Here is a 115,343-nt window from a genome sequence, read left to right as displayed (position 1 = left end):
CTTTTTCACATCAACAAACGTGACGCGGTCGGTGCAGGAGTAACATGGGTCGAGACTGCCGATAATCAGCGGTGCGTCAGAAACAGTGTTGCCACGCAACATGTAACGCAATGTGGTCCAGTTAGCGTAAGTGGCGGCACGGCAGCGCCAGCGGAACAGTTTCTGATTGTCGCCCGTCATGCTCCAGTGAATGTCATCGCCGCGCGGCGCTTCGGTAAAACCAAGGGCAAACTTGTGCGGTTGATAGGTAAAACCATCCACTTGCAGCGGACCGCCGGGCAGATTATCTAGGCCAAAGTCGATCATATTGAGACTGGTATAGACCTCGTTGATGCGTACTTTTAAGCGTGACAACACATCGCAGCCCTGCTCGCTGTGGATCTCCATTGGCAACAAACCGTAGCCAACAAAAGCATGATCGTAACGCGCATCGCGGGCGTGGCCACTGGCGCGCACCATGGGGCCGACGTTACTGAAATCACGGGCGATTTGCGGATCGAGACGACCAACACCGACGGTACGTTGTTCCATGTTGGGCGTACTCATCAGCACATCCACTAAATCGTTCACTTCGCGGCGCATCTCTTGCGCCAGCTTGCGGGTGGCAATCATGTCATCTTTGAGCAGATCGCGGCGAATACCACCAATCAGGTTCAAGCCGTAGGTTTTACGCGAACCTGTGAGGATTTCCGCCATCTTCATCGACACTTCGCGCACGCGGAAAAACTGCATAAAGCCGGAGTCAAAACCAGTGAAGTGACAGGCTAACCCAAGGTTGAGCAGATGGCTGTGCAGGCGTTCCACTTCCAGCAAAATGGCGCGGATCATCTGTGCCCGTTCTGGTACCTTGATGCCGAGTGAGTTTTCTACCGAGGTGGTGTACGCGGTGCTGTGGGCAAAACCACAGATGCCGCAAACACGGTCTGACAGAAAGGTCACTTCGTTATAACCCATGCGGGTTTCTGCCAGTTTTTCCATGCCGCGATGCACATAGAACAGACGATAATCCGCATCAACAATCCGTTCCCCATCGACGAACAGACGGAAATGACCCGGTTCGTCAGAAGTGACGTGCAGCGGACCAATCGGCACGATGCGGTTTTTATCGCTGCCTAATTCATTGATAAACGGATAGGTTTCATCATCGGTGGTTGGCGCTGGGCGTTGCCGATAATCCATGCTGTCTTTACGTAATGGATACAGCTCATCCGGCCAATCATCTGGCAACACCAAGCGGCGTTCGTCTGCTAAACCAACAGGGCGTAAGCCGTACATATCGCGGACTTCACGTTCACCCCACACGGCAGCCGGCACGCGTGGCGTGACTGCTGGATACTCCAACGTGTTGGCATCAACCAAAACTTTGACGGTAATCCAGCACTTCTCATGGGCTTCCATCGACAACACGTAATACACTGCGTAGTGGCCGTTGAGCGTGCGTTCATCGTTACCAAACAGCACGCTGAGCCAGCCACCGTGTTGGTAGTAAAGACTTTCGACGACCTCCGGCAGCATATTGGTTTTGACGGTGATCGTTAACTGATCCTCGGTTTGACGTTCTTCTTCGAGGATGGCTGTTGGAAACAGCGCCCGAAGCTGCGCGATATATGCGCCGCCGCGATTCTGGGCATTAGCAACAGTGGATTGATTATTCACGGGACATCTCCTGCGCGGAAGAATGGGAAGCAGTGTTCGTAGCTGTGTTCAAAACAGTGTTCAGAGCGGTTTTCTCAGCGCCGTTAGTTGCGCCGGGCAATTGCTGCTCGAGTGCATGTAACTCGCTAATGCCGGCTTGATCACCGTTGAGCACAATGGTGGTGGCTTGTTTCAGCAGTTGTTGTAAGGGTTGTGGAATGTGGGTGCCCATCAGCACCATCAGTACCATCAACACCGCCAGCGGTGCGGTGGTCTGCCAGCCAAGTTCACCTTTGCTGACGTTATCAGGTTGTTTACCAAGTACGGACATCACAATCATCCGCACCAAACCTGCCAGCACGATAGTGAGCAATGCCAGCAGTAACAGCACCAACCACAGATGGCCCGCACGAATACCGGCGGTGACGGTCATAAACTCACTGAGGAACAGGTTGAACGGTGGCATACCGCCGAGGGCCAAAGCGCCACCGGCAAATAGCGCACCAGATAACGGTGCCACACGTAACAAGCCTTTAACGGCGTTCATATCACGGGTGCCATATTTCAGCAGCACGTTACCTGAACCGCAGAACAGCAAGGTTTTGCCAAGGCTGTGATTCAGTGTGTGCAACATAGCAGCAAAGATGCCAAGTGGACCACCAATGCCGAGCGCCACCGCAATCAAGCCCATGTTTTCCACACTGGAATAGGCCAGCAGCCGTTTCATGTCGCGCTGCACCAAGATCAGGAACGCAGCCACCGCGACTGACAACAAGCCGAACACCAACAGCAAGCCTTGTGGAAATTCAGGGCCGATTGCTGCGCTGATCAAAATGGCGTAGCGAATAATCACTAACAGCGCACAGTTGAGCAGCACCGCTGACAACAAAGCAGAGGTTGGACTTGGTGCTTCTGAGTGCGCGTCAGGCAACCAAGCATGCATTGGGAACAAACCGGTTTTGGTACCAAAGCCAATCAACACGAAGATAAACGCCAAATGCATCAAACTGCTATCCAGCAAACTGGCGTGTTTTAACACTTCGCTCCAGAAGATGGCATCGCCCGGATTTGGCATTACATTGGCGGCGTTGGCGTACACCAACACAGTACCGTAGAGACCAAAGGCCACGCCGACAGTACAGATGATGATGTATTTCCACGCCGCTTCCAGTGACGATTGCTGACCATACAAGCCCACCAAAAACGCTGAACTCAAGGTGGTGGCTTCAATCGCCGCCCACATCAAAATCAGGTTGTTACTGGTGATCACCAACAACATAGTGAATAGGAACAGATGGAAGAAACCGTAGTAAGTGCCTAAGGATTTAAGGCTGACTTCGCCCTCTTCCAGCTCATGGTTCATATAACCGATAGAATAAATACCAGTGATAAAACCAATCACGCCGAGAATGGCGAGAAACAGTGAACTCAAACCATCGAGATGTAGCCAGTTGTGCCCCGCCAGTAGTTCACCTTGCTGATACACCGTCCACACCGCGAACAGCGATACCAACAGTAATAAGGTTGAACCAACACTATGCACCGCAGTTAATACTGCTCTTGGTGTACCCAAAAGCTGGCAGGTAAATGCGGCTAAAGCGGTGAGCAACGGGATCGCCAACAGGATGATAAATAATGTAAAAGTATCCATAGTCATCACCCTTTCAACGAAATCAGTTTTTGTACATCAAGGGTGTTCATGGTGCGGTAAATACGCCGCGCCATCAGCGCCATGATGATCACTGCAAAGATAGAATCGGTGGCAATACCAATTTCGACTAACTCCGGCGCTTTGTAGGCCAGTAGCGCCAATGTCAGATGCGCGCCGTTCTCCATCAGGCAGTAACCAAACACCTGTTTGAGAATGTTGCGCTGGCTGACAATGCACAGCAGCCCAATCAAAAAGTGCCCCAACGATACCGCCAGCACAGGTTTCAGATCGGTCAGCATTGGTAATTGCACCGGTTTGGTAGCGAAATAGCTGATCAGCACAATGATCGCGGCAATCATGATCAGCACCGCCGTGCTCAGCACGCCGCCATCGGCTTTAGGGTCAGCCATTTTGCGAAAGGCGCGATACATGATCAGCGGCACCAACACCACCTTGGTGATGAAGGCGCTGATTGACCACATATACAGCTCGTGAGCATCAAACAGCGATGCAAGGCTCAGGAAAATGCCCACCAGCACCAGTGACTGTAGCGCGTACAGCCCCGCCGACACCGTAGGTTTTCTGGCAGCGATCACCATCATCGAAGTGACGATCATCAGCCCGGCCAGATTGTTGACAAGAAGTGTTCCAGTCATGGTGATTCCTCAATTTAGCCAGTTGGCTGCAATAACGCTGGATACCAGCGACATCACAATCAGCACCAACAACACCAGTTTCATCGACAGTGGCAGCGGCTGGGCGCTCGCCAATTCAGGCGAAGGCTCACCGGGCACGGTGCGACCAAACCACATCAATAACCACGCAAAGCTGGCTACCGATTCAATCAACGCCACAATCAGCAGCGGCATCAGCCACCAGTGTTCGCCCGTCAGGCTGAAACCTGCAGCAAACAACGGGAATTTACTGAAGAAGCCGTTGAACGGTGGCACCCCAGCAATCGCCATCGCTGCTACACAGAAACCGATGCCCAGCAGCGGCATACTTTTGAGCATGCCGCGCAGTTTTGGCAGCATGCGCGTACCGCAGGCATAGCTCAGCGCACCAGCCACCAAGAAGAACAAACTCTTGGCGTAAGCGTGGTTGAAGATGTAGGCAACACCCGCATCAAAGGCCATCTCCGAATTGAAGGTGGACATGGATAATGCGAGGAAGATGTATGACAGCTGCGCGATGGTGGAGTATGCCAACAGGCGTTTCATATCTTTCTGTGGCAGATACATCAGGAAGCCGTACACCATAGTGATTGTCGCCATTACCACCCCGACCACGCCGATTTGGTGCGGTACGGTATCGGACGACATAATGGCGCGGGCAAAAATGTACACCCCCACTTTCACCATGGATGCGGCGTGTAAGTAAGCACTCACCGGAGTTGGTGCTTCCATCGCATCTGGCAGCCACATATGCAGTGGCAACTGAGCTGATTTACCCCAAGCAGCAAACAGAATGCCGCCGAAGACCACCAGCTTGTCAGCATCGCTGAGCTGTGCAATCGCGGTCAGTTCGAAGGTACCGGTTTTGGCAAATAACCATGCTGCGGCCAGATACAACCCCACTGACGCAATGTGGGTCACAATCAGCGCTTTTAACGCCGAGCGCAGCGACTTCGGACTTTGGTAATAACCAATCAAGCCCCACGAACAACCGCCGGTGATTTCGAAAAACAGCAGTTGACCGAGGATGGTGGATGACAGCGTCAAGCCCGCCATCGCGCCAATAAAGATCAGCAGCAGCGCGTAGTAACGGTTGCTGCCATCGTGGGGATGTTCACGGTTCAGCGCGGTCAAATAACCGCATGAGTACAAACTGATTAAAAAGCCAAGCGATACCACCGCAAAGCCAATCAGCGTGCTGACGCGGTCAATCACAAAGCCGAAGATTTGCGTATGACCAAAGCTGTAAAGTGGAATGGTGACATCGGTTTTACCACTGCCTAAATAGCTCAGGGCTAACCAGCCCATGCCAAGGGTGGCCAACAACGCAAATGCCGTACAAAGCACTTTGGCATAACGTTGCGGCGATAAGGCGATCAGCAGCGCCCCGATAAAGGGCAACAACATGGTCGCAAGCGCAATAGTTTCCATAAAATGCTGGTCTCCTTACAACCCAGTGAGATAGAACACGAACGCCAGCACCGCGATGCCGAAGCCCAGCCAAGTGACGCGACCAGTCAGTAAGAACCGACCACGCGCTAAGGTGTTTTCAATCACCGAGGCAATCACAAATATCAGCAGCAACTTCAGCAAAAACGCCACAGTGCCCAGCACTAAGCTGACCAAGCCGATATCCGCCGCTTTGCCAAACGGCACAAAGATCGCCAAGAACAAGCCAGCCACCACCACTTGCTTGAGGCTGAGGCCCCATTTCACCAGTGCCAGCCCTGAGCCTGAATACTCGGCTAATGGCCCTTCTTGCAGCTCTTGCTCCGCTTCGGCGACATCGAACGGGATTTTGCCCATCTCGATAAATACCGCGAACGCACACGCAATCAGCGCCATCGCCGTGGCGGTGGGCGCATTCCAGTGTTCCGCCGCAAAACTGCTGCTGATGTTGCCGATATTGGTCGAGCCAACAATCAGCGCGACCACCAGCAAACTCAGCATCAGAATCGGTTCCACCAAAATGCCGAGGGTCAACTCGCGACTAGCACCGATACCTGCAAAGGTGCTGCCAGAATCCAAACCTGCCAGTGAAAAGAAGAAGCGGAAAATGGCGAACATGTACACCACAGTGATCAGATCTGCGCCCGCCGCAATCGGCGCTGCTTGGCTGACTAATGGCAGTGTTGCGCCGACCGCCAACATGGTGCCAATCAGCACAAACGGCATAACGCGATAGATATTGCCGCTGCAACTGGGCGCCACTTCTTGGCGGGTCAGTAATTTGAAAATATCGCGGTACTCCTGCAGCACACCCGGTCCTTGACGCGAATGCATCTTGGCGCGAATGACGCGAGAGACACCGGAGAACAGCGGTGATACCGCCATCAGCAGTACCGCTTGCAGCAATCCGGCCAGCAGCGTTACCACAAAGGAACTTTGAGTCATCATCATCTCCTCCCTACGCCATGGTGACCAGTAACAGCACCACCAGTGCTGCGACCACGTATAAGCAATACACGCGGAAATCACCGTATTGAATGAGCTGCACTACGCGACTCAAGCGCTGCACGCCACCCACCACAGGCATCACAATACGGTCATCCCACACGGGTTCCACTCTGGCCGCCGCATCGGTAGTGACATCTAATGAGCGATGGAACGCCGGTGCCGGGTCGAGGGTTTTGCGCATGCGATACAGCGGCGCGAACAGCACTTTCAGTGGCTGTGCAAAGCTGCCCGCGGTAAGTGACATACGTTGTTCGTAACCGTAACCACACGCCCAAGGGGTGCCGCGTTGAATGAAGTTGAGGCGGTTGTTTTTGCCGGTGAAGCTAAACAGCAACAGTGGCAGCAATGGCAGCGCCAACAACATGATGAACAGCAGCGGCGTATTGAGGCTGGTTTGGGTCACATCACCCGGGAACACAGTGGCCGTCGTCGCCATACTTGTGGCGGTTTGGCCGCTGAGCTGTGCAGCAATCTGGATGATCAGCGGAGCCAGTTGCGCAGCGCCAACACCGAGCACGATACACAGCAACGCCAGCAGCCACATGGCAATAGTCATGGATGCGGGGACTTCAGTGGCGTGTTCCACTTGTTCGCTACGCGGCGCACCGCAGAAGCAGATACCGTACACTTTGACGAAACACATCGCCGCCAACGCACCGGTAATCGCCAACATCACAATGGCAATTGGGCCCGCCAGTTGCAGGCCGATATCACCGCCCTCCTTGCTCATGGTGAACAGTGATTGATAGGTAAACCATTCGCTGACAAAACCGTTCAGTGGTGGCAAAGCAGAAATCGCCATACAACCAATCAAGAACGCCATAGCGGTACGAGGCATCAACTTGCCAAGGCCGCCCATGATCTCCATGTTTTTGGTATGAGTGCGATAGATCACCGCACCAGCGCCAAGGAACAGCAGCCCTTTAAACAGCGCATGGTTAATTAGGTGATACAAGCCACCAAGCAGACCAAGCAACGCCAGCAGCGGATGATGGGTCGCCATGCCGATCATGCCCGCACCCACACCCATCAAAATGATGCCGATGTTTTCCACGGTGTGATATGCCAGCAAACGTTTGATGTCGTGCTCAGCCAGCGCATACAGCACACCCAGCACTGACGACACCGCACCAAAGGCCAACACCACAATGCCCCACCAGCATTCAGTGGCACCGAGCAGATCGACACCAACCTTAATGATGCCGAAGATACCAATCTTCACCATCACGCCTGACATCATTGCGGAAGCATGTGAAGGTGCTGCGGGGTGTGCCCGAGGCAACCAGCCGTGCAGCGGTAACATCCCCGCCTTGGCGCCAAAGCCAAAGAAGGCCAACAGGAACACCGCCGAAGCTTCGCCCACGGGCATGTCTGCGGCGCGGAAAGCCGCAAAGTCGAGGCTGCCCGCGTGGCGATACATCAAGAAGAAGGCCAGCATGATCAGCACCGAACCCGCATGGGCAATCAGGAAGTACAGCAAACCGGCACTAACGGCCTCATCGTCTTGTTCGGAGATCACCAAGAAGTAAGAGCTAAGCGACATCGCTTCAAACAGCACGATAAAGTAGAAGGCGTTATCCACCGCTACCAGCGCCACCATTGAGGCGATAAACAGGTTCATAAAGAACCCCATCGCCCAGGCGCCTTTGCCGCGATACTCTTCCAAGTAAGCAAAAGAGTAGATGGCGCACACCACGGTGAGGATGGAAATTACCAGCACCATAAAGGCGGCCAGCAGATCGAGCCGCAAGGTCAAATGAGCAAAGGCCGCAAAGGGCCCTGCATAATCAGCAGTAACCATCTGACCACTGAGTAAAATTGGCAACGCGCAGACAATGCCAGCAATACCGCCCAGCAATGAAAACACCCCGCTCAATTTAATGGCTAACGCTTCGTTGCGGTTGAGTAATAGCGACAACAGCGCGCCTATCACGTACAAGAGTAAGGCGGTGCTTAACCAACAGAGTGCCGTCATTATTTGTTCCCTCCCGCCGCTGGTTTCGACACCGCATCCGCAGGCCATTCGACCAAGTTTGTCACTGCGGTCAGCTGCCGTTTGCGTTGCCCGGCCTGCGCTAGCGCTTGATCACTGACCATGACAATCGCGCCTGTGGGGCAAGTCTCGATACACGCAGGGCCTTCAGCGCGAAAACTACATAAATCGCACTTCACCGCCACTGAGCGCACGCCAACACGCCAATCCAATAACGGACTGACAGGCAATGCAGGACGAGGCGCGGGGGCAGCCAGTGATGTACTGACATCATCAGCCATATCGACAGGTTTAGAGCCACTCAGGCTGATGGCGCCGAAGGGGCAAGCAATTGCACATAGCTTGCAACCGATACAGAGGCTCTCGTTGAGTACGATGGCTTCGTCTTCATGACGAATCGCGTTTACCGGACACACTGTGGCACAAGGCGCGTCTTCACACTGATGGCACATCTGCGGTGCAGAATCATCTGCAGTGCGCATGACCACCAGTCTGGGTTCACGTTGTAACCCTTGCTGTTTATGTGCCTCTGAACACGCTGCCATGCAGGTATTGCAGCCGAAACACAAACTGGGATCGGCAATGACAAAACGGTTCATATACTCTCTCTAAGCACTTCATCCCGCAGTAGTTAGCGCCGTCGTCACTTTTGACGAAACTGCCATCAGTGACGACGCTGTCGACATATGACGAAGACACAACATCGCGGGATAACTTCCCAAAAAACCGGCAACAAACACTGCTGCTCTGCTGCTTAGCGCTTAATGTGGCGCCAACAATGTCAGCTGTTGTCGGGCTTGCGGCCTAAGCAAATTACGCAGGCCAATGGCATGAGGGAGCATTTTCTGCGCCAAGTGCAGCAATAGTGATTTTTACTGTTTAAAATCAGACAAATAACTGCAAACATCACAAAAAACATGAGCGTTATTCGCTGTAAGAATCGACAGTTGCGATGAACTGATGAGCACTCAGTATTAGCACCATAGTTGCTGGCATTTATCTTGCTCAGCTTTGCGCAGTGGTTGATGGCGAGCACCACGCTGGCAAACAACCTTGGCTCGCTAAAATTGAGTTATTTATTAGAAAATTAGAATAAAGGGCTCTTTCACCCAAAGTTGGCAGCCTGTCGCATTTTACGCCTTGCGTCTGTGATTAAATGATGCGTCGCTGAAGAACGACTTTGTTGTGTGGTTGTGCCCTGATCATTTTTGCCGGCCAGCAACTTTCGCCGCAAATCCAAGGGAATACGTCGAATTATGACGCAACGATTTCAGTATCTTAATGAACAGAAAAACTGCTTGCGACTAACTCATCAACTGCTGGATCAGGCTGATGTTGATGGACTATTACGTTGTCTCAATCGCCACCTGCAGCACTCTCCGTTGCCTTTTCCCTGCAGCATTTTGCTGGATAATCCTCGTCAGGGGCCGATGCTATACCAGTTACAGCAAGATAACGTCAGCCCGCTCGACGATGAGATGTTGCTACAAAACGGTCCGCTGCGGATTGTAGAGGCCACCCAGTCAACGCTGCATCTGAGCCAAGACGAATACCAACAACGTTATCCGGCGTTATTTCAGCAAACCACTGAGCAGCCTTTTAATGATGCGCTGATTATTCCCATTCTTAACCATCGTCGCTTACTCGGTTACTGCGAACTGCGCCGCGCTGATGCTGGCCGTTTCGATGCCGACGATGAAGCTTACGCTGAGCTAGTGGGCGAATCTCTGGGGGTTGCGCTGGAACATCTGCAGGCGCGCTTATCCTTAGGGCTCGAACAGAACCAACTCTGTGAAGAGCGCGACGACTTTCATGTGCTGGTAAACGTCACCAATGCGGTCATCACCGAGCGCAGCGTCGAATCGTTAGTGGAAAAAATTGCCCACGAAATTCACTGCTATTTCGGCATTAATGCCATCAGTGTTTGCTTGCCCGATACCGACCCATCACTGCTCAATCTGTATAACGCCTTTTTTACTCAGCCGGGAAAAGCACAACGTTCCCACAAACGTATTGCCGCCGAACACAGTATTTGCCTTTCGGTCTTAGAATCTGGAGAAATCCAGCTGTGTGAGTTAGACGAACAAGACCCGCGCGCACATAACGAAACCCAACTGTTTGGCTTTTGGCCCGCCGCCACTCAACAGCTGTGTTTGATCCCGATAAAGTTCGCAGGACAAGTATTGGGCGTACTGAAATTAGCTCAGGCCGATAGCGGCTGTTTTAAAGGCTCGCGCTTGCAGTTGTTGGCACAAATTGCCGAACGTACCGCCATTGCCGTAGACAACGCCCGCGCCTACCAAGAAATCAACCGTCTGAAAGATAATCTGGTTCGCGAAAATCATTACCTTAGTGAACAGGTCGAAAGCCTCAGCCACCAGCAGTTTGATGAGATTATTGGCGCCAGCCGCTCCATTAAAGACGTACTGAAACAGGTCGAAATTGTCGCCCGCACTGACTGTTCGGTATTGCTACTCGGTGAAACTGGCACCGGCAAAGAGGTGTTTGCCCGCGCCATTCATCGCCTTAGCCCACGCTCAAGCAAACGCATGATCAAAATGAATTGTGCCGCAATGCCAGCCGGATTAATGGAAAGCGACCTATTCGGCCACGAGAAAGGCGCATTTACCGGCGCCAGTAAAGAACGCATGGGACGCTTTGAGATGGCGCATCACAGCAGCCTGTTTTTAGACGAAGTGGGCGATATGCCGCTAGAGCTACAACCTAAATTGCTGCGGGTATTGCAAGAGCAAGAGTTTGAACGGGTTGGCGGCAATCGCTTAATTAATGTGGATGTTCGCCTCATTGCCGCCACCAACCGCGATCTGCAAAAAATGGTGGTCGATAAAGAGTTTCGGAGCGATCTGTTTTATCGCCTCAATGTGTTTCCAATTCGCCTGCCCGCTTTAAGTGAGCGTCGTGATGATATTCCGCATCTGGCCAAGTTTTTTGTCTCTCGTGCCTGCCAGCATATGGGACGCAATATCGATAGTATTCCCGCGCCGGTGCTGCGGCGGCTGCAAGAACTTGATTGGCCGGGCAACATTCGTGAACTGCAAAATGTCATTGAGCGAGCAGTGTTACTCAGCAGTGGGCATGCATTACAACTGCCACCAGAGCTGGAAGAAGACGACTCCGCCGAGCGTGAATTTTTGAAGGTGAACAGCCGTCCAGTATTAACGGCAACAACCCGCAATCACGATGAAGATGATGAGTACCAGCGTATCGTGTCGGTATTACAGGAAACCAACGGCATTGTTGCCGGGCCTCGTGGTGCCGCACACAAGCTGGGGCTCAAACGTACCACTCTACTGTCGCGCATGAAGCGACTCGGTATCGATAAAGACGCAGTGTTGGAATAACGCAGCAGCGGATTAAAATCCCCATCCCCCATTAGAGATATTTTCTCACTCCGTGCCCCTCTTGCGGTTTTCTCTGCTATTTTTAGTAAACTGATCAGCGCGTTATCGGCAGTGCTGACGGCTGTCTGATTGGCGATTGCAATCATCAGCCCTCACCATGTTCGATATTCATCTGCTGAATGAAGGACACTTCTCCTGTTCGACACCTTTCGTCATCATCGAAGTTTCAAACGGACTTACGCCAACGATTAACTGCTACCTCAGTGGTAAGGGTGTAAACCTATGTCGACGCTATTTGTATTTTTACGCAAATTTAAAATCACACAACGCATGTTGGGCATGATCATCTTAGTGGTGGTTGCAACCCTCATCATGTTTGCCTATTCACTCTATAACCTCAATCAAGCATTATGGTTAGAGAAAGAAAATAAGCTCAATGCCTTAGCTGATGCTGCAGTCACCATTGTCGATAAATATTATCAGGAAAGTAAACAGGGATTGATTAGTGACGCAGAAGCGAAACAACAGGCAATTGCCGCATTGGATAACCTACGCTATTCCGGCAATGAGTATTTTTTTACGCTTAATCGTGATGGCATTATGGTGCAACACGCATTTGCCAAAAAGCTGATTGGCACCAATGTGCTGCCGATGAAAGACCCACATGGGGTACAGCTATTTCAAAAAATGCTGGATGTCACCGCTAATCAACAAAGCGGCCATGTGTCATACATGTGGAATCGCCCCAATGCCGTCACTCCCAGTCCAAAAATGAGTGTAGTAAAGCGCTTTGACGCCTGGCAATGGGTAATTGGCACCGGTATCTATGTTGATGATATTGACCAGCAGTTGTCCAAATTTACGGTGACCAATCTGCTGATTTTTGCAGTGCTGTGGCTGCCAGTGCTTTTGCTGCTATATATCATCAGCACCAGTGTCACTAAACCGCTACGTCACACCATTGCCGCCATGGAGAATATTGCCACTGGTGAGGGCGATCTGACGCAACGCATTGACGAAAACGGTAATGATGAACTCACAGAGCTGGCACATTATTTCAACGTGTTTATCGGCAAAATTCATCAGGTGGTCAGTTCGGTAAGTCAATCTGTCGGCCAAAGCCAAAAATTAGCTGGCGGTTTGGCTGACATTGCCAATGAAGCCAACGAAATAACCCAAGAGATGCAAAGTGAAACCCAAAGCGTGGCAACAGCCATCAATGAGATGGCGATGACCGCGGCAGAGGTTGCGAGCAATGCTCAGCAAGCAGCAGCCAATACCGGCGATGCTGATCATCAGGCCAATGCCACTACAGAGGTCGTCGGCAAAACTATCGACAATATTAATTCCTTGTCGAATGAGTTGGAAAATACCGCCATAGAAGCTCAAGCGTTGCAAAGCAGTTCAGCTGAGATAGGTAAGATCCTCGAAGTGATCGCCGCGATTGCCGATCAGACCAATCTGCTGGCATTGAACGCTGCGATTGAAGCTGCACGTGCTGGTGAAGCCGGACGCGGCTTTGCGGTTGTCGCTGACGAAGTACGTACACTTGCCAGCCGCACACAACAATCGACACAAGAAATATCGACCATTACCGATGTGATTCGGCGCACCATCGAACGGGTGAATGCTTCAGTGACCAAGGCCCAAAGCCAGTCACGCGATACCGTCACACAAACGGCGGCGGTGGTACAGGCGATTGACAGTATTAAGCTGGCGATCAGCCAAGTGTCAGATATGAATGCGCAGATTGCCTCAGCCACAGAAGAACAGAGCGCGGTCATTACAGAGTTAAATATGAATATCACCCGTATCAATGATATTTCGGCAGACAATCAACGTAAGAGTGAAGTGGTTGCCCAAAGCAGCAATCAATTGCAGCAGGATGCTAGCGGCCTTGGCCAGCTCATTGCGGTGTTTAGAATCTGATAAGGTTAACGCTAACAATAGCAACGCTCCAATTCACGGAGCGTTGCAGATAATCCTTTAACTACAAACCGGTCACTGCGCTGCGGCGTTCCATAAACACTACATCACGCCATTCACCATTGAGTTGTCCCAGTTTTTTACGCACCCCAAGGATACGGAAACTGTTGCGACGATGCAGTGCAATGCTGGCCTGATTCTCCGGAAAAATCCCCGACTGCAGTGTCCAAAAACCTAGAGCTTCCGATTGGCTCACCAAGTTTTTCAACAATGCATGTCCAACACCTTGACCACGCGCTTCTTGCGTCACATAGATGCTCACTTCAGCCACGCCACGATACACTGGACGATTGCTGATGGCCGATAACGCTGCCCATCCGACGAGCTGCCCCTCCATTTCGGCAACTAATCGGCATACAGAGATCATGGCGTCATCCCACTCTTGCCAGCTTTTCACTTCAGTTTGAAAAGTGGCGAACCCAAAGTCGATACCTTCTTGGTAGATGGCCTGAACCTTTGGGTAATCTTGCGGATTAAATTCCCGAATATTAATCATGATTCCCTCTCGTGGTAAAACCCGCTGACTCCTCAACGTTCCCACCAAGCAGCATACTAGATGCTTGTTTACAAAACTGCGCAGTAGCACTACTTATCTTTATGATTTTATCTGCGTTTAGTCACACATCATGGCGCAAAAATGCGATAGGAAAAACGTTTACGCTCTTCCTTGATGATTCAGGGATCACATTAGGGTTGCAGCAACGACGCTAAGATAAATCCGGCAATCAATATGATAATAGGCAGCCAATTCAACCATCTCAGTTGCTGATAAAAGCGCTGTATACGTTCGTCATTGGCGGGCGACAATTCACCATGCGCGATAGCCTTGAACACTGCACGAAAGCGTTCATCATCGGTCCGAGTGTTGTCGGTTAAGATTTGAAAGTTGTGTTGATAGTGATGTTGCACATAGCCGACTAACTGTTGTCGACGAAAGTTGCGCAACCCCAGTACGCCAGCAATCAAAATACCGGACAGTACGATATAAGCCTCAACGTAATTCATGAGTTCCTCTCATTCGGTCGCAGGCCCTGCAATACGGGAGCGTTAACTTAGAGGGTTCAACCGTCTATTAATGCGATCTATCGCGCCTTTCAGTTAATTCATTATTGCTGCTATACAAGTGCCAAAGTGGTGAAGCATGGCGCTATCATCTACCCGGTAACTACGCTTTGCTAAAGCGCTGTCATCAGCTTGTTTGGCGCAAAAGCAACACAAACACCAAGGCTTCCGCTATGATGCTGACATTAAGAAATCAAAGGACGAGTTCTTAGCGTGTCTCAATCCATTCCCTCTCACCGTTTAGCCAGTATTGATACCATTCGCGGCGTAGCGGTATTAGGCATTTTGCTACTCAATATCTTCTCCATGGGCGTCAGCTATTACGACTATGTGCCACATCAACCGGTCAGTGGTTCAGATTCTTTGTGGCAGTTGCTGTACTTTTTTGTCCTTCGAGATCGCTTTATCTCTCTGTTTGCCATGCTGTTCGGCGCGGGACTGTACCTGCAATGGCAACGCTTTGAGCAGCATACGGACTCAATTAAACGCCGCATGTACTGGCTGTTACTGTTTGGCGTTTTGCACTGTGTGCTGATTTGGTTGGGCGACATTCTGTTTAATTACGCCATTTGTGGCCTAATTTTACTGCGCTATCTGTCTTTAGCGCCTAAGCCAATGTTATCACTGGCGCTGCGCTTCTTTGCCATGGGTACTCTACTACTGGCCGCCTCTTCCTTACTGCTGGATACCCCACTGCCGATTTATCGAGAGTCAGAGCAATATCAACACGATGTGGCGATTTGGACTGGCGATTATTGGCATCAAGTAAAACTACAGGCGCTATTTTGGCTGGGCGATCTGGTGATCTTTCCACTCACCTATCTGTGGCAATTGTTAGGACTGATGCTGCTTGGCGCCTATGGTCTGCGCAGCAACTGGTTTACCCAAGGACTGCCGCAGCTGGCCAAATATTTACTGCCCAGCTCATTTATCGTGTCGGTCTTTGCATTCGTCCTATCGCAATCTTCTAACCCGCTGCTATCAGTGCTGGCAGAGCCCGTCGTCAGTGTCGCTGCAGTGCCGATGTCGCTGTGGATGATCCACTGGCTGGTCACCACAAAGCGGCTCGCGGCATCGCTTGCACATCGACTGCAAGCGGTAGGTCGCATTCCGTTCACCTTATATATTGGTCAATCTGTGACAGGTGTATTGTTGCTGCGTCATCTAGCGCCGCAGCTTAACTACCTTCTCGAGTGGTATCACTATCTGGCGTTGGCAATGCTGTGGAATATGCTGCAACTGCTCATTGCGCCCATGTGGCTACGCTATTTTTCGCAAGGGCCGTTGGAATGGTTATGGCGCAAACTCGCGTTTGGACGCAGTTACCATCCGTTTAAATGATAAGAAAGGACGCTAAATGAGAGGAAAAGGACATTTGAGCCAATGGCACGACGAGCGTGGATTTGGCTTTATTACGCCGCTTACGGGAGAACAGCAGGTATTTTTACATATCAAGGCGATGGCGAATCGTAGCCGCCGTCCGGCGCTCGGTGAACTGCTAAGTTATGAACTTGAGCAGGACAAACAAGGACGTTGGCAAGCCAAAAACGCAATGACGATAGAAGATAAACAATTGCTGCGTCGACAAGCTAAACAACGACAACATCGCCAGCAAAAACATCAGGCAGGGCGCAGCTCACTGGCATGGTCTTTAACATTGTGGCCGATGTTGGCGCTGGCGAGTTGGCAACATTTGCTCCCCTTTTACACGCCTGTTTGGTATTTCACCATGAGCCTTATCTGCTATATCGCCTACGCGAAGGATAAAGCGGCAGCGCAGCAAGATAGTTGGCGAGTAGCTGAGAACACACTGCAACTGCAGGCGCTTATCGGCGGCTGGCCGGGTGCGCTGTTGGCGCAACAAAGATTGCGACATAAATCGGTTAAGCCGGAATTTCGCCGAGTATTTGTGCTGATGGTGCTGTTAAATCTCGCGGGGTTATTCGGGCTTTACCATTATCGCGCCATGCTGCCACCAAGTTGGTATTAGATTTTTGGCGCTTACTCGCGCTCACTGGTAACATATGCGCTCTTTTTACTGTTGCTGGAACCTTCTATGAGAATTGTGCTTGCCGTCATCATTATCGCATCGGTCATTTTTTATTTCTTTATCGATAGGCAACAGCGTGTCGGCATGCAAGAAACCATCGAAGCCAGCCAAGCCTTTTTGAAAGCCAACAAAACTCAGGAAGGCGTAATCACCACAGATTCCGGGCTGCAATATCAGTATTTGGAACACGGTGAAGGCAGCGTACATCCCAAACCAACCGATACGGTTAAAGTGCATTATGAAGGCCGGTTGATCAATGGCCGCGTGTTTGACAGCTCCTATGCCCGTGGCGAACCAATTGAATTTCCACTGAATAAAGTGATTCCCGGCTGGAGCGAAGGTGTGCAGCTAATGGTGGAAGGCGACAAACTGCGTTTGTTTATTCCAGCTGAATTGGGTTATGGCAACCGCACCGCTGGCCCTATTCCTCCGGGCTCAGCGTTGGTATTTGATGTTGAGCTTTTGAAGATTAATCCGTAAGCGACTGCAGCATCACTTGCAGCCCGCGGCAGACGATAGTTTCAGAATCATCGACTCGACTGATCTGACAATGACTTAATGCTGCGGGCATCGCCATCTCTTTCAAACTCGCCACACAGCCCTTGTAATAATCCGATTGATTTAAGGTACTTCCTGCCAGCCAAATCCGTTGCGGATTGAGTAAATTGGCGGCCCACGAAATTCCCATACCAAGATAAGCACCAGAGCGATATAGCTCTACTGGGTTACGAAAACGGCGTTGCCGAATCGACTCACCACTGGCCATCTGATCCAAGCTAAATTCGCCCGATTCGGTCATCACTCGGCAATTGCCAATTTCGCCAGCAATGCCTGTTGCCCCAGTAAACACTTTGCCGTCAAACGCTACAGCTAAACCCATACCTGCTGAGCAGCCCACCAGAATCTCACAACGATACTTGTTACTGGCGACGGCATACATTGCTGCATGCACATCATTACTTAACACCAAGGTGCTGGCATGCGACTGGATTTTGGTGGGGTTAACGCCCATCAAACTTGGTAAATGCTTGCAGGATAACAAGGTGTTGTCGCGCACCATGCCCGGAAACGCGATGGCTAAACGGTAATCTTTGAGTTGGTAGTCACTTTCAAAGTCAGCGATATGCTGATTGAGATCCGCCAGCGAAAAGGTTTCGCCAGTCGGCACTTTATACTGCTCCGTGACACCATTTTCACTGTATTGCAGTAGCGCGGTATCCGCTCCTACCTCAATCGTTAATTCAGCCATCGCCCCTCCATCGTGCTCATTCAGCGAGCTTTAACTGCCGCACATACTAGCATAATCCCGATATCGCAGCGATGTAACCAAAGATTATTTACCTGTAAAACAGATGATTAACTCAACAAATGCAAAAAAGAATCACTTTAAAAGCAAAAAATTTGTGATTAAGTTACTGTGATAGCCTGCATGCTCACAAATTCAGCATGGTAAATTGCGGAACTTCAGGATTAACGCTAATGTCGAAGGTGTGCGTAAAAATTCATCACTTGCAATAGAGCGTTCAGTGTTAGCAAAAGGATTAGTAATGAATAATAAGGGACTGTTACTCGCCGCCAGCATCATCATATTGTCGAGCACAATCACAGGTTGTAGCTCATTGAGTCAAAACATCTATGACCAAACCGCTAAAAGTAACCATGAAAACACGCCTAGCCGTCCTCATGGTGACTCCGTCTCTCGTGAAGATGTAGAAAATGGTGTTTTTTGGGGGGCGATGGATACGTTATGGCAGAGTATTTTCAGCAACTAAACTGATTCTCAGTGCATTATCGATTTAAGGAAAAATGATGATAAATCGCATCGTATTCATTATGTTGGCAAGTCTACTTTTTACTGGCTGCAGTACCTTTGGCGAAGCCGCTTACAGTTCCATCGAGTATGACCAAGAGATCGCGCATCGGCAGGCCATAGCAAATGGTGACTATGCGCCTAAAGATACCCACGTGACCAAGAAGCAAACCCAAAACGCCGTCGCTAATGGCATTAGGGAGGTGTTAGACAATCTTGGCGACATCATCATTGGCGAGGATGAATAAGCGCCCCGCTTTACATTCCGCAACGCTTTTTTCAGCCGCTTAACTTGCGAAATCCATCACACAGTTGCAATAATCCTCGCACTTAATTGCTTATCTTCTCGCGCACTGCCACTCGGCGGTGCGCCACACCGATAACGGAGTTCCTATGTCTACTTCCATCGCGGCGCGGCTGGACGCCATTCGCACCGAAATGGCCAAGCTCAAGCTTGATGCCTTTATGCAACCACGCGCCGACGAATATCTCGGCGAATATGTGCCTGCCCACAACGAACGTTTGTGGTGGCTCACCGGCTTTACTGGCTCGGCGGGGATGGCGATTGTGATGCAACAAAGCGCAGCGGTATTTGTTGATGGCCGTTATGTGGTGCAAGTGCGCCAACAAGTCGATGGCAGCCAATACAGCTACGAAAGCCTGACCGACATGCCACAATACGAATGGCTGGCAGGCAAACTGCCTGCGGGCAGCCGTGTTGGTATTGATGCCCGCTGCGTCACTCTTTCTTGGTTTGAAGCGGCGCAAACCCGCTTAGCTAAAGTCGATATCGAATTGGTGCGTTTGCCTGAAAACTTGGTTGATATCTGCTGGCACGATCGCCCTGCTGCGGCGGTGAATCCTGCCTCACTGTTCAGTGATGACGTGGCCGGTAAAACCAGCCTTGAGAAACGCAAATTCATTGGCGAGCTAGTAAAGAAAGAAGGCGCTGATGTGGCGCTGATCAACGCGCTCGATTCCTTCTGCTGGCTACTGAACATTCGCGGCCAAGATATTCCGCGTATTCCAGTGGTGTTGGGTAATGCGCTGCTGAGTGCCAATGGCGACATGACCCTGTATTGCGACCAACGCAAACTGCCAAGCGATGTTGCCGACCATGTCGGTGCTGGCGTCAGCTTTGCCGATGAGTCGGAGTTGGCCGTCGCTATTACTGCACTTAAAGGCAAAAAACTGCTGGCTGACCCAAACAGCGCCAACGCCGAATGCCAACTGCAAGCGCGTGAAGCCGGCGTAAAATTGATTGCTGGTCTTGATCCCGTCGCGCTGCCAAAAGCCTGTAAAAACCCTGTCGAGCTGGCAGGCATGAAAGCTTGTCACGTGCGTGATGGCGCAGCAGTAAGCCGTTTCCTCGCGTGGCTCGATCGCGAAACCGCGGCGAATCGTTTGTACGATGAAGCCACGCTGTCAGATAAATTGGAAAGCTTCCGCAAAGCAGACCCGCTGTATCAAGAACCAAGCTTTGACACCATTTCTGCTGCCGGCTCAAACGCCGCCATGTGTCACTACAATCATTTGAACGGCACGCCAGCGCAGGTAGAAATGAACAGCATCTACTTGGTAGATTCTGGCGCGCAATACTTAGATGGCACCACCGACGTGACCCGCACTATCGCCATTGGTGAGGTAACGGACGAACAACGCAAGATGGTGACCTTGGTGCTCAAAGGCCACATCGCGCTGGATCAAGCGCGCTTTCCGAAAGGCACCACCGGCCAACAGCTGGATATTTTGGCACGCCAATATCTGTGGCAACACGGTTTTGATTACGACCACGGCACCGGCCACGGCGTCGGCCATTACCTGAGTGTGCATGAAGGCCCGCAACGTATCGGCAAAAACCACAACGCCATTGCACTGCAAGTGGGCATGGTGATCTCTAACGAACCGGGCTACTACCGTGAAAACGGTTTTGGTATTCGCTTGGAAAATTTGGTCACCGTCAAACCTTGTGAAACACTGGCGAATGCCGAGCGCGAAACTTACCAGTTTGAAGCGATTACCCTTATTCCGATGGACAAGCGTCTGTTCGATAAAGCGCTCATGACCAGCGCCGAAATCGACTGGGTCAACCACTACCATCAACGCGTGCTAGAAACGCTGTCACCACTACTCGAAGGTGATGATTTCACGTGGCTAAAACAGGCCACAAGCGCGCTTTAATCTAGATAAATCAAGCCGGTAGCAATACCGGCTTTTTCTTACCTGATCCACGCCTTGAATTCGGTTATAATCGCCGCCATATTTGCTCATATCCCTGTATTTTTTGGAATAGCGTTTTATGTTGAATACCGAGTTCGATAAGTACCTAGAGTTCCCTACCGATTTCCCCTTTAAAGTGGTTGGCGATGCCAGCGATACTTTGGCGGAAAAAGTGGTGTTGGTGGCTCAACGTCATGCACCGGGCGATTACACCCCGAGCACCAAAGCATCGAGCAAAGGAAGCTACCTTTCAGTCACCATCCGCGTGATCGTAGAAAGCAAAGAGCACATCGAAACACTCTACACCGAGTTTGCCGCCATCGAAGGCGTGCGCCGCGTGCTGTAATCTTTACAGGCAAAAGTGTGATCTGTGTTACATTTTTGCCTTGAGCGCGTATAATAGCGCCACGGTGAAACTGGAGACAATTTTCTCTTGTCAGACAAAACCTTACACATTTGCCATCTGGGCATGATGGATTATGAAACCGTTTGGCATGCCATGCAGCAGCTAACGGATAATCGCGACGAAACAGTGGAAGATCAGTTGTGGTTAGTCGAGCACCCACCGGTGTTCACCCAAGGACAGGCAGGCAAAGCGGAGCACTTGCTCAACACTGGCGATATTCCGGTGATCCAAGTCGACCGTGGCGGCCAAGTGACCTATCACGGTCCCGGCCAGATGGTGGCTTATCCGCTGTTAAATGTGAAAAGACTCAAAATCGGCGTGCGCCAACTGGTGACCGACATTGAGCAAACTGTCGTGTCTGTGCTCGACAAATATGACATTGAAGCCTATCCCAAAGCCGATGCGCCGGGCGTGTACGTTAACGGCGATAAAATCGCTTCGCTGGGGCTGCGCATTCGTCGCGGCTGCTCCTTCCACGGTGTGGCGTTCAATATCAATATGGATTTAGAGCCGTTTCACCGCATCAACCCCTGTGGTTATGCTGGGTTAGAGATGACCCAAGCCAAACAACTTGGCGGGCCGCAAACCGTTGAGCAAGCTGCCAACGAATTTGCCGAAATTTTTAGTCAGCGCTTAGGTTATACGCAGCTGATCCATCACCAAGGATTACCGAAATCATTATGAACAGGCCAGAACGTTTACAACCCGGCGTCAAGCTACGTGATGCTGACAAGGTTGCCCGTATTCCCGTGAAAGTGGTGCCATCGGAACGCGACACTATGTTGCGTAAACCAGACTGGTTGCGAGTGAAACTGCCCTCGTCCAACCAACGCATTTTAGATATCAAATCTGCGCTACGTAGCCACGGTTTGCACTCGGTGTGTGAAGAGGCGTCTTGCCCGAACCTCGCGGAATGTTTTAACCACGGCACCGCCACCTTTATGATTTTGGGCGCGATCTGTACCCGCCGCTGCCCGTTCTGCGACGTGGCCCACGGCCGCCCGCTCAAGCCTGATGAAAACGAGCCCGTCAAACTCGCCGAAACCATTCGCGATATGAAGCTCAAATACGTGGTGATCACCTCGGTTGACCGTGACGACCTGCGTGATGGCGGCGCCCAGCACTTTGCTGATTGTATTCGTGAAATCCGCAAACTGAACCCAGAAATCAAGATTGAGATTCTGGTGCCAGACTTCCGCGGCCGTATCGACCAAGCATTGGATATTCTGGCCACTGAGCCACCAGATGTGTTCAACCACAATCTGGAAACCGCGCCAATGCACTACCGCAAAGCGCGCCCAGGGGCGAATTATCAATGGTCGCTTAATCTGCTGAAACGCTTTAAAGAGCGTCACCCGAATATTCCAACCAAATCAGGTTTGATGATGGGCTTGGGTGAAACCAACGAAGAGATTGCCGATGTGCTGCGAGACCTGCGCGCTCACGACGTCAACATGCTGACCTTGGGGCAATACCTGCAACCATCAAAATTCCACCTGCCGGTAGAACGTTACGTGACCCCAGCTGAGTTCGACAAAATGCACGAACTAGCAACGGAACTTGGCTTCACCCACGCCGCCTGCGGCCCACTGGTACGCTCTAGCTACCATGCAGATTTGCAAGCACAAGGGAAAGAGGTGAAGTAACGTCTACTGGACGTTTATAGCGGCTAAACGTTATAGCCGTTACCTTTAAAAACTGCGCATTGCGCGGTTTTTTTGTGGGTGTCTGTTGGGCTGGGGCCGCTTTATTGGCTTTGTATTGCCTGATAGTTTTATCGTGCTAAATCGCCTGCAGCGGGGACATGCATGGATGCATTAATGCCGTGGAGGACAGGACGTCCGAGAACGGCGAAATGCACATGCATCCTTGTGGCTCGATGTGAATCCATCCTTGGAATCTCGACGCCAGCATCCATGCTGGCGACGGCCACAAGTCTGCATGTGCTGGCAATTTCGGAGTAATCCTGAACATTTAGCGTCAAAAGCTAGTCGATATAAATTAGTTTTGCCCCATTCCATGCCACAGCGCTAAGACGCGTCACTCGTTAACATGAGCTAATTGACCAAATTTTAATAATGCTACAGAGTAACCTCGATTAGCTGCTCACAACATGGAATGGACAATTTAAATATGGATATTGCACTGCTATTTTTGCTGACTTGCATCGTACTGCTCATAGTTATAGCGCTTTTAGGTAGTAAACCAGATCAAGCCCAATACACATATCAATCGACTCAATTTTTGCTCACAAAAGCAGAACGTTCTTTTTATGGTGCATTAGTCCAAGCAGTTGGCAATGACGCCTTGGTATTTGCCAAAGTGCGGATTGCAGATGTGCTGGTACCTATATCAGGAATGAATCGAACAAACTGGCAACGGGCATTTAATAAAGTGTCATCAAAGCACTTTGATTTTGTTTTATGCAATAAAGACGATTGCTCACTTATACTCGGCGTTGAACTTGATGATGCAAGTCATAACACCAAAAAGGTTCAGCAACGTGATGAGTTCGTAAATAGAGCGTGTGCCTCAGCTGGATTCACTTTACTTAGGGTTAAAGTTGCAAGGTCTTATGTATTGGCTGACCTTCGGCAACTGATTAAAGGTGCTATAAGCACTTCCAGCAGCACAGCAAATGATGAGGTTATCATAGCGCCAGAGGCATATAGTGATGTTCCTACTGAAAATGAGGAATACACAGCAAAACTCAAACAGACCGAGGAAAAAACAGAGGAAATCACATCGAGAACATGCCCTAAATGTGGTGAACCAATGGTACTTAGAACAGCAAAGTCGGGCGGTAATGCTGGGCACGAATTTTGGGGATGCAGTGCATTTCCAAAATGTCGCTGTATTTTAGATTAAGTATGCCTCTAAGTTAGTTAGCGAACCCTTTGGTCGCGCGAGCATTCATTAAGTAGTTGACCAAATTTAGTAATGCGAGTTGTTAAATGTTTCCTATATAGCCGATCTCGTTACGTGTATGAATGATGGCACTTAATACCAAGTGCCATCATTTTTATATTACATTTATAGAGTTATATTTTTGACTATTAGCTATGTATTAAGCCAATATTTCATAAATAAAAACGTACATTAGATTTCATATGTTTATATTTAACAGTATTCAATGATTATTTTTAATAATTAATGACTGATATTTTTTAATAAGCAACTAAAATCTAAACGTTAATCCTGCAGTAAAAGAGTGACTGTCAGCGTAATCTAGATAATCATTGCTTCCAGTATAATTTGCATATTCGATGGCAAAGTCTAACTCTTTACTATATGAATAGACTACACTACCAATTAGTAATCCAATATCATCACGAGTTACGTTGTCAGAATTTCTCAATTGAAAAGATAGTCCATATTTCATATCATCAACTTTAGTTAAAATTGATACGCTATGGGTTTGCTCATCATAACCTTCTAGATAATTTTCAATAGAGGTATCATAGTAAAATGAATTCTGTGCAAATTCCCCTGTATAGCCTAGGGTTACGTAACCAATCGTATAGTCAGCGCCTATTGCCCACTGATTATTATGATGCTTTCTGTCATCACCTCCTAGACTAGGATCTTTTCTTGTATAGTTAATCTCAGCATTGAAATTAGTTGTTGAATACAACAAGCGAGCACCGAGTGCATCATCGTTAGCCCCTCCCTCACATTGAGGGTTAACCGAAGATAACTTAAACTGAAAGTTGCCGACAGATGATTTGAATTTTGGTGAGGCGTATGCCAATACGTTATTTGAGTATTTCCCCTGTTGAAAAAGAATCTTATTCATCGAAAATTTTTCAACATTGGTAAATGGGTGAATATCTGTTCTTGAGTATAAGTTTCTGTATGTTCCAGACATACCTCGTCCCATATAAATGGCACCATAACTTTTTGTTGTTAGCTTGATCGCAGCTATTCTCAATTCGATTTCATCATTTTTAATACCTGCATCATCAAATCGGTCTCCACTTGCTGCGAACTGGCCTTCAAGTTGATAACTAAGACCAAGATCTTTTACTTGCAGATTATCTTTAATGCCAGCAAAACCGGTAGCTATACCATTTTGTTGGTCCATACCTGTTTTCCAGTTTGACATAAGGTTTACTTGACCATATCCAACGGCAAAGACATTGACGCTTGAAAATGCAAGTATTCCTGCAATAAATGGCATTTTTTTTGTTTTCATCATTTCACTCTTCTTAAAAAATAACTATTTCTTATTCAGTAAATTCATTAGGTCGGAAACATTGAGTCCATGACGATAAGTAGCCACTTAACAGACTGTTTAAGAGAACACTTATCTACGACTCTATCGGTAGAAAGCTCTTAAGGAACTTTTACATCGAAGGCGTGGCAATCGTTGCAGAAAAGCTGAGACTCTTTATGCCCCTTATGGCATGAGCTACATTCCTTGTCGCCGATATGGGTGAAGTGAGGATTAGGGTGTGTGTGTGCAGTCTTAGAGGCGAGTTTCTCGTAAGAACCACCATGACAGCTTAAGCACTTGTCCATCTTTGGTGCCGTAAAAGGCTTGGTTTCTCCATGACAGCTTGCACACTTGACCTGTAACTTACGATGGCGGTCTGCAAGGTGTTCATCAGCCATGGAGCTGGAAGTGAAAACAAAATTCATTGCCAACAGAGCAAAAACGGTTAACGCATTTTTCATTATTATTTCCCCTTATGCTTTGTTAGCTTTTTTACAGATTTGCGCGATATGACGGGCAGCAATGCGACCAAATACGGTAGCACCTGCTAATTGGCTTCCACCGATATAGTCTTTGAAGAACAAACCACCAGCAGCGTTACCTACGGCATAAAGCCCGTTGATAGGACGGTCTTCCATGTTGACAACTTGGGCACTCACGTTGATTTTCGGTCCCCCGAAGGTGGCGGTCATACCTGCTTCATAAGGGAAGGCATAATAAGGCGGGCGATCCAAAGGCTCTGGCGTTTTGTAGCTGCATGGAGGGGTCAACTCTTTCAGCTTATTGTCCTTAAGTGCATTGTTATATCCATTCACAGATGAGATAACCGCATCTACAGGTAATCCCACCTTGTTTGCCAAACCTTCTACAGTATTGTCTTGGAAGAATGGTGAATTGCTCTCGGTGAACTTCTTCACCATGTGTTCTGCTTTAGCCCATCTACTGTCTAATAATATGTAAGCCTTGTTTTCTGGAGTAACTACAGGCAATAAGCGAGCCTTTGTTACATAAGTATTTGATTCATCGATAATACGTTTACCGCGTAAATCGAGAATAACACCGTGACCGTTGCTTAGAGCATCAGCTGGATTTACGTGAGTAGCCGCCAAAATAGGACCACAATGGAATTGATCTAGATTCACCAACTTCGCGAACAATGGTTTCGCCAGTGATATGTTTTCGCCAGTGACATAAGGAGAACCACGCAAAGGAATTTTTGCCATAACACCACCAACATAGGCGGTCAGCATTTCACTATTTGCGGAAAAACCGCCAGAGGCAATCACCACACCCCCACGTGCCTTGAAGTCAACCAAACCATTATCTGTCAGGGCTCTAACTCCTGAAACCGACATCGAACTGTCGGTGATAAGTTCAACTGCTTTAGTATTGAAATGAAGTGGGATATTGCGCTTTTTACATGCCGCGACTAACAAACGGATTAACTTGCCACCACCCGTAATCCCACCGCCATCAATGCGATGCAGTCGGTTTAAAAATGGGTATGGCATTTGGATCATTTTGAGGAACTTTAATCCAACTGTATCTTGCAGCCAGTCGACAGCCCCGCCGACTTGTTCTACATAGGTGCGAGTAAGCGCAGGATCAGCTTGGCCAGCAGATACTGCCATCATGTCAGTGAAGAGATCTTCTTTATTTGCGTCAATCCCAGCCTCTTTTTGAAACCGAGTACCACACGCACATACACCACCTAGCGCATAAATACTATTCCCTGCTGGCAAATCCATCTTTTCGATCAGTAAAGGTTTAAGTCCTTGATCGTAAGCTTCAATTGCTGTTACTAAACCGCCAGTACCTGCACCTACAATAATCAAGTCGAAGGTCTCGATTGTTGAAACGGTATTAGCTTCTTTGGCGTTGGCCGTTGATAAGACGGTATTTGAGAGTGTACCGGCAGCACCTGCAGTAGCCGCTACAGCGAGGCATTTTTTTATCATCTCGCGACGTGAATTTTGTTGTTCCATATGTAAAGCCCTTTCGTGTTCGTTACTCGTTGAAATTTGTAATTCCGAGTGTTCAAGCTGAGCCGTCAACTGGCCACCGCCTGCTAGAAACGCGTCATCCAAATCACTAACTTCCACCGGAAAAAGAAGTTGTTCACGTTTTGAATAACGGGCGAATTATTGGGATTGAAATAAATAACGTCTAATGCGAAATTCTATGAATTCGATGACTTTTACTCATCGATTTTGCATGCTGACAAACTACTTTAGAAATTTGCAACCTACTAATTTATTGGCATAAATCAAACTAAAGATTGTTTTGTGACCTAAGGTTGATCTGGATAGTCAACGGGGGGCTGATGACACTCATTCAACTTAGACATTTTATGGCACTTGCTGAAACAGGTTCGTTTCGGCGTGCTGCGGAACTTGTGAACCTAACACAGCCAGCACTTACTCGAAGTATTCAATCGCTTGAGGAAGACATGGGGCAACGCTTGTTTGAACGCATTGGTAGACATACAGAACTCACGCCATTAGGTAAGGCGCTTAAAGAAGACGTACGCACGCTCGTTGACGATGCTGATTATCTTAAAGACCGCGCAAGAGCGATTATTAATGGTGAGATGGGCGCGATTCGTATAGGCATGGGCCCTATGCCAAGTAAAATTCTGACAGCACCTTTATTAAGATATATGTCGACTAATCACCCCGGTGTTCGTGTTGAATGCCATGTTGAAAGTACTGAATCCATGCTGGAATCCCTTAAGGAACATCGTTTAGACGTACTTGTAATCGCAACTCTTTTAATGCCTTTATCAAATGACTTTCGGATAGAACCTATCGCTGCGCTACAGGGCGGGGCCTTCATGTGTCGTGAAGGTCACCCATTACAAGCGCGAAAGTCGCTTTCTTTTGATGAAATATGTCACTACCCAATAGCTGCGTTAACCATGCTGAATGAACGCATAGCAAACTATATGGTGGATAGCTATGGCCCTGCCGCCCATCCTGACAACTGCGTAAGCCTGCGAAGCAATCAATTCGAACCTCTAATTGAATTGGCAAGCTCGAGCGATACAATACTTTTTGGTGTAAGGGGGGCGGCTCTTGAACTTGTTGAGTTACCCGTAAAGCCAGCAATGAAAGATTCGGGATTGTTTGGACTGGTAAGTCTTGCAAGGTCTACAGAACACCCGCTTCTCCCAACAGTTCGAGGCCTTGTAACGCGTTTATTGCAGGAATTACCAACCTGACAGGTTAATTAGAATTCAGTTTAATTAAAAAAATGGTGCATACTCTCTGAACAAATCGACTATAAGGCTGATGTGAATCGCCACTACTGCTGTAGATGACATCTAGCCTCATTTTGACCACTGAGTTGCTTGATATGCCATACATTTAGCAACACGAGATGCCATTCAATTGGTCCCACTCCATACTCGGAAAATCCCAGCCGGTTCTGCTAACTTGACGATGCCCCAAAACGAGTTAATTCGTTGTCTGTGGCGCAGTCAAACACAGACTTCCTCGCCTAAAAATTTTCATCCATTTCACTCAAATCTTGCTATTCCGAGCGATGCCTAAAAACTGGATAGACATACAGTCATATTGAAATGATGGCGATTTTAATCCCAAGTTCGTGCGCGTTTTCACATTCTAATGTGGATAAATATCATTAAAATCATGTAATTATAAAATCTATGGGTTAGATAATAGGTTTGGAAAACGCGCATGCGCGTTTTTCCAGATGGTGAATTTAGTAAAATACTGATAAGTTCATTGCATACAAATAGTTAACTGTGCGCGTTTTTACTGGTCCAACGAGGTAAACGCGCATGCGCACGAATAAGCTGTTAGGCGAGTAAATGAATCAGCTCACTGTCAAAAAGGTTGAATTCTACGGAGAAGAAACGGCGTGCGTTACGCTTGAAAGTGGCATCTCCATGATTCAAGTGTTCTGCCATCCTTGCGAATACCAAGAGGGAGACAAGGTCGAGAATCTTTTGAGGGTACTCGACGCAGAGGTAAAGGCGGCCTATCTATCGGACTGGAGTGCTGAGGTTAAAAGAGATAAATCTAGAGAGCGAATTGAACAAACTGGGCCGTATTCATATGTTGGCTGTGGCACAGTAGTAGATCGAGAAAATGGCATCATACAGGTTAATGGATTTTGCATTGAAATAGGAGATCTTCCAACTGAAGATCCTGTTGAGTTTGAGATAAATCGGCTAGATTTGTGGTAGGTGCGCCTAACAAGGTGGTGCAGTGGAGCCAGTTGCGCTACGCATTTTTTATGGTATCGCTACGCTCTTTTACCATAAAAAATGCTCCACTACACTGGCCCACTGACCACGGCGTTATAGCCAAATACAGTCATTACTAGAAATCGTAGCTTAAGAAATCAGGAAGAACCGCTTGTATATTTTCAAAAACACGGAAATTAACAACAAGAAAGCTTCAGACTTTGAAACTAAGTCTATGCTTTATTTGCTGGGCATGAGAAGTGATAGTGAAGAAATTGAAATAATTACTGTGGATTGCTTCAATGACGTAACAGGCTCTAACATGGATTTCAGCAAGCTCTGGGATGTTCAAAGTAAAAACCATAGTAGTCTCCCTCCGTCTAAGATTGGTGAAAGTCTATCCACGCTGTACGACAACTACATCTCAACTATTAGTTTTTATGAGTATATATTGTTTATTCCTAAACTTAATAGGGACTATTTGATAAACCCTTCTCTAAATATTTACAGCTACGCGAATATCAATGAAAAGCAAAGAAAGGGGATAGAAAAGAAACTCAAAGAAAAAATAAATGGAGATAAATCTGGGACGACCCCACCGCTTTTTATAGATTTCCTGTCGAAAATATCCTTCGTTGAAGATAATAAGAGAGTAAGTACATATATAAAGAAGATTTCTAAATTTAAAAATAAGAGATCCATTTCTGAAGAGATATACGATCGCATATTTATAGAAATCAGAAACGCTCAGAACTCCCTGAAGAACTCATACATAGAAAACGAAAAAATAAATCATCCTTCTGAAGTTCTAAAATTCAATCGCCATATTACAAAGACAGAAATCAACACTCTTTTGATTAGCAGGCTAGTTGGTATTGATGTTTTTTCTTTTCCCGGAATACCTGTTAGCTTTTTTGACGTTTTAATAGGCAAGGATGAAGAGGAAAGAAAGGACTTACTTCAAGAGTGTAATGAAAATCTTAGTCGCGCCTTCTTCGATAAAAACGGCTGTAGGGAGTTTTGGAAAGCAACAGAAATATTGATAAGGATAATTAAAGAGAAGCCCGATGATAATATTTTTGATGTTTATTCGAGTTTAACGTCAGACTTTAAGATTAAAACAGAGTATTTAACAAAGGAAACATTGCTTTATATGATTTCGCTAGTAAAGACGGGGTTAGCAAATGCTGATTAAGAAAATTGCATTTGGCGATTCTGAGGAAGCGTTTGTTGAGGGCAGATTGACCGACGGCTTAAATGTTATTTTTAGTGACGATAATAACCGGGGTAAAACGCTAGTCATGCAAGGGCTAATGTTTTCAATGGGATATGAGTCAATCTTTCCTAGCTCTTTCAACTATAAAGATAAATTTTTCTATTCTGAGGTTGAGCATGGCAATGTCACCTATGAGTTCTTAAGAAAAAGAAATTCTATTGCTATAAAAACTGAAGATGCGATGCAGATATTCAATTCAGTTGGTGAGGCAAGGTACTTCTTAGATGAATTTGTTTTTCCAGTGCCCAGGATTCAAAAGGAAGGTCGACATACGCTCGTAGATTTGAGCTTACTATATGAGTTATTTTTTATTGGTCAGGATAATAGAAATCCATCCGGACTTATAAGTAAGGGGCAATTTAACAAGTCTGACTTTAAATCTATGGTTTATGATATGGCAGGGCTGTCTGATAACCAAATTAATATCGACAACATAAAGAGCATAAAGGATAATATTAATTCCCTAAAAATTCAGCTTAAAGAGATTAGAAGAAAAATATCAATAATAAGACAAAATCCCAATATTGCAGAAATAGCTTCTAGAACGTATGACTCTGAAGTCGTTCAGGAAAAGATCACAAGAATATCTAAGATAAATGAAAATATATCAAAACTTAAACGTTCACGGCAAAGAGAGATCAATAGAAAGTCCAAGCTAGAACACCTCATTGCAGAGCTTAATTCACTAAATAGAGACCTCAGTGAGGGCAATGTTCGATGTGGCGACTGTGGCAGTGACAAGATAGTGTATTCCAATAACGATCTAACATTCGAAATAAGTAATGTAGATGTGAGAAATGGCATCATGAAGTCCATCGATCACAATATTAGGAAAAAGACCGATATAATTATGGATTTCTCTGGTGAAATTAATTCATTGCAGAGAGACCTAAATGAGGAAATGAAAGATACACCGCCTAATTTTCAACAAATTGTTTTGTATCAGGAGCAGGTTATATCAGAGGTGGATTTTGATGACCAAGCATTTTCCCTTTCGAATCAAATAAAGGCACTAGAGGATCAGCTTAATTCACATACAAACATAGATGACTCTCTGAAAGAAGAAAGAAAGAGTTTCGATAATAATCTGCTGAAGGAGATGAACGATCTATACAGGTTGATAGATCCTAGCGGTAACTTGGTGTTTGAGGATATTTTTACTAAAAAGGACTCAACCTTTTCTGGTAGTGAAGGGCAAGAGTTTTACTTTTGTAAAGTTATTGCGCTTAGAAAGCTTCTTAAACATAACTTTCCTATTGTGATTGACTCATTTCGCGATGGAGAACTATCAACAGGAAAGGAGGCTAAGATGCTTGAAATATATAATAGTTTAGATGGTCAGACTATATTAACCTCAACACTAAAAGCTGAAGAATATAGCAACGATAAATACTCCAAGATAAATGGTGTAAATGCTATGGATTACAGCAATCATCAGGATTGTAAAATATTGAGCAAGCAGCACGTAAGAGAGTTCTTGACGCTAACATCAGGGTTTGAAGGTCTTGTATTGTAAGGAGCTATAACAAGCGCATGTTGCCGGACTGGTTTTCCGCTGCGCTCCAAACCAGCCGAAAATGCGGGCGTTAGGCATAAGATGCGTATGAACATGGAATTACGTGATGGCGAGAAAATTGTTAAAGAAGGTCCTGCAAATCTTCAACGGGGAATCGAGGCCGTAGGCGGGAAGCTATTTCTGACAACCCAACGACTTGTCTTCACATCGCATAAATTTAATGTTCAAACCGGATCCACAAACATCGAGGTTAAAAACATCCAATCGTGCCAACCTCGCTGGACCAAATTTCTAGGGGTAATACCGCTAATTCCAAATTCGCTCGCAGTTCTGGCAACCGATGGGAAAGAATATTGTTTCGTATTGTACGGCCGTGAAAAATGGGCTGCTGAAATTGAGGCACAGAAAAATGCCTAACAATTACAAGCAACGGGATTGTCAGTCTAGCGCCTGCCACCTCCCTGTTGTAGGCGTTAACCCATAGAAATTTTTATCCGAAATTCACCTGATACAGTTGAAGTTCTAACACGCTTTTGTCCCAACTACTTGATAAACCGCTTTGACATCAATACAGCGGTTTCGCGGCCGGTGGCGGTTTCGTAGTAGTTTTTGCGTTCGCCGTCGATGCTGAAGCCAAGTTTGTGATAGAGGGCGATGGCGGCTTGGTTGCTTTGGCGCACTTCTAAGAACACCACTTCGATGGCGGCATCATCCACCAGCGTTTGCATGCTGAGGCTGAGGAGTGTGTAGCCTAAACCTCTGCCCTGAGCGCTCGGCGCGATGCAGATGTTCATCAAGGTCGCTTCTTCAAACAGGTATTGGTAGATGGCGTAACCGACCAGCTGTGGCTGCTGAGCTTCATCGTCAATAAACAACCCGAATACACGGTAGCGTTCGCCAAAACAGCTGGCGAGTACGGTTTCGCTCCACGGATGAGCGTGAGCGGCGTTTTCGATGGGCAGCATGTTGCCCACATCAGCTATGGTCAGCGGTTTGATCATTGCTGTTGCTGCACCTGCAGTTGCCAGATTTGCTGCCATAAATCGCGCTTACCTTGCGCGCTTTGGCACAGCATCGGCAATGGTTGGCTGCGCAGACGGCCCGTTTGCGCCTGAGCGCGCATATCCCACAACACATTGGCTGAGGCGATCTTAGCCGCAGTATCACTGCTGGCGATTTGGCAATCGCGGCTGTCCACGTCTAACAGCTTAAGTACCTCTTGCACCAGCGGATGCTCAAGGCTGACCTCTGCGCTGTTATCACTTAACAGCCACAAACCTTCAGTAATTTGCGCCGATTTTGGCTGCCATTCGGTGATTCCCATGGCGTGTAGATAGCTGTTCATTTAACACTCGTTAACATGCTGTTAGCGACAGTTTACCAGAATCCCCTGCGCAATGGGGCTTAGCGAATGTTCACTCAAGTTCAATTAAAAAAGCGATTAGTAACATCTATTCTATCCACTTTAAACTTTTAGCTGGCGCGGTAGACTAACGCCATCAACTTAATAGGAGGTCAATATGAGTCAGATTAACATCGGTATCGATCAAGCCAATCGCCAAGAGATTGCAGCAGGATTAAACAAAGTGCTCGCCGACACCTATAGCCTGTATTTGAAAACCCACAGCTTCCACTGGAACGTGACTGGGCCAATGTTTAACAGCTTGCACCAAATGTTTGAAGACCAATACACCGAACTGGCAGGTGCCGTCGATGTGATTGCTGAACGTGTGCGTGCATTGGGTGAACGTGCCTTGGGTTCTTACAGCGCCTTTGCGGCCGTGACTGGCATTAAAGAAGATAGCGGCGTGACTGATGCCACCCAGATGATTCAAGAATTGCTGGAAGGCCAAGAGGTGATTATTCGCAACGCCCGCAACCTGTATCCATTGGTTAACCAAGCCAATGATGAGGCCACTGCTGACTTGCTAACTCAACGTATTCAGCTACACGAGAAAACAGCGTGGATGTTACGTTCGCTGCTGCAAAACTAGTTTTTATTCGTCCCTTGCTTATTCATCATTTATTTCCCTGAGTTACTTTTAGGCCGCATAAGCGGCCTCTTTTTTGTGTACCAATAACTCACAGAGCCTCAAATTGAGCTTGCGTTATGGTGCGCGCTTGGCCAACCAGTTGCACTTGATGATTATCGTGCAGCGCCATCGTAACGGCGCCGCCCTGGGGCGACGCTTGCCATGCGTGCAATATCGGTTTAGCGAACACATCACACCAATAAACGGCTAGCGCACAGTGCGCTGAACCCGTAACAGGATCTTCATTCACCCCAACCCAAGGTGCAAAGTAGCGTGAGACGATATCAAACTGCGGATGTTGAGACTTTGCCGTCACGACAACACCACGGCCAACCAACGAAGCAAGGCCACTAAAATTAGGAGATAACCTCAGTACCTGCTGTTCATCGGCTAACACGATGAGCTGTTTCGCGCCAAACATAGCGCTGTAGACAACATCGTTAATGGCGATACCGAGATATTCGAGTAAGCGTGCATCTAGTTGTTGGCAAGCAATGAGCTCAGCGGCAGGAAATATTAAACTGATGCCATGCTGCCCTATCGAGGCGTTCAATTCACCAGACAAGGTATGAAACGTCATATCCTGCGATGTCAGCAACCTGAGCTCATGCAGCAAATGTGCGGTAGCCAAAGTGCCATGGCCACATAAATTAACCTCAACCTTGGGGGTAAACCACCTGAGCTGCATGCTATCTAGCGCTAAAAAGGCGGTTTCAGATAACCCTACATCGCTGGCGATTCGCTGCATAATGTCGCTGTTCAACGGCGCGTTAGTGATGCAGACACCCGCCGGATTACCTTGTAGCCCATCCGCTACAAATGCATCTACCTGATAGACAGTTAACCGCACTATGGCTCCCTTTTTATCATGCTCATTCCATCCGATTACTCGCTAGCCTACCGTGACGGATAAGCAGCCTTGTTCGACATTACTGCAATTAAGCTGATTGTTTCCACCCATTTTATTCAGCTATTTCTCACGAAGGGTCTGCTAGTATGAGACTCTCGCAAATTAGTGATTAATAAAGGACTATGATGATGAAGCCTTTTTCGCCCGCCCTTCGCCGCACGTTGTCGCCGACCTTGCCCTTGATGGCAGCACTATTACTTACGCCAGCATTTGCCAGTGTCGCTGCCGATAACAGTCAAGCCGTTGCAAAGGCTGTCGCCAATGTGCAAACCCTGCTCAAAGCCCCCTTTCACCAAGCGGAGCTGGAACAAGATAAAAGCCGACTGCCAGTGAAGATGGTGCAATTTCTGAATATCACCCCGGGCATGACCGTAATGGATTTAGGCGCTGGCGGTGGTTACAGCACTGAGATTTTGTCAGCCGCAGTAGGCGATAAAGGCACAGTCTACGCGCAAAATAATCATCATCTTGAGCAGATGGCCAGCGGCAAAATTATCCAGCAGCTCTATAGCCGCATTGAGGCCGGCAAGCTCGATAACGTTAAAGCTGAGATCTGGGAGATGGATGCCATTCCGCTGCACAACCAACTGGATTTGGTGTTCTGGGGCAATAATATTCACGACTATTACCACAGTATCGGCGAGCAAGGCACGCTGGCCATTTTGAAGAATGTCTACGCTGCGCTCAAACCCGGCGCAACCTTTGCGGTGGTGGATCATATTGGCACTGCGGGTAACGATAATGCCAAGCTGCATCGCATTCAACCTGAGCTGATTAAAGCCGTATTGGAAAAAGCTGGCTTTGTTGATGCTGAAACCTCTGATATCTACCACAACGCGGCAGATAGCCATGAATTGTCAGTATTTGATAAGCAGATTTTTGGTCATACCGACCGTTACTTCATTAAAGTGAAAAAGCCTTAATGGCAATACTGTAATGAAAAGACGAGGCTTCGGTTTACGGACATCCTTATCTCGCAACACCAAAACCTCGTCAAAATGTGAATAGGCACTCTTACGTAGAGTGCCTATTGATAACGCTTAGTGCTTAACGCTCATGTGAACTTTATCAACACCATAGGTTTTACCTTCAGCGTGACAAGTTGAGCATGATTCGATAGGCAGTTGTTGCTCAGTTGAATTATCTTCAACCACAACCGCGCCATTGCTTCTGAAGTGAGCATAAGCTGCTGCATCAGAGTGAGCGTGACATGAACGACATGCTTCAGCAGTTGGTGATACGTATACGGTATCGCCATCTTCGTTAGTTACCGCAATTGAGCGACGGCCTGAAGTCAAACCACCATCGTTTTTGTCAAACACGGTTTTGCCTTCAACGTGGCAAGCACCACAGTCACTAACAGCCGCTGGATAGTTCACAATCGCACCAGTCTGATCACGGTAGATCAACGCACCAGTAGCACTTGTTTGAATACCACTGTGCAAGCGGTGAGATACAGTTGCCAGATCGTGGTTACCGAATGGGGTGATATCCAGCGCACCGAAGGTTGGTTCACCGTCAGCATCAACACCAGTTTGTACATAGGCATTAGGGAATGCAGAACCTGGTGCGTTGTTGTTGTGACAGTTAGAACATTGGCTAAAGGTCAGGTTACCGTAGTGATGGTTAACCAAGGTTTCGTGACAGTTGCCACAACCAGCTTCATCAGCACTCATACGTTCAGGTTGGCTGAAGCGACCGATGTTAGCGTTGCTGCCATCAGCAGCTGCCAGATTCCAGTATTTGGTTGGCATTGGTACTGAGATACGGTTTTGATGTTGAGAACCATCACATGCAGCTAAGCCACCTTCTGCGTTGTTACACAGCAAGATGCTAGAAGCAACATAGATGCTCTTACCAGCCAAATCGTAAGTCCCTGTGCCAGTGGCAGTTAGACGACCATTTGCATCAGCTTTAACGCCAGCAAGACTCAATTGGAACGCAGCAGTTGGCATACCATATTGATCGATAGTACCAATCAACAGCACCACAGTTCTGCTCGACATGGTGTAATCACCGAAGTCAAAGTCCGCGGCAACAGCAGCGCCGTCGAATTTTGCGTCCAGAGAAACCGCGATAGTGTCGGCATCAGCATCAGTTGCGCCTTCAGTGTAGGCAACGTTAGCCACACTGACGTCTAACGCGTTAATAGTAGCGAAGCGATCACCAATCTTATGCGCGTTGATTGGCGCCAGTTCACCTGAACCGTGGCAAGCTGCACATTGAGAGTCATCAGCTTGTGCCAGATTGAATTCTGAGTGACCTTCACCAGTTTCGAAGTTCACGCCCATATGACAGCCTTGGCAAGCAGCCGCTGTGATACTGGTGTTGTAAGCTTCGTCGTTTTGGTGACACATAGTACAGTCAGCAACATCCATTGGCAGGCTGATCTTACCGAAGTCTTCCACTGCACTTTCGCTAGTGAAATATTCAGCATTTTCTCTGCCAGTATGGATCGCGTGGATCATCGCAGGGAAATCAAGTGGCAGACCCATTTGTGGCCATGTTTCAGTGGTGGTTGGCGTGTGACACATAGCGCACATCTTCACTGACTGGTAGTTAGCACCGTGGCGAGAGATGTTGTTGATACGCTCATCACCTTCAGCAAAGCCGTCGATAGAACCGTGACATTGGATACAGGCAGTATCTGATACCATGTCTTTTGCAGATTCTGCCAACTCACCAGTTGCTGGAATGAAGTCAAGCGGTGCAGTCAGCAAACGGTTTTTCAGCTGAACACCTTCAGCGTTAGTAACATAGCTACGGATGATAACGCGGTGCAGGCTATTGGCATCGTCTTCAGCCCACACGACAGGAGCATTGCCGTCATGTGCCCAAGTACCGGTATAAGTGCCTGGATTAGCGGCATCTTCAACCAGAGTACAAGCGTTGGTTTCGTTACCGTGAGCGTCTACAGTTACGCCTGTATCGCTACAGTACATGCTGGTACCAGCATCATTGAGCATTGTATGGTTTGCCCATTGATATGCTGACCCAGTGCCTGAAGTGTTTTCAGTTTGATGACCGACATACAGCTGAATTTTTTTCAGCCCCAAGAAAGGCACCATATCGCCAGCTGCTGTTTTCGCCATTGCAGTAAATTTCACTGCGAATGGATCAGTACCAGATACGACGATATCGCTAGGCTCTAGCGTGATAACCAGATCTGAAAGATCTTCAATAGTGGTAGCAAATTGCCCAGCGGACAGCCCTGGAGCACCAGGTTGGCCATCAGCGCCATTTACGCCATCGACACCATTAGCGCCATCTTTACCATCATCCCCACAGGCGCTAAGCCCCAAGATGCTGGTCATAGCTAGAACTAATAACGATAAACCAGTTCTTTTCTTCATCATTATTCCCTTATCTATTTTATTTATTACATCTGCTTAAGCAGTGAATTAATAATAAAGAAAAAGATTTTATTCGTAGGAGTTTTGTATATTATTTGTGAATCGTAACTCTAATAGATAAATGCGGGATATTAATATTTAAAATTTACTATTGCAGTTTTCGCGATAGACGACAGGATATTGAACCAAATAAAAAAGGCGCCAACCTGGCACCTTTCAATTAAACATATAATTTATAAAATCAAATTATCAATACACAATTAATCACAAGCAAACTAAAAATAAAAAATTAATTGAATATTAATTTACCACAAAGCTTAATTGAAACTTAACCCCACAACTTATATCAGCAATCACTTAATAGATCATGGAATTGAGAGAATAATAACTTCCGCGTTTCTTCGTTATAACGACGTAATGATTTGCTACGTTCAATAAAATAAATCCGTGGGGTTCGCAGCGCGTTATCTAACCGCGTAAACTGTTCTTGCGGCATTCTTGCCGCGCGAATGCCCGGCATACTGTTGGTGACCTCTAACTCACCGATATGGGCGATTGACACACTGTTCATCGTCAGTAAATGACAGTACCACTCAGCATAGTTTTTCACCGCCGAGATGCTAGTAAAGGTCTTTTCTGTCTCACGACAATACTGCTCAAACGGATCTATGCGATCATTAAAGCCCTTAGTCGCAATATACACAAACGGAAATTGCGTCAGGTGTTCCACCTCAAACTGATCATAGTCTTGCCAGATAGGATGCTGTTCCTTCGCAACAATACATAAAGCCTTTGTGTCGATAATCTTTTGCTGCGTTAATTCATGGTAATCCATCAACTCTTGCGTGACGGTGACGCCAAAATCCAAATCACCTTTATGCAGATCGTCAATAGAATTATCGTCCCACGTATACAACTGGATTTTCCCCAATTGCGTTTGAATATCTGACTCTGATAAGCGATTCGCAATAATTGGCATAAACATCGGTACTACCGCTAATTTCAACACAATATCTTCATGCGGATAATGCTCATCAAGTAACACTTCTTTAAACTGCTCTAGCGAGTCAGTGAACACACAGATATTCGGATATAGTTTTTCAGCAAATAATGTGGGTTTTAACCCCTGCTGACGACGATAGAAAAGATCATTATTAAATGCTGCACGTAATGCATTTAGACTGCGACTGACTTTAGAGGCAGAGACACCCAAGTTTCGCGCCACTTCATTAGCATGGCCTGACTCAAAAATATGCCTAAAAACAATCAGACTAAAGACATCCAGTTCTTTAATTCGCTTCATTAAGTCATTGGTCATTTTGAGCTACTAAAGTTTACAAATGTTTAATTAATGTAAAACTATATGATTTTTTACGAATATCAAGATAATGCATCGTGTAAATCAAAGCGGATCACAATATTTTTGAGTCTTAGTGCCCTGCCACAGTTATTGAATGTGACGGACAAACCGGAGGAAATTCGGTGCGGAAAATCGTAACCATGTGACGCAGTTATACAAAATAACTAAAAGCGGAGGGTTGGCGATTTAGCGTGGCACACAGCAAGCTGATAAACCAATGCCACGATGAATAAAAACTAGGAATACCAAGTGCTACCGCGATGGATGTGAGTTCATACGGCAGAAAAAATAATTAATCGCGGACAAAAGAAAACGGCTCGCACATTGCTGTGCAAGCCGTTGAAATTAGTGGCAGGGGTGGCAAGACTCGAACTCGCAACCGTCGGTTTTGGAGACCGCTGTTCTACCAATTGGAACTACACCCCTACGGAACGGGATGCATTATGCTAAAACCCCCATTAAAGGTAAAGGGCTTTTTACTGATAAACCATTCAAATGCGGCTTTTTCAGTCAACAGCGCTCAATCTATTGCTAAATGATCACCATAACGGTGAATACATCAGCAAAACAGCGTCAAAGCATAGCATCGTCGCAATCACCGCTTTCGTTTGGCTTTATCGCAACGGCATAATTCAGCTACAAAAAAGGGGCGATAATCGCCCCTTTTGTCTCATTCTTTGCTGAACGGCAACAATTAGAAATTAAGTGCTGCTTCCAGAGTCATGATGATCATGTCATTGAAGGTGGTTTGACGCTCTTCTGAGGTGGTTTGCTCACCCGTACGAATATGGTCGGATACGGTCACCACACACAGCGCACGCGCACCAAATTCATGGGCGACACCGTACAAACCAGCCGCTTCCATTTCCACGCCAAGCACGCCCATTTTTTCCATCACGTCGAACATTTCAGCGTCTGGAGTATAGAACAGATCGGCTGAGTAAACGTTACCCACGCGTACTGGGATGTTTTTTGCTTTAGCAGCATCTACCACTGTGCTCAGCAGAGTGTAGTCAGCAACAGCGGCAAAATCATGGCCTTTGAAACGAGTACGGTTCACTTGTGAATCAGTACAAGCGCCCATGCCGATGATCACATCACGCACTTTCACATCTTGGCTGATAGCGCCGCATGAACCGACACGCACAATGTTTTTAACGCCGTAATCTTTGATCAATTCAGTCGCATAGATAGAGCAAGATGGAATGCCCATACCTGAACCCATTACCGACACTTTTTTACCTTTGTAAGTACCCGTAAAGCCCAGCATATTACGTACATCGGTCACTTGTACCACGTCTTCCAAAAACGTCTCTGCAATGTACTTAGCACGCAGCGGATCACCAGGAAACAGTACTGTCTCGGCGAAAGCGCCATCAGCGGCGTTGATGTGTGGTGTAGCCATTAAATTAACCTCTTAAGTTAAATCCCGTCGTGGTGATTTTACCGCGCCTATTATGTCAGTTCAGCGCGGTAAAAATGAGGAACCGAATTCCATTGGTTCCAAGTCAAAATACGCTGCTATCGATTGACCAATATCAGCAAAACTATTGCGAAGCCCGAGTGAACCCGCAGCTAAACCGGCGCCGAATGCCAGTACAGGCACATGTTCCCGAGTATGGTCTGTTCCCTTCCAAGTTGGGTCACACCCATGGTCGGCTGTTAAAATCACTAAATCGTTGGGTTGCAGCTTGGCGAGCAACTCCGGCAAACGTGCATCGAAATATTCCAGTGCGGCGGCATAACCCGCAACATCGCGACGGTGGCCAAATTGCGAGTCAAAATCGACAAAATTAGTAAAGATAATGCTGTTATCGCCAGCACTGGACAGCTGCTGCAAGGTTGCGTCAAATAACGCCGCTAAACCAGTTGCCTTAACTTTAGCGGTGATACCGCAGTTTGCATAAATATCAGCGATCTTACCGACACTGATCACTTGTCCACCATGATCTTTAAGCTTATCCAGCACCGTTTTTGACGGTGGCGCAACCGCATAATCACGGCGGTTACCCGTACGCTCAAACGCGCCTTTGCCAGCACCAATAAATGGCCGCGCAATCACCCGCCCGATGTTGTATGGTTCCAACACTTCGCGCGCAATTAAGCACAACTGGTACAATTTCTCGAGGCCAAAGGTCTCTTCATGGCAAGCGATTTGAAATACTGAGTCAGCCGAGGTGTAGAAGATTGGCAAGCCAGTTTGCATATGCTGCTCACCGAGCTCATCCAAAATCACGGTGCCAGACGCATGACAATTGCCCAAGAAGCCTGACAGCTGAGCACGACGTAAAATCTCGTCGGTCAATTCAGTCGGAAACGATTTGGTTTTATCGGCAAAATAGCCCCAATCATACAAGACCGGTACGCCAGCCATTTCCCAATGCCCGCTGGGAGTATCTTTACCGGAACTCAGTTCAGCGGCATGACCGTAAGCACCGATGATGTCGATGGCATCGCCGAAGCCAGCGGGAAATTGTCCTGTGCTTTCATAAGCTGCGTGGGCTAAGCCCAATTGTGCCAAATTCGGCAGTTGCAGCTTGCCGCTACGCTCAGCATTGTCGGCAGCCCCTACTGCACATTGCGCCGCAATATGGCCAAAGGTGTCGGCGCCGACATCACCAAATTTGTCGGCATCAGCAGTCGCACCGATACCGAAAGAATCTAACATCAAAATAATACAGCGCTTCACGCAGGGAGCTCCTCTGTCTGTTTTAGCGTCGAGTCCATGCGGATGGTTTGATATATCTGCGTTATCGCCTCGGGGGCTTTGCTACCTATGTTAACTGCCGCTTTAAGCGCTGCAGCGGCCTGAGCAAAATCAGCTTCGGAGTTGGCGTGGATCACCGCCAGAGGCTTGCGTCCATCAAGTGTCTCACCTAGCTGGCAGAAGTTACTGAAGCCAACGCGGTAATCTAGACTATCTTGGCTTTGTCTACGACCACCGCCGAGAGCTACCACGGCCATACCAATTGCGCGCGTATCCATTGCCTCAACGATGCCTTCGTTATCGGCATACACAGGCCTAATCACATTCGCGGGTTGCAAATAACGCGGATATTTATCGACAAAATCTGCCGGGCCGCCCAAACAATGCACCATGCGACTGAAATGTTCTGCTGCAGCACCAGACTGCAACGCATGCTCAAGCTTTGTTTTGGCCGATGCAATAGAGTCGGCCAGCTTGCCTTGTAGCAACAACTCCGCACTTAAGGCCATAGTGACATCGTATAAGCGCTGGTTACGAGAATCTCCGCGCAGGAAGCGCACCGCTTCGGCTACTTCCAAGGCGTTACCAGCCGATGAGGCCAATAGTTGATTCATGTCGGTTAGCAGCGCCGAGGTGCGTGTACCGGCACCATTAGCGACCGTAACAATCGACTCCGCCAGCGCTTTGGAATCTTCATAGGTTGGCATAAAAGCGCCGGAACCGACTTTCACGTCCATCACTAGCGCATCTAGGCTACAAGCCAGCTTTTTCGACAGAATCGAGGCCGTAATCAGCCCCATGGATTCCACTGTGGCAGTATTGTCGCGGACCGCATAAAAACGCTTATCCGCTGGCACTAATGCCGCTGTTTGACCCACAATTGCCACACCTGCTTCACGTACCGTGTTGCGGAACAGCTCACTGCTGACACTGGTTTGATAGCCGGGAATGGCATCCAGTTTATCAAGCGTACCGCCGGTATGCCCTAGCCCACGTCCCGAGATCATCGGCACATAACCACCACAAGCAGCCACCAAAGGCCCCAGCATCAAGCTGGTAACATCGCCGACGCCACCAGTGCTGTGTTTATCGAGCAGCGGGCCGTCAAAGCCGCAATCTTGCCAATTGAGCACATCACCTGAATCGCGCATGGCACAGGTGAGCGCCACCCGCTCATCCATGTTCATGCCCTGAAAATAGGTCGCCATCGCAAATGCGGCAATTTGGCCATCGCTGACACTGCCATCGGTAATGCCTTGCACAAAGAAGGCAATTTCGGCATTGCTCAGCACGGCGCCGTTACGTTTGCTACGAATAATCTCTTGCGCTAGAAACATCAAAAACTCCGCTGCGGCTTAGTAGCCTTTGCTCTCGGCTGGCGCATCAGCCAGTTCCAGCGTGTGCAGCAAGTTATTCAGCAGGCTTGAAGCGCCAAAGCGGAAGTGACGTGCATCGGCCCAGTCATCGCCCAAAATACGGGCAGCGGCACCTAAAAATTCCGCCGCTTGTGCAGCATCACGTACGCCACCTGCTGGTTTAAACCCAACGTTACGGTTCTTCTCGCTGATCACGGTTAACATGATTTCGGCAGCTTCAATAGTGGCGTTCACTGGCACTTTACCAGTAGAGGTTTTGATAAAGTCAGCACCCGCATCGATAGCGATTTCAGACGCTTTACGGATAAGCGCAGGGTCTTTCAGTTCACCAGATTCGATAATGACTTTCAGCAGCGCGTTGTCACCACAGGCGGCTTTACAGGCTTTCACCAATTCAAAACCAACCGTTTCATTGCCCGCCATAAAGGCTTGGTAAGGGAACACAACGTCAACTTCATCAGCGCCGTAAGCCACTGCTGCACGGGTTTCAAGTACTGCGATATCGATATCGTCATTACCATGTGGAAAGTTAGTCACGGTAGCGATACGCACGCTGTCAGCGCCAATAGCAGCTAAGGTTTTACGCGCAATCGGCACAAAGCGTGGGTACACACATACCGCGGCGGTGTTGCCAGCAGGCGTTTTGGCTTTGTGGCACAGGTCGATAACCCGTTGGTCGGTGTCGTCATCGTTTAGTGTGGTCAAATCCATCAAGCTGATGGCCTGACGCGCGGCCTTTTGCAAATCTGTCATCGTCTATTTCTCCGCAAGCGGTAGTGGTGCTAAGCGACCAGTACCAAGATTATTATTAAAATATTCAGTCCGATGCTGCTGCGTTAAGCATGGGACTGAGCACTTATAAACGGCGCCAATGATACCCCCGGATTAACACCAAATCTAGAACCGCCGTTCAAAATTCAAGAACAATTAGCAAACAATAGCGTAACGCTTTCGTTCCCATAAAAAACAAAACCCGGCAGCTTAGCCGGGTTTGATGAAGATTAAGTGACAGTTTAGGCTATCGAGACGAATAAGCCTGCGATGGTGGCACTCATCAAGTTTGCCAACGAACCGGCAATCACCGCCCGCATACCTAAACGCGCTAAGTCATGACGACGATTAGGCGCCATAGCCCCAAGCCCGCCGAGCAAAATAGCAATGGAAGACAAGTTGGCAAAACCACAGAGTGCAAACGAAATAATCGCTTTGGTCTTGTCACTCATCACCATACCGGTTTCGGCAACTAACTTGCCGCCATCAACCACGTCCTTCAGGTAAGGAGCAAAGTTAGAGTAAGCCACAAATTCATTCACAATGATTTTTTGGCCAATAAAGGACCCTGCCAACATGGCTTCCTTCCATGGCACACCTATCAACCACGCCAGCGGCATAAAGATGTAGCCCAGAATCATTTCAAGTGAGATTTTATCGCTAGCGGCCACCACCAGCGAATTAGCAGCATCGGCTAACTGAGGTACGTTGGCGAGTTTGCTAAATTGATCAACCACTAACTGGCGGTCAATATCAGCAATGGACAGATTCGCTAACGTCACATTGGCCTGCGTTGCCAATTGCGCCAAGCTACCGTCAAATGCGCTCTTGAGTTCTGGCGACAATGCCGCCGCGCTTTGCAACGCTGCAAATGCTTGTTGTACCTCACTGTCACCATAGCCAAACATCAAGCCTACACTACCGATGATAGCGTTAATCAACGCAATTAAGGCGATAAAAGCCAACAACATGGCGCCAACATTGAGCGCTAATTGCATCCCTGATGAAGCTCCAGATGCGGCGGCATCGAGTACGTTAGCGGGTTTGTCAGGATCGTCCTGCAACTCCTCGGTATCATCTTTGGTCGCTTCAGTTTCGGGATGAAAAATCTTCGCCATCAACAGGCCACCCGGCGCCGCCATAAAGGAAGCAGCGACCAGATACTCCATTGGTACGCCCATCTGCGCATAACCGGCCATTACTGAACCGGCAATAGAGGCCATACCGCCGACCATAATGGCAAACAGTTCAGATTCGGTCATCGTTGGAATAAAGGGACGCACCACCATAGGCGCTTCAGTTTGACCAACAAAGATATTAGCGGTTGCCGACATTGACTCAGTACGGCTAGTGCCCAGAGCTTTTTGCAGAGCGCCACCGATAATGCGGATCACCCACTGCATAATGCCGAGGTAGTAAAGCACGGCAATCAGTGACGAGAAGAAGATAATCACAGGCAACACGTGGATCACGAAGATAAAGCCCAGTTTAAACTGCGCTAAGCCACCGAAGAGGAATTCGATACCGACGTTGGCTTTTTGGATCACGCTATAAACGGCATCCGATACACCTTTAAGGATATCTTTGCCGATAGGCACATAGAGAACAAAACCACCAAAAATGGCCTGAATGGCAAATGCGCCGCCAACAGTACGGAAGTTGATTGCTTTTTTATTCGCGGACAGCAAAAACGCTATCGCTAGCAGGACCACAATGCCTACTAAACTCATGACGACGCTCATTAATCTTTACCCTTTTTTAGTTCTTTTTATGGCGTTCCCGCCCAGACCCGCGCGCATTATAGCGAACGGAGCACCTTAAATCGCCTTGTGAACATGACTTTTTACAGTTGTTTTTCATTGAGTTACAGCATTAATTTCAACAGCGCAGCCACGTTTAGTGAAAACTGTTTACCGCTCAAACAATTGAACACAATTTGCTTCAAGCTGTTCTGACAGCTGAACAACCGATAAATTCCGTAAATGTGCCAACTCTGCCACGACCGCCAATAAGGTGAGCGGGGTATTACGCGAGAATGGCGCGTTTATCGGCGTCATATCGGGTGAGTCGGTTTCGACTAACAAGGCCGCCACCGGTAATTTTGCTGCCGCAGCGCGTAGCTTTTTCGCCGCAGGATTGAGTAATAATCCGCCAATACCGAGCCGAAAACCAAGCTGCCAGTATTGCAGTGCTACTTCGAATGATCCACTAAAACCATGAATAACCCCACCTTGGCGGTGCTGAGCGCGCTGCAATAATGGCAACATCTCACCATGACACTGCACTGCGTGCACTATCAATGGCAATGAAAATTTCTCTGCCAAACCTAGTTGTTGCTCAAATAGCCTCCGTTGCCGCTGCCAATGCTTGGCGTCACCCTGCTCCGCCATACGTTTGGCGCGCAGTTTATCTAAACCACATTCACCAACCGCGACTAGCGCCTTGTCAGCGTGATATTGCTGCAGCAATTGTTCTAGTTGCTCTAACGCCTCAACGTCAGACGTGGGTAGATACCAAGGATGAATACCGAGTGCGTAACGCCAGCCAAATTGCTGCGCTATCGTTAGCATGCGCGGCCATTGTGCAGGCTCGACACCTGGCAGAATGACATTGCCAATGCCCTGACTGCGCATAGATTGAAAAAGGTCATCGCGATCGGGGTCGAAGTCGACAAAATCGAGATGGGCGTGAGTATCCGTCAGTAACATACCGTACTCACGCAATTAAAGAGCACAATGATGGAGACACAAACACGCCAAACATTAGTGGTCGTCTTGTGCTTTTCTTGGTGGTGTTTTTTCCAGTGGCGGATCAGATAATCGCGGCATACAGCAGCGGCGATTATCTTCGGTTAAGCCCATACGGTCACACCACGCGGTGTAACGCTGCCACAAACGAGTAATCAATTGAGCGATTGCTTTCATGATGATGTCCGACATAAAAAAAGCGGAGTAAGTACTCCGCTTTTTTTATCAATGTTCGCGCGTTTTAGCAAACTCAACGTCAGGATAACGTTCCATTGATAGACTTAAGTTGACCATCGTCGGCGCAATGTAAGTAAGGTTGTCGCCGCCATCTAAGGCCAAGTTAGTTGAACATTTGCGTTGGAATTCGTCCATTTTCTTGGCGTCGTTGCAGTAAACCCAACGCGCAGTTGCGACGTTAATTGGCTCGTAAATCGCTTCCACGTTGTATTCAGATTTCAAGCGGGCAACGACCACTTCAAACTGCAGCACACCGACCGCGCCTACGATCAAATCGTTGCTATCCAGTGGACGGAACACCTGTACCGCGCCCTCTTCTGACAACTGCACCAAGCCTTTAAGCAATTGTTTTTGTTTCAGCGGATCTTTTAGGCGAATGCGGCGGAACATCTCTGGCGCAAAGTTAGGAATACCAGTGAATTTCAGATCTTCGTTTTGGGTGAAAGTATCACCAATCTGGATCGTGCCGTGGTTGTGCAAGCCGATGATATCGCCAGCGAATGCTTCTTCAGCACGCTCGCGATCGCCCGCCATAAAGGTTACCGCGTCAGAGATACTGACGGTTTTACCAATACGCACGTGCTTCATTTTCATGCCTTGGGTGTATTTACCCGATACCACGCGCATAAAGGCGATACGGTCGCGGTGTTTAGGGTCCATGTTGGCTTGGATCTTAAACACGAAGCCGCTGAATTTCTCTTCAGAAGCTTCAATGGTGCGCACGTCAGCTTCACGCGGTTGCGGTGCTGGCGCCCATTCGGTCAAGCCATCGAGCATGTGGTCGACACCGAAGTTACCCAATGCGGTACCGAAAAATACCGGCGTCAGTTCACCGCTCAAGAACAGCTCTAAATCAAATTCGTTGGAGGCGCCTTGCACCAGTTCCAGCTCATCACGCAATTGCGCAGCTAAGTCACTGCCTACCGCATCATCCAGCTCAGGGTTATCAATGCCTTTGATGATGCGTACTTCCTGAATCGTATGACCATGGCCGGTTTGATACAGAATGGTTTCATCGCGATGCAGGTGGTAAACACCTTTAAATGATTTACCACAACCAATTGGCCAGCTGATCGGCGCGCACATCATGTTGAGCTCGCTTTCTACTTCATCGAGCAGCTCCATTGGGTCACGAATATCACGGTCCAATTTGTTCATGAAGGTCACGATTGGGGTGTCACGCAGACGGGTTACTTCCATCAGTTTACGAGTACGGTCTTCCACACCTTTAGCGGCGTCGATTACCATTAAGCAGGAGTCAACCGCAGTCAATGTACGATAGGTATCTTCCGAGAAGTCTTCGTGGCCCGGAGTATCCAACAGGTTCACCAGACACTCATTGTAAGGGAACTGCATAACCGAAGTAGTTACCGAAATACCACGCTCTTTTTCCATCTCCATCCAGTCAGATTTCGCATGGTGGCTAGAGCCACGACCTTTTACTGTACCGGCTTGCTGGATCTTGTGTCCGTGCAACAATACCTTTTCAGTGATGGTGGTTTTACCGGCATCGGGGTGCGAGATAATCGCAAAAGTTCGGCGTTTACCGATTTCTGTGGCAATGGCTGAGTTCGACATGAATTAACAATCTTCTGTTTAACAGGAAGCAATAGCAAAAACACCCGTTAGGTGCGCCCGCTTCATACACATACAATTTTAAAGTGCGGTATTTTCGCTGATCTGCGCCGCAGAAACAATCAACATAGGCAAGTAAAGCGATTTGACGGTGTACATAAGGTAAGTTCAACCGAAAAGACGACATCCGTAGCGCTTTCAATCGGCAGGAAAAAATGAATACTGGAGGATAAACGATGCGCACTCAAGTGCGCATCGGCATAAGATTACTCTGCGGGTTGCTCGGCTTTGAGTAGATTTGCCAGCTCGACTCTGGCATAGCGATATTCGACAAAATCGTAAATATTAGTGGCCAAGGCTAAACGCAGATATTGTGCTGCCTTATGATTTTTCTGCTGCTCTTCTGCCACTTTCGCCATATAGAAATAGGCTTCACAGAGACGTTCCACATACTCACGAGGTTGTTTAAGTTGCTTCTTAGCTAGCGCTAACAATTCGGCATCGTTATGTTTGCCAAGCACATAATCGACAATATCACTGGCCCATCCATCTGCGGGGAGTAATGCCCGGTTTGCCTGCAATTGCGTCATAGCTTGGGTTGCATTCACATCATATTCAGTCAGATAAAGCCACAAAGCACGATAGCCATCTTGTTGGTCGCTGGCGAAAAAAGTCTTCATGTCTTTAACCGCCAATTGCGGACGACCAGCGTAATACAGTGCTAAGCCTCGATTTAAATAGGCGTAATCATAATCAGGCATTAACTCAAGCACTGAGTCAAAAGATTCAAATGCACTCTCGTAGTCACCTTCCTGGGTAAAGTAGATCCCCATAAAATTATAGGCATCTGCTAAATCAGGTTTGATGGTGAGAGCCTCATGGAATTGGATCCGCGCCATTAGGCGTAGCCCCAAGCGGTCATAAATCACACCACGCTCGTAGAGAAAACGCGCGCGCTGCTCCTCAGTTAATTTTGCCGAAACAAGGATTTCACTGAGCTTAGCTAAGGTCATTTCCAACTTGTAGTCATTCAAGACTGGGGCGACTAGCAATTGTCCCTGAACGTCGTTGTCAGGTTTGCTTGCACAGCCAGTGAGTAATAAACCAGACCCAGCGATCAGTGCCATCAATACGGCACGCACTTTCCCGCTCATTCACACATCCTTTTTGTTTCGTTTAAGCATTAATCTTATCAACAGCCTTAACAGCTCGCCAATAAAGCTTGACCACCCTACGGCATTATTTTTCGATGAGCAATAAAAAAGGAGATCCGTAGATCTCCTTCTTAAGCTTGTTACAAACTGAAATTATTCAGCTTGTTCTGCAGCCGCAGGTTTAGCTTCTTTGATAGACAGACGTACGCGACCTTGACGGTCAACTTCCATCACCTTCACGTCAACTTCTTGGTTCAGTTCTAGGTGATCAGATACGTTGGCTACACGCTCTTCAGAGATTTGCGAGATGTGTACCAGACCATCTTTACCAGGCAGGATGTTAACGAACGCACCGAAATCAACGATACGGATAACTTTACCTTTGTAGATACGGCCCACTTCAACTTCAGCAGTGATCTCTTCGATGCGGCGGATAGCTTCTTTAGTCGCTTCGCCATTGCTTGAAGCAATCTTCACAGTACCGTCGTCTTCCAGCTCAATGGTAGTACCGGTTTCTTCAGTCAGTGCACGGATAGTTGCGCCGCCTTTACCGATAACATCACGGATTTTTTCTGGGTTGATCTTGATGGTAGTGATACGTGGAGCATGTTCAGAGATGTCAGAACGCGCAGAGTTAATCGCTTGGTCCATCACGTTCAGGATATGTACACGGGCACCGTAAGCTTGGCGCAGTGCAATTTCCATGATCTCTTTGGTGATACCTTCGATCTTGATGTCCATCTGCAGTGCAGTAACACCATCGCGAGTACCCGCTACTTTGAAGTCCATGTCACCCAGGTGGTCTTCATCACCCAGAATGTCAGACAGTACTACGAAGTCATCGCCTTCTTTTACCAAGCCCATTGCGATACCCGCAACAGAAGTCTTGATAGGTACACCTGCATCCATCAATGCCAGTGAAGTACCACATACTGAAGCCATAGAGCTTGAACCGTTAGATTCAGTGATTTCTGATACTACACGTACTGAGTATGGAAACTCTTCAGCAGAAGGCATTACTGCATTAACGCCGCGCCATGCCAGTTTACCGTGACCAATTTCACGACGTTTTGGTGAACCAACCATGCCGGTTTCACCTACTGAGTATGGAGGGAAGTTGTAGTGCAACATAAAGCGGTTGGTGCGCTCACCCATGATAGAGTCGATTTTTTGCGCATCACGCTCAGTACCCAGCGTACAAGTTACCAGTGCTTGAGTTTCACCACGGGTGAACAGTGCACTACCGTGAGTACGTGGCAATACGCCAGCCATCACGCTCAGAGCACGGATCATGTCTGGTTCACGACCGTCGATACGTGGCATACCTTTGATGATACGGCTACGTACAACCGCTTTTTCCAAGCTACCCAGCAGGTTGTCAGCTTCTTGCGTATCGAGTTCTGGATCTTCAGCCACTAACTGCGCAATTGCAGCATTCTTAACGTCGGCAACAGCAGCATAACGCTCTTGCTTAGCGGTGATTTGGTAAGCTTCAGTCAAACCCGCTTCAGCAGCTGCTTTGACTTTCTCAGCCAAGGTTTCATTTTTCGCTGGCGCAGTCCAATCCCAAGCTGGCTTACCGGCTTCGGCTTTAAACTCATTGATAGCGTTGATGACCACTTGTTGTTGATCGTGACCATATACAACCGCGCCCAACATCACTTCTTCTGCCAGTACTTTAGCTTCTGATTCAACCATCAGAACCGCAGCTTGCGTACCTGCAACGACCAAGTCCAGTTGGCTATCAACCAGAGCTTCCGCACCTGGGTTGAGGATGTATTCGCCATTTACATAGCCTACACGAGCAGCGCCCAGAGGACCGTTAAATGGAATACCAGAAATTGCCAGCGCAGCAGATGTACCAATCATTGCAACAATGTCTGGCTCAATCTGTGGATCAACTGAAACTACAGTCACGATAACCTGAACTTCGTTGGTGAAACCATCAGGGAAAAGTGGACGAATAGGACGGTCGATAAGGCGGGCGATCAAAGTTTCATCTTCTGATGGACGTCCTTCTCGCTTAAAGAAACCACCCGGAATCTTACCAGCAGCGTAAGTTTTTTCCTGATAATTCACTGTAAGAGGGAAGAAGTCACGGCCAGGGTCTGCCTGTTTTTTACCGACAACAGTTACTAAAACTGTAGTGTCGCCCATGCTTGCCATAACGGCCGCATCGGCTTGACGTGCGATAACACCTGTTTCCAGGGTGACAGTATGCTGACCATACTCAAAACTCTTAACTATTGGATTCACGTGACCCATTCCTTAATTAATTACCTTAATTTTCGCGCGTAAGTATACAGCATTGCTTCTGTATGAATAAAGCTCTTGACCAACTTTGCCGCAACTGTTTTTTTTGTAAAAATGCAACTTTGAAGGCGTCTTAACAACGAGTTATAGGCTAATCTTAGTTTCATGGCCTTGTATCCTATGGTGGGAAAATTGCGAATGGGAAAAACGCGCTTTAAATCACTGACGTTTAAACAAACAACCTTAGTGGTAGTGACAGCGTTATTTTTTGCAATTGCCATTTTTATCTTCGAAGTATTAATGGTGGTCAAAGCTGAAACCAGTGCCCTGATTAACGATCAACAGGAGCTGCTCGACTCGGTTGAACAGCCGTTAGAAAACGCTGTGTGGGCATTAGATACCGGATTAGCCACCCAAACATTGGAAGGTATTTTAAAAGTCGACCATGTTGCCAGTGCCAAAGTGGTGTTGGACGATGAGTCAAAGTTTGTCAGTACCGGGAATGAAACTGTTAACCAAAACGATATGTATGCCGCGATAGGCAGCCGTCTATTTGGCCCGCTAAAACAGGTATCTCGCGAGCTGCATCACCAATCTGAGTCATTTAAGAGTAAAGCGCCCGAGCTGATTGGTCAGGTCTACATTGACTACAATACGCGCGAATTAACGCAAACCTTAATTGACCAACTAAAACTCAGCTTTACTGCCACGCTCGCCCGAGCGTTGTTTATTACCTTAGTGCTGTCTTACATTTTTCACCGTTTTCTCACCCAACCGATTGCCAAAATTGGTGAAGCCATCGATCGCATCGATCCAGAATCACCTGACAATCACTTGCTACCGACGTTTCGTAACCACGACGATGATGAATTGGGCATAGTGACCAACAAGCTAAACCAGATCCTGCTGCAATTTACCCAAACCCAGAATAAGCTGCGCAAACTCGCCACCCGTGATAGCTTGACCGGCCTGCCCAACCGTACCTTGTTGTTAGAAACCATTGCGGTGGCAATCCAGCGCGCTAAATCGCGCAACCAGCCACTTGCGCTGCTGTTTATCGACTTAGATCGTTTTAAAAACGTCAACGATTCGCTTGGCCATGCACTCGGTGACCAATTTCTCATCCGCGTGGCGAGTATTTTGCGACGTTTCGTTGGTAATCGCGGCACAGTTGCGCGCTTAGGCGGAGATGAATTTGTCATCATGCATGATGATATTCGCTCAGCCAACGAAGCCGCTGAATTTGTTGATAGGCTGCTGCGGCAACTGCAAAACCCAATCAAATTGGATGACCATTCGGTACATCCCGCCGCCTCGGTGGGAATTTCGCTATTTCCCGATGATGGTCAAACGCCGGAAGACCTGATCCGTCATGCCGATATGGCGATGTATAGCGCGAAAGCCGCTGGCTCAAACCAATGGTCCTTCTTCAAACAGCAGATGACAGAAAAGGCGGCAGTACGTTTGAGAACTGAAGCATCGCTGCATGATGCTATCGTCAATAATGAGTTTTTACTGTATTTCCAGCCCAAACTGGATATCACCACAGGCGAGCTGCTTGGCTGTGAAGCACTGATCCGTTGGCAACGCGATGGGCGGTTGATTAGTCCAGTAACCTTTATTCCTGTCGCGGAAGAAACCGGCATTATCATCCCTATTGGGCGCTGGGTGCTGGAACAGACATGTAAGGTGTTAAGTAAATGGCAAAAGCTGTATAACACATCGACCATCATTGCCTGCAACGTATCGTCGAAGCAGTTTGCCGACGCCAGTCTTATCCCCGATATCAAGCGTATGGCGATGCGCTATCAGATAGATCCAGGCCTGATTGAAATAGAAATTACCGAGACATCCTTGATGGATGATATTGATCTCGCCATCAATAAACTCAAACAACTTAAGTCCGCAGGCTTTGGCATTGCCGTTGATGACTTTGGCACAGGCTATTCATCACTTTCGTATCTGCGCCATCTTCCCATCACCACGCTGAAGATTGATCGTGCTTTTATCTCCGATCTCCCCCATGACAGTGCCATTGCCTCAACGATTCTGACATTAGGCAAACAATTAGATCTCAATATTGTTGCTGAAGGAATAGAAAACGAAATGCAGGAACAGTGGTTAAAACGTAATGGCTGTATTATTGGCCAAGGGTTTTACTACAGCCAACCATTGCCGTTAGAAGAATTTGAACAGCTTTACTTAATGCCCCACAGCAAGCAAGTGAGCTCGTAAGCATTAACCCAAGGCAACAAAAAAGGAGGCCTCAGCCTCCTTTTTTGTTCAGAACTTGGATTAGCGACGCAGACCCAGTTCTTGAATCAGAGCAACGTAACGTGCGTTGTCTTTCTTGCTCAGATAAGCCAACAGTTTACGGCGTGCGCTAACCATGCGCAGCAGACCACGACGTGAGTGGTGATCTTTCTTGTGCTCTTTGAAGTGACCTTGCAGATGGTTGATCTGTGCAGTCAACAGGGCAACTTGAACTTCTGGTGAGCCAGTGTCGTTTTCGCCACGGCCAAATTTCGCCAGAATTTCTGCTTTTTGTTCAGTACTTAGTGACATGAGTTTCTCCAAAATAATCTAAATTAAACTCCAGCCGATCACTAACTCAGCCGAAGGTTGCGCATAATAGCGTGCCTGCCCATGTACCGCAAGCTTAGTCCGCAGTTTTTTGCGGTGAAACCACTAACCGCTTCGGTGCTAACTGACCATCATCGGTCATCGCTCCGATGCCAATAAACTGATGCTGTTCACCATAGGTAATTCTGACTAAGGTACCAGCAGCCGGACCGTCAAAGCGTACCGGGTTACCGTGCATCACATAACCGACTACAGCATCTGACAAATGGCACTCTGGAAGGTCAGCCACAGCAGTATCCATCGGCAACAGCAATGCATCTAACTCAGCATAGCGGGCGTCATCATCTAGCGCGACTTTGGCCTGTTCGGCTAAGGTTTGTAGCTGCTCAATCGTCACCATTCTATCTGCGGGATAAGCGGCAACTTGAGTACGACGCAACATAATGACGTGTGCGCCACAGCCGAGCTGTTCACCTAAATCGTCAATGATGGTACGAATATACGTCCCTTTTGAGCAGTGAATATCCAGCGTTAGCTCATCGCCCTCTAACCCGACAAAAAGCAATTCATACACTGTAATAGGCCGCGCTTCACGCGGTACGGTCTTACCTTCGCGAGCGTATTTGTACAGTGGCTGACCTTGATATTTCAGTGCAGAGAACATTGACGGTGTTTGCATGGTTTCACCACGGAAACTGCCTAACGCCTCATCGAGCATCGCTTGTGTGAAATTAACTGGGCGAGTCTCGACCACTTCACCATCGGAATCACTGGTGTCGGTACGCTGACCAAGTTTGGCGGTTACCAAATAACGCTTATCTGAATCGAGTAGATGCTGGGAAAACTTAGTCGCTTCCCCAAGACAAATAGGTAGCATACCGGTTGCCAGTGGATCCAACGCACCGGTATGTCCGGCTTTAGCGGCCTGATAAAAACGCTTTACTTGCTGCAACGCGTGATTGGAACTGATACCTGTTGGCTTATCCAATAACACGATACCATCGATAAAACGGCCTTTCGGTCGTCTTGCCATTAATCCTGTTCCTCGCCTTGCTCATCTTCAGCTTCAGCGCCAAATTGCTCTTGCTTTGCTTTATCTGAACTGATGACTTGACTCACCAAGTTAGACATGCGCATCCCTTCTACAAGTGATGCGTCATAAACAAATTTCAATTCAGGCATCACCCGCAGCTTCATACGACCAGCCACCAGAGTACGTACGTACGGTGCTGCTTTCATCAACGCGGCCATCTTGTCGTTGATCACCTGCGGATCTTCTTCAAACAATGTCACGTATACTTTTGCGAAGCTTAAATCGCGCGATACTTCCACGTCGTTAACTGTCACCATGCCAATGCGCGGATCTTTCATATCGCGTTGTAGTACCAGCGCTAGCTCTTGCTGCAGCTGCTGGCCAATACGCCGGGTACGGCTAAATTCTTTCGCCATTTTCTTACCCTCTTAAACCAACAAGGGCGGCCGTAGCCGCCCAATATCTGTTGTGATACCGCTTACAGGCTACGCGCCACTTCAACGGTTTCAAACACTTCGATTTGGTCGCCAACACGAACGTCATTATAGTTCTTAACGCCGATACCACACTCAGTACCGTTACGAACTTCGTTAACGTCATCTTTAAAGCGACGCAGTGACTCAAGTTCACCTTCGTAGATCACCACGTTGTCACGCAATACACGGATAGGCGCGCTACGTTTAACGGTACCTTCAGTTACCATACAACCCGCAATTGCACCAATCTTAGGTGATTTGAACACGTCACGAACTTCAGCCAGACCGATGATCTGTTGTTTAAATTCAGGCGACAGCATACCGCTCATCGCTGATTTAACTTCATCAATCAAATCGTAGATCACGCTGTAGTAACGCAGGTCAACGCTTTCAGCTTCAATCACTTTACGTGCTTGCGCATCGGCACGAACGTTAAAGCCTACCATGATTGCGCTAGACGCAGCAGCCAAAGTCGCATCGTTCTCGGTCAAAGCACCTACACCGCTCGCGATGATGTTCACTTTCACTTCATCGGTAGACAGTTTACGCAGTGAGTCAGAAATCGCTTCCAGCGAACCTTGTACGTCAGCTTTCAGGATGATGTTCAATTCCTGAACTTCACCTTCAGTCATGTTAGCGAACATGTTTTCCAGTTTCGCTTTTTGCTGACGTGCCAGTTTCACTTCACGGAACTTGCCTTGACGATACAGAGCAACTTCACGCGCTTTACGTTCATCTTTAACAACAGTTGCTTCATCACCGGCTGATGGCACACCTGACAGACCCAAGATCTCTACTGGAATTGATGGACCAGCTTCTTTGATCTCATTACCGTCTTCGTCGCGCATCGCACGAACTTTACCGTACTCAAGACCACACAGTACGATATCGCCTTGGTGCAATGTACCTTCTTGAACCAATACTGTCGCTACAGGGCCACGGCCTTTGTCGAGTTTAGATTCAACTACAACACCAGCTGCCATGCCGTCACGAACTGCTTTAAGTTCGAGTACTTCCGCTTCCAGCAGGATGCCTTCCAACAATTCATCAACGCCTTGACCAGTTTTGGCAGAAACGTAAACAAACATGTTGTCGCCGCCCCACTCTTCTGACATTACGCCGTGTTGCGACAGTTCGCTCTTCACGCGGTCTACGTCAGCTTCTGGTTTATCCATTTTGTTCACAGCAACAATCAGTGGCGCGCCACCGGCTTTTGCGTGTTGGATAGCTTCGATGGTTTGTGGCATTACGCCGTCATCTGCTGCAACCACCAGTACTACGATATCGGTCGCTTGCGCACCACGAGCACGCATTGCGGTAAACGCAGCGTGGCCTGGAGTATCCAGGAAGGTGATCATGCCGTTGTCAGTTTCAACGTGGTATGCACCAATGTGCTGAGTAATACCACCGGCTTCGCCTGATGCCACTTTAGTGCGACGGATGTAGTCCAACAGCGAGGTTTTACCGTGGTCAACGTGACCCATGATGGTAACAACCGGTGCGCGTGGTTCTACTTTGACATCTTCGCCGTCACGGTCAGCCAGTACTTCATGCTCTAGTTCGTTTTCACGAACGAGGATGACTTTGTGGCCCATTTCCTCTGCTACCAGTTGTGCAGTTTCTTGGTCCAGTACTTGGTTGATGGTCACCATTGAGCCCATCTTCATCATCGCTTTGATGATTTCAGTGGCTTTAACGGCCATACGCTGTGCCAAGTCAGCCACAGTGATGGTTTCACCAATACGAACGTCACGATTTACCGCAGCAACCGGCTTGTTAAAGCCATGCTTGTTCGACTTCGCAGCTTTCTTGTTGCGAATATCGCGCTCACGTCCGCCTTCGCTACTTTGACGAGCATCTTTAGAACGTTTTTTACCGGCACTCTTATGACGGCTGCGACGACCTTGTTTCTCTTCTTCCATATCGCTGGTGTCTTCGGCTGCGCGAGCAACTTTAGAGGTAGTGATGTGGTGGTCGTTGCGCTTCTCAGCTTCAATACGTTCTTTCTCTTCCAGCTCCCAACGCTTGGCATTTTCTTCAGCCATGCGGCGTGCTTCTTCAGCAGCGCGAGCAGCTTCTTCGTCAGCTTTACGTTTAACAGCTTCTTCCTGCGCAGCTTTGATACGCGCAGCTTCTGCTTTCTCAGCTTTAGTTTCCGGAGTATCTTCCAGCTCTTCTTTAGCAGCTTCGTCGGCTTTCGGCTTCGCAGCCTTCGCTTTCGCCTCTGCTTTAGCTTTTGCTTCTGCAGCGGCTTTAGCCTTCGCTTCAGCTTCTGCCTTAGCCTTGGCTTCTGCCGCAGCTTTTGCTTCGGCTTCAGCACGTGCTTTCTCTTCGGCTTCAACTTCTGCCTGGCGCGCTAATTCAGCAACGTCACGCTTAACGAAGGTTTTCTTTTTACGAACTTCTACTTTTACATCTTTTGACTGGCCACCGGCGCCTGAAACGCTCAGGGTTGAAACAGTCTTACGTTGTAAGGTCATTTTTGAAGGCACGCTTTCTCCGCCATGCTGCTTGGTCAAAAAATCAAGCAGCTGTTGCTTCTCTGACTCGGTTACTTCGTCGTTGCCGCTCTTCTTGATACCGGCTTTCGCAAACTGTTCGATAAGACGGTCAACGTCTTTTCCAACTTCTATGGCCAACTTTTGTACGGTTGTATCTGCCATCCGTTAACTCCCCTCTCTGTTGACCGACTTATGCTTCTTCGCCAAACCAACAGATATTGCGGGCAGCCATAATCAGCTCACCAGCTTTCTCTTCTGTCAATTCTTCAATATCGATCAAGTCGTCAATACCTTGCTCGGCCAAATCTTCAAGAGTAACTACACCTTTGCTGGCGAGTACAAACGCGAGATGGCGTTCCAGTCCTGGTAATCCGAGCAATTCGTCACTTGGCTGGGCTCCGTCCAGCGCTTCCTCTGAGGCCAGTGCGCGAGTCGACAACGCAGCTTTCGCACGTTCTCTCAGCGCAGCGACGATATCTTCATCAAGACCATCGATAGACAACAGCTCAGATGCTGGTACATAGGCCACTTCTTCAAGAGAAGTGAAACCTTCGTCAGCAAGGACTTGAGCAAAGTCTTCGTCGATATCCAAAGCGTTCACGAATAGTGAAGTCACCTTAGCACTCTCGGCCTGATGCTTAGCATTCAGTTCGTCGACTGTCATTACGTTCAGCTCCCAACCCGTAAGTTGAGTCGCCAAACGAACGTTCTGACCATTACGGCCAATGGCTTGTGCCAGACTGTCAGCTTCTACCGCGATATCCATAGAATGGTTATCTTCGTCTACAACGATAGAGGCCACATCAGCAGGCGCCATGGCATTAATTACGAATTGTGCTGGGTTATCGTCCCATAACACAATATCAATACGCTCACCGCTCAGCTCGTTAGTCACGGCTTGCACGCGAGCACCACGCATCCCCACACACGCACCGATAGGATCGATACGGCGGTCATTAGATTTCACCGCAATTTTCGCGCGGCTACCTGGGTCACGGGCCGCACCAATCACTTCGATCATCTCATCAGCAATTTCCGGTACTTCAATACGGAACAGCTCAATAAGCATGTCTGGCTTAGTGCGAGTTAAAAACAGTTGCGCTCCGCGAGCTTCAGGACGTACCGCATACAGCAATGCACGCACACGATCGCCTGGGCGGAAAGATTCACGTTGAATAATATCTTCTTTGTACAAGACGCCGTCAGCGTTGTTACCTAAGTCTACCACGATGCTATCGCGGTTAGATTTCTTCACAATACCGGTAACCAGTTCGCCTTCTTTATCAATGAACTGTTCAACAACTTGCGCACGTTCAGCTTCACGGACTTTCTGCACAATAACCTGTTTAGCCGTTTGCGTTGTGATACGGTCAAACTGAACAGATTCAATTTCATCTTCGACATATTCACCAGGCTGGATATCTGGCGCGTCGATCTGCGCCGCTTCCAAGGTGATTTCGCGATATGGGTTTTCGAGCAATTCGCCTTGGTTGTCTACCACTAACCAGCGACGGAATGTTTCATAGTCGCCGCTCTTACGGTCGATCGCTACACGAACGTCGATATCACCTTCGTATTTCTTTTTAGTAGCGGTAGCCAGTGCGATTTCCAAGGCTTCAAAAATCTTCTCACGGGGTACGGCCTTTTCGTTGGATACCGCTTCAGCGACCAGCAAAATTTCTTTATTCATGTCTTGCCTCGTTCACCTTGAATTCATCAAAATTTAGCTATCAAGTTGCCTTTTCGGATGTTATCCAAGGCAATAACCAGTTCCTTACCATCCACTTTCAGCGTCAACATCTGCCCATCTACTTGGGTGATACAACCTTTAAGGTTACGGCTTCCAGCTACCGGCATTGTCAGTTGCACTTTGGCATCTTCACCGATATAGCTTTGATATTGAGCGGCTTTAAAAAGTGGTCTATCTAGTCCGGGAGAAGATACTTCCAGGGTATATTCAGACGGAATAGGATCTTCAACGTCCAGCACTGAACCGACTTGACGGCTCGCAGCCGCGCAATCTTCAATGTTCACGCCATTTTCACTATCAATATAGATGCGAAGCGTTGAATGCTTACCCGCCTTCACGAATTCAATGCCCCAAAGCTGATATCCTAAACCTTCTATCGCCGGTGTCAGCATCTCTTCGAGTCTTGATTCCAATGTTGCCAAATGAATACTCCTGAAACTAAAAAAGGGCATATAGCCCCAGTATCACACTGCCGAACGTCGCAGTAAAACGCTAGGTTCAGATAACAAAAAACCCCGTTTAATACGAGGCTGTTGCTGTTCCGAGAACCTGTATTAGTGTTACCTATATGATAACACTTGGAGCTGGTTGCGGGGGCCGGATTTGAACCGACGACCTTCGGGTTATGAGCCCGACGAGCTACCATGCTGCTCCACCCCGCGTCAACTGCTGCAATTTTACTTAGTTAGCGTAAAACTTGCAATAACTCTGTGTAAACTAACCAGTTTAAACAGAATTAACTTGGTGCCGAGAGCGGGACTTGAACCCGCACGACCGTTAGGTCACAGCCACCTCAAGGCTGCGCGTCTACCAATTTCACCACCTCGGCTAAAATTGCTTTTAGTCTGGAATTTTCTCTTCAGATTTCTGAGGCGCTGGAGTGACTGGCGCTTGCTGTTCAGTTTTCACCGCACCAGCCGCACCTAAATCTTGCCAGCTATCTTCTTGCTTAGCGTGGTTAGCACTCATGTTGCCAATCGCCAAACTCAAAACGAAGAATAAAATTGCCAGAATTGCGGTGCTTCTTGTCAGAAAGTTACCTGAACCTGAAGAACCAAACAAAGTTGCTGATGCACCGGCGCCAAAAGAGGCTCCCATATCAGCTCCTTTACCCTGTTGGATCAGGATTAGACCGATCAGGGCTAATGCTACCAACAGATAAACTACAATCAGTACTTGGTACATAATTACGCGCTCGTTGCTATGGCACACAAACTCAAGAACTCGGTAGAGTTCAAACTTGCGCCACCAATTAGTCCACCGTCTACATCAGGTTGGGCGAACAAATCAGCCGCGTTGCTCGGCGTCACACTGCCACCGTACAAAATTCTTATATTTTCACCGATAAAGGGTGAAACTTCAGAAAGGCGTTTGCGAATAAACGCGTGCACTTCCTGTGCCTGTTCAGGCGTCGCACTTTTACCAGTTCCTACAGCCCATAGTGGCTCGTAGGCGATAATGGCGTTATCAAAGGCCATGGTGCCATTTTTTTCAATGACGACATCCAATTCTTCTGCGAGGACTTCAAATGTCCGCCGTGCTTCACGTGCCGGACCTGACTCACCCACACACAAAATCGGTGTTAAACCATGCTTTTGTGCTGCAGCAAACTTTTCGGCGACTACATCGCTGGTTTCACCGTACATTCTACGTCTTTCAGAGTGTCCGATGATGACATATTTACAACCAACGTCAGTCAACATACCGCCAGAGATTTCACCTGTGTAAGCACCAAAATCGTGCTGACTCAGGTTTTGCGCTCCCATTCGAACAATCGAACCATTAAGCGCTTCTCGGTGCAGTTCTAGCTGCTGCCTAACACTTTCCAGATAAACAGTTGGAGGGCATAAAACCACCTCAACGGCGTCATTATTGAGCTTTGCGGCAAATTTCTTGAATAGCTCTTGCGCCAATAACGCACTACCATTCATTTTCCAGTTACCGGCGACCATCGGGCGTCTAAGAGCCATTGACCATCTCCTTAGAAAGCGGCGTGAATAATAGCGGACCAGTTATCAAGTTACAATACCCAGCCCAACAAATTTTGTGTTTTCAACGACGTTCGAACACTTTTTATGCTTAGTGTTATCACACCCCGTAGTAATAACACTTAACCATTTAATTTTTATGATTTATTTATAAGCGTTTTGTTTAAACAACTTGCTTGACTGCGGCGGCAATATACTCAGCATGTTGAGTAACAACTGCCTCGTCAGTGCCTTCCACCATAACACGGATCAGCGGTTCAGTCCCTGATTTGCGCAGCAGAACACGACCTGTATTCGCTAACTTTTGCTCAACGGTAGCAACCGCCTGCTGAACTTCGCTTGAGTCAATAGGATTGCTATTACCTTCGAAACGTACGTTCAATAATACTTGTGGTAATAAGGTAATTGGCTCAATCAACTGTTCCAAAGTCAGATGACGACGACACATGGCCGCCAAAACCTGAATACCCGCTACGATGCCATCGCCGGTGGTGCCATGATCTAAATTGACAATATGGCCAGAGTTTTCTCCGCCAATGCGCCAATCTTTCTCAGCCAGCATTTCCATCACGTAACGGTCACCGACCTTGGAGCGCGCAAATGGAATATTCAATTCATTTAAGGCGAGTTCTAAGCCTAAATTCGACATTTGAGTACCGACTACACCACCACGTAACAGCCCACGGTGATAAGTGTCACTCGCTAAAATGTACAGGATCTCATCACCATCAACGACACGTCCCTCTTTGGTAACCATCATGATACGGTCACCATCACCATCGAGGGCAATACCTAAATCTGCTTGTTCCTCAACCACGGTGCTACAGATTGCAGCCATGGAAGTCGCACCGACTTTGTCGTTGATGTTGGTACCATTAGGTTTATCACCTATCACAATGACGTCTGCACCCAACTCTCGGAAAACACTTGGCGCAATATGATAGGTAGCGCCGTGAGCGCAATCGACGACGATCTTTAATCCTTCAAGTGTCTGATCGGTAGGAAAGTTACCCTTACAATATTCGATGTAACGGCCAGCAGCGTCACTGATACGTGATACTTTACCCAGTAAGTGAGATTCTACACAGGCTAACGGACGCTCTAACTCAGCTTCGATTTCCAACTCTAACGCATCATCAAGTTTGGTGCCGAGCGAGGAAAAGAACTTAATGCCATTGTCATAATAGGGATTGTGCGACGCGCTAATCACAATGCCGGCTTCTGCACGGAAGGTTCGGGTAAGATATGCCACTGCTGGAGTTGGCATTGGCCCCATCAACAAGACGTCTAAGCCCGCTGCCGATAGTCCAGCTTCGAGTGCTGATTCAAACAGATAACCAGAAATTCGCGTATCTTTGCCAATTAGCACCTTACGCGTACCATTGCGGGATAAAACTCGCCCAGCGGCCCAGCCTAGTTTCAATGCCAATTCTGGCGTCATCTTGCCTGCGCCAACTTTGCCACGAATACCATCAGTACCAAAAAATTTCCGTTTACCCACGTTTGTACCTTTTACTAAATTCTCAACGGCCAGCCGATTGCGTTTCCGTCATAACCCGCAGCACATCAAGCGTTTCCTGCACATCATGAACGCGAATAATATGTGCACCTTGCTGAGCAGCGAGCATAGCCCCTGCGAGGCTACCAGCGAGACGTTGCTCAACAGGACGGTGTAATAGATTACCTATCATACTCTTTCTTGACAATCCGATAAGTAACGGCTGATTTAAATCACTAAATCGATTCAACTGCGCTAATAGCTGATAATTATGCGCTAGTGTTTTACCAAAGCCAAATCCCGGATCGAGGATAACTTGCTCTTTGGTCAATCCTGCAGCAATACACTCAGCTGTGCGCTGCTGACAATATTCAATCACTTCCGCCACAACATCATCGTACTGCGGCGCTTGCTGCATCGTTTTTGGCTGACCTTGCATATGCATAATGCACACGGGGACTTGTGCTTCCGCGACAACCTCTAATGCGCCCGGTTCAGTTAGAGAGCGAATATCATTAATCAAATGTGCGCCATGGGCGATTGATTCACGCATCACTGCAGCTTTGCTGGTATCGACCGAGATCCAGGTGTCTGAATTTCGTGCTACATACTCTACCAATGGCACAACACGGTCGAGCTCTTCGGCTTCTGAAACTTCTGCAGCTCCGGGGCGGGTAGACTCACCACCGATGTCGATAACATGCACGCCTGCGGCAATCATTTCGTCTGCATGCTTACATGCCAAATCAAATTGGGAGAATTTACCACCATCAGAAAATGAATCAGGGGTAACGTTCAAAATGCCCATGACTTTGGGCGAGTCCAATACTAACTGCTTATTACCAGACGTTAAGGTAAACACATGGCCTCCAAAAAGCGGAACGGTGCAATTCCGACCTTTAACAACACAAACATAAAAAGAAAACCCCTTAAAAAGGGGTTTTCTGCTAATCGAGGATTCAATTAGTGATGCGATTCACCCGGATTCGATAAATCGCTATCTGACTTAGGCTTATCGCTCAGCGGTGAGTCTTTTGACGCGCTGCCATTATTGCCACTGTCGTCTGAACCTTTATCATCCATCTGCCAATCAACCGGTGGGCGCACATCTCGACGCGCCATCAAATCTTCAATCTGGCGAGAGTCAATCGTCTCATATTTGATCAATGCATCTTTCATCGCATGCAAAATATCGAGGTTATCCTTCAGCAATAGTTCGGCACGATGATAATTGCGTTCAATGATAGCTTTTACTTCCGCATCGATGATAGCTGCGGTTTCATCCGACATATGTTTGGCTTTCGCCATAGAGCGACCGAGGAACACTTCTCCTTCCTCTTCCGCATACAGCAATGGGCCGAGTTTTTCAGAGAAGCCCCATTGGGTCACCATGTTGCGGGCAATCGCCGTTGCTTGCTTGATATCCTGCGAAGCACCAGTCGATACTTTTTCAGCACCGTAGATGATCTCTTCTGCCAGACGACCACCATAGGCAACCGAAATACGGCTTTCTAGCTTGCGGCGGTTTTCACTGATGGAGTCACCTTCAGGAAGGAAGAAGGTTACCCCCAATGCGCGACCGCGAGGAATAATCGTTACCTTGTGTACCGGATCATGCTCAGGCACTAAGCAGCCAACAATCGCATGGCCTGCTTCATGGTATGCGGTTGACTCTTTTTCTGATTCAGACATCACCATTGAGCGGCGCTCTGCCCCCATCATGATCTTGTCTTTGGCGCGTTCAAACTCTTCCATGGTCACTACACGGCGATTACCGCGCGCAGCAAACAAAGCCGCCTCGTTGACCAAGTTCGCTAAATCAGCACCAGAGAAGCCTGGCGTACCACGGGCAATCACGCTGGCTTTAACATCATCGCTCAGCGGGATTTTACGCATATGTACTTTCAGAATCTGCTCACGACCACGTACGTCTGGCAAGCCAACCACGACTTGGCGGTCGAAACGGCCTGGACGTAACAAGGCTTGGTCAAGCACGTCTGGACGGTTAGTCGCGGCAATCACGATAACGCCTTCGTTACCTTCAAAGCCGTCCATTTCCACCAGCATTTGGTTCAAGGTTTGCTCACGTTCATCGTGACCGCCACCGAGACCCGCGCCACGCTGGCGACCTACTGCGTCGATTTCGTCGATAAAGATAATACAAGGTGCTGATTTCTTGGCTTGTTCAAACATGTCACGTACACGCGATGCACCGACACCGACGAACATTTCAACGAAATCAGAACCAGAAATGGTAAAGAACGGTACTTTGGCTTCACCAGCAATTGCTTTAGCCAGCAAGGTTTTACCTGTACCGGGAGGGCCAACCATCAGTACGCCTGTTGGAATGCGGCCACCCAATTTCTGGAATTTAGTTGGGTCACGCAGATAATCCACCAACTCTTTCACTTCTTCTTTGGCTTCATCACAGCCAGCCACATCAGCGAAAGTGGTTTTAATCTGATCTTCGCTCATCAATTTGGCTTTGCTTTTACCAAATGACATAGCGCCTTTACCGCCGCCGCCTTGCATCTGACGCATGAAGAAAATCCATACACCAATCAGCAGCAACATTGGGAACCAAGAGATGAAAATTTGAGTTAGGAAACCAGATTCTTCTGCTTCCTGACCTTTCATCGCAACACCTTTGCGATCGAGATCATTGAGCAGATCACGGTCGTAAATCGGCATAATGGTGACAAATTTCTCGCCAGTCTTAAGCGAACCTTCAATGGTGCGCTGGTCGCTTTTTACTTCCACAGAAGCAACCTGACCTGAACGGACGTCATCCAAAAACGTTGAGTATTCCATCTTCTGTGACGAAGATGACGAAGGAGAAAATCCTTGGAAGACAGACATCAGCACTACCGCGATGACTACCCACAGGATTAAATTTTTTGCCATGTCACTCAATTATCCAACCTCTCAGTATTGAGACCTACATCATTCAGGGTACTACAACTTATACCCTGTCGCTACCAGATAGACTTCCCGCGAGCGGGCTCTCGAAGACTCTGGTTTTCGGGTTTTTACGACTTTAAAGGCATCTCGAACAGCTTTCATATATTCGTCGAAACCTTCACCCTGAAAAACTTTTACTGCAAAACTACCGTTAGGCGCTAACACTTGATGGCACATATCTAAAGCCAATTCAACAAGATACATTGCCCTTGGTTGGTCAACTGCGCCGGCGCCGCTCATATTAGGTGCCATATCAGACAACACGACATCGACTTTTTCATCGCCCACTCGGGTCAGCAAAGCGTCCAACACTTTCTCTTCGCGGAAGTCGCCTTGGAGAAAATCGACGCCAACGATTGGGTCCATCGGCAAAATATCGCAAGCCACCACTTTGCCACTGTCACCCACGAGCTTAACCGCGACTTGCGACCAGCCCCCCGGGGCGGCGCCTAAGTCAACAACGGTCATGCCGGGTTTAATGAGCAGGTCTTTTTGCTGTAACTCTTCTAACTTGAACGCTGCGCGCGACCTCAGGCCACGTTTCTGCGCTAACTTGACATAATGATCGTCGAAATGTTCCTGCATCCAGCGAGTGGAGCTGGCAGTTCGCTTTTTTCCTGACATTTAAATTCCGCAACAAATCTGAGTTACACGAAGCCTATATAAGGGTAGAATAGCGCCTTTTCAACAGTAACTCGTCGAAAGTTGGTAAAAATGAACTTAACAACCAAACAAAAACAGTATCTCAAAGGACTGGCACACTCGTTAAAGCCAGTGGTACTGCTTGGTGCCAATGGTCTGACTGAGGGAGTACTGGCTGAAATTGATAATGCCCTGTCCCACCATGAACTGATTAAAGTTAAAGTGGCGTCTGAAGACAGAGAACTGAAAGCAGCTATCGTTGATGCCATTGTACGGGAAACTCAGTCCGTCAAAGTCCAGTTAATCGGTCACGTGCTGGTTATCTTCCGTCAATCGGAAGAGAAGAAGATTGCTTTACCAAAAGCAAAATAAGCAACTGACCACAAAACGAAAGGAAGCCAACTGGCTTCCTTTTTTGTTTTACCGGCTATTTTCAATAACATCCATTAATACAGCCTTAACCAGCCGTAATTAACCCGTGTTAGATGTACTGAACTTCAATGATTTCGTAATCGGCAATACCGCCCGGCGTTTGAATGCTGACTTCATCGCCTACGCTCTTACCAATTAAACCACGAGCGATGGGTGAATTAACTGAAATCAGATTCGCCTTAATATCAGCTTCGTCATCACCCACAATGCGGTAACTAACCTCAGCATCGGTATCGAGATTCAAAATGGTCACCGTTACCCCAAAAATGACGCGACCGGTGTTTTCCATTTTGGTGACATCAATAATTTGCGCGTTCGATAACTTGCCTTCGATGTCACGGATACGCGCTTCGCAGATCCCTTGCTCTTCCCGTGCTGCATGGTATTCGGCGTTCTCTTTTAAGTCGCCCAACTCCCGCGCTGTCGCAATCGCTTCACTCAGCGCTGGACGATGTTCAAACTTCAGGTAGTCCAATTCCTTACGTAATTGTTCTGCACCTTGCTGTGTCATTGGAACTTTGTTCATGAATTTTTCGCCTCCTGTAAAACAAAAGCGTCCTATGCAGGCTATAAAGCCAGCACAGATGGAATAAGGTAATTAATTGGGCGCGCTATGAATGATTAAATGGCGCCAAGAAGTACTTATGAGTGCTTGATGCGTCAGCTATCGACATAAATTCATCTTACTAACAGCTTACCTAAGCTATGAAGTTCATACCAGTGCCACTCACAAATTTATCTGATTGACTGCGCACAAAACAAAAAAGCCACACCTAAGTGTGGCTTTTTTCAACTTATCAGTCGTTATTTGTTGATGCGCGCGTGCAGCTCTTGTACAGAGGCCACATTGTTGCGGTCATCAGCATTCAGCGACAAACAGGTAGCAAATGCACCATTCAAGGTAGTGGTGTAGTTCACTTTGTAACGCAAGGCACCACGACGCAGTTGCTTAGAGTCTTCAATGGCTTGACGACCTTCGGTGGTGTTGACGATGTAGGTGTATTCACCATTCTTCATACGGTCAAGAATGTGTGGACGACCTTCGTGTACCTTGTTCACCAAACGTGGGTTGATACCGGCTTCGCCCAGTACCACAGCGGTACCGTGAGTCGCGTCGATTTCAAAGCCCAGCGCAATCAGCTGTTTGGCCAATTCAGCAACACGTTTCTTGTCACTGTTACGTACCGACAACAAGGCTCGACCTGAACGTGGTGAGTCTTTTGGTGCCGCGCCCAATTGCGCTTTCGCGTAAGCTTCCGCGAAGGTTTCACCAACCCCCATCACCTCACCAGTTGAGCGCATTTCTGGACCAAGTAGTGGGTCAACACCAGGGAACTTGTTGAATGGCAGCACCACTTCTTTCACAGAGAAGTAAGGTGGGATCACCTCTTGAGTGAAACCTTGTGCTTCCAGTGATTGGCCAGCCATTACCCGCGCGGCAATCTTCGCCAGCGATACGCCAGTCGCTTTCGAAACGAAAGGCACGGTACGCGCTGCACGTGGGTTAACTTCAATCATGTAGATGGTGTTGTCTTTCACCGCAAACTGTACGTTCATCAAACCGATAACGCCCAGTTCGAACGCCAACTTACGCACCTGCTCACGCATTTCGTCTTGGATTTGCGGGCTCAGCGAGTATGGTGGCAATGAACAGCCTGAGTCACCTGAGTGAACCCCCGCTTGCTCGATGTGCTCCATGATAGCGCCAACCACCACCAACTTACCGTCACATACCGCGTCGATATCGACTTCGATAGCATCGTCAAGGAAGTGGTCCAGCAGTACAGGCGATTCGTTAGACACTTTTACCGCTTCATTGAAGTAGCGACGTAAGTCTTGCTCTTCATAGACGATTTCCATCGCTCGGCCACCGAGTACGTATGATGGGCGCACCACCAGCGGGTAACCGATCTTTTCAGCAGAAGCGACTGCACCTTCAACAGTGGTCACAGTATCGTTTTCTGGCTGCTTCATTTCTAAGCGACGAATCGCTTGTTGGAAACGTTCACGGTCTTCTGCACGGTCAATCGCATCAGGGCTAGTACCAATGATAGGTACGCCAGCGGCTTCCAGTGCACGCGCCAGTTTCAGTGGTGTTTGACCACCGTACTGCACGATAACGCCTTTTGGTTTTTCCAAACGGGCGATTTCGAGCACGTCTTCCAGTGTTACTGGTTCGAAGTACAGTCGGTCTGACGTATCATAGTCCGTTGATACCGTTTCAGGGTTACAGTTCACCATAATGGTTTCGTAACCGTCTTCTTTCATGGCTAATGCGGCGTGTACACAGCAGTAGTCGAATTCGATACCTTGGCCGATACGGTTAGGACCGCCACCGAGCACCATGATTTTCTCACGATCGCTTGGGTTCGCTTCGCACTCTTCTTCATAAGTCGAGTACATATAAGCCGTGTCAGTCGCAAATTCAGCTGCACAGGTATCTACCCGTTTGTAGACAGGGTAGATCTCTAAGCGATGACGCAGTTTGCGCATCTCAGATTCACTAATACCCAACACTTCTGCCAGACGCGCATCAGAGAAACCTTTACGCTTCAGTTTGAACAGGAAGTCAGCATCGATACCGGCTAAACCGACAGCGGCAACTTGTTGCTCTAACTTGACGATTTCTTCAATCTGCACCAAGAACCAGTGATCGATGTTGGTCAGTGTGAAGATATCGTCGATACTCATACCAGCACGGAAGGCATCAGCGATGTACCAAATGCGGTCAGAACCTGGGTCTTTCAGCTCGCGACGAATGCGTGAGATGGCATCAGCATCGTTCAGGTCAACCACTGGGTCAAAACCGTTTTTACCAACTTCCAAACCACGCAGTGCTTTTTGTACTGACTCTTGGAAGGTACGGCCAATCGCCATTACCTCACCCACAGACTTCATCTGGGTAGTCAGGCGGTCGTTAGCACCAGCAAACTTCTCGAAGTTGAAGCGAGGAACTTTGGTCACTACATAGTCGATTGAAGGCTCGAACGATGCTGGAGTGCGGCCACCAGTGATGTCGTTCATCAGCTCATCAAGGGTGAAACCCACCGCCAGTTTGGCTGCCACTTTGGCAATTGGGAAGCCAGTGGCTTTAGATGCAAGCGCAGATGAGCGTGATACACGTGGGTTCATCTCAATGATGACCATACGGCCATCTTTGGGATTAACACCAAACTGCACGTTAGAACCGCCGGTTTCAACGCCGATTTCACGCAGTACCGCCATCGAGGCGTTACGCATCAATTGATATTCTTTGTCGGTCAGGGTTTGTGCTGGCGCGACAGTGATAGAATCACCCGTGTGCACGCCCATGGCGTCAAAGTTTTCGATAGAGCAAACGATGATGCAGTTGTCGTTGCGGTCACGCACCACTTCCATCTCGTACTCTTTCCAACCGATAAGGCTTTCATCGATCAGCAACTCATTGGTTGGCGACAAGTCCAAACCACGAGTACAGATTTCTTCGAACTCTTCGATGTTGTAAGCGATACCACCGCCTGAACCACCCATGGTGAATGACGGACGAATGATACATGGGAAGCCCACGTCATCCAGTACCTTCTGTGCTTCTTCCATGCTATGTGCGATACCGGCACGTGGACATTCCAAGCCGATAGCACGCATCGCTTTATCGAAGCGAGCACGGTCTTCCGCTTTGTCGATGGCGTCTGCAGTTGCGCCAATCATTTCCACGTTGAACTCTTTCAGAACACCACGTTCTTCCAGTTCCAGCGCACAGTTCAAAGCGGTCTGACCACCCATGGTCGGCAGCACTGCATCAGGACGTTCTTTGGCGATAATGTTGCGTACCACTTCCCAATGAATTGGCTCGATGTAGGTCGCATCGGCCATACCTGGGTCAGTCATAATGGTCGCTGGGTTTGAGTTCACCAGAATTACGCGGTATCCCTCTTCCCGCAACGCCTTACAGGCTTGCGCACCAGAGTAGTCAAACTCACATGCTTGGCCGATAACAATCGGACCTGCACCGAGGATCAGGATACTTTTAATATCAGTACGTTTTGGCATTGCTAAAATCTTCTCCCGACTATTACTGCTTAGCTTGACGATAGGCTTCGATCAGTTCGATAAAATGCTCGAACAGTGGTGCACAATCGTGCGGACCAGGACTGGCTTCTGGGTGACCTTGGAAGCTAAAGGCCGCCTTATCTGTCAGGTGAATGCCCTGCAATGAGCCATCAAACAGTGACTTGTGAGTCACCTTCACGTTAGCCGGTAAACTGCTCTCGTCTGCGGCAAAACCATGGTTCTGACTGGTGATCATCACAGTGCCTTTCTCGATATCGCTCACTGGATGGTTGGCACCGTGGTGACCAAACTTCATCTTCAGGGTTTTAGCACCGGTAGAAAGCGCCAACAATTGGTGACCAAGACAGATACCAAATACAGGGATATCAGTGGCTAAAATCTCTTTAATTGCAGCGATAGCGTAATCACATGGCTCTGGGTCACCGGGGCCATTGGATAAGAAGATACCATCTGGATTCATCGCTAACACTTCGCTAGCAGGCGTCTTAGCTGGCACAACCGTGACATCGCAACCACGATCCACCAGCATGCGCAGAATATTACGTTTTACGCCGTAATCGTACGCAACCACTTTGTACTTCAGTTCTTCAGCAGGCTTAGCTTCTGGTAGGCCATTAACCAAATCCCAAGTACCGAAACGCCATTGATAGGCTTTATCTGTGGTGACTTCTTTCGCAAGATCCATGCCTTTAAGGCCAGGGAAAGCTTTCGCTTCCGCCAGCGCTTTTTCGACATTGTCTTCGCCGACCAAAATACAACCCGCTTGGGCGCCTTTCTCGCGCAAAATACGCGTCAGCTTACGAGTGTCAATGTCGGCGATGCCCACCACATTGTTAGCAACAAGGTATTCACTCAGCGATTGTTGTGAGCGGAAGTTGCTAGCAAGAATAGGCAGATCACGAATAATCAGACCACAGGCATGTACTGCTTCAGATTCAGTATCTTCACTGTTAGTACCAGTGTTGCCAATGTGAGGGTATGTTAGGGTAACGATTTGTCGAGAATAGGAAGGATCAGTGAGGATTTCTTGATAGCCAGTCATAGAAGTGTTAAAAACAACTTCTCCAACAGCTACGCCATCAGCACCAATAGCTGTTCCTTTAAAGACGGTTCCATCTTCGAGTACGAGTAAGGCAGACTTAGTCAACGCGACCTCCGTAAAGAGCCAAGTCATTAAAATTATTTATTTTTTACGTCTTTGTGCAGTTGTCTTCCGCGTTTTTACGAAATTTTGACAAATTCCAAGAATTATATAGGCAATTACCTACTTCGTCTAGACACTGCAAATCACTAATTCATAAAAAAACCGCCAATGGCGGTTTTTTTTAAACTATAACGGTTTCAATCCTAACACCTGCTGCATATCGTAAATGCCAGGTTTCTGATCGAGTAACCAAATGGCGGCTCGCATCGCCCCATTGGCAAAGGTCATACGACTCGATGCTTTGTGGGTGATCTCTAACCTTTCACCAATATCAGCAAACATAGCGGTGTGTTCACCCACTAAGTCGCCCGCTCGAATGGTGGCAAAACCAATGGTGTCACGCTCACGTTCGCCGGTAATGCCTTCACGTCCATAAACAGCGACTTTTTCTAAATCGCGTCCCAGCGTTTCAGCAATCACTTCGCCCATTTTCAGTGCGGTACCCGATGGTGCATCTTTCTTATAGCGGTGATGCCCTTCGATGATTTCGATATCGGTATAGCTGCCCATCACCTCAGCGGCAACTTCGAGCAACTTCCACATCAGGTTGACGCCAACCGACATGTTAGGCGCAAACACCACTGGCAAGCTTTCAGCGAACGCTTCAAGTTGTGCTTTTTGTGAGGAATTGAAGCCTGTCGTACCAACAACCATTGGCTTCTCATGACGGTTACACCAGTCAAGATTCGCCAAAGTTCCTTCCGGGCTGGTGAAGTCAATCAGTACATCAAAATCATCAGCAACGCTGTCTAAGTTATCGGTGACTGTCACCGCCAACTTACCCAAACCTGCCAATTCGCCCGCATCCACACCTATAAGTGAAGAACCACTACGTTCGATAGCCGCACCCAGTGCTAGTTGTTCAAACTGAGTCGTTGCTTCAATGAGGGTACGGCCCATACGGCCACCACTACCAGCAACGGCTATTCTGATTGCACTCATTCTTCATTATCCTCCAAGGCAAAAAAATCGCCTGAGTAACGACTCAAGCGATTTTGTCATCAGATGATATCTAACAACTCGACTTCAAACACCAGCGCAGAATACGGTGGAATCGCCGCGCCTGCGCCACGCTCACCATATGCCAAATGGTGTGGTACAAACAGACGATATTTAGAACCCACTGGCATCAGTTGCAATGCTTCAGTCCAACCTGCGATAACACCAGAAACTGGGAATTCAGCTGGTTGACCACGAGTCACTGAGCTGTCAAATACGTTACCGTCAATGAAAGTACCGTGGTAATGAGTACGCACTGTAGATTCATAGCTAGGCTTTTCACCAGTACCTTCAGTAATCACTTCGTATTGCAGACCTGAATCAGTGACTACAACACCATCGCGCTTAGCGTTTTCTTCAAGGAAGGTATTACCAGCGGCAGCAGCGGCTTCAGCAGCAGCTTCTTGCGCTTGTTTGATACGAGTGCTGATTTCGCTGAATGCGGCATGCAGTGTTTCCATGGCAACTGCACTTTCTTTACCTTCAAAGGCATCGGCTAAACCGGCTTGTACCGATGGGATATCCAGACCTTCAAAAGAGTTAGCAGCCAGTTGTTCGCCCAACTGACGACCTACGCCGTAGCTAGCTTGCTGTTCAACAGTAGTGAACTTATCAGACATAATCAGTTTACTCTCGGTTTGTTTTAATCAAATTTCAGCCGCGAAGTGTACCATGATTGTCACTGTGATGTTGCGCTATTTTTAGTTCTATAATGATTGCGTCAGCACACTTATCGTGCCAGTAACAGCAAGCGCATATTAGCCAGTGTTTTGTAAGCCAAAATTGACAGCAACAACTGATTAACGAATTTGCAGCAGTTGCTATTGAGAGGGGCAAGTAGGATCATGATTTACATCACACTTTTTATTCTTCTTCCGTCAGCTTGGCGCACTCAATAGCGAGCGATGGCAAGATAATTCACATGTTATCCGGCATGTCCTTCCTGCTTAGACAAACGCTGGTTCAGTTAACCCTAATAGGTCGAGTATTCATATGTTGGAAGAAATATCTTTTGGGGGATTGTTGTTTAGCCCGTTGGTGCTATACGCCCCTCTGGCATTTGTGTTGTCCTTTGTCACAAGACAAGTGCTTTATCGTAGCGGACTGTATCAGCAGATTTGGAAAGCTGCTTGGTTCGAAGTTGGTCTATATATCTGCTATCTCGCGTTAGTAGTAAACACCTTAGGAAATTAATTCATGGCAGCACAAATTACTCGTATTGCCATCACGCTATTAGTGGTGCTTGTCGCGATCTTCTGTGGTCGCTGGATATGGGATCATTACCTGTATTCACCTTGGACGCGTGATGGTCGTATTCGCGCCAATATCATCACCATTGCGCCTGATGTGTCTGGCTGGGTGAAGCAACTTAGTGTGGCCGACAACGCTCAAGTCAAAAAAGGTGAATTGCTGTTTTCAGTCGACGCTACCCGTTCCCAAGCGGCGCTGGAAGAATTACAAGCGCAACTCAAAAACCGCAAAATTGCATGGGACTTAGCAAACCATCGCTACGAACGCCGTAAAAAACTCACCAATACCGAGCTTATCAGTGATGAGGATTTAGAAACTGCACGCCTCAACACGGAATCGGCGAAAGCGGATTATGAGCTGATAGAAGCAGAGCTGAATACCGCCAAAATTAACTTGGAGCGTGCCAAAATATTTGCCCCTGAAGACGGTAACATTATCAACTTAAGCCTGCGCCAAGGTAACTATGTACACCAAGGCACCGCGGTGCTATCGCTGGTACAACAAGATTCGTTTTACGTTACCGGTTATTTTGAAGAAACCAAGTTGCCACTGATTCATGTCGGCCAGAAAGCCAAAATCAGCTTGATGAGCGGCAACGATAAACTCAGCGGCACAGTGGTAAGTATTGGCAAAGCCATTGCAGATACCAATACCTCAAGTAATGGCCAGTTGCTGCCACAAGTTCAGCAAACCTTTAACTGGGTGCGTTTAGCACAGCGTATTCCGGTGGATATCAAACTCGATCCGCTTCCCGATGGTGTCAGTATCAGTGCCGGGATGACAGTATCGATCCATCTGCAGCAGAAATAATTTATGCAGTTATCCCCGGTTCAAGCGGTATTTCTTACCCCAGATAAACGCAGCGTTATTTACGCCACCAAAGGTGTAATTTCGATGGCGATTAGTTTATTTGTGGCGATGTACCTCAATCTCGACCGCCCCTATTGGGCATTGATTTCGGCAGTATTTTTACAAATACGCCCAGAAAGCGGTCTGGTGATTGAAAAAGCGCTGTGCCAAATCTTCGGCACCTTAATTGGTGGCGCGGTGGGGATTCTGATCCTTGAAGCTTTTATTCCCTATCCCGAATTAGCCATCGCTTCGTTAGCCCTGTGGCTCGGCATTAACTCGGCGGCATCAGCAATGATGCGCTCAACCAACTTTATTTATGCCTTTGCCATGGCGGGGATAACCGCCTGCATTATTGTGCTGCTGGTAATGGTGAATCCAAGCACAGCGAACTCGCAATCTATCTTTGCCATTGCGCAGTCGCGGGTAAGTGAAATAGTGGTCGGGGCAATCTGCGCCGCACTGGTCAGCCAACTATTATGGCCGGTAAGTGTCGCTAAAGTGCTGCAACAACAAGCGCGCAGCGTGGTTAATCAGACCTTAGATTATCTGGCGGCCGAGCTCGCCAAAGACAGCTCACATGAACAACGCCATCAACATATCGACACAATTTTAGAATCACTCACCGCCTTAACAGACGACTCAAGTGCCGTAGTTTATGAAGGACCATTAGGCCCAGGCAAAGGGCGGGCTGCCAATCTATTGTGCAATAAAGTGATGTCGTTGCTCGCGGTGATACAGGTCTTTGGCCGTTTGCAACGTAATCATCCTGAGCAGATAACGCCAAAGCTGAATCAGCTGTTAGAGGCACTCAGTAGCGACTTCTCGCGTATGTCAGCATCGCAGGATTTTGACGAGTGTTATCAGATAGCTAAAGCCCAACGTAGCCGCTTTTTGCAGCTGCGTAACAATAATGCCAGTGACATTCCGCTGGAATCACGTTTGCTGAAAGTCGCATCTGAGCTCATTTCCGATTTAATGGTGGTGATGAAGGCCTATGATGCCTTGATCAACAGCAGTAACGTACGCCTCAACGCACCGGCGTTAGTGCCACACAGAGACCCGTTAGTCGGACTTACCACTGGTTTTCGCACCACCGTCATGTTTCTTATCGGTGCAGGCATTTGGATAGGTACCGGCTCTGCCTCAGCCTTGATGATTATGATCCTGCCAGTGATTTTCTCGATAATGATGGCGCGTTTGCCCATGGTTATCTTAATGATGGTGTTGAAGCGCCTGTTACTTGGCGTGGTCATTTCTACGCCGCTGGCGATATTTTTCGCGCTGAATCTGCTGGCACAAAGCAGTGGTGACTTTGAGTTGTTGGCAATGATCCTTGCAGGCCCATTTTTTGTTGGTCTGTTAGGACTCGCTAACCGCCCTACACTTCCCTACGGGCTGGGGCTGTGTATTCCGTTCGTAATATTGGTACAACCAGCAAATGATATGTCGCGCTCATTTGCGATTAATTACACTGTCAGTAATGCCCTCGCGATTGCCGTCGGCGTCATCATTCTGATCTGTCTGTTCAAGATGATTACTGGTCCAAGCTCGGCCATGATGCAACGCTTCTTAATCAAGGCAACGGTGAAAGACCTACGACAGTTACATCAACACCATAATCCTGAAGATTGGTTTAACGCACGGATGGGGGACCGTTTACTGCGCTTAGCCAATGCCGATAAAGGTGCCCCAGCTGCAGGCAGAAGGATGACAGATTTAGGCCTCACTGGGCTCAATCTCGGCCACGTATCTGCACGTTTACAACGCCTGATTCAAAGTCTGAGCGATAACGATATCTCGCCGTTGCTGCTGGTATGGCAAAACGCACTAGCGGATGCTTATCTGGCTGCCAGCCGCGGTTATACTTCCAGCAGTTTCGTGAATGCCAGTAATGCCTTGATGTTGGAGTTGCGTGACACCGACATTCCAGCGCAACAACAACATGTCATTGAAGGGATGTTTGAACGTATCGCCATGACCTTCAATCGCACCGCCTGCGATTTTCGTCAGTCTTAAGCCGTGATCAATGCCACCATTTGCGCAGTGCGTAGATGGCGACAGACTGATACCACTAACAGCCTGTATTTATTTATATAAAACTTGGAAAACTAATCTATAACAAATTGTTATTTATTGAGTTTTTATCAGCAAACCATTGGCTATCACTTGCCCCAACCAATGCATCAGCGTAAATTATCCCATATGTGACCTAAATCTCATTTTTGGCAATACAACTGCGAAGGACTCTCTGCAGCCCGTGTGGTTTGCCACGGAGCATCACCCAATATGAGCTATAAAGAATACGACAATGCTGCTGGCGGCTGGGGCGCACTTAAAGCGACCACCGAGCACCTGTTAAAAAGCAATAATGTCGCGAAGAATCTGCTTAACCTACTACGGACCAACCAAGATCACGGGTTCGACTGCCCCGGCTGCGCTTGGGGAGAGAAAGGTGTTCCCGGCCGTTTCCGCTTCTGTGAAAATGGCGCCAAGGCGGTCAACTGGGAAGCGACCAGCAAACGAGTTGATCGCCAGTTCTTTGCTGAGCACAGCGTCAGCTATTTGAATCAACAAACTGATTACTGGCTGGAATATCAGGGCCGCTTAAGTGAACCTGTGAAATATAATCCGGCAAACGATCACTATGAACCGATCAGCTGGCAAGACGCATTTTCGTTTATCGCCGACAAACTCAATGCGCTGGACACTCCCAATCAAGCCGAGTTTTACACCTCCGGCCGTGCCAGTAATGAAGCCGCATTTCTTTATCAATTGTTTGTGCGCCGCTTTGGCACCAATAATTTCCCAGACTGTTCTAACATGTGCCACGAGGCCACCAGCGTTGCTTTGGCTGAAGCGATAGGCATAGGCAAAGGCACCACTCGCATTGAAGACTTTGAAGAAGCGGATGCCATTTTCCTGTTTGGGCAGAATCCCGGTACTAACCACCCACGTATGCTAGAAACCCTTGCCGCAGCCTATAAACGCGGCGCACGCATTGTCGCCCTTAATAACCTTAAAGAGCGTGGGCTGGAGCGTTTTACCAATCCGCAAGATCCGTTAGAAATGTTGAAAAACGGCTCATCGCCAACCACCAGCGATTACTATATGCCAAAGCTGGGCGGTGATATGGCGCTGGTACGCGGCATGGTCAAAGCCTTGTATAAACGTCATCGCCAAGCGGTGGAGCAGGGTAGTGCTGTGTTTGACATGGCGTTTCTCGAACAACACACCGACGGTATGGCGCAGTATCTGGCGCAAGTGGATGCCACCAGCTGGACCGAAATCACCCGTCAATCGGGACTGCGCCGCACCGACATCGAAGCACTGGCAGACATCTACCAAAAAGCCGACAAAGTGATTGTCACTTGGGCGATGGGCATCACTCAGCATAAACACTCAGTTGATACCATTCACGAATTGGTAAATCTGCAATTGCTGGGCGGCAATATTGGTAAGCCGGGCGCGGGATTGTGTCCAGTAAGGGGTCACTCCAATGTTCAAGGTGATCGCACCATGGGCATTAACGAACGCCCTGCCGCGGCATTTTTAGATAATCTCGAGCGGGTCTTCGGTTTTGTGCCACCAAGAGCGCATGGCCACAACGTGGTAGAAGCGCTACAAGCACTACAGCGTGGTGACAGCAAAATCTTCATCGGTCTTGGCGGCAACTTGGTGGCAGCAGCGCCTGATACCGCTAAAGTGGCGCAAGCGATGCGTAATGCTGAACTGACGGTTAATATCGCCACTAAGCTCAATCGCACTCATGTTAATCCCGGCAAAGACGCCATTATTCTGCCCTGTCTTGGCCGCACCGATATCGACATTCAAGCCTCAGGACCACAAAAAATCACGGTCGAAGATTCCTTCTCTATGGTGCACGCCTCCTCCGGTCGCATCGATATGCGCGGTGAGCAGATGCGCTCAGAAGTCGCCATTATTGCCGGCCTTGCCGCCGCAACACTGGGCGCGAGAACCCCAGTCGACTGGCGCGCAATGAGCGATAACTATGACCGCATTCGTGATCTGATTGAACGAACAATTCCCGGTTTTGATGGCTTTAATCAACGTTTAGACGCTCCCGGTGGTTTCTATCTCGGCAACAGCGCCCGCGAATTACACTGGAAAACTGCCAGCGCTAAAGCACAATTCTTTAGCCACGAATTACCGCAACGCATAGTACCGGTCGAACAGCCCGACGAACCGAATGTGTTTTTGATGCAAACCATGCGTTCGCATGATCAATACAACACCACTATCTATGGTTACGATGACCGTTATCGCAGTGTGTTTGGTGAACGTAATGTGGTGTTTTTCAATGAAGCCGATATGCAGCGTCTGGGGCTGACCACGGGTGATTTAGTGGATATTGAATCCTATTGGCACGACGGCAGTGTGCGTAAGATTACAGGGTTTAAAGTTATCCCCCATGAAATAGCGCAAAGCAATGTAGCCGCCTATTTCCCCGAAGCTAATGCGCTGATCCCACTCGAAAGTGTCGGTGACCGCAGCTTTACCCCCACCTCAAAATCGATTTTGGTACGGGTCAACAGAAGTCAGCAACAAGCTCCGCTTGTCAGCAGTAAATCAGCTTAACCCCTTATCCAACAGAGTGAATGACTACAGCCGCTATGTTTACTTATGCCATAGCGGCTGTTTTCTCTGGTAGCAGGTACACATTTTTTGTAACAATTAAGCGAAGCTTAAAATGCCCCTCAACCGCAATTTTGGCCTCGTCTCACATGACAGCAATTGTTATGGTAGTGGCCTACTCAGATTTTCTTGAAGCCCCCGCTTATTCAAGCGAACGACGTGATAAAAAAAATAAAAGGAAGTGTTATGTCCCATTGGCCTAAAACGGCGGCCCAACTAATGGCTGGCGGCTCAGCCTTGTTGTTGATCTCCTCCAGCTTCGCGGCTGAATCCAACTATGACCCTCGTGACCTGTTTGCACCGCTGTCGATGCCGACGCCAGCCAATGCTTATCGCAATGGCGCTGGTAAGCCAGGTGAACTCTATTGGCAAAACCGAGTAGATTATAATCTGCATGCCAACATAGATACCGCCAAGCAACAACTTCACGGTGAAGAGCTGATCACCTATACCAACAACAGCCCAGACAAACTGGAGCAACTGTGGTTGCAACTCGATCAAAACATCTATCGCAAAGATTCGCGCAGCAGCACCGCATCGCAGTGGCACCGCACTCAATTTACCGACGGGTATAAGATCGACTCCATTGAAGTGATTGCCGGTGGAAAAAGCTATACCGCTGATACCTTAGTGGACGACACCCGTATGCGTATCGCGCTGCAAAATCCGTTAGCAGCAGATGGCGGCAAATTACAGCTGAAGATCAGCTACAGCTATGAAATCCCCGGCACGTGGGGCGGACGCACTGCCGTTACCCCGACCGCAAACAGCAAGATCTTTGAAATCGCCCAGTGGTACCCACGCATGGCGGTGTATGACGATCAACACGGCTGGCACAACAATCCCTACGTTGGCTCCGAATTCTATCTGGAATACGGCACGATCGATTACACGGTTACCGTCCCCGCTAACTACTATGTTGTCGGTTCCGGTGAGCTAATCAACCCTAAAGAAGCGTTGAGCAAAACCGAGCAAAAACGTCTGGCACAAGCACAGCAAAGTGACAAAACCGTGTATATCCGTACGGCTACCGATGCTCAAGCGGCGGTTGCTAACAGCACCAGTGAAACCCGCGACTGGCATTTCCGCATGGAACACACTCGTGACGTCGCATTTGCCGCATCAGCGGATTTTATTATCGATGCAGCACGAATCAATCTGCCCAACGGTAAAAGCTCGCTGGCAATGTCAGCTTATCCGCCAGAAGCCGCTGGCGCGAATAAGTGGGATCGTTCAACAGAATATGTCAAAGGCAGCATCGAGCACTTTAGCCAATGGTATCCATATCCTTGGCCTGCGGCCGTCAACCTTGGCGGTCACGGCGCGGGTATGGAATATCCGGGCATTGTGTTCGACGGTATGAAAGACAAAGACGACAAGCTGTTTTGGATCACCGCTCACGAACTGGGCCACACTTGGTTCCCGATGATTGTTGGCTCTGATGAACGTCGGCACGCATTTATGGATGAAGGCTTTAACACCTTTATCGACGTTTACGCCTCTGATGCCTTCAATAACGGCGAATTTGCACCAAAACGCGATGGCGAATACGCGCCCAAAGGTGGTAATCCGGTGGATGAAATTCTGCCCGTGCTGGCAGATCCTGAAGCACCATCGCTGATGATGCCCGCCGAAGCAGTGGCAGAGAAATACCGTCACTCCACCGCTTACTTTAAGGCGGCACTGGGCTTGGTATTATTGCGCGAACAGATCCTAGGACCAGATCGTTTTGACCCAGCATTTAAAGCCTATATCAAAACCTGGGCCTATAAACATCCATCTCCGTCTGACTTCTTCCGCTTTATGGAAAGTGCCGCAGGTGAAGATCTTGCTTGGTGGTGGCGCGGTTGGTATCTGAACAACTGGCAACTGGATATGGCCGTGACTGGCATTAACCAAGTTGACACCAAGTGGGCCAAAGGCACAGAGATCCATTTCGCCAGCAAACAAAAATTGGTGATGCCAGCCAAACTGCGTTTACAGTTTGAAGATGGCACCAGCCAAGATATGCAGCTGCCGATTGAAACTTGGATGAATCGCTTTGCGCCAAGCATTGTGTTGCAGCTAGATAAGCCGCTGAAAAGCGTCACCCTAGATCCTGAGCACAAACTGCCTGATGCTGATCGCAGCAACAACACCTTTACGCTGCAAAAGACAAAATAAATCCAGCGTAAGCGTTAAACAATAAAGCCCCATGCTTTCCTAAAACTGGGGCTTTATCTTTATTTATCAATGAGACATCATAACTAAGACACATGTTAAGCGACCGAGTTATGACGCCTGATTACCCATCTTACTCACAGGAAGAGTTGCACCAAGTCAAGCGGACCATTGACGCTGTGGCCTACCCCGAACGCTACCAACAACTTATCGATGAGATAGCCAAGCGGGAAACGGCATTGGCACACACACCAGCGCCATCACTCAAACCGATGGGCGTTGGAGCATATGCCGTCGGTGCATGCGGCTTTTTCCCGTTTTTAGGCATTCCATTCGCCATTATTGCGTTGATTTGGGGGCTTAGCAGCAAACGCGAAGGCGGAAAAACCTTAGCCTTTGTCGGCGCAGCTGGCATTTTCACGATATTGATGATGAGTCTGACCCTCTATCTGCAACAACAGCGTATCGCCCATCCAGCTGACGATGACATGACCCTGCAAGCCATCCATCAGGCGCAGCAAAGTCCCATCACCAGACAGATTGATGAAGTCGCTCGTTTGCTAGAGCTGTACCATTACCGCCAAGGTGAATACCCCTTATCACTTGAGCAACTAAAACAGGCGTTTCCGGAAAACCATATCTCAGTGATGGACGACTCAAAGCCGCTAAAATATACGGCGGCCCCCTTTGTTTACCAACGACTCGATGATGGCTATCAACTGCTCGGCGTCGGCCCAGACGGTATCGCCAACACTCAAGATGATGTGATTCCACAGGCTGCAATCGCCAAAGGCTGGCGTAAACGGTGAAAAATTAACAGAATAACCACACTTTTTGTAAACCTTAATGTTTTTCGCTCGGCTCTCTACTTATAATTAGCGGATCTGTTTTAAGCCTTTGCATTATTGTTCATGTTCCAACCTTCTAGGTTTTGCCGTTCGTTACTCACAGCCTTGTTATCTCTTGGTTTGGTAAACCTCTCTTTTGCCAGCGATACCGAGCTCAAGCTGATTGCACCTGAATTTACCGGACTTATCACTGAGGCTGGCGATGGGCCATATCAGAAAATAATGCAACAGGTCGCCCTACGTGCTGGCATCAAATATCAAGAACGGGTATATCCACAAAAACGTGCTTACATGAGTTTTCTCAAGCAGCAAGACAGCTGTATCTACTCCTTTACCGAACCTGCCAGCGAAAGGCTTGGGCAACAACAGATCATCGTCTCAGCGCCACTTAATACCTTCAGCATGTATCTGTTTACCGCCAAAGACTCAGCGCCAATTCAACAGCTCACGCAAGTTGCGCCAACCGCAAATGTGCTCGGCGTGCTCGGCTATGATGTTTGGTACCAGCGCGCGGGGCTCCCTCAGGCTGGCATTCAACTGGCTTACACCAGCAGCGATGAACATGCGGTGGGCATGGTGAACTTAGGCCGAGCGGATATGATGGTAAGTTTTATGCCCGATATGCGTAAATTCGCTGATCAAGTCAGCTACGATGCGGCATATCCGTTGTTAATCTCCTATGACGGTATTACCTGCCATAACACAGAAGCGAACGCTGCGTTACTAAAGGTGATTTCGCCAGTACTCGGTCAGATGCGGCGAGACGGCACGCTGGCGCAATTGCTGGGTGAAAGTTATCTGCCTTGGCAGCATCAAGCCTTTAAAAAATGGCAGCAGCAATATACCGCTGAGATGCCAGAATCAAGCGAACTCGACAGCGATTGATAGTCAAATTTCCCTGCATCCAGTTAGCGGCAAAACAAATAACTGGCTAGTAATCCCCAGTTATTTGTTGCAGTATTATTCGCCTCTTTAGTTGTAAGCTGTTGTTCGTCAAATGCATATTGAAAACCTCAAATACCAAACCGCTTCCACTGCGTTATTTATTGATGATTGGCAACTGAACGCCGATGAACACTGGGGCGTTTTTGCCAGCCATGGCCAAGCGGCCGAGTTGCTAGTTGGCATTCTGACGGGAGAACTGAGCGCCCGCAAAGGTCATATTGACGACATGCCAGAAAAAGTCGCCTGCGTTTCTCTACACCAACAACAAAAATTGCTGGATGAGCAGATTGCAGAAGATGAAAGCGAAGCGCAAGCTGGCGACAGTGTCACGGCATTACTGCTCGCCGAAGGTATTGATGAAACAACACTGGCAAGCTTGTTGGATAAAACCGATTTAGTGCATCTTAAAGATCGTGGCTTTCGCATGTTATCTACAGGTGAAACACGTCGTTTAATGCTCGCCAAAGCATTGGCACAACAACCAGAATTGTTGATCCTCGACGAACCATATGCTGGCTTAGACGTGGCTCACCGCGTCGCGCTTACCAAACTGTTGCAATCATTATTGCCAACAACGCAGCTGATTATTCTCACGTCTCGCGAAGACGAATTGCCCGAATTTATCAGTAATATCGCGCTGTTTGACGAGCAAAAGCTGACGCAAACCATGCGCCGCGATGAATGGCACAACCACCCACTGCTGGCCCAAATGCAGGCACTATCCGCCGAGAAAAGTGAACGCATACTGTCACTGCTGAAGCAGCAAAACGACAACGAATATCCCGATCCTCGGGTGGAATTACGTAATGTGCGCGTAGCCTACACCGACACGCTGATATTCGACGATGTGAACTGGACTATTCGCGCGGATGAGCACTGGCAACTTCGCGGCCCCAATGGCGCCGGTAAAAGTACCCTGCTCGGTCTAATCCTCGGCGATCATCCGCAGTGCTACAGCAATGACATCACCATTCTTGGCGTCAAACGTGGCAGCGGCGAAAGTATCTGGGAGATTAAAAAGAACATTGGCGTGGTGTCATCGTCACTGCACCTGCAATATCGGGTGAACTGTAGCGCGCTGGAAGTGTTGCTATCCGGCTTTTTTGACTCGATTGGGCTTTATCAAAAGCCGTCGCTGGCGCAAATTGAGCAAGCCAAAACTTGGCTGACCATGTTGGAGATGCAAGCGTTTGAGAAAACCGGTTTCCGCTCACTAGATTACGGCCAACAGCGTTTGTTATTGGTCGCACGCGCGCTTATCAAACAACCAGCACTGCTGATTTTGGATGAGCCTTATCAAGGGCTGGATTATCTCAACCGCAAGTTGGTGTTCCATGCGCTGAATCGCATCGCCAGCAGTAATATCACTCAGTTGCTGTATGTGACGCACCACCATGAAGATTCGCTCGACGCTATTCATCACTTCGCCGATTTTGTGCCAAGCGAGAATGGCGGTCATAAACTGCAGTTGAGCCACGCCTAACGGGGCTATTTGCCACCAATGCGCTGAAGTTTTCAGTCGTGATGCCTTCTAATTGGTAAAACGACTGAAAACTTCGCCCCAAAGCCAGCAGCGTTTAGCGCTATCTATTTAACCTGCCTGCGGCTTTAGTGTAGAATCCATCCTTCGCGAATCGATCCCAACAAGGCATGCCACGACAATGACCCAAGCACTGTTTTACTTGCTGCCCTCAACCGTTAACAACGAGGAACAGCCGCAGTTGCTTGCCTGCCAATTAGCGCAGTTACATTATTGTAGCGGCCAGTGGATCTACATTCATTGCGATGACCAATCGCAAGCTTATCAAGTAGATGAACTGCTGTGGCAGTTTGAACCGAGCGCCTTTGTGCCGCACAACCTTAAAGGTGAAGGCCCCGCAAAAGGTGCGCCGGTAGAGATAGGATTTGACCGTGTTGGCCCCAACTTGCGGCGGCCAATACTGATAAATCTGGCTAACGATATTCCGCCATTTGCCGGAAACTTCAGCCAGATCATCGATTTTGTTGCCGGTGATGACGCCCGTAAGGCGATTGCGCGCAACCGTTACCGCCAGTATCGCGACCAAGGCTTTACTTTGAGTACGCAAGATTTGGCAACACAACCCATTAATTTTGTTTGAGAAAACTGGTTCCATGGATAAAACATACAACCCGCAGTCGATTGAACAGGCACTCTATAAAGCCTGGGAAGAGAAAGGCTACTTCAAACCAAGTGGTGATAGCAGCAACGGCAACTACAGCATCATGATCCCGCCGCCAAACGTCACTGGCAGCCTGCACATGGGCCATGCGTTCCAAGACACCATCATGGACACGCTGATCCGTTACCAACGCATGAAAGGCAAAAATACCCTATGGCAAGTGGGTACTGACCACGCCGGTATTGCTACCCAAATGCTGGTTGAGCGTAAGCTGGAAGCCGAAGAAGGCAAAAGCCGCCACGACTTAGGCCGTGATGCGTTCATGGAAAAAGTGTGGGAATGGAAAAACCAATCTGGCGGCACCATCACCAAACAGTTGCGTCGTATGGGCGCTTCTGTGGATTGGGATCGCGAACGTTTCACCATGGATGAAGGTTTGTCAAAAGCGGTACAAGAAGTGTTTGTCCGTTTGTACAAAGACAACCTGATCTACCGCGGCAAACGTTTGGTGAACTGGGATCCAAAACTGCACACCGCGATTTCCGATCTGGAAGTTGAAAACAAAGAAAAACAAGGTTCTATGTGGCACTTCCGCTATCCACTGGCGGGCGATGCCCTAACAGCCGATGGCAAAGATTACTTGGTAGTTGCGACTACTCGTCCAGAAACCATGCTGGGTGATAGCGCCGTTGCAGTACATCCTGAAGATGAACGCTATGCATCCCTCATCGGCAAAGAGATCATTCTGCCGCTGGTAAATCGTCGCATTCCAGTTGTGGCTGACGAATACGTTGACCGTGAATTTGGTACCGGTTGTGTGAAAATCACCCCAGCGCACGACTTCAACGACTACGAAGTCGGTAAGCGCCACAGCCTGCCAATGTTCAACATCATGACCTTGAACGCTGACATTCGTGCCACCGCTGAAGTGTTGAACACCGACGGTAGCCAAAACACCGAATTGGACAACAGCCTGCCAAGCGAATACGCCGGCATGGAACGTTTCGCCGCGCGTAAAGCGATTGTTGAAGCGTTTGATGCGCTCGGCTTGCTCGAAAAAATCGAGCCACACAGTTTGAAAGTGCCTTACGGCGACCGCTCTGGCGTGGTTATCGAACCGCTGCTGACCGACCAATGGTATGTAGCGGTGAAATCTCTGGCAGAGCCAGCGATCAAAGCGGTTGAAGATGGCGACATCAAGTTCGTGCCACAACAGTACGAAAACATGTACTTCTCATGGATGCGCGACATTCAAGACTGGTGTATCTCACGTCAGCTGTGGTGGGGTCATCGCATTCCTGCATGGTACGACGATGCCGGTAACGTCTACGTTGGCCGTAACGAAGCGGAAGTCCGTAGCGAAAACAACCTGAGCGCCGATATCGCGCTGCGCCAAGACAACGACGTACTGGACACTTGGTTCAGCTCTGCATTGTGGACCTTCTCTACTTTGGGCTGGCCAGAAAACACCGAAGATCTGAAACTGTTCCACCCATCTGATGTGTTGGTCACCGGTTTCGATATCATCTTCTTCTGGGTCGCGCGCATGATCATGATGACCATGCACTTCATCAAAGATGAGAATGGCAAGTCACAAGTACCGTTCAAAACCGTGTACGTCACCGGTCTTATCCGTGACGAGCAAGGTAACAAGATGTCGAAATCTAAGGGCAACGTGCTTGACCCATTGGATATGATCGACGGTATCGACTTGGAATCACTGGTACAAAAACGTACCGGCAACATGATGCAGCCACAACTGGCCGCCAAAATCGAAAAGAGCACCCGCAAAGAGTTTGCTGAAGGCATTGAAGCCCATGGTACTGACGCGCTGCGCTTTACCTTGGCAGCGATGGCGTCAACTGGCCGCGACATCAACTGGGACATGAAACGTCTGGATGGTTACCGCAGTTTCTGTAACAAGTTATGGAACGCCTCGCGCTACGTGTTGATGAACACCGAAGAGCAAGATTGCGGGCAAGCGGGTGGCGAGATGACGCTGTCGCTGGCAGATCGCTGGATCATCAGCCTGTTCAACGAAACCGTGAAAACCTTTGATGACCACATCAATGCCTTCCGTTTCGACTTGGCCGCTAACACTCTGTACGAGTTCACTTGGAACCAATTCTGTGACTGGTACTTGGAGCTGACCAAGCCGGTATTGAACAGCGGCACTGAAGCCGAGCTGCGTGGTACTCGCCATACCTTGGTAACGGTACTGGAGCAACTGCTGCGCCTGATGCACCCACTGACTCCATATATCACCGAAACCATCTGGCATCGCGTGAAACCGCTGGCCGGTGTTGAAGGTGAAACCCTGATGTTGATGCCGTTCCCTGAGTATCAAGCAGATAAAGTTGATATCGAAGCGCAAGCGGATCTGGAATGGGTTAAACAAGTAATTGTCGCGGTACGTAACATTCGTGCAGAGCTGAACATCGCGCCATCTAAACCGCTGAACGCACTACTGAAAGATGTCAGCGAAAAAGACGCAGCCCGTTTGAACGCTAACCGCACTTTCTTAGCGTCACTGGCGAAGCTGGAAAGCATCACTGTATTGGCCGAAGGCGAAGCAGCACCAATGTCGACCACCCAATTGGTGGGTGAAATGGAACTGCTGATCCCAATGGCTGGCTTGATTGACGTTGCCGCCGAAATGGCGCGTATCGACAAACAGCTGGAAAAACTGGCGCAAGAAGCTGGCCGTATCGAGAAGAAACTTTCGAACGAAGGCTTTGTTGCTAAAGCACCAGCAGACGTGATTGAAAAAGAACGCGCTAAGCTGGCGGACTACCAACGCGACCAAGAGAAGCTGACTGAACAGAAAGCAGAACTGGCGAAGCTGGAAGCCTAAGTTAAAAATTGCTTAGCAAACGCGCACAACGGCGACTTAATAGTCGCCGTTGTTATTTGTGCCAAAAGATAGTTAGTTAAACGTGATTGTTACATTATTTTTAACATTGTATTTACCCGCTTAAGCTCATAATATCGGTAAAGTTTTTCATTAATTAGCGCAAACATGAAGGCCGAGCCAACACCACAGATTGTTAAAATCCCTCTCCTCAACACCTTGGCTCAAGGCGGTTATACCGCAGCAATACGTATTGGCAGCGAACAGCGCGAAGTACGTTTAGTTGTCGACTCAGGTTCTACCACGCTTGCTGTACACCACTGCAAATATTTACCCGAACAGGACCAGCACTTGCAACCGACGACACTAGCGCAAGAGATCCGCTATGGTTTGGGTGGTTGGCTGGGGCCAGTAATTCACACTCAGATTGAACTGGCATCGGCCAAATTAGACAAGGTGCCGCTGGCACTGGTACATGATGAATTGGGCGATACCTTCTTGGAAGCCGACGGCATTTTCGGGCTCGCTTACGCACCATTAAATCGCAGTTACGATTTCAGTCAGTATTTGGCCACTCAGGGTGTCACGCCGCCACATACGTTTCCCTGGCCTTTTACGCAACTGAATCAACAGAATGCCAGTAATGCCTTAGCCGAATTTAAGCAACTACAGGCTAACGCCAGTGAAACGGATCTGCCCTCTTGTTTTGACTTACTCGAACAACAAGGCATCTGTGCCAATCGCTTTAGTTTTGTTTGCCAACGCTCCAGCATCCATATTGATCCGCAATATGCTCATCCGAGCCATGATCCGCTCAATCAGGGCTGGCTGTTGCTGGGCGCTGGCGACGAGCAGACGCAACATTACCAAGGTGAATTTACCGAACTCAGCGTACTGCATGACCGCTATTACAATGTTGACCTAAAAGCGATCAATGTCGCCGGTTATCCCGCAATTACCCTGCCCGCTATCGACTCTCATTTGATCCCTAAGGGGTCAAGTAACGCGCTCATTGATACGGGGGCGTCCTTGCTGTCGCTTCCTGCCGATGCCTTTAGCCAAATCACCCAACAACTGTCCCAAGCGGTTGCTAACGCGGCACAACTGATCGCGCCATTTTGTGGCGATTTAAGCAAAGTTGCAGCCGCACAACTGCAAGGTATCGACGCCAATCAACTCAACCTAGATGACTGGCCAAATATTGAATTTCACTTTGCAGGCTCCGGCGGCCAGCAAACGACGCTTAGCTGTCCCGCCCGTCATTATTGGCAGCTCAACAGTCCAGCCTTTGGCAAAGCGGTATTTAAGCTGATGGGACAACTGCCTGACTGGCCACCCCAATCGATTATCGGTCTACCGCTGCTAAGCGCTTACTACGTGGTGTTTGAACGGGATGAAACCGCTAACGGCGTGGTGCGTTTTGCAAAGCCAAGGAGTCGTTAGTCATGCAACTGCAAACAGAACGCTTTACCTTAAGGCCGCTAGCTGAACACGATGCGGCGCTGTTTCAGAGCCTCTATCGTGATGAAGGTTTGATGCGCCATATCGGTGATGTGATGGATGAGCAACGAGCAGAGAGAGCATTTCGTGCCAGCTTAAAAGCGATGCTAGCTCCAACGCCTAAATTTTATTTTTGGGTGATAGAAGAAGGCCTCCAACAATTGGGGGTTGCTGGATTATCGGCCATCATCGCGGACGAAGAAGCTGAGCCGGGAATGATATTGCTGCCACACGCGCAAAATAAAAGAGTTGGTTTTGAAGTCTTACGTTGTCTAGTTGACTACTGCCGCGATGAACTTCAGTTGCAACAAGTGGTTGCTAGATTTGAAGCAAACAATTTCGCAGCAGCAAAACTCGCAGAAAACGCAGGGTTCCATGATTTTCAGCCTATTGAAGAGATACATACAACGGGGCAGAAAGTGAAACTGGAAGGATTTATAAAATTTCCTAACACTTGGGAGCAAAAATGACTACAGGCTCTTTAACCTGTGTTGGCGTTGGTATGATGTTAGGCGCACATATCTGTCCTATCAGTCGCAGCCATATTGAACATGCAGACATTGTATTTAGCGCCATGTCTGATGGCTTTGTGGAAAAATGGCTCGAACAGCTTAATCCCAATGTCCATAGCTTGCAGCCGCTCTACGGCAAAGACAAACCGCGCCATCAAACCTATAAAGAGATGGTGCAAACGATTGTTGAAGCTGTAAAACAAAACAAAAAGGTGGTAGCGGCATTTTATGGTCATCCCGGTGTATTTGTTAAACCAGCACATCAAGCGATTGAGCAGGTAAAAGCCTTGGGGGTTGACGCCAGTATGGTGCCGGGCATCTCCGCGGAAGCTTGTCTCTACGCCGACCTAGGCATGGACCCCGGTAAGCAAGGTTGCCAACACTATGAAGCCAGCCAATTTATGCTGTATCAACGCCGCATCGACACGAGCGCCATGCTGGTGTTGTGGCAGATTGGTGTAGCGGGCGATCTCAGTATGGGCATTAGCACCACCGGTGTTGCCGAACGCCGCTTGCTGCTAGAACTACTGGCAGAAGATTATTCGCTCGAGCATGACTGCTGGCTCTACGAAGCTGCCACCATGCCATTGATGCAACCAAGAATGGAACAGTTACCGCTGAAGGGCATACTCCAAGCGGAATTTCACCAGCATACCACGCTCGTGATTCCACCAGAAAAATCACTCGTGCCCAATACCCACATGCGACAGCGCTTAAAATTCTTACAACAGCAAGCCACAAATATTTCTAAGCAAGACAACAATGTAATACCATTCAATCAACGAGGAAAATAATATGACAAATGCGCTAATTAACTTTGTAGCCAAACTGGGTTCAGACATTACTTTGCAAGACCCACAAGCTCTCGTTCAAGCCGCACAAGCCGCAAGCTTGACTGAAGAGCAAATTACGGCGTTATTAAATAAAGAAACTACGACTCTAGCCGGAAAGCTAAACATCAGAACAGAAATTGTCTGTATGATGCTCCCAGCAGAAGATGAACCTCAGCCAGGCGAGAAACCTGAAGAAGATGAAGATGCTGAAAAAGATGCGTCGATTAAAGTCGCTTAAATTCTATTTTGGTTTAATAAGCGTGGTTTACTCCACGCTTATGGCTATTCCATTTGCAAATGCAGGCGAGTATCAACAAGCGTTGGAGCATGCCGACGCCATCCGCACCAGTAATATCAGCCAATTTTCTCAGGAGTTGGATCAGCTGGCACCACATAAAGATGAGTTTTCTGCAGAAGAAAAAGCATTTTATCTTTTTTTGAGTTTTTACCTGAAAGCACTTCATGGTCAATTTCAAGAAGCAGTTAATGGTTATAAAAATCTCATTGATGACACTCCACCTAAAGTTATAGAGATTAGGGCGAGAACATCGTTGGTTAACATCTACTCTTTTGTTCAAAATTGGCAAGATGGGCTCAGTCAATTAAGTGTTTTGCTAAGCCAACTCAACACTATTAACGATCAAAATGTAAAAGAGCAAATTATTGGTATCGCAGCGATTTTTTATAATAGTCTTGGTCAGTACCAATTAGGTATGGATTACACCCAACAGTATAAAAGTCTTAGTAGTTCACCACGTAGCCAATGTGCAGCTGCACAACTAGAAGTTGAAGCCTCATTCGGATTATCAACAGTGACGTCTGACAGTGACTTGTTTGCTCACAATAGAGAAATTTGTCAGCAAGCGGGTGAAATGGTGATGGTAGGGTTGATTGACAGCTTCAAAATACGGAGTCTAATCAAAGAGAGGCAATTTAATGCAGCAATGACGTCACTACAACAACAGTTGTCTACAATTGAAAACACTCGCTATGCTCCATTAATGGGACTTTACTATTCATTGATTGCCAAAGTAGCTGTAACCCTGCAGCGATGGTCTGAGGTTAAGAATTATGCTGACAAAGCATTAGCCACATTAGATCAACCCAAAAGTTATCAACCATTTGTTCGCGTCTACAAAGCACTATATGAATATTACTTACACCAAAATGGCACTTCCTCTGCGCTGGAAGCATATAAAAAGTACGCAGAGGCAGACAAAGCCTATCTCGATGACATAAAGGCCAAAAACCTCGCATTTCAGATTGCCCAGCACCAAAGTATTGAGCAACAAAACCGCATTGAGCTGCTCGACAAACAAAACAAGTTACTGACGCTACAGCAACAACTGACAGAAAACGAAAGCCGCGCACGGCGCGACATGCTGATAGCGCTCTTTTGTGTCAGTGCCATGCTGTTGGTCGGCATCATGCAAGCAAGACGTTCGCAACGGCGTTTACGCCTGTTAGCGGAACGCGATGGTCTAACCGATGTATTTAATCGCCGCCATTTCACTGCACTAGCAGATAAGTTGTTAAAACAAGCTGGCAGTCAGCAGCAAACCGTTAGCTGTATCATGTTTGATTTGGATAACTTTAAACAGCTGAACGATAGCCAAGGCCATAGCGCTGGTGATATTGCGTTGAAACAGGTTGCGGCAGTCGCCAAACAACATTGCCGCCCGCAGGATATTATTGGCCGCATTGGCGGTGAAGAGTTTTGCATTATCTTACCCAACACTTCACAGCAGCAGGCGCTGGATGTGGCCGAGCGTTTAAGGGCGTGCTTTGAAGCTATTTCTGATGCGGCACTCGGCGATAATCATACGATTACCGCCAGTTTTGGCATTTCAGAAACGCAGCTGTCGGGCTATGCGCTGGAAGGCTTGATGCACGATACCGACCAAGCCATGTATAGCGCGAAAACCGAAGGACGTAACCGTGTGGTGCTTTTTTTTGAGCAACTGCGGTTAACACTCTCGCCACAACCGCAACCGAGTTAATCACAGACCCACGCTGTAACATCGGCAGAACCAAGCTTCAGCAAATGTATCAAATTGATACAGATGGGCTTTTGCTGATGTTGGCACCATTTGAGCAATGCTAACATGAGCCTGAATTTTGCGATTTGTGTCGGGCTCAGTGAGAAGAATCAATCCTATGCGTTGGCTATGCTATTTGGCACTACTGTTGCCGTTTTACTCTGTGGCAGAAGGCGAATGCCACGATAAAGAATGTATTCCGGTAGGCCAATGGGAAATTGGCGCCTCACTCGGTTACGGCTATAAATCCAATCCGCTGCGCAATTACAATAATCGCTCTAGCGTCTTAATGCCGAGTATTGCCTATTACGGCGAACGCTTCTTTTTTGATAACGGCAATCTTGGTTACACCGTTTATGAGTCAGCGCAAACAAGTGTAAATTTGGTCACCAGCTATGGCTCAGAACAGGGCTATTTTTACGATTGGGATCCGGGCAATATTTTCCTGTTCAGCAGCAACCCTGATCGCGCCGGAGAGCCACTCCCCATCACCAATGAAGCACAAGAGTTTCCGGAATTAAACGGCAATAAACCGCCGCCACATCATTTTCATAAACTTAAAAAACGCCATTTTACGCTTCTTGGCGGAGTCGAAACGTTCTTTTACACTCAGCTCGGTATACTCAATCTGGCGCTGGCACATGATTTATACGGTGTCCACAACGGGACAGAAGCCAAAGCAAAATGGATTCTGCGCCAACAGCTGCAACATATGGTGTTAGAAACTTCGCTATTTGCCGAGTGGAAGAGCCAACAGATTGTGGATTACTACTTCAGTGTCAGACCCAGTGAAAGCGATTACTGGAGCCGGGCTTATCATGCCAGCTCAGGGATCAATACCGGCGTCGAACTTACCTGCCGTTATCAATTTGCCGAGGCTTGGCAGTTGATCAGCGGCGTGAAATACCTTCGCTTAGCTAGCGTTATTGTGGATAGTCCTCTGGTGGATACCGATCATGTGGTGTCTTACTTTGTTGGTGCAGCATATAGGTTCTGATGAACTCGAACGTTACTAGATATCAGCGGTTCGCTCTTTCTTTGCTGCTATTACTTTCCATTACCAGCAAGGTGTTCGCTAATGCTGAAAATGAGATGGCTGCCGAAGGGTTACCGCATGTCAGCATTACGCCGCAGTTGTGCATCATCAAGTCAGACGACGAGCGCTGTCGAACGGAAGTGGCAATTCATTGGGAAAATGTCAGCGGTGTGGTGTGTATTGAAGCAGACTCAGATTCTTTTCACGCTTGGTGCGCCAGCAGCACTGAGCAACAGAGTCATACGTTTACGCTTGATACCGACACCGATGTGCATTTCGTACTAAAAGACAAAGCCAGCGGACAACTGCTGGCTGGCATCGATTTTAAAACCACTCTAGTGGCTAAACAGCCGCTTAGGCGTCGATATCGTAATCCTTGGAGTTTGTTCTGATGAATACTTCCACCACTCATCGAGTGTTATTAGTTGAAGATGACGTACGTCTGGCCAATTTAATTGTCGACTATCTGAAAGCGCACAACATGCATGTTGAGGTCGAACGTCGCGGTGATACGGTTATCACCAAGTTGCTCAATTACAAGCCCGATATTATTTTGCTCGACATCATGCTGCCCGGCATGGATGGCATGACCTTATGTGAACGCCTAGCGGATTATTTCTCCGGCCCGGTGTTACTTATGAGTGCTATGGGCTCGAATGAAGATCAAATCCGTGGCTTTGAACTGGGCGCGGATGATTATGTGGTTAAGCCGGTCGATCCCGGTTTGCTGGTTGCCCGAATCAATAACTTGCTACGACGCCACAGCAAGCCTGTCGTTGAAGAAGGCCACGGGCTGAGTTTTGGTAAGCTGAATATCGACCCGCAAACGCAGATGATCCGTCTGGCGGATTCCTCTGTCGATCTGACCGCCCACGAGTTTGAGTTGCTGTGGTTGCTCGCCTCTCAGGCTGGGCAAGTGCTGAGCCGTCAGTATATCTATCAATGCTTGCTCAACATCGATTTCGATGGCCGTGACCGTAAGATTGATGTGCGCATTTCGCGTCTGCGTAAAAAACTCGGCGACAATATCGAAACACCGTTCCGCATCAAAACTGTGTGGGGACAAGGTTACCTGTTTGCACCGGAAGCTTGGAATCACTAAGCGGAGTCGTCGTTGAAGCGCCTGTTTATCAGTCTCTATCTGTTAATTGTGATTAGCTTTTTGGGACTGGGTTGGACACTCGATACCTTATGGCAACAAAGCGGCGTCGACAATACGGTCGACGAGCCGCTGCACGCCTTGGCGGCCATGCTCAAGCCATTAGGCAAGCCTGAGCGTCAGCAGCTACTGCGCAATGCTAACCAGGGAAGCCGCTATCCGATTCAGCTACTCGATGCCGATCAGATAGCGCTGGATGATCAGCAATCGCTCACCCCGAATAAGATTTTCACCACCCAACTGAACGGCCATCAACTGATGCAGTTTTTGCGCATCGACCAGCAGGTGTTGGTCATTGGCCCATTAGAAGCCGACCCTCGCGCTGGCCTACGCAGTCTGTTTACCTTGCTGTTTTATCTGTCGCTGGCAGGTGTCGCGCTGTTATGGGTGTGGCCGTTATCCCGCGATTTAAAGGTGTTACGCCAAGCCACACAAGCCTTTGGCAAAGCAAAGTGGGATACGCGGATCCAGCTTTCCCCGCGTTCGCAAGTTACTTCGCTGGCGACAACCTTTAACGAAATGGCGCGCCATATCAGTGCGCTGATTGATAACCAACGCCACCTCTCCAATGCGGTATCGCACGAAATCAGAACGCCGCTGGCACGCTTGAAGTTCGCACTAGCACTGATCCCGCGCTATTTCGATGTGGCCGATAACAATGCGGCACAGCAACAGTTTCTGGAAGGCATGCAACAAGATGTGCAGGAGATGGAATCGCTGCTGCAAGAGATGCTGACCTACGCCAGTTTAGAGTCTGCCAAAACCGGTCATAACGCAGAACCTTGCGACTTAGTACGCTTGTGTCGGCAAGTGATTGAACGGGTGCAACCGCTCAATTCAATCCCGATTGCGTTTGAAACCAACGAAACCACAGTATCTTATCTTGCGGAAAGCAGTTTAATTGAACGCGCGTTGCAAAACTTGCTGACCAATGCACAGCGCTTTGCCAATCACCATATTGTGGTGCAGTTAACGATGTCGAACACCGACGTATTAATTGCCGTACATGACGATGGTGAAGGGATATCGAAGGCAGATCAGCAGAAGATTTTTACCCCGTTTGTACGCAGTGACAGCGAGCGCAACGCCAATAAGGGCTTTGGATTAGGATTGGCGATTATCAGCCGCATTATGCAGCGTCATGAGGGGGCGGTGTTACTTAACAGTGAACCGGGACACACCTGTTTTACCTTGCAGTTGCCGCTACCGCCAACGGCACAGCAATCATCGACTTAATCGAGTGAAAAATCGCTCAAATCAATATCAGCGCTGCTATCAGCATCAAAATCCAACTGCTGATTCTGCTGGCTAAGCACTGTAGTCGCCGCTTGTTGGGCCTGCTGCTTTTGCTTAAATGCCGCGTAAGCGAGCCGACGTTTACGGTCTTTACATAAGCGAATGACGTTCTCTTTTTCGGCATTGCTGAGATTGAGCCAACCAAAGCGTTCCTCACGGCTGCGCATACAGCCTTTGCAATAGCCACGGGCATCCGTTTGGCAGATGCCAATACAAGGGCTGGGAATTTCAAAAAACGCTAACTGTTCCATAAACTGCAACGGCACCAAGGACAAAAGAAGAAACAAAATCACTCGTATTTGTGGCTAACATATAGCACTTCGTTCCCCAAAAGGCGATTTTTTCGACGTTACCGGCCAGATTATTCCGAATTTCACAAAGTGATTTTGATCACATTTTTATCGGAATCGCAGCAAGTCAAAGCACAAATGAGTACACTAGCGCCATCGCGCGCAAAGCGCAGTTATAACGAAATAAAGGTACCCGAATGATGTTAGGCACTCCGCTGTGTGAAGGCGCAAAACGCGCCATGCTGCTTGGTTGTGGTGAACTCGGCAAAGAGGTGGCAATTGAGCTGCAACGCCTTGGTGTGGAAGTGATTGGTGTGGATCGCTATCCCAATGCGCCGGCAATGCAAGTGGCCCATAGATTCCATGTGATCAATATGCTCGATGGTGCAGCACTGCGCCAGATTATCGAACAAGAGCAACCACATTTGATCATTCCCGAAATTGAAGCGATTGCAACCCAAACCTTGCTGGAGCTGGAAGCTGAAGGCCTGCACGTAGTGCCAACCGCGCGTGCTACCCGCTTAACCATGGATCGTGAAGGCATTCGTCGTTTGGCAGCAGAAGAACTCGAACTGCCTACCTCACCTTATCAATTCTGCGATACCGAAGCGGAATTTACTGATGCGGTAAACCGCATTGGAATGCCATGTGTGGTGAAGCCAGTGATGAGCTCTTCAGGCAAAGGCCAAAGCGTTATTCGCGAAGCGGCGCAAATTGCCAAAGCATGGCAGTATGCGCAGGAAGGCGGTCGTGCCGGTCAAGGCCGTGTCATCGTCGAAGGCTTTGTTGATTTTGATTACGAAATTACGCTGCTCACTGTTAGCGCCGTAAACGGCATTCATTTCTGTGCCCCTATCGGCCACCGTCAGGAAGATGGTGACTATCGTGAGTCTTGGCAGCCACAAGCGATGACCGAGTTGGCACTGGAGCGCGCTCAAACCATTGGCCGCAAGATTGTGACTGCATTAGGTGGTTATGGCTTGTTCGGCGTTGAACTGTTTATCAAAGGTGATGAGGTATATTTCTCTGAAGTGTCACCGCGCCCACACGATACCGGCATGGTGACGCTGATCAGCCAAGACCTGTCTGAATTTGCGCTACACGTACGCGCTATTCTGGGGCTGCCCATCAGCAATATCCACCAGCACGGCCCAAGTGCCTCGGCGGTGATCCTGCGTGAAGGCAGCTCAAGCAATATCCGTTACGACGGGTTGGCAGATGCCTTGGCTCAAGCAGACACTCAACTGCGCTTATTTGGTAAGCCAGAAATCAATGGCCGTCGCCGTTTAGGTGTTGCGCTGGCACGCGATACCAGCATTGACAGCGCTGTTGCAAAAGCGCTGCAAGCGGCCAGTAAAGTAACCGTTAGCTTCTAAGCGACTCAGGTTAACACAGACAAAAGCCCAGCAAATGCTGGGCTTTTTGGTAGCAAACGCAGTGCTTAATTAACCTGATTAGTCGGCTTGCCTGCCACGAATGCCGCCACGTTATTGATCGCAATATTGAGCAGATTCTGCCGCGCTTCGGTAGTCGCCCACGCATTGTGCGGGGTGATGCTGATATTGTTTGCGGTTAATAACGGATTGTCAGGTTTAGGTGGCTCGCTGGATAACACATCCACGCCAGCGCGCACTTTACCAGCATTAAGCGCCTCAGCGAGTGCTGCTTCATCAATCAAGCCGCCACGCGCGGTGTTAAGCAAAATCGCTCCCGGCTTCATCAAGGCTAAGGTATCACGGTTAATCATGCCAGCATTGGCATCGGTCAACGGACAATGCAGTGATAATGCATCTGACTCACGATAAAGCTGTTCAAGCGGTGCCCAGGTAACACCGACAGGCAGATCGTGGCGCTCGGTTCTGGTATTTAGCAGCACTTTCATGCCAAGCGCTAACGCGATATTGACCACTCTTGAGCCGATATCACCATAACCGACAACCCCCATGGTTTTACCCGCCAATGAGGAGAGTGGTGACAGCGTAAAACAGAAATCGATGCTGTTTTGCCACATGCCATTCGCCACCGCCTGATGATGCGCTGCCACCTGTTGCGTGTGATGCAGCAGGTGGGCAAATACCATTTGAGCAACCGCATCAGGGCCATAGCCTGGCACATTAGTGACCACGATATCGGCAGCAGAGGCGGCAGCGAGATCGACCACATTGTAGCCTGTGGCCAAGACGCCGACGTAGCGCAATTTAGGCAGTTGTTTGATTAACTCGGCGGTTAACACCGTCTTGTTGGTAAGGATGATGTCCGCATCTTTCGCTCGTGCTAAGGTTTCTGAAGGTGCGGTGCGATCGAATACTTGCACGTCCCCAAACGCTTGCAGTGGTTCCCAAGAAAGATCACCGGGATTTAAGGTAAATCCATCTAACACCACAATGTTAAAGCTTGTACTCATGGGTGTTGCTCCATTGATGATTAAAAGCGTAATTGCAGACCGAGATTAGCCTGCCCTTGCCAGAAGGTGTCACGGGAGATATACCAGCGGCAATCATCATCCCGACCACAAGACAACCCACTATCATTGCCAAAGAAAGTGGCAAAAGTTCTAAGTTCAGCAAACAGCGCCAGATTGTTGGATAGCGCATAGGTCACGCCCGCAGCGAGACCGAGAGAAAAGCGGTTAGTAGCATCGACTGAAGAATCGGGCGAGAAACGTGTTAGCCCGATACTTGAGCCGACGTAAGGACGTAAATCACTCTGACTAAAATACAGCGTGCCACCAAGATGCCAGTATTCCAGCGTCATGCGGTCAATGGCGTCATAACCATAACCTTGGTCGGCTAACAAATCGCTACGCTGGCGACTGTAAAGCAGGTAAACGTCGCCGTAACGTCCTTGGCTAAGCCCAAGCATAATACCGGCATGCGCCGAATCTTGTTGTTTACCCGCGCCATCGTCATAGCGGGTCAAATCGATGCCATCACTGCCGACACTGTAACCGGCAAACGGTGCCACAAAAACATCGGCCAAGGCGGGGCTGCTGAGACTCAGCAATATACTGCACAAAAACACGTAACCTAGTGATTTCATCAGTTTCTCCTTAGGCCAATCACGATGATGGCTAGCGCTTAACGCATGCCGCGAGCACTCTTCACCTTGTCGTAGGCAACTTGTATATCCTGCGCTTTACGCTTGGCAATTTCCATCATCTCCTGCGGCAAGCCTTTCGCCACCAGCTTGTCGGGATGATTCTCAGCCATCAGCTTGCGATAGGCGCGTTTAAGTTCTTGATCAGAAGTGCTTTCCTCAACTCCCAACACCCGATAGGCATCGCTGAGGGATGGTCCATTATTCGCCGCACCTTGAAAGCGGGTTTCCGCCTGCCAGCGCGCTAACATGGCATCTAATTGCGCTTGGCTGAAGCCAAGGCGGTTAGCAATAGTTTGCAAGATGGCATATTCGCGTGGATGTAAATCGCCGTCAGATAAGGCAGTTTGGATCTGAATTTCCAAGAACATTATCTGCACTTCGCGGCGACCCATAGTTAAATCACGAAAGCTGCGCAGATGTGCCTGCAGATCAAAATCGCTGGCTTTGCCGCGGCGAAATGCGGCCTGAGCCTCACGACGAGCATCACCATCGAGACGCAAATTATCCATCAAGGCATTGGCCATACGGATATCGTTCTCAGTGACGCGGCCAGACGCTTTGGCCATATGCCCCATCACGGCGAAGGTGGTGTTAAAAAACAGCGCTTGGCGTTCCTGCATGCCTTGAGGCGCCTCCGACATGCGTTTATCAAATTGATGACCAAGCCAAATACCGAGTATGGCACCCGCGATACGACCAAACATAAAGCCGATCACGCCACCAAAAAACTTACCCCAAATTTGCATCGTTTATCCTGTGTCCGCGGTATTTCTCCACCGCGATTATTGTTGTTTCATCACGAACGTTTCGGCTTCGGCCAAACGCTCGATGGTGCCTACATCACACCAAAATCCTGAATATTGTTCACCGCTGATCTGTTGCTGTTGCATCGCTGTTTTTAACAGAGGACCCAGCGCAAAACGGCGCTCGGTACAGTCGTTAAATAGCGCCGGATCATAAAGTCCGATTCCAGCAAAGGTCAGCTTATTTGTCCCTTCACTGCTGAGCCGTTGCTGCCGCAGCGCAAAGTCGCCTTGCGGGTGATGGGCCGGATTGGCAACTAACCACAAATGCGCCAGTTTGCCTGCTGCCAACGCGGTCGGCAACTCGGGTAAGCGCTCGATAAAAATATCGCCGTTAATCACCAAAAAGGGGGCATCCCCCAGCAGCGGTAACGCTTTTTTAATACCACCGCCGGTTTCTAATGCACTTTGCTCTAGGCTGTAGTGCAAGTTAACCCCAAAGCGACTGCCGTCACCGAGGTGTGCCATTAACACCTCTGCTAACCAGGCGCAGTTAATGACAATATCGACTATCCCCGCGGCGGCAAGGCGCTCAATATGATATTCAATCAGCGGCTTACCTGCGACTTTTACCAGCGGTTTCGGTACCGTATCGGTCAAGGGACGGAGTCGTTCACCTCTCCCGGCGGCAAGAATCATAGCTTTCAACGCATTTTATCCTTCTCAACGAGTGGCAGTAACTTGGTTGCCACCCAGTCGGCAAATTCGCTCAGCTCGCTGTAGCGCCGACTAATGTCGACAATATACTGTAATGTCAGCGGAATATCCTTGATATAGCCTGACTTGCCGTCACGATGCAGCAAACGCGCAAAAATCCCCGCCGCTTTGATATGCCGTTGTATGCCCATCAAGTCAAACCAACGGTTAAACACATCGACCGTGACCGATAGGTCAATACTCCCTTGTTGCTGGCACTGCTGATAAAACGCTTGCCGTAACTCATCGACAACGGCATCAGGCCAACGCACATAACAGTCACGCAGCAACGACACCGCATCGTAGGTCAGCGGGCCAATGACCGCGTCCTGAAAGTCGATCACCGTCAGTTCATCGCCCACCACCATCAGGTTACGACTGTGAAAGTCGCGATGCATGCCCACCTTAGGCTGCGCCAGCGCATTTTCGGTGAGGAGGCTAAATACTTTGTCCAGCAGTTGTTGCTCAGCCGCTGACAGTGACAGCTGCCAATGATGCTCCAGCAACCATTGCGGAAATATCGCCAGCTCACGTTCGACAAAGGATGCGTCATAATCGGGTAAATTACCGAGCGCTGATGTGCGGACTTGGGCAATGCTGGGCAACAACGCCAAGGCTTTGCGATACCACGACAGCACGTTATCAAGCGTCAGCAGTGATAATAACTGGGTGTCGCCCAGATCCTGCTGCAAAATAAACCCTGCTGTTTCATTTATCGCGACAATCTTTGGTACAGGAATATCAGCGTCTGCATACGCCGTAGCGATGGCAATGAAGGGACGATTATCCACTTTATCGGGCGGCGAATCGGCGACGATGTAGTGCTGTTCGGCGTGGGAGACCCGAAAATAGCGGCGAAAACTGGCATCGCCAGAAATCAGCGTTAATCTTACTGGATTGCCAAAAAAATCAGCAAGCCATTGCTGTAGGGCAAGAAATCTGGAGTCTGACAAAGCAACCTCGTGGCTCTTGGCGTAAAATTGCATTATTATAGCGGCGGAAAAATACAGGAAACAGTCAGCAGTGCCAGAGTTTTTCTGTCAACTGCGTTGCGTGCAGTAATGCAACTTTTCCCCACCTAAACTAGTCCAGATGAGAATCCAGCAAAAAGACCAACGATGCTGAAACGATATTTAGTGACGCTATGCCTTTTGCCTACTGTAACCACGGTTGCAGCGACGGCTCCGCAAACTGACGCCGATAGCGCTGATCAGTGCATCATTACGCCGCCTGTTCCACCGCTGTCAAAGCAAAGCAAAACGGGTAATAAGGATTTGAGCCAGCTGATTAAAATTAAATCTAATCAGTCCAATGGTACTTTAGGTGATAAAGCAACCTTTAGTGGCAATGTAACCTTTACCCAAAATGGTCGACAGGTTACCGCAGATCAAGCGGTGGTGGATCAGCAAAAACAGAAATTTGAAGCTGATGGCCAGTTAGTATTCCAAGATGGCGTGGTCACGGTGACCGCCAATTCGCTTAATGCGCAAATGGGCTCACGCGTGGCGACCCTGGATAACGCGCAATATTGGCTTAATGGTCAGCAACTGCACGGCAGTGCCGAACAGATGGAAATCACCAAAGACAACAAGTTAGTGTTGAAAGACAGTAACTTCTCCACCTGCCCTATCGGTGATGAATCTTGGTTACTGAAAGCTCGTCGTATTAAAATCGACCCTGAAGAAGAATGGGGTGAGATCTGGGATGCCAAGTTAGAAATTGGCAATGTACCAGTGTTTTACATGCCGTACATGACAGTACCGATTTCAGGCAAGCGTAAGACAGGTTTCCTGTTTCCGCGCATCAGCTCCAGCACTACTAACGGCTTTGAATTTGCCGCACCTTTTTATTGGAATATCGCCCCTGAATATGATCTGACCTTCACGCCAGACTATATGTCATCGCGTGGCTTATTTACCAAAACTGAATTCCGTTATCTCGCCGGTGATAGACAATTTGGTCAGATGAACCTCGAATATCTTGGCAATGATTCAATGTTGGAGAATCACGCCGACCGTTGGATGGTGAACTATCGCCATCAGGGCGCAATCGATGAGAACTGGCGTGTGCTGGCTAACTTCATCGATGTGTCTGATAACAACTACTTCAACGACCTTAATTCAGATGTGAATCGCTCGACGGATAACCAGTTGTCACGCGTTGGCGATATCAGCTATTTCACTGAGTTTTGGAATTTCAGCGCACGGGTGCAGGACATTAAAGTGCTCGGCGAAGATATCAGCCCTTATCAGGTGATGCCGCAGTTGAGCTTTAACTATCGCTCGCCGGGATTTTGGAACAAGTTTGATTTCAATCTGTACTCTGAACTGACCAACTTTGAACACCGTGGCAATAGCTACAATACCGCCACCCGTCTCCACGTTGAGCCAAGTGTGTCGTTGCCGTTCCAAGGCCCTGCTGGTTCATTAACCAGCGAAGTGAAGCTGTATCAAACCTACTATGTTCAACGCGATGTTCAACGTGCAGACGTGTTACTGGATGACAATGTCAGTCGCTCTATTCCTGAAGTACGCGTTAACGGTCAAATCAACTTTGAGCGCTTCTCCAACTTCTTTGATACGCAGTATCGTCAGACCTTGGAACCACAATTCCAGTATCTGTATGTAGGGCATCGCGATCAGTCCAATATCGGCATTTACGACACTGCCGAGCTACAGCAAGACTACATCGGCTTGTTCCGTGACCGCCGCTTCTCTGGTTTAGACCGTATAGCCGATGCTAATCAGCTGACACTCGGCTTGACCACACGTGTGTTTGATGAACACAACGTCGAGCAGTTCCGCTTTAGTCTGGGTCAAATCGCCTACTTCGAAAATAGTCAAGTCAGCCTGTACTCAGACCAACTGACGGAAGACACGTCAACTTCTGTGTTGGCGGCAGAAACCGATATCAATCTTTACGATGACTGGTTTATCAGCGGTGCGATTCAATACGACACTAAATATCACGACAATAAAAAGAGCGAGGTTACCCTCGATTATCGTCCCGGCCCGAACAAGCTAGTTCAGCTTAGCTATCGTTACGTGCCAGATTTGGTTAACCGCAACACCAACGATCAGGTCGATATCTCGCAGGCGGGTATTCGTACCGCATGGCCACTGACCGATAATGTCTATTTTGTGGGTAACTACTATTACGATCTTAATGAAGACCGCTCAGTCGAAACCTATACCGGCTTTCAATACGAGTCTTGCTGTTGGGCGGTACGTCTCGCGTATCACTACCACATCAAGACCAATTACGAAGATAACTACAACCCAGTGTTAGATAACCGCGAGTTGTTTGAAACCTCATTTATGCTCAACTTCGTGATTAAAGGTCTGGGTGGTTCTGGTCCGTTGGGCGTTAGCGATATGCTTGACGATGGTATCTTCAGCTACCGCAAACCACTTTATCTGAGGAATTAATCAACTTTTGTGTTAGATTGCTGAACCTCGAAATGAACTCGTAGTCAAAACTGAACGACAATGGCAGCGGAATGTCTGCCGCCAGACAAAAAATGTGGCAAGGATTTTTGAATGACACCTGGTAAAAAACTGATATTCGGATTGTTTGCGCTGGCGATGAGCCATGCAGTTACGGCAGAACCACAGCCTTTGGATCGAATTGCGGTACAGGTTAATAACGGGGTGATTCTGGAAAGTGAAGTCCAGAATATGCTGGAAGACGTTAAAGCTGACGCCAAGAAAAAAGATCAATCACTGCCTTCTGATAAGGCATTGCGCACTCAAGTTATTGAACGTTTGATTTTGACGCGTTTGCAGTTGCAAACAGCCGACCGTATTGGTTTGCATATTGGTGATTTGCAGTTGGATGAAACCATCAGCAACATCGCGAAGCAACAAAACATGACGGTACAGCAGCTACAAGCCAAAGTTGAAGCTGACGGTGAAACCTTTAGCCACTACCGTGAGCAACTGCGTCAAGATATTACCTTAGGTGAAATCCAACGCATTCAGGTGCAACGTCGTATTCAGGTTTCGCCACAAGAGATCGATCACTTGGTGAAAATGATTCAGGAACAAGGACTGAAAAATGTTGAGTTCCAGATTGGTCATATTCTGATTGATGTACCGCAAAATGCGACATCTGAGCAGTTGGCCTCGGCAAGTAAGCGCGCAGAAACCGTTATCGACCGTCTGAAAGATGGTGCAGATTTCCGCACCACGGCCATTGCATCATCATCAGGTCCGAAAGCGCTGGAAGGCGGTATTTGGGACTACATGAACATTAACGAAATGCCGACCCTGTTTGCCGAAGTGGTTAATAGCGCCAAAAAAGGTGACATTATTGGCCCAATTAAGAGCGGTGCAGGATTCCATATCATCAAAGTGATGGATGCTCGTGGTCTGCAAACGCAAGAAATCAAAGAAGTTCGCGCTCGTCATATTCTGCTGAAGCCATCACCGATTCTATCGGAAGAACGCGCGAAAGCGATGCTGGAAGAATTTCTTAAGAAAATCCGTAGTGGCGATGCTAAATTTGCCGATTTAGCCCGCCAATACTCAGAAGATGAAGGTTCAGCCGCTAAAGGCGGTGAGTTGGGTTGGTCAGAAACCAGCGCTTACGTACCTGCATTTAAAAACACACTGGATAACATGAAAGTCGGCGAGCTTAGCGAGCCATTCCGTTCTACCTTTGGTTGGCACATTATCGAGCTGGAAGATACCCGCATGACAGATGCAACCCAGCAACTTAATACCAACCGAGCTCATCAGTTGATCTTCAGAAGAAAATTCAACGAAGAGTTGCAAGCTTGGCTAGACGAAATGCGTGCAAGTGCTTACATTGAAGTGTTCGATCCAGAGCCGATCAGAGGTTAATCAGTTTGAGTACCAAACGTATAGCGATTACCGCCGGTGAACCTGCCGGCATAGGGCCTGAGCTAGTTGTGCAACTAGCTCAGCGCAGCTGGCCAGTTGAGCTGGTTGTGTGTGCCGATCCGTCACTGCTGCAGTCTCGCGCCAAAATGTTGGGCTTGGGATTACAGCTGCGACCGTATCAGCCGTCTATGCCTGCTAAACCACAAGAAGCGGGATCGCTGACGATTGTGCCATTTAGCATGGCGGCAGAATCACGTTGTGGTGTACTCAACGAACAAAACAGCAGCTATGTGGTAGAAACACTTAGCTATGCTGGTGAAAAAAATATCAAAGGCGAATTTGATGCCGTTGTTACCGGTCCGGTACACAAAGGTATTATCAATCAGGCGGGTATCCCCTTCTCTGGCCATACTGAGTTTTTTGCTCATCAAGCCGGATGTAAAGATGTGGTGATGTTGCTGGCGTGTCCGAAGCTGCAAGTGGCACTGATGACAACCCACATCCCGCTAGCCTATGTGTCAAAAGCCATTACCCGAGACCGTTTACATCAGGTCATTGGCATTTTGCATCACGATTTAGTCAATCGTTTTGCCATCGAAAACCCAAAAATCTATGTCTGCGGCCTCAACCCACATGCGGGTGAAAATGGTCACTTAGGTCGTGAAGAACTCGATGTGATGATCCCTGCATTAGATGAGTTACGTGCGGAAGGTATCACGCTGATAGGTCCACTGCCGGCAGACACGCTATTCCAACCTAAATACCTTGAAGATGCTGACGTCGTGCTATCGATGTATCACGACCAAGGTCTGCCAGTGTTAAAATCGATGGGCTTTGGCCAATCGGTCAATATCACACTAGGTTTACCTTATATTCGTACGTCGGTTGACCATGGCACTGCGCTAGAACTTGCAGGCACAGGGACAGCCGATTTAGGTAGCTTCGTCTGCGCCTTAAATAAAGCCATTGAGTTGGCTTCAAAGAACTGAGCCACACAGAAATTTAATGAGTAATAAAGTCCATCTCGGCCATACGGCCAGAAAACGTTTTGGTCAGAACTTTTTAACTGACAGTAATATTATCAATCGCATTGTTGGGGCTATTTCCCCCGACAATGACCACATCATGGTGGAAATTGGCCCTGGTCTGGCAGCATTGACAGAGCCTGTTGCTGAGTCAATTGATAAGCTGACCGTAGTGGAACTTGACCGTGATTTGGTTGAGCGCTTAAAACAACACCCATTTCTGAAAGACAAGCTCGAGATCCACCAAGGTGATGCGTTGCAGTTTGACTTTAGTCAGTTGATGCAACCGGGCAAGAAGATGAAGGTATTCGGTAACTTGCCATACAACATCTCCACACCCTTGATGTTCCATCTGTTTGAATATGCCGAGCACATCGCAAGTATGCACTTCATGCTGCAAAAGGAAGTCGTGCTACGTCTTTCTGCCTCGCCCGGCAGTAAAGCTTACGGCCGCCTAACCGTTATGGCACAGTATTACTGCCAAGTAATTCCAGTGCTGGAAGTGCCGCCAGAAAGCTTTACCCCACCACCAAAAGTGGATTCAGCAGTGGTACGTTTAGTACCTTATGAGCAACCGCCGTATCCGTGCGATGACATTAAGCAGTTGCAGCACGTTACCTCAACCGCCTTTAACATGCGCCGTAAAACGCTACGGAATAACCTTAAAGGCCTGTTTAGCGATGAAGACTTCAGTAACCTCAATATTGATGCTAGCCTAAGGCCTGAACAGGTCAGTGTGGCGCAATATGTAGCGCTCGCTAACCTACTCTCGAGTAAAAATAACTAAATATGTGGCCGCTGATAAGCGGCCCTTTTGTTCACGGAATGGGACATGACTGTCGAAGATAGTGCTATCAAAATAGAAGTCAAAACTCAGTATTTAGATCACCAATCATCCCCAAAAGAAGATCGCTACCTGTTTAGCTATACCATCACCATCATCAATTTAAGTGATGAACCGGTCACACTGGAGACCCGCCATTGGTTAATCACAGATGCCAACGGTAAGATTAATGAAGTGCAAGGAGAAGGCGTGGTAGGCGAAACTCCCACCATCAAACCTAACGAAGCATATCAATATACCAGTGGCACAGTACTTGAAACCTCGGTCGGTGTCATGCAAGGTAAATATCAAATGCGCACCGATAGTGGCCGCGAGTTTCACGCGATAATTGCGCCATTTCGTCTATCTGTACCTGGCATTATTCATTAGGAGTTGTTTTGGCTAACTATTTTGTTGGTGACATTCAGGGATGTTTTAACGAATTACGCCTACTGTTAGACAAGGTGTCATTTAACCCATCAAAAGACGTGCTGTGGGCCGTTGGCGATCTCGTCGCACGCGGCCCTGATTCACTGGCGACCTTGCGTTTTTTTGAATCGTTGGACAACGCTGGTCGCGTCGTATTGGGGAATCATGATCTCAACCTACTGAGTGTGCATGCGGGGATTAGACGCGTTAAAAACTCCGATAAACTCAGTAAACTGTTAGCCTCTAAAGAGTCGAATCGGCTTATCCACTGGCTACGCCAACAACCGCTACTGCAGGAATTACCCGAACATAATGTGGTGATGACGCATGCCGGTATTCCACCGCAATGGGATATTGCCACTGCGCGAACAGAAGCCGCCGCAGTGTCTGCCGCACTACAGCAACCAGATTATGTCGAAGAAATCCTCCAAAAAATGTATACTAACACTCCTGAGGGGTGGCATGCTCAACTCAGCGGTTTTCCTCGGCTCAGATACTGCATAAATGCGCTGACACGTATGCGCTATCTTTACGCTGATGGCCAGTTGGATTTTGCTTGTAAGCTACCGCCAGCACAATGCAACAACGATGAGCTAAAGCCTTGGTATGAATTTCCGGCACAGTCTGCTGGCACCATCAAAGTATTTGGCCATTGGGCTGCCTTGATGGGACAAGGACGCTCGCCAGAAATTTTACCGCTGGATACGGGCTGTTGCTGGGGGGAGTTTATGACCCTCTGGCATCTTGAATCCAATCAGTTTGTTACCCAAGACGCGCTTCAATAATTCCCCCGTCGCATACTCGGTTCCGTACTAAACTTTGTTCAGGCTCGCTACGCAATATTCTGGCGAGAGATATGAATAGAAACGGAGTCGAGTATGAAGCTGAACGTTTCAACCCGTGTCATTGTTGGTTTTACCATTCTTACCCTGTTGCTGTTAATGCTAGGTAGCGTTAACTGGCTAACGAATCAGCGGCTTAAACAAGCGACTCAAGTTACCCAAAGCCTGAGTATTCCAGCACTAGACACTACTAATCGCTTATCGGAAGCGCTTACCGAAGAACAGCGAATCCTGCTTATCGGTTACTACAATGACAGTCTTTCAGCAATGGATAGCATTGAAAAGCTGTTCGCTGAGCAACAAGGCTTATTTGATGAGCAACTCAATAAACTGACCAGTTTGCTCCAGCAACGGCAAGATGTACTGTCCTTGACCAGTCAGCTACAGCAGCGCTATCAAGCATTTTCTTCTGTGGGTATAAGTCTTATAGAGAATAAAGCGAACGGCTTGAAAATGCAGGAAGCCCTGATAAAGCGTCGCAACTCGCTGGAACGACAAATAGACGATACTGGCTCACTGCTACTGGATCTGATTGACCTTGAAGGGAGTGATAACCCAAAAGAACAACAAATCGCAGCAATAGCCAACACCGTCGATAACAACCTCACAAATACCATCAGTAATGTGTACGACCTTGTTGCCAGCAATGAAATGGGCACCTTTGAGCTGATTGCCCAAGAACTCAAATTTATTGTAAAAGAAGCGCGAACTAAGCTGACAGAAATTAATGAGCTCGGACAAAACACCCTTGATACCGAACAACTGCGTACGTTAAGGGAAGACACTGAGCAGTTGTTTAAACAGCTAGATGGACAGGAGTCGATTGTTGAAGCCAAACGCCAACAACTCGCCCTCAATAAGCAAACAGCTGACGTACTCAGACAAACCGACACATTAAAAGCAGAAACTGTCTCGTCGATGAAAGCACTTTCCGCGGCAATAGAAAATCTCACTCGGGAAATTAATCAACAAACACTGGATCAAATAGCAGCAGCCCAGACCCAGACGTTTAGCTTAGTCATCATCGCCATTGTTGTCGCAATTGGGATTTCAATTGCTGTAGTTAAACCACTGCGGACTGCGCTCAATAGTATCAATAAGGCGCTGAATATCGTTGCATCGGGTGATCTCACTCACCGGTTAGATGATTCAGGTCGTGATGAACTCGCGGAAGTCGCCAAAAACTGTAACAAACTGATAGATAATCTGCGCCAACTCATTACCGGTATTCTCACTCGGTCAAATCAACTGACAAGCGCGGCAGAGCAAACCTCTCAGGTAACAAAACGTTCGCTTAGCAGCATCCAACAACAAAAGTCGCAAGTCGATCAAGTCGCCACTGCAACCAATCAACTCGACTCCAGTGCTCGTCAGGTATCAAACAGCGCCGACCATGCCTTAGCGCAGATCCGTCAAGCCGACGAAGAAACCCTCAAAATGCGCGCAATTGCGGATGAAAATCGTAAAACTATCGAGCAACTGGCTGAAGAAGTCGTACAAGCCAGCCATGTCATCAATAAGCTAGACAACGATACCGGCGCTATAGGCAGCATTTTGGATGTTATTCGTGGCATTGCCGACCAGACGAACCTACTCGCACTAAATGCGGCGATAGAAGCTGCCAGAGCGGGAGAACAAGGGCGAGGATTTGCCGTGGTCGCTGATGAAGTGCGCAATCTCGCGTCCAGAACACAACAATCAACAAGTGAAATACAGCAAATGATTGAAGTGCTGCAACAGGGAGCGAAACAAGCCGTCAAAGTAATGCAGCAAGGCCAACAACAGGCACAAGCATGTGTCAGTAAAACTGAATTAGCAGACAGCGCTTTAGTTGCGATAGCCAACTCAGTTCAGCAAGCGCATGAAGCAGGTTCACAGATTGCCGGCGCCGCCCAAGAGCAAACCGATGTCAGCCATCAGGTATCAGAAATGCTGGAACATATCGCAGCGCTGTCAGATGATACAGCCGAAGGTGCAGACAAGACCGCTAAATCCAGCTATCAGGTGGCTCAATTAGCTGAGGAGTTACAGTCTTCAGTAAAAGAATTCCGCGTCTAATATAAAACCTCAGAAAGTAAAAATCCACCTGCATAGCAGGTGGCTTTGCTTTAGGGCACCCTATAAGGGTGCCTTTCTATTCATGATAGCTCTAAGAGTTGTTGACGTTCTTCGTCCTCTTTGGCCTGCTTATCTTGATACTTCACATACCTGCGGATTATTTCTTCATTCGCGCCAACTGAGTCTACGAAATATCCTCTTTGCCAGAAATGGTTTCCCCATAGCTTTTTCTTACGAAGGTATGGGAATTTATTGAATAATCTTATTGCTGTTCGCCCTTTCAGCGTCCCCATCAAATCCGAGACGCTTAAACTTGACGGCGTTCTTACAACTAAATGCACATGGTCTATCTGAACGTTAAGCTCAACTACTACACATTTCTTCATGCTACAGAAGACATAAATACTCCGGTACAGCTCTTTGCCTACCTGACCTTTCAATATCTTGTATCTGTACTTCGGTGTCCACACGATGTGATACTGACAACGATAGAATACGTGCGATGCGGATTCATATCGGCTCATGCTATTTACTCCCTTTATTTGCTGGTAACAAACAAAAGGCAGTTTCTAGCATGAGCACCCTACGGGCATAGCCCCGACTAAACGATCACCACCTCCATAGGAGGTGGTTTAAGGTTGACAGCAAAAAGGCCACCCGCTTGGGTGGCCTTCTCTAATTGGGCGTCTGGCGATGACCTTCTATCACATGGGGCGGTCCGACGTCTCGGAGCCACACACAAAAGTGGGCTTCCCCATGAACATAAATTCAGAAAAGCAAAAAGGCCACCCGTTTGGGTGGCCTTCTCTAATTAGGCGTCTGGCGATGACCTACTCTCACATGGGGAAACCCCACACTACCATCGGCGCGATTGTGTTTCACTTCTGAGTTCGGGATGGGATCAGGTGGGACCACAATGCTATTGTCACCAGACAAATTCTTGTTTGCTCTCGCCTTTTGGGCAAAAACAATAATTCGGAAAGCTGCTTTTTTAGTTAGTTCGTTTGAAATGGTGGTCGCTACTGGGTTCGAACCAGTGACCCCCTCCTTGTAAGGGAGGTGCTCTCCCAGCTGAGCTAAGCGACCCCTTTTCAAATTCTGTTAAGCTGTGTTCTCATACTTCTAATCAAGTATTTCTCTATTCTATCAAGGTTATCCATGACCTCCATGGATGGAGGAAGTGCTGGAAAATGTCTGGAACATTTTCAGTAAAACCCATCGGGGTTGTATGGTTAAGCCGC

At 48.3% G+C, this 115,343-nt stretch carries 99 protein-coding genes, 4 tRNA genes, 1 rRNA gene and 2 pseudogenes (1 of these 106 running past the window's edge); 48 read left to right on the top strand and 58 right to left on the bottom strand.

Going from position 1 to position 115,343, the window contains the following annotated elements; genetic code table 11:
• The 7 genes in view from HR45_RS13015 to HR45_RS12985 are tightly spaced (at most 15 nt apart) and all read right to left on the bottom strand, a layout consistent with a single transcriptional unit that may run on beyond the window.
• Positions 1 to 1,656: the 5' portion of a hydrogenase large subunit gene (locus HR45_RS13015; protein ID WP_052074718.1), read on the bottom strand. Its footprint begins 75 nt before the window's first position; the window shows 1,656 of its 1,731 coding nt (coding positions 1-1,656); it begins with the start codon at positions 1,654 to 1,656; its stop codon lies beyond the left edge, outside the window.
• The gene (locus HR45_RS13010) at positions 1,649 to 3,286 is read right to left on the bottom strand and encodes a hydrogenase 4 subunit F (RefSeq protein ID WP_037443597.1); all 1,638 of its coding nucleotides are present in this window, start codon (positions 3,284 to 3,286) and stop codon (positions 1,649 to 1,651) included. Before HR45_RS13010 ends, HR45_RS13015 begins: the two co-directional genes overlap by 8 nt.
• A gap of 5 nt (positions 3,287 to 3,291) precedes the next feature.
• The gene (gene hyfE, locus HR45_RS13005) at positions 3,292 to 3,942 is read right to left on the bottom strand and encodes a hydrogenase 4 membrane subunit (RefSeq protein ID WP_037443595.1); all 651 of its coding nucleotides are present in this window, start codon (positions 3,940 to 3,942) and stop codon (positions 3,292 to 3,294) included.
• Between the two features lie 9 nt (positions 3,943 to 3,951).
• Entirely contained in the window at positions 3,952 to 5,391 is a 1,440-nt protein-coding gene (locus HR45_RS13000; RefSeq protein WP_037443593.1) for a hydrogenase 4 subunit D, read from the bottom strand.
• A gap of 15 nt (positions 5,392 to 5,406) precedes the next feature.
• On the bottom strand, positions 5,407 to 6,354 hold the full coding sequence (locus tag HR45_RS12995) for a respiratory chain complex I subunit 1 family protein (RefSeq protein WP_081933480.1): 948 nt from the start codon (positions 6,352 to 6,354) through the stop codon (positions 5,407 to 5,409).
• A 13-nt stretch (positions 6,355 to 6,367) separates the two neighbouring features.
• A complete protein-coding gene (gene hyfB / locus HR45_RS12990; protein WP_037443589.1) occupies positions 6,368 to 8,392 on the bottom strand; it encodes a hydrogenase 4 subunit B in 2,025 nt (674 codons plus the stop codon).
• Entirely contained in the window at positions 8,392 to 9,009 is a 618-nt protein-coding gene (locus HR45_RS12985; protein ID WP_037443587.1) for a 4Fe-4S dicluster domain-containing protein, read from the bottom strand. The genes hyfB and HR45_RS12985 overlap by 1 nt, the downstream gene beginning before the upstream one ends.
• A gap of 657 nt (positions 9,010 to 9,666) precedes the next feature.
• Here HR45_RS12985 and HR45_RS12980 point away from each other — a divergent pair.
• Together HR45_RS12980 and HR45_RS12975 are read left to right on the top strand one after the other, a co-directional pair.
• Entirely contained in the window at positions 9,667 to 11,772 is a 2,106-nt protein-coding gene (locus HR45_RS12980) for a sigma 54-interacting transcriptional regulator (RefSeq protein WP_037443585.1), read from the top strand.
• 282 nt (positions 11,773 to 12,054) lie between these two features.
• Entirely contained in the window at positions 12,055 to 13,701 is a 1,647-nt protein-coding gene (locus HR45_RS12975; RefSeq protein WP_037443583.1) for a methyl-accepting chemotaxis protein, read from the top strand.
• A gap of 61 nt (positions 13,702 to 13,762) precedes the next feature.
• Here HR45_RS12975 and HR45_RS12970 read toward each other — a convergent pair whose 3' ends face one another.
• Positions 13,763 to 14,254, bottom strand: coding sequence for a GNAT family N-acetyltransferase (locus tag HR45_RS12970; RefSeq protein ID WP_037443581.1), 492 nt, complete (start codon positions 14,252 to 14,254; stop codon positions 13,763 to 13,765).
• Positions 14,255 to 14,445: 191 nt separating this feature from the next.
• Positions 14,446 to 14,763 (bottom strand): hypothetical protein, encoded by a 318-nt coding sequence (locus HR45_RS12965; protein WP_037443579.1) that lies wholly within the window; start codon positions 14,761 to 14,763, stop codon positions 14,446 to 14,448.
• A gap of 270 nt (positions 14,764 to 15,033) precedes the next feature.
• On the opposite strand from HR45_RS12965, the gene HR45_RS12960 reads away from it, so the two are divergent.
• The 3 genes from HR45_RS12960 to bamJ (HR45_RS12950) all read left to right on the top strand — a co-directional run bounded on the left by HR45_RS12960 (position 15,034) and on the right by bamJ (HR45_RS12950) (position 17,350).
• Positions 15,034 to 16,161, top strand: a complete 1,128-nt coding sequence (locus tag HR45_RS12960) for a DUF418 domain-containing protein (protein WP_037443578.1) — start codon at positions 15,034 to 15,036, stop codon at positions 16,159 to 16,161.
• Between the two features lie 16 nt (positions 16,162 to 16,177).
• A complete protein-coding gene (locus tag HR45_RS12955; protein ID WP_063355112.1) occupies positions 16,178 to 16,810 on the top strand; it encodes a DUF1294 domain-containing protein in 633 nt (210 codons plus the stop codon).
• Between the two features lie 66 nt (positions 16,811 to 16,876).
• The gene (gene bamJ, locus HR45_RS12950) at positions 16,877 to 17,350 is read left to right on the top strand and encodes a BamJ family beta-barrel-assembly machinery protein (protein WP_037443577.1); all 474 of its coding nucleotides are present in this window, start codon (positions 16,877 to 16,879) and stop codon (positions 17,348 to 17,350) included.
• Here the strand turns inward: bamJ (HR45_RS12950) and HR45_RS12945 are convergent.
• Entirely contained in the window at positions 17,340 to 18,119 is a 780-nt protein-coding gene (locus tag HR45_RS12945; RefSeq protein WP_037443574.1) for an ROK family protein, read from the bottom strand. The genes bamJ (HR45_RS12950) and HR45_RS12945 overlap by 11 nt on opposite strands.
• Before the next feature lie 298 nt (positions 18,120 to 18,417).
• On the opposite strand from HR45_RS12945, the gene HR45_RS12940 reads away from it, so the two are divergent.
• The 7 genes from HR45_RS12940 (at position 18,418) to HR45_RS12910 (ending at position 24,174) form a co-directional block, all read left to right on the top strand.
• On the top strand, positions 18,418 to 18,642 hold the full coding sequence (locus HR45_RS12940; protein WP_037443572.1) for a hypothetical protein: 225 nt from the start codon (positions 18,418 to 18,420) through the stop codon (positions 18,640 to 18,642).
• Between the two features lie 37 nt (positions 18,643 to 18,679).
• Positions 18,680 to 18,928: a hypothetical protein gene (locus HR45_RS12935; RefSeq protein ID WP_037443570.1), complete on the top strand. Its 249-nt coding sequence runs from the start codon at positions 18,680 to 18,682 to the stop codon at positions 18,926 to 18,928.
• Positions 18,929 to 19,073: 145 nt separating this feature from the next.
• On the top strand, positions 19,074 to 20,861 hold the full coding sequence (locus HR45_RS12930; RefSeq protein WP_037443568.1) for an aminopeptidase P family protein: 1,788 nt from the start codon (positions 19,074 to 19,076) through the stop codon (positions 20,859 to 20,861).
• Positions 20,862 to 20,979: 118 nt separating this feature from the next.
• Complete coding sequence (gene ybeD / locus HR45_RS12925) at positions 20,980 to 21,246, top strand: DUF493 family protein YbeD (protein WP_037443561.1); 267 nt, start codon at positions 20,980 to 20,982, stop codon at positions 21,244 to 21,246.
• An 87-nt stretch (positions 21,247 to 21,333) separates the two neighbouring features.
• The gene (lipB, locus tag HR45_RS12920) at positions 21,334 to 21,990 is read left to right on the top strand and encodes a lipoyl(octanoyl) transferase LipB (protein WP_037443559.1); all 657 of its coding nucleotides are present in this window, start codon (positions 21,334 to 21,336) and stop codon (positions 21,988 to 21,990) included.
• The gene (gene lipA / locus HR45_RS12915) at positions 21,987 to 22,952 is read left to right on the top strand and encodes a lipoyl synthase (RefSeq protein WP_037443557.1); all 966 of its coding nucleotides are present in this window, start codon (positions 21,987 to 21,989) and stop codon (positions 22,950 to 22,952) included. The genes lipB and lipA overlap by 4 nt, the downstream gene beginning before the upstream one ends.
• A gap of 487 nt (positions 22,953 to 23,439) precedes the next feature.
• A complete protein-coding gene (locus tag HR45_RS12910; protein ID WP_037443555.1) occupies positions 23,440 to 24,174 on the top strand; it encodes a DUF2726 domain-containing protein in 735 nt (244 codons plus the stop codon).
• A gap of 310 nt (positions 24,175 to 24,484) precedes the next feature.
• Here the strand turns inward: HR45_RS12910 and HR45_RS12905 are convergent, their stop codons facing one another.
• The 3 genes from HR45_RS12905 to HR45_RS12895 form a co-directional block, all read right to left on the bottom strand.
• Positions 24,485 to 25,504, bottom strand: a complete 1,020-nt coding sequence (locus HR45_RS12905) for a porin (protein ID WP_037443553.1) — start codon at positions 25,502 to 25,504, stop codon at positions 24,485 to 24,487.
• A gap of 137 nt (positions 25,505 to 25,641) precedes the next feature.
• Positions 25,642 to 25,983: a cytochrome c3 family protein gene (locus HR45_RS12900; RefSeq protein WP_037443551.1), complete on the bottom strand. Its 342-nt coding sequence runs from the start codon at positions 25,981 to 25,983 to the stop codon at positions 25,642 to 25,644.
• Positions 25,984 to 25,995: 12 nt separating this feature from the next.
• Positions 25,996 to 27,507: an FAD-dependent oxidoreductase gene (locus tag HR45_RS12895; protein WP_037443688.1), complete on the bottom strand. Its 1,512-nt coding sequence runs from the start codon at positions 27,505 to 27,507 to the stop codon at positions 25,996 to 25,998.
• A 338-nt stretch (positions 27,508 to 27,845) separates the two neighbouring features.
• On the opposite strand from HR45_RS12895, the gene HR45_RS12890 reads away from it, so the two are divergent.
• The 5 genes from HR45_RS12890 (at position 27,846) to HR45_RS12870 (ending at position 32,941) form a co-directional block, all read left to right on the top strand.
• Complete coding sequence (locus HR45_RS12890) at positions 27,846 to 28,742, top strand: LysR family transcriptional regulator (RefSeq protein ID WP_037443549.1); 897 nt, start codon at positions 27,846 to 27,848, stop codon at positions 28,740 to 28,742.
• Between the two features lie 612 nt (positions 28,743 to 29,354).
• Positions 29,355 to 29,732, top strand: a complete 378-nt coding sequence (locus HR45_RS12885; RefSeq protein WP_037443548.1) for a hypothetical protein — start codon at positions 29,355 to 29,357, stop codon at positions 29,730 to 29,732.
• A gap of 172 nt (positions 29,733 to 29,904) precedes the next feature.
• Positions 29,905 to 30,927, top strand: a complete 1,023-nt coding sequence (locus tag HR45_RS12880) for a hypothetical protein (RefSeq protein ID WP_037443546.1) — start codon at positions 29,905 to 29,907, stop codon at positions 30,925 to 30,927.
• The gene (locus tag HR45_RS12875) at positions 30,917 to 32,524 is read left to right on the top strand and encodes a hypothetical protein (protein ID WP_037443544.1); all 1,608 of its coding nucleotides are present in this window, start codon (positions 30,917 to 30,919) and stop codon (positions 32,522 to 32,524) included. Before HR45_RS12880 ends, HR45_RS12875 begins: the two co-directional genes overlap by 11 nt.
• Before the next feature lie 81 nt (positions 32,525 to 32,605).
• Positions 32,606 to 32,941: a GRAM domain-containing protein gene (locus HR45_RS12870; protein WP_347360076.1), complete on the top strand. Its 336-nt coding sequence runs from the start codon at positions 32,606 to 32,608 to the stop codon at positions 32,939 to 32,941.
• Positions 32,942 to 33,066: 125 nt separating this feature from the next.
• On the opposite strand, the gene rimI is transcribed toward HR45_RS12870, so the two are convergent.
• Entirely contained in the window at positions 33,067 to 33,564 is a 498-nt protein-coding gene (gene rimI, locus HR45_RS12865; protein WP_241461122.1) for a ribosomal protein S18-alanine N-acetyltransferase, read from the bottom strand.
• Complete coding sequence (locus HR45_RS12860) at positions 33,522 to 33,869, bottom strand: DNA polymerase III subunit psi (protein ID WP_037443540.1); 348 nt, start codon at positions 33,867 to 33,869, stop codon at positions 33,522 to 33,524. The genes rimI and HR45_RS12860 overlap by 43 nt, the downstream gene beginning before the upstream one ends.
• Before the next feature lie 175 nt (positions 33,870 to 34,044).
• On the opposite strand from HR45_RS12860, the gene dpsA reads away from it, so the two are divergent.
• Positions 34,045 to 34,518 carry a DNA starvation/stationary phase protection protein DpsA gene (gene dpsA / locus HR45_RS12855; protein WP_037443538.1) on the top strand — a complete coding sequence of 158 codons (474 nt, stop codon included), beginning with the start codon at positions 34,045 to 34,047 and terminating at the stop codon, positions 34,516 to 34,518.
• 88 nt (positions 34,519 to 34,606) lie between these two features.
• Here the strand turns inward: dpsA and HR45_RS12850 are convergent, their stop codons facing one another.
• Positions 34,607 to 35,407: a PhzF family phenazine biosynthesis protein gene (locus tag HR45_RS12850; RefSeq protein ID WP_037443537.1), complete on the bottom strand. Its 801-nt coding sequence runs from the start codon at positions 35,405 to 35,407 to the stop codon at positions 34,607 to 34,609.
• Positions 35,408 to 35,592: 185 nt separating this feature from the next.
• On the opposite strand from HR45_RS12850, the gene HR45_RS12845 reads away from it, so the two are divergent.
• Positions 35,593 to 36,390: a class I SAM-dependent methyltransferase gene (locus HR45_RS12845; protein WP_162180655.1), complete on the top strand. Its 798-nt coding sequence runs from the start codon at positions 35,593 to 35,595 to the stop codon at positions 36,388 to 36,390.
• A 117-nt stretch (positions 36,391 to 36,507) separates the two neighbouring features.
• Here the strand turns inward: HR45_RS12845 and HR45_RS12840 are convergent, their stop codons facing one another.
• From HR45_RS12840 to pnp, 14 genes and pseudogenes are all read right to left on the bottom strand, one after another.
• Positions 36,508 to 38,820, bottom strand: a complete 2,313-nt coding sequence (locus tag HR45_RS12840; protein ID WP_037443535.1) for an OmcA/MtrC family decaheme c-type cytochrome — start codon at positions 38,818 to 38,820, stop codon at positions 36,508 to 36,510.
• A 346-nt stretch (positions 38,821 to 39,166) separates the two neighbouring features.
• The gene (locus HR45_RS12835) at positions 39,167 to 40,138 is read right to left on the bottom strand and encodes a LysR family transcriptional regulator (protein ID WP_052074716.1); all 972 of its coding nucleotides are present in this window, start codon (positions 40,136 to 40,138) and stop codon (positions 39,167 to 39,169) included.
• A gap of 391 nt (positions 40,139 to 40,529) precedes the next feature.
• A tRNA-Trp gene (locus HR45_RS12830) sits at positions 40,530 to 40,606 on the bottom strand.
• 268 nt (positions 40,607 to 40,874) lie between these two features.
• On the bottom strand, positions 40,875 to 41,585 hold the full coding sequence (gene deoD / locus HR45_RS12825; protein WP_037443533.1) for a purine-nucleoside phosphorylase: 711 nt from the start codon (positions 41,583 to 41,585) through the stop codon (positions 40,875 to 40,877).
• A 60-nt stretch (positions 41,586 to 41,645) separates the two neighbouring features.
• Complete coding sequence (locus HR45_RS12820) at positions 41,646 to 42,869, bottom strand: phosphopentomutase (protein WP_037443531.1); 1,224 nt, start codon at positions 42,867 to 42,869, stop codon at positions 41,646 to 41,648.
• Complete coding sequence (gene deoA, locus HR45_RS12815; protein ID WP_037443529.1) at positions 42,866 to 44,224, bottom strand: thymidine phosphorylase; 1,359 nt, start codon at positions 44,222 to 44,224, stop codon at positions 42,866 to 42,868. Before deoA ends, HR45_RS12820 begins: the two co-directional genes overlap by 4 nt.
• An 18-nt stretch (positions 44,225 to 44,242) precedes the next feature.
• Positions 44,243 to 45,016: a deoxyribose-phosphate aldolase gene (gene deoC, locus HR45_RS12810; protein ID WP_037443527.1), complete on the bottom strand. Its 774-nt coding sequence runs from the start codon at positions 45,014 to 45,016 to the stop codon at positions 44,243 to 44,245.
• A 260-nt stretch (positions 45,017 to 45,276) separates the two neighbouring features.
• Positions 45,277 to 45,690 (bottom strand): annotated as a pseudogene (locus tag HR45_RS19825) (nucleoside transporter C-terminal domain-containing protein); the annotation flags it as partial.
• 240 nt (positions 45,691 to 45,930) lie between these two features.
• A pseudogene (locus HR45_RS19820) lies at positions 45,931 to 46,776 on the bottom strand (NupC/NupG family nucleoside CNT transporter); the annotation flags it as partial.
• Between the two features lie 168 nt (positions 46,777 to 46,944).
• The gene (locus HR45_RS12800; protein ID WP_241461121.1) at positions 46,945 to 47,742 is read right to left on the bottom strand and encodes a TatD family hydrolase; all 798 of its coding nucleotides are present in this window, start codon (positions 47,740 to 47,742) and stop codon (positions 46,945 to 46,947) included.
• Between the two features lie 54 nt (positions 47,743 to 47,796).
• Positions 47,797 to 47,958 carry a DUF5363 family protein gene (locus HR45_RS19540; protein WP_187327382.1) on the bottom strand — a complete coding sequence of 54 codons (162 nt, stop codon included), beginning with the start codon at positions 47,956 to 47,958 and terminating at the stop codon, positions 47,797 to 47,799.
• 48 nt (positions 47,959 to 48,006) lie between these two features.
• Positions 48,007 to 49,596 (bottom strand): peptide chain release factor 3, encoded by a 1,590-nt coding sequence (prfC, locus tag HR45_RS12795; protein ID WP_037443523.1) that lies wholly within the window; start codon positions 49,594 to 49,596, stop codon positions 48,007 to 48,009.
• Between the two features lie 263 nt (positions 49,597 to 49,859).
• Positions 49,860 to 50,747: a lipoprotein NlpI gene (gene nlpI, locus HR45_RS12790; protein ID WP_037443522.1), complete on the bottom strand. Its 888-nt coding sequence runs from the start codon at positions 50,745 to 50,747 to the stop codon at positions 49,860 to 49,862.
• Positions 50,748 to 50,900: 153 nt separating this feature from the next.
• Positions 50,901 to 53,003: a polyribonucleotide nucleotidyltransferase gene (pnp, locus tag HR45_RS12785; RefSeq protein WP_037443518.1), complete on the bottom strand. Its 2,103-nt coding sequence runs from the start codon at positions 53,001 to 53,003 to the stop codon at positions 50,901 to 50,903.
• Between the two features lie 195 nt (positions 53,004 to 53,198).
• Here pnp and HR45_RS12780 point away from each other — a divergent pair, with 195 nt between their 5' ends.
• Positions 53,199 to 55,235 carry a putative bifunctional diguanylate cyclase/phosphodiesterase gene (locus tag HR45_RS12780; RefSeq protein WP_037443515.1) on the top strand — a complete coding sequence of 679 codons (2,037 nt, stop codon included), beginning with the start codon at positions 53,199 to 53,201 and terminating at the stop codon, positions 55,233 to 55,235.
• Between the two features lie 60 nt (positions 55,236 to 55,295).
• On the opposite strand, the gene rpsO is transcribed toward HR45_RS12780, so the two are convergent.
• The 14 genes from rpsO to rlmE all read right to left on the bottom strand — a co-directional run bounded on the left by rpsO (position 55,296) and on the right by rlmE (position 68,414).
• Positions 55,296 to 55,565: a 30S ribosomal protein S15 gene (gene rpsO, locus HR45_RS12775; protein WP_037443512.1), complete on the bottom strand. Its 270-nt coding sequence runs from the start codon at positions 55,563 to 55,565 to the stop codon at positions 55,296 to 55,298.
• 94 nt (positions 55,566 to 55,659) lie between these two features.
• Positions 55,660 to 56,616 carry a tRNA pseudouridine(55) synthase TruB gene (truB, locus tag HR45_RS12770; protein ID WP_037443510.1) on the bottom strand — a complete coding sequence of 319 codons (957 nt, stop codon included), beginning with the start codon at positions 56,614 to 56,616 and terminating at the stop codon, positions 55,660 to 55,662.
• Complete coding sequence (gene rbfA / locus HR45_RS12765) at positions 56,616 to 57,032, bottom strand: 30S ribosome-binding factor RbfA (protein WP_037443508.1); 417 nt, start codon at positions 57,030 to 57,032, stop codon at positions 56,616 to 56,618. The genes truB and rbfA overlap by 1 nt, the downstream gene beginning before the upstream one ends.
• A 62-nt stretch (positions 57,033 to 57,094) precedes the next feature.
• Complete coding sequence (gene infB, locus HR45_RS12760; protein ID WP_037443506.1) at positions 57,095 to 59,755, bottom strand: translation initiation factor IF-2; 2,661 nt, start codon at positions 59,753 to 59,755, stop codon at positions 57,095 to 57,097.
• 28 nt (positions 59,756 to 59,783) lie between these two features.
• On the bottom strand, positions 59,784 to 61,283 hold the full coding sequence (gene nusA, locus HR45_RS12755; RefSeq protein ID WP_037443504.1) for a transcription termination factor NusA: 1,500 nt from the start codon (positions 61,281 to 61,283) through the stop codon (positions 59,784 to 59,786).
• A 26-nt stretch (positions 61,284 to 61,309) separates the two neighbouring features.
• Positions 61,310 to 61,765 carry a ribosome maturation factor RimP gene (gene rimP / locus HR45_RS12750; protein ID WP_037443501.1) on the bottom strand — a complete coding sequence of 152 codons (456 nt, stop codon included), beginning with the start codon at positions 61,763 to 61,765 and terminating at the stop codon, positions 61,310 to 61,312.
• 163 nt (positions 61,766 to 61,928) lie between these two features.
• Positions 61,929 to 62,005: transfer RNA gene (locus HR45_RS12745), tRNA-Met, on the bottom strand.
• Positions 62,006 to 62,085: 80 nt separating this feature from the next.
• Positions 62,086 to 62,172, bottom strand: a tRNA-Leu gene (locus HR45_RS12740).
• Positions 62,173 to 62,183: 11 nt separating this feature from the next.
• Positions 62,184 to 62,528: a preprotein translocase subunit SecG gene (secG, locus tag HR45_RS12735; RefSeq protein WP_037443499.1), complete on the bottom strand. Its 345-nt coding sequence runs from the start codon at positions 62,526 to 62,528 to the stop codon at positions 62,184 to 62,186.
• A 2-nt stretch (positions 62,529 to 62,530) separates the two neighbouring features.
• Positions 62,531 to 63,313, bottom strand: coding sequence for a triose-phosphate isomerase (gene tpiA, locus HR45_RS12730; RefSeq protein ID WP_037443497.1), 783 nt, complete (start codon positions 63,311 to 63,313; stop codon positions 62,531 to 62,533).
• A gap of 181 nt (positions 63,314 to 63,494) precedes the next feature.
• Entirely contained in the window at positions 63,495 to 64,832 is a 1,338-nt protein-coding gene (gene glmM / locus HR45_RS12725) for a phosphoglucosamine mutase (RefSeq protein ID WP_037443495.1), read from the bottom strand.
• 22 nt (positions 64,833 to 64,854) lie between these two features.
• Positions 64,855 to 65,691, bottom strand: coding sequence for a dihydropteroate synthase (gene folP, locus HR45_RS12720; RefSeq protein ID WP_037443493.1), 837 nt, complete (start codon positions 65,689 to 65,691; stop codon positions 64,855 to 64,857).
• A gap of 101 nt (positions 65,692 to 65,792) precedes the next feature.
• Positions 65,793 to 67,742, bottom strand: a complete 1,950-nt coding sequence (gene ftsH / locus HR45_RS12715) for an ATP-dependent zinc metalloprotease FtsH (protein WP_081933476.1) — start codon at positions 67,740 to 67,742, stop codon at positions 65,793 to 65,795.
• 42 nt (positions 67,743 to 67,784) lie between these two features.
• The gene (gene rlmE / locus HR45_RS12710) at positions 67,785 to 68,414 is read right to left on the bottom strand and encodes a 23S rRNA (uridine(2552)-2'-O)-methyltransferase RlmE (RefSeq protein WP_037443490.1); all 630 of its coding nucleotides are present in this window, start codon (positions 68,412 to 68,414) and stop codon (positions 67,785 to 67,787) included.
• Between the two features lie 90 nt (positions 68,415 to 68,504).
• On the opposite strand from rlmE, the gene yhbY reads away from it, so the two are divergent.
• Positions 68,505 to 68,804: a ribosome assembly RNA-binding protein YhbY gene (gene yhbY / locus HR45_RS12705; protein ID WP_037443489.1), complete on the top strand. Its 300-nt coding sequence runs from the start codon at positions 68,505 to 68,507 to the stop codon at positions 68,802 to 68,804.
• Positions 68,805 to 68,913: 109 nt separating this feature from the next.
• Here the strand turns inward: yhbY and greA are convergent, their stop codons facing one another.
• The 5 genes from greA to bamJ (HR45_RS12680) all read right to left on the bottom strand — a co-directional run bounded on the left by greA (position 68,914) and on the right by bamJ (HR45_RS12680) (position 75,737).
• Positions 68,914 to 69,390 (bottom strand): transcription elongation factor GreA, encoded by a 477-nt coding sequence (greA, locus tag HR45_RS12700; protein WP_037443487.1) that lies wholly within the window; start codon positions 69,388 to 69,390, stop codon positions 68,914 to 68,916.
• 278 nt (positions 69,391 to 69,668) lie between these two features.
• Positions 69,669 to 72,893: a carbamoyl-phosphate synthase large subunit gene (gene carB, locus HR45_RS12695; protein WP_037443486.1), complete on the bottom strand. Its 3,225-nt coding sequence runs from the start codon at positions 72,891 to 72,893 to the stop codon at positions 69,669 to 69,671.
• Positions 72,894 to 72,915: 22 nt separating this feature from the next.
• A complete protein-coding gene (gene carA, locus HR45_RS12690) occupies positions 72,916 to 74,088 on the bottom strand; it encodes a glutamine-hydrolyzing carbamoyl-phosphate synthase small subunit (RefSeq protein ID WP_156104072.1) in 1,173 nt (390 codons plus the stop codon).
• A gap of 156 nt (positions 74,089 to 74,244) precedes the next feature.
• Positions 74,245 to 75,060 (bottom strand): 4-hydroxy-tetrahydrodipicolinate reductase, encoded by an 816-nt coding sequence (gene dapB, locus HR45_RS12685; RefSeq protein ID WP_037443482.1) that lies wholly within the window; start codon positions 75,058 to 75,060, stop codon positions 74,245 to 74,247.
• Positions 75,061 to 75,119: 59 nt separating this feature from the next.
• The gene (gene bamJ / locus HR45_RS12680; protein ID WP_037443481.1) at positions 75,120 to 75,737 is read right to left on the bottom strand and encodes a BamJ family beta-barrel-assembly machinery protein; all 618 of its coding nucleotides are present in this window, start codon (positions 75,735 to 75,737) and stop codon (positions 75,120 to 75,122) included.
• A 373-nt stretch (positions 75,738 to 76,110) separates the two neighbouring features.
• On the opposite strand from bamJ (HR45_RS12680), the gene HR45_RS19265 reads away from it, so the two are divergent.
• From HR45_RS19265 to HR45_RS12590, 19 genes are all read left to right on the top strand, one after another.
• On the top strand, positions 76,111 to 76,311 hold the full coding sequence (locus HR45_RS19265) for a DUF1656 domain-containing protein (protein WP_081933475.1): 201 nt from the start codon (positions 76,111 to 76,113) through the stop codon (positions 76,309 to 76,311).
• A 3-nt stretch (positions 76,312 to 76,314) separates the two neighbouring features.
• Positions 76,315 to 77,178: an efflux RND transporter periplasmic adaptor subunit gene (locus HR45_RS12675; protein WP_037443480.1), complete on the top strand. Its 864-nt coding sequence runs from the start codon at positions 76,315 to 76,317 to the stop codon at positions 77,176 to 77,178.
• Positions 77,179 to 77,181: 3 nt separating this feature from the next.
• On the top strand, positions 77,182 to 79,236 hold the full coding sequence (locus HR45_RS12670; RefSeq protein ID WP_037443478.1) for an FUSC family protein: 2,055 nt from the start codon (positions 77,182 to 77,184) through the stop codon (positions 79,234 to 79,236).
• Between the two features lie 270 nt (positions 79,237 to 79,506).
• Positions 79,507 to 81,816: an FdhF/YdeP family oxidoreductase gene (locus tag HR45_RS12665; RefSeq protein ID WP_037443476.1), complete on the top strand. Its 2,310-nt coding sequence runs from the start codon at positions 79,507 to 79,509 to the stop codon at positions 81,814 to 81,816.
• Positions 81,817 to 82,059: 243 nt separating this feature from the next.
• Complete coding sequence (locus tag HR45_RS12660) at positions 82,060 to 84,036, top strand: M1 family metallopeptidase (RefSeq protein WP_037443474.1); 1,977 nt, start codon at positions 82,060 to 82,062, stop codon at positions 84,034 to 84,036.
• A gap of 110 nt (positions 84,037 to 84,146) precedes the next feature.
• Positions 84,147 to 84,842 carry a hypothetical protein gene (locus HR45_RS12655; protein WP_037443472.1) on the top strand — a complete coding sequence of 232 codons (696 nt, stop codon included), beginning with the start codon at positions 84,147 to 84,149 and terminating at the stop codon, positions 84,840 to 84,842.
• A gap of 102 nt (positions 84,843 to 84,944) precedes the next feature.
• A complete protein-coding gene (locus HR45_RS12650) occupies positions 84,945 to 85,766 on the top strand; it encodes a type 2 periplasmic-binding domain-containing protein (RefSeq protein ID WP_081933474.1) in 822 nt (273 codons plus the stop codon).
• A 112-nt stretch (positions 85,767 to 85,878) separates the two neighbouring features.
• Complete coding sequence (locus HR45_RS12645; protein WP_037443462.1) at positions 85,879 to 87,309, top strand: ATP-binding cassette domain-containing protein; 1,431 nt, start codon at positions 85,879 to 85,881, stop codon at positions 87,307 to 87,309.
• A 178-nt stretch (positions 87,310 to 87,487) separates the two neighbouring features.
• Positions 87,488 to 87,946, top strand: coding sequence for a DNA polymerase III subunit chi (locus HR45_RS12640; RefSeq protein ID WP_037443460.1), 459 nt, complete (start codon positions 87,488 to 87,490; stop codon positions 87,944 to 87,946).
• Between the two features lie 13 nt (positions 87,947 to 87,959).
• Complete coding sequence (locus HR45_RS12635; protein ID WP_037443680.1) at positions 87,960 to 90,821, top strand: valine--tRNA ligase; 2,862 nt, start codon at positions 87,960 to 87,962, stop codon at positions 90,819 to 90,821.
• Positions 90,822 to 90,986: 165 nt separating this feature from the next.
• Positions 90,987 to 92,261: a pepsin-like aspartic protease gene (locus HR45_RS12630; RefSeq protein ID WP_037443458.1), complete on the top strand. Its 1,275-nt coding sequence runs from the start codon at positions 90,987 to 90,989 to the stop codon at positions 92,259 to 92,261.
• 2 nt (positions 92,262 to 92,263) lie between these two features.
• Entirely contained in the window at positions 92,264 to 92,788 is a 525-nt protein-coding gene (locus HR45_RS12625) for a GNAT family N-acetyltransferase (protein WP_037443457.1), read from the top strand.
• Positions 92,785 to 93,624 carry an SAM-dependent methyltransferase gene (locus HR45_RS12620; RefSeq protein ID WP_037443456.1) on the top strand — a complete coding sequence of 280 codons (840 nt, stop codon included), beginning with the start codon at positions 92,785 to 92,787 and terminating at the stop codon, positions 93,622 to 93,624. Before HR45_RS12625 ends, HR45_RS12620 begins: the two co-directional genes overlap by 4 nt.
• A gap of 1 nt (position 93,625) precedes the next feature.
• A complete protein-coding gene (locus HR45_RS12615; protein ID WP_037443455.1) occupies positions 93,626 to 93,901 on the top strand; it encodes a hypothetical protein in 276 nt (91 codons plus the stop codon).
• Positions 93,902 to 93,941: 40 nt separating this feature from the next.
• Positions 93,942 to 95,663, top strand: coding sequence for a GGDEF domain-containing protein (locus HR45_RS19080; RefSeq protein ID WP_052074715.1), 1,722 nt, complete (start codon positions 93,942 to 93,944; stop codon positions 95,661 to 95,663).
• A 157-nt stretch (positions 95,664 to 95,820) separates the two neighbouring features.
• Entirely contained in the window at positions 95,821 to 96,699 is an 879-nt protein-coding gene (locus tag HR45_RS12605) for a MipA/OmpV family protein (protein ID WP_037443453.1), read from the top strand.
• Between the two features lie 41 nt (positions 96,700 to 96,740).
• Positions 96,741 to 97,130 carry a DUF3019 domain-containing protein gene (locus HR45_RS12600; protein ID WP_162180654.1) on the top strand — a complete coding sequence of 130 codons (390 nt, stop codon included), beginning with the start codon at positions 96,741 to 96,743 and terminating at the stop codon, positions 97,128 to 97,130.
• Complete coding sequence (locus tag HR45_RS12595) at positions 97,130 to 97,840, top strand: response regulator (protein ID WP_156104071.1); 711 nt, start codon at positions 97,130 to 97,132, stop codon at positions 97,838 to 97,840. Before HR45_RS12600 ends, HR45_RS12595 begins: the two co-directional genes overlap by 1 nt.
• Before the next feature lie 12 nt (positions 97,841 to 97,852).
• On the top strand, positions 97,853 to 99,133 hold the full coding sequence (locus HR45_RS12590) for an ATP-binding protein (RefSeq protein WP_037443450.1): 1,281 nt from the start codon (positions 97,853 to 97,855) through the stop codon (positions 99,131 to 99,133).
• Here HR45_RS12590 and HR45_RS12585 read toward each other — a convergent pair.
• Entirely contained in the window at positions 99,130 to 99,444 is a 315-nt protein-coding gene (locus HR45_RS12585) for a DUF1289 domain-containing protein (RefSeq protein WP_037443449.1), read from the bottom strand. The genes HR45_RS12590 and HR45_RS12585 overlap by 4 nt on opposite strands.
• A gap of 239 nt (positions 99,445 to 99,683) precedes the next feature.
• Here HR45_RS12585 and purT point away from each other — a divergent pair, with 239 nt between their 5' ends.
• A complete protein-coding gene (gene purT, locus HR45_RS12580; RefSeq protein WP_037443673.1) occupies positions 99,684 to 100,859 on the top strand; it encodes a formate-dependent phosphoribosylglycinamide formyltransferase in 1,176 nt (391 codons plus the stop codon).
• A 65-nt stretch (positions 100,860 to 100,924) separates the two neighbouring features.
• On the opposite strand, the gene HR45_RS12575 is transcribed toward purT, so the two are convergent.
• Genes HR45_RS12575 through HR45_RS12555 form a run of 5 tightly spaced genes read right to left on the bottom strand, consistent with a single transcriptional unit; the run spans position 100,925 to position 105,067 of the window.
• Entirely contained in the window at positions 100,925 to 101,887 is a 963-nt protein-coding gene (locus HR45_RS12575; RefSeq protein WP_037443447.1) for a D-2-hydroxyacid dehydrogenase, read from the bottom strand.
• Positions 101,888 to 101,907: 20 nt separating this feature from the next.
• Positions 101,908 to 102,522, bottom strand: coding sequence for an outer membrane beta-barrel protein (locus HR45_RS12570; RefSeq protein WP_037443445.1), 615 nt, complete (start codon positions 102,520 to 102,522; stop codon positions 101,908 to 101,910).
• 38 nt (positions 102,523 to 102,560) lie between these two features.
• Entirely contained in the window at positions 102,561 to 103,328 is a 768-nt protein-coding gene (gene djlA, locus HR45_RS12565; protein ID WP_037443443.1) for a co-chaperone DjlA, read from the bottom strand.
• Positions 103,329 to 103,364: 36 nt separating this feature from the next.
• The gene (gene murU / locus HR45_RS12560; protein WP_037443441.1) at positions 103,365 to 104,033 is read right to left on the bottom strand and encodes an N-acetylmuramate alpha-1-phosphate uridylyltransferase MurU; all 669 of its coding nucleotides are present in this window, start codon (positions 104,031 to 104,033) and stop codon (positions 103,365 to 103,367) included.
• Positions 104,030 to 105,067 carry an aminoglycoside phosphotransferase family protein gene (locus HR45_RS12555; RefSeq protein ID WP_037443439.1) on the bottom strand — a complete coding sequence of 346 codons (1,038 nt, stop codon included), beginning with the start codon at positions 105,065 to 105,067 and terminating at the stop codon, positions 104,030 to 104,032. The genes murU and HR45_RS12555 overlap by 4 nt, the downstream gene beginning before the upstream one ends.
• Positions 105,068 to 105,199: 132 nt before the next feature.
• Between HR45_RS12555 and lptD the strand changes: the two genes are divergently transcribed.
• The 7 genes from lptD (at position 105,200) to HR45_RS12520 (ending at position 114,102) form a co-directional block, all read left to right on the top strand.
• Positions 105,200 to 107,509 carry an LPS assembly protein LptD gene (gene lptD / locus HR45_RS12550; RefSeq protein WP_037443437.1) on the top strand — a complete coding sequence of 770 codons (2,310 nt, stop codon included), beginning with the start codon at positions 105,200 to 105,202 and terminating at the stop codon, positions 107,507 to 107,509.
• 111 nt (positions 107,510 to 107,620) lie between these two features.
• Positions 107,621 to 108,925 carry a peptidylprolyl isomerase SurA gene (gene surA / locus HR45_RS12545; RefSeq protein ID WP_037443435.1) on the top strand — a complete coding sequence of 435 codons (1,305 nt, stop codon included), beginning with the start codon at positions 107,621 to 107,623 and terminating at the stop codon, positions 108,923 to 108,925.
• Between the two features lie 5 nt (positions 108,926 to 108,930).
• A complete protein-coding gene (gene pdxA / locus HR45_RS12540; RefSeq protein ID WP_037443433.1) occupies positions 108,931 to 109,914 on the top strand; it encodes a 4-hydroxythreonine-4-phosphate dehydrogenase PdxA in 984 nt (327 codons plus the stop codon).
• Between the two features lie 16 nt (positions 109,915 to 109,930).
• Positions 109,931 to 110,737, top strand: a complete 807-nt coding sequence (gene rsmA / locus HR45_RS12535; protein ID WP_037443431.1) for a 16S rRNA (adenine(1518)-N(6)/adenine(1519)-N(6))-dimethyltransferase RsmA — start codon at positions 109,931 to 109,933, stop codon at positions 110,735 to 110,737.
• A gap of 45 nt (positions 110,738 to 110,782) precedes the next feature.
• The gene (gene apaG / locus HR45_RS12530; RefSeq protein ID WP_037443429.1) at positions 110,783 to 111,163 is read left to right on the top strand and encodes a Co2+/Mg2+ efflux protein ApaG; all 381 of its coding nucleotides are present in this window, start codon (positions 110,783 to 110,785) and stop codon (positions 111,161 to 111,163) included.
• A gap of 8 nt (positions 111,164 to 111,171) precedes the next feature.
• Positions 111,172 to 111,987 carry a symmetrical bis(5'-nucleosyl)-tetraphosphatase gene (locus tag HR45_RS12525; protein ID WP_037443427.1) on the top strand — a complete coding sequence of 272 codons (816 nt, stop codon included), beginning with the start codon at positions 111,172 to 111,174 and terminating at the stop codon, positions 111,985 to 111,987.
• 93 nt (positions 111,988 to 112,080) lie between these two features.
• Positions 112,081 to 114,102, top strand: a complete 2,022-nt coding sequence (locus HR45_RS12520) for a methyl-accepting chemotaxis protein (RefSeq protein ID WP_037443425.1) — start codon at positions 112,081 to 112,083, stop codon at positions 114,100 to 114,102.
• A gap of 80 nt (positions 114,103 to 114,182) precedes the next feature.
• On the opposite strand, the gene tnpA is transcribed toward HR45_RS12520, so the two are convergent.
• The 3 genes from tnpA to HR45_RS12505 all read right to left on the bottom strand — a co-directional run bounded on the left by tnpA (position 114,183) and on the right by HR45_RS12505 (position 115,188).
• The gene (gene tnpA / locus HR45_RS12515) at positions 114,183 to 114,626 is read right to left on the bottom strand and encodes an IS200/IS605 family transposase (RefSeq protein WP_037443423.1); all 444 of its coding nucleotides are present in this window, start codon (positions 114,624 to 114,626) and stop codon (positions 114,183 to 114,185) included.
• Positions 114,627 to 114,919: 293 nt separating this feature from the next.
• Positions 114,920 to 115,035, bottom strand: a 5S ribosomal RNA gene (gene rrf, locus HR45_RS12510).
• Positions 115,036 to 115,112: 77 nt separating this feature from the next.
• A tRNA-Val gene (locus tag HR45_RS12505) sits at positions 115,113 to 115,188 on the bottom strand.
• Positions 115,189 to 115,343 lie beyond the last annotated feature (155 nt).

This window comes from Shewanella mangrovi (genome assembly GCF_000753795.1).
GTDB classification, from domain to species: Bacteria; Pseudomonadota; Gammaproteobacteria; order Enterobacterales; family Shewanellaceae; genus Shewanella; species Shewanella mangrovi.
The sequence above is the reverse complement of the archived record's forward strand: the minus strand, read 5'-3'. Positions and strand labels throughout refer to the sequence as shown.

What these genes read in the sequence shown, in the direction of transcription:
- HR45_RS13010 (WP_037443597.1), bottom strand. Translation starts at nt 3,286, where the DNA reads ATGGATACTTTTACATTATTTATCATCCTGTTGGCGATCCCGTTGCTC.
- hyfE (WP_037443595.1), bottom strand. Translation starts at nt 3,942, where the DNA reads ATGACTGGAACACTTCTTGTCAACAATCTGGCCGGGCTGATGATCGTC.
- HR45_RS13000 (WP_037443593.1), bottom strand. Translation starts at nt 5,391, where the DNA reads ATGGAAACTATTGCGCTTGCGACCATGTTGTTGCCCTTTATCGGGGCG.
- HR45_RS12995 (WP_081933480.1), bottom strand. Translation starts at nt 6,354, where the DNA reads ATGACTCAAAGTTCCTTTGTGGTAACGCTGCTGGCCGGATTGCTGCAA.
- hyfB (WP_037443589.1), bottom strand. Translation starts at nt 8,392, where the DNA reads ATGACGGCACTCTGTTGGTTAAGCACCGCCTTACTCTTGTACGTGATA.
- HR45_RS12985 (WP_037443587.1), bottom strand. Translation starts at nt 9,009, where the DNA reads ATGAACCGTTTTGTCATTGCCGATCCCAGTTTGTGTTTCGGCTGCAAT.
- HR45_RS12980 (WP_037443585.1), top strand. Translation starts at nt 9,667, where the DNA reads ATGACGCAACGATTTCAGTATCTTAATGAACAGAAAAACTGCTTGCGA.
- HR45_RS12975 (WP_037443583.1), top strand. Translation starts at nt 12,055, where the DNA reads ATGTCGACGCTATTTGTATTTTTACGCAAATTTAAAATCACACAACGC.
- HR45_RS12970 (WP_037443581.1), bottom strand. Translation starts at nt 14,254, where the DNA reads ATGATTAATATTCGGGAATTTAATCCGCAAGATTACCCAAAGGTTCAG.
- HR45_RS12965 (WP_037443579.1), bottom strand. Translation starts at nt 14,763, where the DNA reads ATGAATTACGTTGAGGCTTATATCGTACTGTCCGGTATTTTGATTGCT.
- HR45_RS12955 (WP_063355112.1), top strand. Translation starts at nt 16,178, where the DNA reads ATGAGAGGAAAAGGACATTTGAGCCAATGGCACGACGAGCGTGGATTT.
- bamJ (WP_037443577.1), top strand. Translation starts at nt 16,877, where the DNA reads ATGAGAATTGTGCTTGCCGTCATCATTATCGCATCGGTCATTTTTTAT.
- HR45_RS12945 (WP_037443574.1), bottom strand. Translation starts at nt 18,119, where the DNA reads ATGGCTGAATTAACGATTGAGGTAGGAGCGGATACCGCGCTACTGCAA.
- HR45_RS12940 (WP_037443572.1), top strand. Translation starts at nt 18,418, where the DNA reads ATGAATAATAAGGGACTGTTACTCGCCGCCAGCATCATCATATTGTCG.
- HR45_RS12935 (WP_037443570.1), top strand. Translation starts at nt 18,680, where the DNA reads ATGATAAATCGCATCGTATTCATTATGTTGGCAAGTCTACTTTTTACT.
- HR45_RS12930 (WP_037443568.1), top strand. Translation starts at nt 19,074, where the DNA reads ATGTCTACTTCCATCGCGGCGCGGCTGGACGCCATTCGCACCGAAATG.
- ybeD (WP_037443561.1), top strand. Translation starts at nt 20,980, where the DNA reads ATGTTGAATACCGAGTTCGATAAGTACCTAGAGTTCCCTACCGATTTC.
- lipA (WP_037443557.1), top strand. Translation starts at nt 21,987, where the DNA reads ATGAACAGGCCAGAACGTTTACAACCCGGCGTCAAGCTACGTGATGCT.
- HR45_RS12910 (WP_037443555.1), top strand. Translation starts at nt 23,440, where the DNA reads ATGGATATTGCACTGCTATTTTTGCTGACTTGCATCGTACTGCTCATA.
- HR45_RS12905 (WP_037443553.1), bottom strand. Translation starts at nt 25,504, where the DNA reads ATGATGAAAACAAAAAAAATGCCATTTATTGCAGGAATACTTGCATTT.
- HR45_RS12900 (WP_037443551.1), bottom strand. Translation starts at nt 25,983, where the DNA reads ATGAAAAATGCGTTAACCGTTTTTGCTCTGTTGGCAATGAATTTTGTT.
- HR45_RS12895 (WP_037443688.1), bottom strand. Translation starts at nt 27,507, where the DNA reads ATGGAACAACAAAATTCACGTCGCGAGATGATAAAAAAATGCCTCGCT.
- HR45_RS12890 (WP_037443549.1), top strand. Translation starts at nt 27,846, where the DNA reads ATGACACTCATTCAACTTAGACATTTTATGGCACTTGCTGAAACAGGT.
- HR45_RS12885 (WP_037443548.1), top strand. Translation starts at nt 29,355, where the DNA reads ATGAATCAGCTCACTGTCAAAAAGGTTGAATTCTACGGAGAAGAAACG.
- HR45_RS12875 (WP_037443544.1), top strand. Translation starts at nt 30,917, where the DNA reads ATGCTGATTAAGAAAATTGCATTTGGCGATTCTGAGGAAGCGTTTGTT.
- HR45_RS12870 (WP_347360076.1), top strand. Translation starts at nt 32,606, where the DNA reads ATGCGTATGAACATGGAATTACGTGATGGCGAGAAAATTGTTAAAGAA.
- rimI (WP_241461122.1), bottom strand. Translation starts at nt 33,564, where the DNA reads ATGGCAGCAAATCTGGCAACTGCAGGTGCAGCAACAGCAATGATCAAA.
- HR45_RS12860 (WP_037443540.1), bottom strand. Translation starts at nt 33,869, where the DNA reads ATGAACAGCTATCTACACGCCATGGGAATCACCGAATGGCAGCCAAAA.
- dpsA (WP_037443538.1), top strand. Translation starts at nt 34,045, where the DNA reads ATGAGTCAGATTAACATCGGTATCGATCAAGCCAATCGCCAAGAGATT.
- HR45_RS12845 (WP_162180655.1), top strand. Translation starts at nt 35,593, where the DNA reads ATGATGAAGCCTTTTTCGCCCGCCCTTCGCCGCACGTTGTCGCCGACC.
- HR45_RS12840 (WP_037443535.1), bottom strand. Translation starts at nt 38,820, where the DNA reads ATGAAGAAAAGAACTGGTTTATCGTTATTAGTTCTAGCTATGACCAGC.
- HR45_RS12835 (WP_052074716.1), bottom strand. Translation starts at nt 40,138, where the DNA reads ATGACCAATGACTTAATGAAGCGAATTAAAGAACTGGATGTCTTTAGT.
- deoD (WP_037443533.1), bottom strand. Translation starts at nt 41,585, where the DNA reads ATGGCTACACCACACATCAACGCCGCTGATGGCGCTTTCGCCGAGACA.
- deoA (WP_037443529.1), bottom strand. Translation starts at nt 44,224, where the DNA reads ATGTTTCTAGCGCAAGAGATTATTCGTAGCAAACGTAACGGCGCCGTG.
- deoC (WP_037443527.1), bottom strand. Translation starts at nt 45,016, where the DNA reads ATGACAGATTTGCAAAAGGCCGCGCGTCAGGCCATCAGCTTGATGGAT.
- HR45_RS12800 (WP_241461121.1), bottom strand. Translation starts at nt 47,742, where the DNA reads ATGTTACTGACGGATACTCACGCCCATCTCGATTTTGTCGACTTCGAC.
- HR45_RS19540 (WP_187327382.1), bottom strand. Translation starts at nt 47,958, where the DNA reads ATGAAAGCAATCGCTCAATTGATTACTCGTTTGTGGCAGCGTTACACC.
- prfC (WP_037443523.1), bottom strand. Translation starts at nt 49,596, where the DNA reads ATGTCGAACTCAGCCATTGCCACAGAAATCGGTAAACGCCGAACTTTT.
- nlpI (WP_037443522.1), bottom strand. Translation starts at nt 50,747, where the DNA reads ATGAGCGGGAAAGTGCGTGCCGTATTGATGGCACTGATCGCTGGGTCT.
- HR45_RS12780 (WP_037443515.1), top strand. Translation starts at nt 53,199, where the DNA reads ATGGGAAAAACGCGCTTTAAATCACTGACGTTTAAACAAACAACCTTA.
- rpsO (WP_037443512.1), bottom strand. Translation starts at nt 55,565, where the DNA reads ATGTCACTAAGTACTGAACAAAAAGCAGAAATTCTGGCGAAATTTGGC.
- truB (WP_037443510.1), bottom strand. Translation starts at nt 56,616, where the DNA reads ATGGCAAGACGACCGAAAGGCCGTTTTATCGATGGTATCGTGTTATTG.
- rbfA (WP_037443508.1), bottom strand. Translation starts at nt 57,032, where the DNA reads ATGGCGAAAGAATTTAGCCGTACCCGGCGTATTGGCCAGCAGCTGCAG.
- infB (WP_037443506.1), bottom strand. Translation starts at nt 59,755, where the DNA reads ATGGCAGATACAACCGTACAAAAGTTGGCCATAGAAGTTGGAAAAGAC.
- nusA (WP_037443504.1), bottom strand. Translation starts at nt 61,283, where the DNA reads ATGAATAAAGAAATTTTGCTGGTCGCTGAAGCGGTATCCAACGAAAAG.
- secG (WP_037443499.1), bottom strand. Translation starts at nt 62,528, where the DNA reads ATGTACCAAGTACTGATTGTAGTTTATCTGTTGGTAGCATTAGCCCTG.
- tpiA (WP_037443497.1), bottom strand. Translation starts at nt 63,313, where the DNA reads ATGGCTCTTAGACGCCCGATGGTCGCCGGTAACTGGAAAATGAATGGT.
- rlmE (WP_037443490.1), bottom strand. Translation starts at nt 68,414, where the DNA reads ATGTCAGGAAAAAAGCGAACTGCCAGCTCCACTCGCTGGATGCAGGAA.
- yhbY (WP_037443489.1), top strand. Translation starts at nt 68,505, where the DNA reads ATGAACTTAACAACCAAACAAAAACAGTATCTCAAAGGACTGGCACAC.
- greA (WP_037443487.1), bottom strand. Translation starts at nt 69,390, where the DNA reads ATGAACAAAGTTCCAATGACACAGCAAGGTGCAGAACAATTACGTAAG.
- carB (WP_037443486.1), bottom strand. Translation starts at nt 72,893, where the DNA reads ATGCCAAAACGTACTGATATTAAAAGTATCCTGATCCTCGGTGCAGGT.
- carA (WP_156104072.1), bottom strand. Translation starts at nt 74,088, where the DNA reads ATGACTTGGCTCTTTACGGAGGTCGCGTTGACTAAGTCTGCCTTACTC.
- dapB (WP_037443482.1), bottom strand. Translation starts at nt 75,060, where the DNA reads ATGAGTGCAATCAGAATAGCCGTTGCTGGTAGTGGTGGCCGTATGGGC.
- bamJ (WP_037443481.1), bottom strand. Translation starts at nt 75,737, where the DNA reads ATGTCTGATAAGTTCACTACTGTTGAACAGCAAGCTAGCTACGGCGTA.
- HR45_RS19265 (WP_081933475.1), top strand. Translation starts at nt 76,111, where the DNA reads ATGTTGGAAGAAATATCTTTTGGGGGATTGTTGTTTAGCCCGTTGGTG.
- HR45_RS12675 (WP_037443480.1), top strand. Translation starts at nt 76,315, where the DNA reads ATGGCAGCACAAATTACTCGTATTGCCATCACGCTATTAGTGGTGCTT.
- HR45_RS12670 (WP_037443478.1), top strand. Translation starts at nt 77,182, where the DNA reads ATGCAGTTATCCCCGGTTCAAGCGGTATTTCTTACCCCAGATAAACGC.
- HR45_RS12665 (WP_037443476.1), top strand. Translation starts at nt 79,507, where the DNA reads ATGAGCTATAAAGAATACGACAATGCTGCTGGCGGCTGGGGCGCACTT.
- HR45_RS12660 (WP_037443474.1), top strand. Translation starts at nt 82,060, where the DNA reads ATGTCCCATTGGCCTAAAACGGCGGCCCAACTAATGGCTGGCGGCTCA.
- HR45_RS12655 (WP_037443472.1), top strand. Translation starts at nt 84,147, where the DNA reads ATGACGCCTGATTACCCATCTTACTCACAGGAAGAGTTGCACCAAGTC.
- HR45_RS12650 (WP_081933474.1), top strand. Translation starts at nt 84,945, where the DNA reads ATGTTCCAACCTTCTAGGTTTTGCCGTTCGTTACTCACAGCCTTGTTA.
- HR45_RS12645 (WP_037443462.1), top strand. Translation starts at nt 85,879, where the DNA reads ATGCATATTGAAAACCTCAAATACCAAACCGCTTCCACTGCGTTATTT.
- HR45_RS12640 (WP_037443460.1), top strand. Translation starts at nt 87,488, where the DNA reads ATGACCCAAGCACTGTTTTACTTGCTGCCCTCAACCGTTAACAACGAG.
- HR45_RS12635 (WP_037443680.1), top strand. Translation starts at nt 87,960, where the DNA reads ATGGATAAAACATACAACCCGCAGTCGATTGAACAGGCACTCTATAAA.
- HR45_RS12630 (WP_037443458.1), top strand. Translation starts at nt 90,987, where the DNA reads ATGAAGGCCGAGCCAACACCACAGATTGTTAAAATCCCTCTCCTCAAC.
- HR45_RS12625 (WP_037443457.1), top strand. Translation starts at nt 92,264, where the DNA reads ATGCAACTGCAAACAGAACGCTTTACCTTAAGGCCGCTAGCTGAACAC.
- HR45_RS12620 (WP_037443456.1), top strand. Translation starts at nt 92,785, where the DNA reads ATGACTACAGGCTCTTTAACCTGTGTTGGCGTTGGTATGATGTTAGGC.
- HR45_RS12615 (WP_037443455.1), top strand. Translation starts at nt 93,626, where the DNA reads ATGACAAATGCGCTAATTAACTTTGTAGCCAAACTGGGTTCAGACATT.
- HR45_RS19080 (WP_052074715.1), top strand. Translation starts at nt 93,942, where the DNA reads ATGGCTATTCCATTTGCAAATGCAGGCGAGTATCAACAAGCGTTGGAG.
- HR45_RS12605 (WP_037443453.1), top strand. Translation starts at nt 95,821, where the DNA reads ATGCGTTGGCTATGCTATTTGGCACTACTGTTGCCGTTTTACTCTGTG.
- HR45_RS12595 (WP_156104071.1), top strand. Translation starts at nt 97,130, where the DNA reads ATGAATACTTCCACCACTCATCGAGTGTTATTAGTTGAAGATGACGTA.
- HR45_RS12585 (WP_037443449.1), bottom strand. Translation starts at nt 99,444, where the DNA reads ATGGAACAGTTAGCGTTTTTTGAAATTCCCAGCCCTTGTATTGGCATC.
- purT (WP_037443673.1), top strand. Translation starts at nt 99,684, where the DNA reads ATGTTAGGCACTCCGCTGTGTGAAGGCGCAAAACGCGCCATGCTGCTT.
- HR45_RS12575 (WP_037443447.1), bottom strand. Translation starts at nt 101,887, where the DNA reads ATGAGTACAAGCTTTAACATTGTGGTGTTAGATGGATTTACCTTAAAT.
- HR45_RS12570 (WP_037443445.1), bottom strand. Translation starts at nt 102,522, where the DNA reads ATGAAATCACTAGGTTACGTGTTTTTGTGCAGTATATTGCTGAGTCTC.
- djlA (WP_037443443.1), bottom strand. Translation starts at nt 103,328, where the DNA reads ATGCAAATTTGGGGTAAGTTTTTTGGTGGCGTGATCGGCTTTATGTTT.
- HR45_RS12555 (WP_037443439.1), bottom strand. Translation starts at nt 105,067, where the DNA reads ATGCAATTTTACGCCAAGAGCCACGAGGTTGCTTTGTCAGACTCCAGA.
- lptD (WP_037443437.1), top strand. Translation starts at nt 105,200, where the DNA reads ATGCTGAAACGATATTTAGTGACGCTATGCCTTTTGCCTACTGTAACC.
- surA (WP_037443435.1), top strand. Translation starts at nt 107,621, where the DNA reads ATGACACCTGGTAAAAAACTGATATTCGGATTGTTTGCGCTGGCGATG.
- rsmA (WP_037443431.1), top strand. Translation starts at nt 109,931, where the DNA reads ATGAGTAATAAAGTCCATCTCGGCCATACGGCCAGAAAACGTTTTGGT.
- apaG (WP_037443429.1), top strand. Translation starts at nt 110,783, where the DNA reads ATGACTGTCGAAGATAGTGCTATCAAAATAGAAGTCAAAACTCAGTAT.
- HR45_RS12520 (WP_037443425.1), top strand. Translation starts at nt 112,081, where the DNA reads ATGAAGCTGAACGTTTCAACCCGTGTCATTGTTGGTTTTACCATTCTT.
- tnpA (WP_037443423.1), bottom strand. Translation starts at nt 114,626, where the DNA reads ATGAGCCGATATGAATCCGCATCGCACGTATTCTATCGTTGTCAGTAT.